Below are 115,343 nucleotides of genomic sequence, written 5' to 3'. Positions count from 1 at the left end.
GAATAATCGTCAGCGATAGATTCAGCCATATCTAGAGCCTGCTGTAAAGCGTCTTTCCCTAGACAACCTAGATACGGAGCCAATCCAATCAGTGTTTTTACCTTCTCAATCTTGCTGTCAATACTTAGAGCCGCTTCTAGTGCTCGACCATGAAGAGTGGTAGGTAAGTAGGGAGCTAGTTTGAGCAGCGTTTGTTTCAGAAAATATCCATCTCTTACTTCAAAAGCAAACATTATTGTTCTCATGGCTTGATTATTTGCATCAGGCTGATTTGCGATCGCAATGTTGAGTACGTTCTCGCAAACTTGCTCTTGTATCAATTTTGGTAGTGTTGGGATTAGTTGAAGGAGTGCCTCTACCTGAAGCAATGGCTCCATTATTGAAATCGTATTGAGGGCTTCCTGTTGTAGATAATTCGGTAAGTAGGAAGCTAATTTAGCTATTACTATTGTCCGAATTGCGTGATTAGACCAAATTACGTTTACCATTTCTTGTTGAAAAATTGGTAACAAATGGGGAACCAATTCAATCGCCAACAACGGCAGCAAAGTAGTTAGCTCACTTTCATTCGTCTCAGTTTCATGATGTCGATTATAAACAGACACAATCTTTATCACCACTTCTCGTTGTAGAGATTCAGGGAGGTTAGGAGCCAATTTAGCAAGCATCCATACCTGTTGAAATTCATCTTGAAGTTCCAAAGCGTTGTTTAAGGCTTGCTCTTTTAAAGATTCTGGCAAATACAACTTGGGACCGAGCAATCCTCCTTCTCCGTAGCTCTCTCTCTCTTCCTCTCCTATTTCCTGATTTATACCAAGTGTTTCAAGGCTCATTTGAGAAGAACTATCTTCTAAGAGAATGTTCAAAGTATCTTCCACTGCTTCTGATAACAACGGGACTGACAGGTAAGGAAGCAATGCGATCAGTATTTTTAAACCGCTATCAATTTTACGAATAGCTTCCAAAAGAGGCCTGTGCATTGCTGTTGGCACATGAGGAACTAGTGCAAGCAACTCCTGTTCTTTACAGTTCTGATCTTCTATCTCATCCATCACAAAAATTAAAGCAAGTTGCCACATTTGCTCGTCGAACTGTAAAGGTAGATAGGAAGTAAATTTAGTTAGTATCCATACCTGGTATTTCTTATCTTGTATTGCTAAAGTACTAATTAATGCTTTTGACAAAAGCACTTTTGACAACTGGGGAGCTAATTCTGTTAATGCTCGTGTTCGTTCTTCATCATCTTGAATCGTTAAGGCAGTATCTAAGGCTTGTTGTACTTGCTCTTCAAGCATAGGAGATGAGAGAGATTCGGAGGAACGTGCAGGTGCTTGCTGTGTTTGCTTTTCACTATATTGGATTTCATTGACATCGTTACTCACAGGTGTTTCCTGTAAAGTTCCTGGAGTGTAAGATTCTAATTCATGCCGTAGCTGTATTCGACTAGCCTCGTGTGTGATGTCTTGAACATCCTTCAAGGCTTGTTGTAATGCTTGCTCCTTCAAATCCTCCTGTAAGCAAGGAATTAATGCGGCAAGAGACTGTGCTCGCCAATGCTCATGATTTTCTTCATGCTGAATGGACATAGCAATCTCGAAGGCTTGCTTCTTTAAACTCTCAGGCAGAAGAGGAGCCAGTCCAACTAGTACCTTTGACCGAAAATACTCTTTAAGTTTCTGAGTTGCATCTAGAATATTTGATAGCAAAGATTCTGGAAGGTAATGGGCAATTTGCACCAGAGCCTGAGCTTGATACTCTCCTTTCAATTGGAAGATAGTACTCAAGGCTTTTTCTTTCAAGGTATCTGGGAGATGAGGTATTAAACCTGTCACCGCCTGGATTAAAAAGTATTGATTTTCAAGCGTAATGGCAATATTAAATGCTTGAATCTTCAAATTATCTGTTAGATGGGTAGCTAAACTTATCAGTGAGCGAGTTCGATCCCGCTCGTTTGAAATTGACTGAATAGTAATGATGATCTTCTGTAGGGCTTGCTCATGGAAAGACTCAGGTAAGTGAGGCAACAAATCTATCAGACCTATAGAACGCCGATAGGGATCTGGAATTTGTGCAGTATAGGTTAATCCTTTAGTGGGAGACCAAATCTTTTGGGATACTGCTGCAATTAATAAATCAGCAGGGATGTTTTCAGCTATGCTATGAATTGAGGCAGTCATCAAGGCATAGCAACATTGCAAAGCGATCTCAGCTTTTTCCTCAACAACCATAGAGGCTGTTTCAGCTTGACTCCATGCCAACGAAACATCCGATAAAAATCCACTTTCATCTTCAATACTCTCTTTAGCATCAAACCAGGCATTGCGTTGATCGGAAGTTTCTAGAGCGAGTAAAGAGTGGAGTTCTTTTACACGATTAGCTTGAACAAGATGCTGAGTCAAATACCGCAATCCATATTGATCGATCGCCTTCAAATCCTGCCAAGATTCAGATTCCTTCTCAAAGCAGCCAATAATGATATCATGCTGCTCCTTTACATCACACCAAAAATCTTGATTCTGCTTTCTGTCGAGCAAATACTCTCGCAGCGATTGGTGAAAAATTGCGTAGCGCTTTTGTCCCTGCTCATCCTCTGCTTCATCCAAAAACTGCTGCAAAATACCGATCGCATCTTGCACCTGCTGAGAATCAACCCCTGTAAACTTCACCAACCGTTTTTGAGTGACTGCCTCCTGAGTAACAGTCAGTGTTCCTAAAATTGACTGATAGCGATCGCTCCACTTGCGGAAGGGGCAGCGATGCCGGAGAAATCGTTGATAAACTTCATTGAGGGTTTTGGGTAATATAGACAGGTTTTTCACAGATAGCTCACCTGTGCCAATCCCATCCATCAGCAGGCGAGTGTACAGAAAGTTGCCCTTGGAAAGCTCTTTAACTTCCCGTACTAGGGTTTCAGCAGAAAGCTCAGCCTGCTCTAGTCGAGCCTGGAATTTTAACTCAGGCTGTACCACTAACTCCTCTACCCGACTTTGCACATATCGCTCAATATCCTGCAAATTCTGTGCTAATAGTTCCTCTAACTTATAGAGTTGTAATGACTTAAACTGAAGCGAATTCTCAATCCCCCGACGTGCTGTGAGGATAAACCGAATCCAAGAGGGTAGCCCATCTACTTGAGACAGGGCTGCCAGCAGTGTTGCCATGTTGTCTCTTCCGGTTGTGGTCACTGCCTCATCCAGCGAGTCAATCAGAAGCACTTTCAGCGTTGGAAGGGGTTCGTTATGTTCGGCATAGAGGTCAGGGAGTGCTGCCAGTGGTGCCCGCAGCAGAATCTCTAGTTCGTCTCTGGGGTCGCTCTCTTTGAGATTCTCAATGTAAATGCCCGTCACCTGGCTATTACTGAGGGACTCAATGTTGATGTTGACATCAATCCGCAGGCGAATCGGGTCAATCGTCTTTGCTAGAGCTTCACCGTAACGCGGCAGAGTCTTCCCTAGTTGAGCTGCCAGCGATCGCAATACTCGCCCTGGTCTAACTGTTTCCACATCCCCAGCCCGACAGAAGTGATAGGCGGCGATATCACTACGGATTTGGGTCAGTTTAGCAGCGATCGCACTCTTGCCAACGCCTGGTTCACCCGTCAGCAGGTAGAACTGCTCATCGCCCTGTTTCAACCAGCGGTCAATCTGCTCAAACAGCCATTCTCGTCCGGTGAAGCGTTCGGTCAGGCGATCGATGTAGCGGGTAAAATCAATAGGAGCCAGACGATTGAGTGCAGAGGAAACCATTCCTTTACTCCAGGTTCAGTAAGTACTCTCGCAACGAGGGATGAAAAATGGCGAAGGTTTCATGGGTGTCCTCGCCTTCCCCAATGCACCCGACATCCAAAAATTGTCTCAGTCCCCACAAGTCTTGCCGCACCAACCTGGGTCGAATTCCGGTCAAGCTGACTAACTGGTCTTCAGTCAATGGTTTCTGAGCGCTTGCTAATACCTTCAGGATTTTTTGGCATCGTTCCGCCAACTCATCGACTGAAAACCACTTTGATAAATCCTTGGCGTAAGTTTCAGCCAAACTTTCAGGCAAAACCGCTAAATTGTTCAACGAGTGTTTTCCAGCTTCGAGGTCATCGAGTAGAAATCGGACGTAGCGAAAGTTACCCATTGAAAGCTGGGTCAACTCATCCACCAGTGTTTGGGAGGACATCTGAGCTGCTTCTAGCTGTTTCTGAAAAGCGAGTTCTGCAAGTCGTTTCTGGATGTAGTGCCGAATATCTCCCAGATTCTGCTGGGACATTTCCTCCAGCTTGTAGGGTTGGAGGGGTTCAAACTCTCGCAACACTCTCCGGTCTGGACGCGAGGTGAGAATAAATCGAACCCAGGATGGTAAACTTTCATCCTCCAACAAGGCGGCTAGCAATGTCACAATGTCTTCATCATCCTGTGCCGCGTCTTCGGTTGAGACTGCCACATCCAGGGCATCAATCAGGAAAATTGCTCGTTCTGGAGCAGGCTTGTGGCGCTCGTCGTAGATTTTAGGCAACGCTGCCAAGGGTGCCCGGATCAGAATATCCAGTACATTCTCCAAGTCTTCCTTTTCCAGGTCACTTGGATTCAGGTTTTCAATGTAGACTTCTCTAATCTTGCTATCACTGGCTTGCTTAACCTGGATTTTGACATCAGCTTCCAAGGTTGCCTTAATCGTATTGAGCAACGCTAGACCGTAGTCTGGGACAGTTTCCATCAGTTGAGCTGTAAGCGATCGCAAAATCCGTCCCGGTTTCAAGGTTTCCAATTCTGCGGCTTGACACAAGTGATAGGCAACAATGTCCTTGCGGGTTTGAATCAGGTGAGCTGCGATCGCGCTTTTTCCCACTCCCGGTTCTCCAGTTATAACCAGAAACCGCTGGTCTTTTTGTTGGAGCCAGTGGTTTATTTGATTGAGAACCCACGTTCGACCAGCAAAGCCGTTGGTTAATTGTTGAATGGAGTCGGACAATGCGATTGTGGTCAGACAAGTTGCAGAAGATGCGGGCATAGATGAAAGAGTTTTAGAAGAAAGAGTCTCTAATAAATTTTCAGGAATTAATAACTGTTCTAGTAGCAATAAAGGGCTGTGGCTTGAGAGCTAAACGTTATAACATCACCTTCCTTCAGCTCCTGGGATTGAACCTTCTCCCCATTAATCAAAATTCCATTGCCGCTACGTCTACCTCGCAAATTACCATCAACAATTCGATAGCTGTGGATGTCACCTTTTTTGGGCAACTGAATTAGAGTAGCGTGCAGGCGAGAAACATCGGTCGAAACCAGCCGAATGTCGCATTTGTAGTCTCTGCCAACCAAGTAAACTAACTGTCCAAGTGGGATCTTGCGTTGTCCTTCAATATCATTGATAAATAGGTAGGGCTGAGGCATGATAGGTAATTTATAGTTATAGATTCGATGAATATGTACCAGAAAAACTATGAGTACCTAGACCAGGTTGGCAGAAATAACCCACCAGCTAAAAATGGCGATACAAGAGCTGATATAGCCACCATTGCAACTGTTGGAAAACTTCTGCCGAGTAGGTCTAGGGACTTTCCAAGTGCAGGATATGCAGCTTTCCCATCGCATCTCCAGCTAGGAGTGTGACTCCACTGGAATTGGCAAAAGCAGTGCAATCCCAAAATGAACTGTCTCCTGTAAAACTTGCGATGGAGTTGCCGCTCATCAAATCCCAGAGTGTTAGCTTGCAATCATGTGAACAAGATACGAAATAGGGCGCATCTGAAGTTAGGCTAACTCCATTCACTCCATCTTTATGCTCTTGCAAGGTAAATCGACAGATTCCAGTATTCAAGTCCCAAACCTTGATAGAACTGTCATTCGATGAAGAAATTGCAGTTTGTCCATCTGGTGTGGTTGATACCGATGTAACTTCACCAGAATGAGTTAATGTGTATATTACTTCCGCGTTCATTAGGTTCCAAACCCTAAGTGTTCCATCAGCTGAGGCTGAAATAGCCCGTTGTCCATTGGCACTAACTGCTACGGCGTTAATTGCACTCGTATGCCCTTGCAAGGTGAGTTCATTCGTCCCACTCGCCAAATTCCAAATCTTGAGGGTTCGATCCCAAGAGGCAGAGATAGCATACTGCTCATCCGGTAGGATTGCTACCGAGTTAATGGCGTCAGTATGCCCCCGAAAATCCAGAACTGTGGACTCGTTTGCTAAGTCCCAGAGCCTGATCGTTCCATCCACTGAAGCAGAAACTACAAAATGCCCACTTGGTGCAATCGCAGTTGCCCAAAGTGGTGAAGGATGACCCCGAAGTGTTTGTTTTACTGATCTAGTTGATAAATCCCATATTTTTATAGTTTTATCGAGAGAGACTGTTACAGCTAATTGTCCATTCTTCGAGGCTCTCACCTTGGTGATTCCATCAGTATGATTATGCAGAAACACCCTATTCAAGGGTTTTCTTAAATTCCAGACCTTCAGCGTGCGATCCCAGGACGCTGAAATAACTTGTTGCTGATCAGGAACAACCGTTACGGCGTAAATCTCACGAGTGTGACCCTGAAGTGTACATTCTTCTGCTCCTATTGTTAAATTCCAAATCTTGAGAGTTTCATCTGTAGATCCAGAAATTGCTCGCTGTCCATCTGGTGTTACTGCAACTGCCCAAACTCGATCAGCATGTCCTTCTAAAGTCAACGGGGCTGAGTTACTAGTTAAATTCCATATTTTGAGTGTGTGATCGTTTGATGCAGAAACGGCATGTTGCCCATCCGGAGTTACTGCCACCGATGTGACTACAGCACCGTGTCCTTCCAAGGTGCGTTGGAGTGTTCCACTTGCCAAGTCCCAAATCTTGAGCGTGCAATCGGCAGAACCAGAAACGGCATGTTGCCCATCCGGAGTTACTGCCACCGATGTGACTACAGCATTATGTCCTTCCAAGGTGCGTTGAAGTGTTCCGCCTGCCAAGTCCCAAATCTTGAGCGTGCAATCGGCAGAACCAGAAATAGCATGTTGCCCATCCGGAGTTACTGCCACCGATGTGACTACAGCACCGTGTCCTTCCAAGGTGCGTTGGAGTGTTCCGCCTGCCAAGTCCCAAATCTTGAGCGTGCGATCGGCAGAACCAGAAACGGCATGTTGCCCATCCAGAGTTACTGCTACGCTGGTTACTTCACCATCATGAGTTCCGAGAGAACATAGCTCACTCCCATCCATCAAATTCCAAACCTTTAAGGTTCGATCTGTAGAGGCAGAAATTACCAAGCTTTTGTTTGGTAACACAGCCACCCCGTTCACCTCTCTACTGTGCCCTGTTAGCGTGCGGAGAAGAGGTTCACCGGGTGATACAAGACTTGAAATCAAGGGTCGCAGCCAATAACAACCTTTTCTCTGTCTTGCTTGAGTTAGAAGTTCTGTGATTTCTGGCGCAGCGTATGAGAGTAACCGACCTAGTAACTGCTCTGATAGTTGAGCTTTGTTCTCTACCAGAATATGAGCGGATAGTTGAATCGCATTTCGTACTAACTGTAAGTTGGTGTCATTGGGAAGATAGCCGTAGTCTGAGAGTACAGAAGTAGTGTCAGTTGAATTGAGTTTCGATTGAAGCCAGTCAAGATCAAGTAGTAGTTGGCCCAATTGAGTGTTTCGCTCTGCTCGGCTTAGATGATACGCAAGGTACTTCCATAAATAGAGATCGCTAGAGAGTCTAGTGTGCCAAGGTTGTTGATCAGATAGGTAGTGATGTGTAATTCGCTCGTGTTGTTCTATTTCTTCGCACCAGTAGCTCTCTGCGCGATCTTCATTCAACAGAAAGTCTGTGAAAGAGCGATGATAGATGGAATAGATGCGTTGGCTTGGTGGTAATGATTCATCGCTATCCAGAAATTGACGAATGTTTCTTAGCGGTGTCAGCAATTGGGAGGAACTCCTCTTTCCAAGGAACTTAGCTAGTAAATCCCTACTTAACGGTTCTTGAGCAACAGCTAGTGTGCCCAAAATCGGAGCATAGTGTTCTTCCCAGTCTGACCAGCTAGTTCGATTAATCAATCGCTGCAAGAACTCTGTATAGAAACCATCAATTCCATCGGGTAATCCCTCAAGTGACGCTTGATTAATCTCTGATTCCTCTGCCAACATTAGCAGCAAATTACTCACGTATAGGAAATTTCCATCACTTTTGTGGCTAATTGCATTGATAAAAAACGCTTTTGGTAGCTCAGGATTAAGTTTCTCTGCGATCCTCGGCATTTTATCGAACATCCGAACAATGTGACTCTTCACATCCTCTCGACTATAGATCAATCCATTACCTTCTGTCAGCGAAACTATTTCTAGACTAGACTTTTGAAATAGATTAATAATTTCTTCTTCAGTTCGTGTAGTAAGGATAAACCGCACTTGTAATGGTAAATACTTCAATCGCGCTAGTAAGTTAGCAATCTTGGTCTTCCCTTCATGCAGTAATGATTCATCCAAACTATCAATCAGGATGGTAATTGGTTTCATAAAGCCATTGTTGTAAATTGTATGCAGTGGCTCAACAATAGCTTGATCAAATTCTTCCTGGGAATTTAACCCAGCAAGCGTCAAATTATTAATTACTACTGCCTGTAATACACTATCAAAGGCTGACTGGACATTCAGAGTGGCATTAATGTTGACTTGCTTTTCCCCTGTATCTTGAAGAGCGAGTGCATATTCAGGAAGCGCAGCCAGTTGCAGGGCAATTGATTCAGAGAAAATTTTAGGATTGGTTCGTCTGCTATCATTGGCAGAGCAAAAATGTATCGCGTTTAGAAAGTCTTTTTTGAGGTGTGATAATGGGATAGATAGTGAAACCGAGCCTTGAGAGATTTGAGTTAAGCGAGCAGCGAGCGCCGTTTTTCCACTCCCTGGTTCTCCAGTCAGAAGAAAGTAGCGTGAGCTATTGAGATCAGAGAGCCAATTATGAATCTTCTCGAATACCCACTCTCGACCAGTGAAGTTACGGGTGCGCTCAGCGATGTAGTCTGTAAAGTCAATTCCTTGTTTGGGATTGAGTAATACCATAGCTGATTCATAAGTCAATTAATAGGTTTGATTAGGCTGCATGGAGAGGGTATAGTTCTCGCACTTTTCCCCACTCCTGGTTCCCCCGTCAGGATGAAGAACCGTTCATTGTCCTGTTGCAACCATCGGTCAATCTCCTCAAAGACCCACTCCCGTCCTGTAAAGCCTTCGGTGAGTCTTTCGATATCACGGTCAAAGGCGATCGCTTTTACTTGAGTTGAAACGGTTTCAGCCATCGTTTCTTACAGTGAGACGCTTGTAGTTGTTTAGGTTTTGAGGGCGATCGCAATATTCGTCTAAAAATCAAGGTTCAAAGGCTATCAATTCTTACATTTTCGAGATCGGCATTGTTGACTTTCTGAGCTTCTAAATTGCCTTTAATGTCTGCGGCATTTTTAACTTCACCAATCTTGATATTCCTATGTTCACCGCCCTCTACAGTACCTAACTTCATATTTGCTTCCACAACTCGCCTTGATGGATCTACCTGCTGTTCGGACAGTTTGTCACTGGGTTGCTGAAACAGGTATCCATCTCGCACACGCATAAAGATAACTGGCGTTGCAAAATCTCGTGTTCGATGCAAAGTTGAGCCATTTGCAATTGCGCGGCGACCAAGCTGAGCAGCTACATCTACAGGCTTGCCCTCCGCCAACTCCCAGTAGAAGCGACTAACAAATTCGATTGCTGTGTCATTAGTGACTTCATACTGCATTGCTACAACAACTGGAATATTCTGTTGAACAACTTTAGAAGCAACCCCAACAAAAGCTTTTGATGGAGATAGCTGACCTCCCTCACATGCTTGCAACACAACAATTCCAGGTATATGCTGAGTAAAGCGTTCACTAAATTCGCGTGCGTTGATCCATTTCGCCCTACCCATATCATTCATAAAGGCAAGTTGACCGAGGGCTTCATTCTTTTCGTTGTGCAGACGACCATGACCAATGAAATGGAAGATGTGAGGCTTGTGTTTTCTCAGGGCTTCATCAACAGCACCAAATTGAGCAGGATTTACCACAAATAACTCAAGCTGGTCTGGTTTATCCTTAACCAAATCTTTCAAAGCTTGTTCAACTGGTTCATGATCCACCACAGCTTCTCCCCGTGGTGTAGAGATGACCAAGGCGATTCTCAGCTTTTCATCCTTGCCCAACGGAATCGGGTCTGCTTTGTCCCATAAAGCTCGTCGCCGTGAGAAAATGATTTTTGGTGCTGTTGCGAACCAAAGCTCGCCTCGACCTGCTTGCTCAGGCAAACACATAAATTCCCAAGGCAGCGCAGCTACCTCAGGCATAGTCTGTTCATCAATATCTAGTTCAAATCGAAACAATTGATCCTGATCTTGAGCATGCTTCTTATAAGAATCAATGAACGCATTAAGCAGCCTGTCGTCAAGCAATGCTGCACAAAGTGCTTCTCCTAGACGTATCACCTGTTCAGCATCATCCAGTGCAGCTTGATTCGCTGCCTCAATTAATGCCTTGATTTCCTCATCGCCAAATACCTTGTCTCTACGAAATAGCCCGACTGGTTTTTCTTCGGGTGATAAATCTTCTCCCCACTCTTGAATTCGTACAGAATTGTCACCAGCGACTGACACACGAAAGTTATAGTATGTTCCGGGCATATCTTCTTCCTTAAACAAATGAGTGACTAATAACTGAGTTTGATTTGAAAGCCAGAGCTTTCATGAAGCAGTAATAGGTTTCGGCAAAGTTAGAGTCCATGTTTCTTCCACACCACGACTCAGATCTGGTATTGCCTTACCATCGTGAGTTAGCAGATTTTTCAGATTGTCAGTTAAACGCCGAAAGACATGCTCCACATTCATCGTGAGCCAATTCATGTTAGGCTCAGCCCAAGCAATTCCCTTCAAAGTAATAGATTCTGTTCCTTTGGGAACTTTGAAAACGGTTGCGAACTCCATTGAAGTCATCTTCTGCAATTCTGGATCTTGTATGTACCAGTAGCAGGTGGGGCTACTTTCACCCAAGGCTGTAATTTCTGAACGACCAAGTTGATACTTGTATTCAGGAATCGCAATGAATGCTTTGAACTCGTCCTTATTAGCTATTTTTGCTTGTAAATCCCCTGAAAAACGCTTGAGAACTTCAGGGAGATTTGTAGAATCGACTCCAATATTCCAGCTTAGACTTCCATCTAGACCCACATTCATGCCAACCCCAAAATTCATGACATCTCGCCATTTATCAGTGGGAAAGATTGTCTGAATAATTGGTTCGTCGCTGCCTTTTGGACCAAAATCGAGTTCACAAGCTAACTGTACAAATTGAACACCAGGTTCAGGCTTCATAATTACTGGTACAGCCATATAATAAAAATCATATTGCTCTTGCATCTGGCGCTTGAACATTGGAGTTAACTCAGCACCGCTCTCTTGAAATATTTCCTCTGTAAGCCGCCTTAATTTGTCTTTCGGCGTACCAAATCTTACCTCTGTTTTGAAAAGACTAGAAACCGCAGCTTCAGCCTTCCCAATGCGTCTTGCTTCACCACCTGCAAGTGTTCCTTCTGCTCTCTGAACATCGTTGAGCAAAGTTTTTAATAGATTGTCAGCTTCGTTGAGATCAGGTGGGTTAATCATTTTAGCCATTCTTATTGCTCCTTTGAGTTAATCAATTCTTAGAAACACATTCTACGTGACTGGAAATTTGACCAGCATCGACTCAGGTAATCTCACTACCGTGTATACTGCCAATGTTCTGAACAACATTAATGATGGTTTTCTGGCAATTGATTCATCGCTATAAATACACAGAAACTCCCTTACGAGAGTTCCTTCCAATGCTTCAAAAAAAGCATCTACCAAAAATTCTTTCCTTCCAGGAAGTTAGCTAATAAAAATTTTTCATTGATTGTCTATAGTTAACCGGAAAAATTCGATAAAATAATGAGCAATCGACTGCCCTATCAGTTTTCACAGTCTTTATCTGTCCTCATATAAATAGAAATCGCCATTAATCAAAGACTGGAAAGTCCTGCATCAATCTAGCCTCAGTACAATTCCGGTGTCACTGAGTAGTAATTTTTATTTACAGGCTACTGCCAGTAGATGCACCCATCCATCTAACGGGAGGTAACGACCACATAGGTAGGTTTAGTCACAGAATACATTGCGAAAGTCGAGTCCCATATCAAACACGACTTTTTAGTGCGGTCCATCCTGTCTATGAATTTCCAGGATACGGGGATGGGGAAAGTTTTTGGAGTGGTGTTGAGGCTGCACGATCGCTTGACAAGAGACTCCCATCTCTTCCACTTCTCTAAAGACAGCTTCTAGGTCCGATTTTCGTTCAGAGGCAGACTGCTCCTTAGCACTTTCTAACACCCAGGTTTTCACTTCAGCGCTGGGAGCGAGTTCCTCTCATAACAGGTCTAACAGAATTTCGGCTTCCTTACCCTTCAGATAGCGATCGCGATACATCACATCGCTCGTTCTACCTTACTTCCTGCCAACACTTGCTCTAGACCTGGTTCTTGCCGCAGCTTTGAAAGCATAAGGTGGTGACAGCTCGGTAGCCGTTAGACTTCCATTCAAGAACAATTACTTAGATGAATTGGGAAGCTAAATTAACTCATCTGTTTGAACTACACCTAGTGGGTCTAAAGATGCCAAAGCTGTTGCGATCGCTTCTTTCACCTGCTGTGTCGCTTCCATGTCCGGACGTAAACCTGCTCGACGCACTAACTGCCACCGCTGGGGACAAACATTCTCTTGACGAAAATGTTCAGCAGCATACTCCACCCGACGCACGGCAAACTGTTCACGAGTCTCAACCACCTCCGCCAGAACCTGTGCCGTTAGGGGAAGCTGATCAAGGTGTTTCTGGATGTTTGCCAATTGACCGATATCTCTAGCGATCGCAGCTACAGTTATTTGTACAGGGCGTCCGGGAGCATTCTTCAAGTGCTCTGCTGAGAGTTTTGCTGCTATAGCCCACTGGGTATCACGGCTTTCCCAATCAACACGAGATGGGCTAACTGTTGGCTTACGAGGAGGCATATACGCCTTCAGCCATTCTTTGTCATTCCTGTAGAGCCAGATATAAACACGCGGTAATAGGCTCCGCAATAACTTCCCGCCTGCTTCTGGATTGTCTTCTCTCAAAGAGAGCCAAGCCGCACGGTTCATTTCCAACTCATTTTGGTCAATTGTTACAGCATTTCCTGGCTCAGTAGTTAGTTGTTCTGTAGGTTGCTGCGTTGGTCTTTTAGTTGGACGGGGGAATAGCAATTCTAAGCGAGTAGCATGGCTTTTAACAGTATGAGGGTCAACTTCCAACCGCCGTGCAATCTCGCGCAGACTGACTCCTTTGTCTGCCCACCAATCCTTGAGGGTTGATTCCCAAACACCTCCGTAAGATTCTACTCGGCTGTAGCGATACCAATCCTCCATAGACTGGTCTGGACCAATCCGCGAATAAACAAAGCCACAGCAATGACAGTTAAATGTGCCGATAGGTCTGCCATTCTCCTGGCTATAGGATAAGCGATAGTTCTTAATGCGTCGTCGCCGGAACTGCTCGCAAACCGGATTCAGGCAAGGCCATGAGCCACGACCGAAGGGCTGATACTCAGCAGGAAGTTGGAAGAAAGATTCGGCTGTGTGTCCGAGAAACTGTATGAGCAGCAGATGGTGTAGAGGATGCTGTGCGCTTTTAGGAGAGCGAACTAGTCGAAACAGCCAGTTATGCTGACTTTGTTGATCAATCTCACAATGAAGTAGCCTCAGAAGCTCCTCAGAGTAGTAAAACTGAAAGGCATCTAGCAATCGACTCGTGTAAACCCTGCCACTATAGGTTGCCAGCTCACGGTCAGCTAGCAAAGGTAGGTAACGGTTCCGAAAAGATTCAAGTCCCGGAGCCAAACTTTGCTGATTCAACAACCAAGCGGCATCGCGAGCAATCTTCAACAAAGCTACATGAGAGAGATTTGAAAGTGTCAAGGAACGTGGTGAAGTGGTGTAGATTGCTTGTTGAGCTGAGATATACTCATGACGAGTTTTTCGATGCAGCACTTGAGCTTTGCTGTTCTCCAAAAAGACAGCATGGACTGGACAAACTTTAACACCCGGAACTTGGTGGATACGGTGCCAGTACGTTTCGCCAAACTGCCTTTCATCATCTTCTGTACACAGCGGGCAAAAGCGAAGCCATGCAGGTGTTGGAACGCTATTAGCCATAATGCCCAAACGCCCAGGAACTGAGATTTTACCGTTTCCTCGCAGATCTTCCCGTAATCGTTCCACCCGAGCGGGTTGATGAAAAGGGCTGTAAAAAGGCAACAGCGTTTGGTTATCAATCAGGCGATCAGCACTGTAACGATTTCCCAGAGGTAAAGCAGCAATCAGACTATCAAGATGAGAAGGTAGGTCAACAACTGCTATAGCATTTGAGGTTCCGAATAGTTCCTTCACCACAAATTTTTGATCTGAATATTGCACTTGGTTTTGAAACCGTGCACAGACACTGTAGAGCAATTCATCTGGGGCAGGGTCAGGAAAGTAGCTAATGACCCTTCTACCTATGTAATGATTATGTTTCATCACTTGATAGTATTTCGGCATTGCCAATAATGTCTAACGACTCCAAAGATTGCCAAGCAGCATCGAGTGCATTTTTCACTGGTAGCAACTTCGCTATCTCTAAGGCCACATCACTTCGCCTTCTCAATTGTGAACACGTTGGATGTATTCTCTCTTGACGGTAACAATCTGTAACCCACCAGATCTTACGGATAGCAATGTCTTCAACTGTCTCAATTGCCTCAGCCAGAGCGTTAGCTGTCAGTGGTAGTTTATCAAATTGTCGTTTCTTTGGGATATTTATCCATTTGCCTAAACTTAGCCGCCCTAAATCATTAGCTATTGCTATTTTTGTTACTCGCACAGGACGTGTAGCCGTATTCTTGAGTGCCAAGGCTGATAACTTCACAGCCTCTGCAAGTTGAGTATCAAGGCTTTTCCAGTCCACACGAGACGCACTTAAAGACTTCAAAGAGCTTTCTCTTTTCTGAGGTGATGGTAAATGAGCTATAAGCCATTCCTTATCATTTCTAGAAAGCCAAGCGTAAATACGTTGAAATTTTTTATGCAGAAAGCTTCGTCCTGCTTCTGGATATTCCTCTACAGCAGCGATCCATTCGCTTCGATAGATTTCTAACTTGTTTTGTAAAATCTTGCTATCTCTGGAACGAGAAAATAAACTTTGACTTCCTTGCTCTACTGTCCAAGATGGAGCAATTCGAGGAAAAGAAAGTCCTAGACGGATAGCTTCACGCTTAACTGCTTGGTCGTCAACCCCAAGGCGACGTACTACCTCGCTTAGCGAAAGTGCAGAGTCATTCCATAACTGTCTCAAAGCGTTCTCCCATAGGGAGCCGTAAGATTTCACCCGACTAAATCGAAAGGGGTCTTCGGGAACTTTCCCGGCCTTAGTTCGGAAATAGACAAAGCCACAGATGCAACTGAAAATCCCTGAGCATCTGCCTCCTTGATACTTGTACGTGATGTCCTTTATTTGTGGTTGTCGGAAATGTTCACAAACCGGATTCAGACAAGGCCAGGGACCCTGTCCGAAGGGGCAAAATTCCGCGTATTTTCCTCCAGATGATAACCCTTTGTTTCGATTATTCTTCACCTTGTTTAGTCTAGGCGCTTGAATATTTTTCGATCGAGGTGATACCACCCGATTTAGGGGCTTTACCTTGGCAATCGGACCTAGCCGAGGGAATGAAAGCCCCAAGTAGCCAGCTTGACTCTTAACTGTTTCTCTCTTAACTCCTAAGCAACGTGCTATTTCACTTACTGAAACAGCCGAGTCGTTCCATAGCTGCTTTAATGTATCTTCCCATAACCAGCCATAAGATTTCACTCGGCTAAATCGAAAGCAATCATCCGATGATTGATTATGACTATTCCGGCTATAAATAAAGCCGCAGGCGCAGCTAAAAGTGCCTATAACTTTATTTCCTTGACACCTATAACTAATATCTTCTATGTATGGTTGTCTAAAATGCTCACAAACTGGATTAAGGCAAGGCCACGGTCCTTCTCCGAAGGGGCTATACACTTCTTCTGTAAGCGTAAAAAATTGCTCTGCTGTGTATCCCAAGAATTGGATCAGCAGTAGATGGTATAAGGGAGGCTGCACCCATTTAACTGACGGTCGCACCAGGGCAAATAACCAATTATTATTTTTCTTTTCGTCAATTTCACAATTAAGCAGCTTTAAAAAATCAGCGGGGTAATAGTTTCTAAAAGCCTCCAGTAATTCATTCACACGAACTATACCTGTATAGTTGGCCAAGCCTCGTTTCTTTAGGAGATACAAATAACGATCCTTTACAAAACTAAATTCTGAAATTAAGCTAGGCTGACTGAGTAACCAGATAGCATCGTCGGCAATCTTCAGGAGAGCTTTGTGGCGTAAATTTGATAAATCTAAAGGGTTTGACCGTGCTACCTCTACTGCATTTTCAGCAGAAATTAGTTCATATCTCAATCTCTGGCTTCGTGTACGTACTTCGCTATTTGCCAGAAAAACTTTATGAATAGGACAGACTTGTACACCAGGTAATTGATGGAGTCGATGCCAATAGCATTCGCCCAACTGCTTCTTTTCCTCCTCTGCACACAACGGACAGAAACGAAACCATTCTGGTAAGCGAATGCTGCTATTGATGAAGCCCAAGTGCATCTGAGCTAGTTTTCCCGTGTCTCCTTGCATATTTTCCCGAAGAAGAGTGATGCGTTTAAGCTCAAGGAATGGACTGAAAAAGGGCAATAGCGTATTTTTGTCTATCAATCGATCAACTGTATAGTGATGCCCATGTGGTAAGACTGAAATAAGTCTACCGAGGTGGTTAGGTATCGCGACCACTACTGTCTGAGTTCCAGCTCCAAACAGTTCCTCAATGGTATGCCTACTGCTGTGATACTGCACTTGCTCTTGATATCGCGCACAAACACTATAAAGCAGTTCATCTGGATAGGGAGCGGGGAAGAAACCAATCATACTGTTACCTCATCCAAAAGATACTCAGTGGCGGGTCGAATGTAGCCTTCTTGCTGGAGAGCTTCATAGGCCGCAATTCCTCGCTTCTCTCCAACAGCCACAACCTTAATCAATCCATCCTTCTTGGAGGCTGTTTTACGAAGTGTTCTCTGCCGCTTCTTAGTTTCAGTTTTGGCAAGAGTAGCAATATTTATTGCGTTGGTTGCTGATTTTACTAGAGGCGAATCAGGAGCTAGATTTTGGAAGCTAACCTCGACCTCTTCTTCAGAATCTGTCAAGCTTTTCTCAATCATGGGTGAAGAACGGAGGCGACCTACAATTTTGGTATTCTTTTGAGCCTCTTCTAGGAAGGATGTAATGTCGATTGGATAGACATCTTCCACACTTTGGAGGAATCGGATATCACCTGTTCTTAAAGCTGACAAAATCGGCTGTGCAAGACGAAGACTATCCTTTGCTACTGACCGGATAATGCTTTCGGTCACAACCTCTTTTCCAGTTGCGATCGCCCGGACTTGTGCCAACATATAGACCTTAACGGCAAAGTCAGTAATTCCTTGAGTTACGTCATAGAGAACATGACTTAGCTCTGGCTTCAGCGGACAAGGTTTGCTAATGTACTGGTATCGCCAAAGTGATTCGACAAATAACTCCCAAACATCATCTTGTGCCATCCTGTCCCAAACCAAATCCCCCTGACCACTAGCTCGACGGGTTTGGCGGAACTCGCCACTCAAAATAGACATGGCTTTATAAGTTCCTACTAGAACAACGGGAATACCAATGGTGTTGACTAGTTGAACGAAGAAGTTGAGCATTCTTTGGGAGCCACCACTTTTTGCTTCGTTCAAGTGTTGAATTTCGTCAATTACCAAGACTCCGATACAGTGGAGGGAAGCTACACGAGCCATATATGGTATTAACTGGTCTACTGTAAAGCGGCCTCTACCATAATTTTTGGAGTAGTTAGTTCCTAGAAGATCGTCAAGCGCTTGAAAAAAGTTTAGGCACAAACCTTTAATTGAACCATCAAAGGGACAGTCTAGCTTCAACCACACAATTTGCATTAGCGTGAAATCTCGGTTGTCATAGTGGCTATGAACAATCACTTGAGGATAAAGAGACAGGATTGCCTCCACCGCAGTTGTTTTACCTACACCGCTGATGCCGATAATCGTAAAACCTGTAGCTGTTGAACGTAGATGATTTTGAGAAAATCCATCAGAATCTAAAGCATTTAATCGCTTTTGGAAGTCTCTGCGGAACTCAGGCGTTAACGGATTGCGAGCCTCGTATCCTGTCCGAATCATGCAAGAAAAGCGCTGCTCTAAATCCAAATGAATTGGAAGGGGTTCAACGAATTTCAATGCGTTCCGCACTAGATGAAAACGCAAGTGGTTAGGCAGAGTACGCTCGTTTTGGTCATAACTTGGATAGTGTGCTAGAAGCATCATCGCTTCTTCTTCTGCGAGAATTGGGGGTAATGCTTCTATAAGTGGATTACCACGATAGCTGGAAATTTGTGGGTCACGGTATGAGGCTGGTTCAACCGCTCCCTTACTGACTAACAGCGATGGTTCTGAATTACTATTAGTCATTGTTCCAGTTCTTCTCCCGCAGTTTGCGTAACTTGTCAATGGGCTTGGGTGGTGCCACATAACCTTCGTCATCCTCTTCAGGTTGAGCAACTGATGGCAACGGAATTATTTGCCCTGGTGGTTTAGAAATCTCATCTATTCCCAATTGCCAAGCTCCAGCCTCTCGTTCGTGTTCGCGTTCTGACTTTCGATTTCTCCGAATTCCCTGGATGCGCGATCGCTTGCTCTGGACTGTAGATGCTTTCTCAGTCTGCTCTGTGGCTTGGTCAACAATCTGGCTTACTTGAGCGTGAAAAGCAGCACTGGATTGCTGTTTCCGTGTCCTAGAAGCTTGCTCGGACTGTTTTTGCCGCTCAAAATAGTCAACAATTTCATACCAATCTCGACCTTTGAGTGTCTTCTCGGCGTCGATTAGGTGACACGATTCCAGACGCATACCACCATTGAGACGCAGGTATATGTTGTCAAGTCTACGAGGCTCGTAGGCAATCGGAATCTTCCATCTACCCTTTGCCCTAGCCTTGACAAACCATTGTTCGCGCAGCGCTAGTTCGCAGGTGTAGTATAAGCCTTGATAGTAGATACCTCGATATGTGACGGAAGCTTCTGCTGCCGGAAGCAGGTTTAAGCGGATGATTTCCGGTGCCATTGTGCGGAGATGACCAACCCGGTTTTTGACTCCCCAATTCCAGAGTTCAATCGGGTAAGGGTCAACGCGCTCCTGAATCATGAACTCGTCCAGGCGATACCAGTTCATGCGGTGGTTATTATTGTGTTCCAGGACGCACAAAGTTATCAGGTGTCGGAACTGGTGGAGATCGAGAACGGCATCGAGCCGATAGTCTTTATCACCCCGTTCGCGATTGCGGTTGACCGCTCCAGGCATCCAGTGAATCATCTTGTCATTGCTTAAGCGGAAGTTTCGTTCAACAATGCCTTTCCAGTCCGCTCGATAGGGGGGCGTGTTGGATATCAGGACGTTAAGGGCATTGACAAGATTGTCGGCGTTGTAACCTTCAAGTTCGCCTCGATCTGCCAGGATTCCTTCAGGGAGATGATGGCTAGGCCAATCGGCTTCATCAATCTGAATGCCCAAGTCTTGGCAAAAAGCCACCTTATTGAGAGTGGCATTTTCGAGAGCCAACATGGCACCCAACCAACTCGGTCCTTCCAAGCTGACAGTAAATCCTGCGATCAGTCGGCTAAAGGTGTCGATGACAACGTAGATTACAGGGCGACCAATAATGCGGTTTCGGTCTAGAGAACTCACCAGATAGATGTCACCGATCGTTGCGTCAATTTGGTAGAGTGACCCCGGACCAAATGCCATCTGGGTTGAATCTCCAAGTACAGCTCGGTGACGTAAGTTGAATCGACGTTCGCCCTTACGGGATATTTGTACTTGAGTGATATCGCTCTCTTTTTCGTACCAGTAGCGGAATTGAGCAAAGCTGGGTAGTTCGGTAGCAGGTGGTAAGACAGGCACTAGTACTCCATCCTGCATTTCGTAACCCTTGTGAAAGAATTTTTCCAGCGTTAGCTGATAGGCATCTTTCAGGGTTCTCCCTTTTTGGTTCTCGTAAAACAATTTGAGACCACGGCGAAAGCTTTGCCGAATCTCATCATCAACATTGACTCCAAGGGGTATCTCTATTGCCTTGGCAAGCTTACTAGGGCGACCGCGTTTGCGACCGTGACTCTGACGCTGCTTACCTCTTCCGCCACGCTTGTCAAATAGAGGAAGGAGGGCATTTTTTGTTTTTCCTGCCTGCCAGTAGCGCCTCAGGTAACTGTAAATTGTCGCCTTTGAATGTCCTGTCCGTTCTACCGCTGCCTCAACAAGAGGGCCGCGATCGCTCGGATTAAACACCTTCTCAGCTTCTCCTTCGACCAGTGGTGCAATCGCTTCCCATGCCCGATCCCTATGCTGTCGATGGCTTTCAGGAATTGCACTTTCAGGTCGAAGAAGTGCTGCATATGGGTCAACTTCCAAGATACGAACTTCCTTGGCTGTGATTGCTACCTCTAACTCCTTTGATTTTTGCCATTTTGGGAGAGCCTTTCGGTTGTTAATCTCAATTGTTACCGCGTCAGTACCAGAGGGGTCAAGCCACAGTAAGCGTTCGATGCATGGCTCAGCCTCATCCCTTTGCCATTCCATCAGCATATTCAAACATAAGCTCATCCAGCACCTCCTGCTGCCTGGAATGGCTCTACTAACGGGGTAGTTAGAAGAAGTAAAGACTTGCTAGGTTGGATGGGTTTATTCATGTCTACCAACCACCGTCGATTAGCGATTAGATGACGAGAAACTGATAGAGCAGTACCTGGTTTTAGTCCGAGATTGCCATCACATTCCGCAGTCAGGTCAGTTAGTACTGCATTTCCTTGAGCCATTCTCAGAGTTAGCGCAGTTGCAATGTGACGTATCTCAGTTTCTGATAGAGGTGAGAGGTCTTCAATGCGGAAAAAAGTGTGCAACCAGGCAACATTTTTAGCGAGTGCTTGAGGAATTTCTTGTTCGGTAACAATTCCCCAATCAATATTCCTGTTTTGCCAGTAACAGCGTTCAATTTCTAGTTTCTCTACCGTTCGTTTGGACTGCAAATCTTTAGCAGTCTTGAGTGTCCGAGCTTGTTCGATTACCGCAATATTCTGGGGAACAGTAATGAAGAAATCCGTTGTCATGACAATGGGTTCTTTGGTTTTTGGATCTGTGGGGTGACGGATGCCACATTGTTCAGCAATGGCGAGCGTTTCTTCTAAAGGGAGTAGGGGATATTGCTCCCGGATATCAAAGACAATGAGTGACCATTCGAGTATGTAAAAATAGCTGAGTTCAAGGTTACTCAGAAAGTGATGGACTCGCTTGGTTTTCCAGCCCTTGATGCGTGTTGCCAGCCCTTGGGAGGAAACATCTTGAACTAGCAACCAGGGTTTGTAGTCAGAACCTCTGCCTTGACCGCGACCGTCACTAATGCGTTTGTCAATGACTGTCTGATCTGTTTGCCTTTTTCGTTTAGCCATACGATTACCCTGTGTTGTATTACTCAAAACTTGCTGCTATCTAACTAATGAAGCTGATTGAATTAGCAAGTACTAAGATTTACCTCGGCAAGACTGCAAGCTTTACTAGGGGAGGCTGGTAGAAATAACTCAGCAGTAGTTATCAGCGAGTGAGCGGGGGAGCTGGAAAGAAAATTGCTTCTGAAGCTCTTAGGAACTGGGGCAAAACTTCTGCTAATCGATCTTGGTGAGTGGGCAGTAACAGATGAAGCTTATCTATTTAACTTTTGAGTATGCGTAAATTATACGCAGTATCTGAAAAAACTTCAATATTTGTCCTGGCTTGGGGACAAAAGCAGCACTAGCTACTATGCTTAGAAAAACAGCAGAAAGCATAAGGGTGAGAGAAGCTCATGCCAAGAGGACGTAAGAAAGCCAAAGGAGTCCCTGAACTGCATGACGAATTGAAAAAGCCAGTCAACCTCTCCTTAACGCCCAAAGCTATAGAAGGACTTGATACCTTGGCTGCCAAACTGCGACTCTCTAGATCAGAGATTGTCGAGCAAATTGGGCGTGGGCTGCTTTCTACTACAGCTTTCCTGCCACAATCACTTACTCAACGCCACTCCTTGCCAGACTATCCAGCCATCTACTTAGTTCTGGAAGGCGATCGCGTCCTTTACATAGGAAATACTGCGGAGTTAAAAATGAACCCTCTGCGATCTTCAGTTTTGCAAGAACTCGAAGCCAAAGAGGATAATATTCGCCTCTGCCGAGTAGAGTGTAGTGAGGTAAGTTTATTGTCAGTTATCCAAGGCGCATTAATTAAAGTATTTCAGCCTAAGCTAAATGAGACAACCAAGCGAAATGAAATTACAGTCCATCTCATTATTGAAGAAAATACTGAGGCCACTACCGCTGATTTAGTCAAAAAGAAATTGAATGAGAGATTGTTAGATTCTGAAGGATGCTTCTTGCATGTAACTGATTCTTCCTTAAGCTTTTTATCAGGAAGCTATTCTTACAATACTAAAATTTCTCCAATAGATAATAGTGATTCTGAACTCGCGTTGGAATTATTTCAGAGACCGCAAGATTCAGAAGATAACGCTAAAATTAAAGACTTTTTGCGAGCGTTGCAGAGATTCTATTCTGAGCAATACAAAACATCGCAAGATGACAACCAATCTTGAGCTTCAGGAATAGGTGTATAAGCGTTTAGCAGTTCTCAAATAGATGAAATACAGCAACAGCCGTAAGTCAGCAAAAGTCAAGGGCTTGTAGTGTACCTTAGTGATTCGAGAACCGCTATAACCGAATGCAGTTGCAGGGTAGCTCCAAAATCGTTAAGAGAATTTGCTTAAGAGGCTTAAGGTTTAATCTCAATTTCTTGCTCTCCCTCATCAGGTGAGTCAAACACAATCTCGAACGCTGCCGCTAGCATAAATCATTGCAAAACGCTCTTGAGCGTCGGCATCCTGGCGGTTGAAGAAACACGCCACTATGTAGTGTCGAGCGTCGGGCAAAATCCGTGCGATCGCCCAAGGACGATGAAGGTCTTCGATTGAAGAGATTGGTTGAGAAGTCGAAGCTTTTTCTCCTTTAATCAAAGCGTTTTGCACAACTGACACCAGTTGTTCGCGTGCTGGGGAATCGTCTTGGGGAATGACGCTCCAATCCCCTACTGGTGCGGGTAGCCAGGTAAGGACGTAGGAAACACCCTCAGCCGTGATTTTCCAGGAGAGGCGACGGGTTTGTTTGGTGCAGCGACAACCCTGTTGCCTGAGAATTGCACAAATGTTTTCGCCTTCAGTTTTGAGGCACAATGATCCAGATGCTACAGCTCCGTACTCTCTGGTTGTCAGTTTTGAGGCTGTAGAAGCTAATATCCCCATTTATGTGCCGCTTGTTGAAGCTCAAGAGGTGAGCCAAATAGAAATTTAGTCACTTGGTGATAGTGACGCGATCGCTCATGGTAGAAGCTGGTTTGGTCTCCAAAAGCTGAGGCACTTGCTTGAACTAGTAGCAACGTAAAAGTTTAAGCGAGCGCCTCACTTCTCAGAACTGAATGCTGTTCTTGAACATTCAGCTCAGTTCAGCTAATTATTCTCCAGTTCAACTAATTATTCTCTAGTTCAGCTAACTATTCTCCTTGTACAAAAAAATGAGCGCGCTCTAGCCGCTTATTCCACTGTTACCGATTTTGCCAAATTCCGAGGCTGATCTACATCTAAGCCGCGAAGCGCTGCAATGTGATAAGCCAACAGTTGCAACGGAATTACTGTGAGGATCGGAGAAAGCAACTCTTCCACAGCAGGAACGGGCAACAAATCATCAAATGTTTCCGCTGCTTCTGGGTCGTTCATCGGCGTCACACCAATTAAGCGGGAATCCCGCGCTTTTGCTTCCTGAGCATTTGAGAGGACTTTTTCGTAAACAGTCCCCGGCATGGCGATCGCTACTACGGGCACTTTCGCGTCCAACAATGCAATCGGGCCGTGTTTCATCTCTCCAGCGGGATAACCTTCGGCGTGGATATAGCTGATTTCTTTCAATTTTAGCGCCCCTTCCAACGCAATCGGGAAATTAATCCCCCGTCCTAAAAAGATAAAATCTTTTGTTTCGGCAAAATCGTGAGTCAGATGCTCAATATAACGCTCCTGACTTTCTAAAATTAGTTCAATCTGCGCTGGCAACTGTCGTAAGCCAATTAAAATTTGCTCTAACCGAATTGCCGATACCGTCTGACGCCGATAAGCTAAATCCAGCGCCAAACAGTAAAACGCCATCAGCTGGGCAACAAAGGTTTTTGTCGCAGCTACTCCAATTTCAATTCCCGCATGGGTTTCGATAATCTGGGGCACCATCGTCCCCAAAGTGCTTTCAGGACGATTGGTAATCCCTAGCAATCGCGTCTGAAACTGGGGCGGCTGACTGGCACGACGCTGGGATTCCATTGCCAAAGCCGCCAGCGTATCCGCTGTTTCTCCAGATTGAGTCACGCCAATTGTCAGCGTATTGGCAGTGAGAGGCGCGGGTGCATAGCGAAACTCAGAGGCATACTGCACGATGGTCGGAATTCCCGCTAACTGTTCCAGCAGGTATTTACCTACCAGTCCGGCGTGCCAACTGGTACCGCAAGCAAGAATTTGAACGTGTTCTAAATTTTCGTACAGTGACGCGGGTAAATTTAGTTTGATGGGAGATTGACCAGAGTCGGCGTTCCAGTCTGCGTTTAGGTAAGCTTCTAAACAAGCGCGAACCACTCCCGGTTGCTCATAAATTTCCTTGAGCATAAAGTGTTTGAATCCCTGTTTTTCCACCTGTACGGGATTCCAACTCAGCGTCCGGGGACTTTTCTTCAGCCTATCGCCTGCGAAATTGTACACCTCAACCCCAATCGGGGTCATTCTTGCCAGTTCGCCATTTTCCAGGGTCAGGACGGCACGAGTGTGGGGAACCAGCGCCGGAGTATCAGAGGCGCAGAAAAACTCTCCTTGACCGAAACCAATGGTGAGGGGAGCTTGTTGCCGTGCCACAATCAATTCATCGGGATAGTCGGCACAGATAACCGCGATCGCAAACGCTCCCTCCAGTTTATTCACTGCCTGCCGTACCGCTTCTAAAAAGGAAGAATGCTGATTTGTCACCGCTGAGTTTTGCACCTGCTGTGACATCACTTCAGCCATTAATTGGGGGATTGCCTCCGTGTCTGTCCCCGCCTTCGTGACTGCTTGCCGCACTGCCTCTAAAAACGGAAACTGTTGAGGCATCGAAGCTGAGTTGTGTACTTGCTGTGCCATTAATTCAGCGATTAACTGGGGAATCAACTCCGTGTCCGTCCCAGTTTTCGTCACCGCCTGCCGCACCGCCTCTAAAAACGGAAACGGTTGAGCGGTCGCCGCTGCTTGCTGCGCTTGCTGTGCCATTAGTTCGGCGATTAAGTGGGGAATCACCTCGGTATCCGTCTCTGAGCGAAACTCGTGTCCCTTGGCTTTGAGTTCTTCTCGCAATTCCCGATAATTTTCAATAATCCCGTTTTGGACTACCGCGATTCGCTTCGCCGTATCTGTGTGGGGATGGGCGTTGTATTCTTCTGGCTTGCCGTGAGTCGCCCAACGGGTGTGTCCAATGCCAATCGTCGCCGGATTGACTTCTCGTTGTAGCTTTTCGCGCAGGTTGTAGAGTTTGCCCTTTGCCCGCACACAGTGGATGTCACCTTCCAAGACTGTGGCGATACCGGCAGAATCGTAGCCCCGATACTCCAGTTTTTCCAAGCCTGCCAGCAAAATCTCTGTCGCCGCTTGAGTGCCAATATAGCCAACGATTCCGCACATATATCACAACACTCCTGTTCACACTTAAACTAAAAAGCTACTGGGCTATCCCAGGAACGTCAAGGTCAACAACATTGTATTGGTTACGGGCGATCGCGCTCTTGTTCCGTAAAAAAGAGGGAGCAATTTGCCCCCTCGATGCCTTGGAATCGGAATGATAAAAAGTGTTTTCAAGCCAGCTTGTTAGTATGCCAAGCCCATGCTGCGAGTCGTTTCAGCATTGCTCAAATAAACTCGGATGCTCAAAAAGTCGGTAGGACAGGCAGTTTCGCACCGCTTGCAACCTACACAATCTTCAGTCCGAGGAGATGAGGCAATCTGTTGGGCTTTACAGCCATCCCAGGGAACCATCTCTAGGACGTCCGTTGGGCAAGCGCGAACGCATTGGGTGCATCCAATGCAGGTGTCATAGATTTTAACGGTATGAGACATCGAAAAACGGCTCCTTTCTGAGTGTTCTCTACTAATGACACTAGAATCAAGGCTTAGTTTACCGCAGGCGCATAGACGCCTCTGCAAAAGGCCACAGAACTTCAAACTCTGTAATAGATTGCCCCTAATTGCGACTTTCCGACAAAGGCGGGGAAATCCCTCTGTCTCAAGGCGGTTTGCCTCACCGGCAAAGCTGGGGTGCGTTCGACATCATAAAGAAGTGTGAACGAAAGGCTTAACTCAGTTGAACAAAATTCAATTCCAGCGTTCGACACAGAGAAGTTTTAACCCTTGGGAATCGACTATGACACTGATTCGTTGGCAACCTTTTCAAGAAATGGCAACCCTGCGCCGTCAAATGGATCGAATGTTTGACGAACTGGCAAGCGTTAATCGGGATGCTCCAATCACCTGGAAGCCTGCGATTGAGCTGCAAGATACAGAGGATAGCTTAATCCTGCGGGCACAAATTCCTGGCATCGAAGCCAAAGACCTTGATATCCGCATTTCTCGTGAAGCGGTTGTGATTACAGGCGAACGCCGCTACGAAAAGAAAGAACAAGAAGGCGGTTACGTCCGTTCTGAGTTCCGCTACGGAAACTTTCAGCGAGTAATTTCTCTACCTGTTGCGATTCACAACGATCGCGTCCAGTCTGAATTTAAGGATGGCGTCCTGATGCTGACGCTGCCCAAAGTAACGTCAGTTCGCGATCGCGTAGTCAAGCTCAATCTAGCAGATAGCACCAGTGCGGCTCCAGAAGTCACTGACGCACCCGTTGCTGACACGAAGAAGCCCGAAGCAACTGAGAGTGCTGAACCGGCTAGCGTCTGGGATTAATCCAGATAATTTTCGGTTAATCCGTAGCCGCGAAAACTTCTTAGTTTAACCACTCAACCGCTGAGCATCAGCAACTCAGCGGTTATTTTTCGCCTTCTTCCAGAAGTCGGGAAAATCCCCCAAAAGGCAATTCGGTTTTCCTCACTGACGTAACCAGACTGTTTTGACATTATAAAAACGTGGGAACTAAAAGCTTCATCCCATTGAACAAATTTCAATTCAAGCATTTAGTCACTGCAAATTGGAGGTAACTGTTTTATGGCACTGATTCGTTGGCAACCCTTCCAAGAAATGGAAACTCTGCGTCGTCAAATGGATCAAATGTTTGATGAACTTGCTGGAAGCGATCGCGTAGCTTCTCGCCAGTACAGCACAACTTGGAAGCCTGCCATTGAACTCCAAGACACTGAAGACCATCTGATCCTGCGGGCTGAAATTCCAGGCGTAGAAGGTAAGGACATTGATGTCCAAATCACTCGTGAAGCGATCGCCATTAGCGGCGAACATCGCTTTGAGAAGAAGAATGAAGAAAAAGGCTTCTTCCGCTCCGAGTTCCGCTATGGTAGCTTCCAGCGGGTGATTCCTCTACCAGTGCCGATTCAGAATGACCAAGCCAAGGCTGACTTCCAGAATGGCATCCTGACATTAACCCTGCCGAAAGTCACGGAAGCGCGGCGTACCGTCGTCAAACTCAATTTAGGCGGCACCAATACGACTCCAGAATTGACCAGTCAGTCAACGCCTGAAGCCAACCACGCTAACGTGAACTAATCTTGCCCTTGCCCTCCTGAAGGGTCTTGAGCCTGGGTAAGAAACGATAGCCTAATTTAGTTATCTAACCGCTGAGTGGTCTTCAGTAGAATCCTACCCTCCACTCAGCGGCTATTTTTTTGGCGTTGCACCTTGAAAAACTATTTATTTTCGAGACAATCCCTCAGTAAGTTGCCCCTAGAAAAAACCATCTCCTAATTGGACAATGTCATCTTTTTAGCTATCGTCAAGGACGATACACTTGTGCAAGATGTCTTCTTTGGGAAAAAACTTAAAATGCCAGATTCCTTGATGTATCGACAAGATGCCTTCGTTGTTCTGGAACCCAACCAACCAGAGCAATTCCTCACTCCCGCAGAAATGTTAGAAAAACTGAAGGCAATTTTGGCAACTCGTCAAGATAACCTACCGCCAGATTTGCAAAAATTTCCTTCAGTAGAAGCTCAAGCTGAATACCTGCTAGAAACGTCCTGCGAATTAGATATGGGGCCAGGACAATTTTTACAGTGGTATGTCGTGCGTTTAGAAAAATAAGAGCGGAGTTCCTCCGCCCCTACGTTTAGGGTGTAGCAATTAGCGCCACATCAACACGTTGTTCAGCTGGTTGAGTCACGGTTACGCGCACACCAGGGCCAAAAAACCCTTCTATTTTCTCCCGCTTCTGTTGCCAAACCTCTAGAGGGAAGAGCGGCGACTCAAATTCCAACACTAAAGCGTAAGCCCCATCGATCGCAGTTTCGTGTAATCCTGTTAGCACAGGTCTTTCTTCATCGGTTGGACTCAGCCCCAAGCTGCTCAAAGAGCTATCGAGATGAGCATCTTGACCGTAGCGATAGCGGGTGACATCTAGACGAATTTGGTTTTGAGTTGCGGTTGCTTGCTGTTCTCGGAGTGCCAGTATGTCCTTGGAAGTAGGTTTGGTGAACGGTACAGGTGTAAGTTCTGAGGCTTTGAGGGCAAGCCCTCCCAGCAACAGGGGAACCCCATAAAAGAATCCGGCTAAATTCAGCGTCGGGTTGTCGGTAACGTAAGCGACCAGTCCCGCCAGAAATAAAACGCCACCAACACTTAAACCCAACGTTCCCAAAGAAGTTTGACGTAACATTTTAATTAGGATACCCAATTGACAATCTCTTCAGCTTTATTATCCTTGGCACTGGGTAACATCTCTAGTATGGGTGAGATTTTTGTTAAAACTATGTGCCTTGCTTTGGGTCGCGATTGGGAAGCACGAAGCTGAAGAAGTCTCGCTAATTTGATAGCCCTTGACGAATGAGTGCAGAGTCTGTAAAGTAGCCCATCAACCAACCGTAATTCATAACTCAGGGCGTTTACAAAAGGAACCCCTATTATCAAAATAAGTCGCTGTTGCCCGCTGCCATCAATTCATAACTGAGATAATAAAATGATTCAAGAAGACAATTCCGGGGCTACAAAAAAGAGTAAAGCCATCCTGGAGCAACTCAAAACGCTGAAGCAGGAAGATGAAACGCTTTATAACATCTTGGCTGTAGATGTTTGGGCTTTAGCCAAAACAATGGATGAGTTTCAACCAGGATTTTGGTCGGCTTTTATGAAAAATCGAGAGAAGGCGCTGAAGCGGTTTATTTCTGAAGTGATTAAAAATAAACCTACCGATCCGAAACGTCCTCCTTTCCTTCGCTAGGATTAATTATTGTAAATAAATAATCGACAGAGGAAGCAAACAATGGACCCACAAACACTCAAGCAATGGATTAGCCAGATTGAACTCAAGCGTGAGTCACTGGTAAGGCTTCTGGAGGAACCAAACCTGGGAACTCTACGAATTGATGTTAATCAGGCACTCGAAGAAATTGATGACCTGATTGATGAATTTCGGCGCACCTTCCCAGAGGCAGATGCCAACTAGAAACTAACGCCTTGCCGAGCTGAACTCTAGCCAAGAGGCTACGGCAAGGACACCGATCGCTACTTGCGCCCCTTTCTAATGACTGACTGCCCGCTGCCCAAGCTGCTTGACTAGAGCAATCAGCTCTTGAGTAGCGGTGTCTTTTTTACAAAAAGCATCAATTCTGGCGGTTTGGCTCATCACCTCAATCTGCGGGTCTTCGACTGAGGAATAGGCAATAATCTGAGCGTGCGGATCGATGTGCTTGATCTGGGTAGATGCGCTCAAACCGTCTAAAACTGGCATTTGTAGATCGAGAATAATCACATCAGGGTGGTGACGCTCGACCATCTCAACGGCTTCTTGACCGTTACTAGCCAATCCAACTAACTCGATGTTTGCCTGACTCTGGAATGCTAATTTCAGGCTAAAACGAGTTAGCTCGTGGTCATCAACAACAAGAACACGAAGAAGGGGGTGCTGACAGGACAACATAAGAGGATAACTATATCATCTGACGGTTCTAGTTTAGGGGCATAGGATACAAAAGTCCCTCTACCATCCGAGCGAACTGCTGCAAGAAATACTCATTTTACCTCCAAACTAAAGTAGATAATTTTCTAAAGTTTAAATATTTATAAAGAAATCTGGAAGTTTAGTTTTTATATGTTTAAACCAATTGAACAGCCGCTCGTTTCGCTTTTGTCTTTCTAGCGCGATCGCTCTTGAGTTTCAGCCATTCGCTTTCTAGGATACCAAGACTGTTTCGGGCTGTCCTCTCCACCCAGAGGGATAGACTAAAAGAGCGATCGCGCTCTTGATTCGGTGGGGAGTGCGATCGCATCTTTGAAGTTTCTGATTTAAGAATTCAAAACTGACAGGAACTTCAAAATAGTCTAAATGCTTAGAATTCCTGTAAGAGTTGGCAGATAAGTTTTGAGGACTTCAGCTAGTTTACTGGCATCCGTAACAGCACTAGCAACACCCTTAAGGACATTCACAGCCATCGAGCAAAGTTAAGCCCCCGTCTTCCGGTGGCTTGTTCGCCTCTTATTCTATAGTTCCCACAGCGTCCAAAACATCTTTCTTGGCATTGTTAGAAAGGGTGGAATCAGTTTTAATTGATTGTTACAATTCTGCCAAAATCTTCTCCAAATTATTGCTATCAGCAGTATTAATTTCCTGGAGTTGCGGAATAGTATTTGTTACCTGAACGATAACATTGCCCACAATGCTAGCACCTGTAAAATCGCTACCACTCGTGACCTTATCTACCTTGTTTTATGTCTTTCATCCCTACTAACTATGTCCCCACCGATATTATTTCCTGTAATTTCTATTATTTCAACTCCACTGCTGATTTAATGAGATGTTGGCTTTTTAAGGTTGAATAGAGACTTGGTAAAACTAAAATCTGCTTAAAATCAAACAGGAATTTTGTATTTTAGTAACGCATATTAAAATTTAGGCAGAAATATCTGATGCCTAAAGAGTACAAAAAGATAAAGTTGGATTTCGCTGTTGGGCATTCTGTAACTAAGGATTATCTTCCAGAGGTGAGAAGCGAAAAGCTGCCAGGGGCTGTACCTTAGCGGTGAAGGGCTAGGAAGGAGTTTATGCAGATACAGACGCCAGATTGGGTTAAACACGCAGTTTTTTACCAGATTTTTCCGGATCGCTTTGCTAAAACGAAGCATTCTCACAAGCGGCTTTTGAAGGATACCCGATGGGAAGATTGGCACGAAATACCGACGCTTCAAGGGTACAAGGGCGGTGATTTGTGGGGGGTGATGGAACAGCTGGATTACTTGCAGGATGTCGGGATTAATGCGATTTACTTTACCCCCATCTTTCAATCGGCTAGCAATCACCGCTATCACACTCACGACTATTATCAGGTCGATCCGATGTTGGGGGGGAATGGCGCTTTTCGGGAGTTGCTGGAAGCTGCCCACGAACGGGATATCAAAGTTGTACTGGATGGGGTGTTTAATCACTCTAGTCGGGGCTTTTTCTTTTTCCACGATGTTCTGGAAAATGGCCCCCATTCGCCTTGGGTGGATTGGTTCAAGATTGAAGGCTGGCCTTTATCAGCGTATAACGGCGATTTTCCGGCGAATTATGAGGGCTGGGACGGAAATCGGGCGCTACCAGTGTTCAACCATGAAAATCCTGAAGTGCGGGAATATATTATGGAGATTGCCGAATATTGGATTAAATTCGGCATCGATGGCTGGCGCTTGGATGTGCCGTTTGAGATTAAGGCTCAAGGATTTTGGCAGGAATTTCGCGATCGCGTAAAAGCCATTAACCCGGAAGCCTACATCGTGGGCGAAGTCTGGGGAGATTCCCGCGAGTGGCTGGATGGGACTCAGTTTGACGGGGTAATGAACTATTTATTTGCTGCGCCGACGATTGCTTTTGCCGCAGGCGATCGGGTAGACATTGAGCAAGTGAAAGATCGCTCTTACCATCCCTACCCGCCCCTCTTTGCACCAGAGTATGCCGAAAAAATCCAGCAATTGTTGGATTTTTATCCGTGGGATATTCAACTGACTCAGTTGAATTTGCTAGCTAGCCACGATACGGCGCGACTGATTTCTATTGCAGGCGGTGATAAGGAGAGTGTTCAACTAGCAACATTGCTGCTATTGACTTATCCCGGTGCGCCCAGCATCTACTATGGTGATGAAGTGGGATTACCGGGAAAACTCGATCCGGATTCGCGTCGGGGTTTTCCGATGGAAGCTCACTGGGAGCGTGATGTTCTAGATTATCACAAGCAACTCATCGCCCTGCGTCACCAATATCCTGCCTTGCGTACAGGTTCTTACCACGTTCTGTTTGCGGAAGGAACAGTTTACGTCTTTGCTCGGAAATTGGGAGATGAGGAACTGATTGTTGCCATTAACGTGGGGACGGCACCAGCAGATCATGTGAGTTTTGAGGTGACGGGGCTACAATCCAAGCCTAATCAGCAATTGTATGGCACTGCCGAGGTGTCATGGAGCGGTGAGGGAGAATCCAACCATCTGTCCTTGCATTTGCCAGCGCGTAGTGGATGCATCCTGGGTTAAACAAATTTCGCGAATGTTTGCCAAGAAGGGTGGATTGATTAACCTTTAATTGCCTGCGTAGGGGCCTGTTTGTGCTATGCCCTTACAGAATGTGAATTTGACCAATTATTTAATCCACATTCCTTGGCGATCGCCCAAATCAAAAGGAGGCACCTTTGCAAAGGTGCCTCCTTTTTTATGTCAGCAAATCGAATTTTAAATTTTTACGATGTCGTTTAGATCGCACTGACTCCAAATTTGCTTTTGTCTTACCATTACCCAGTTTTTGGTCAATAAATTCTGTCTGAAGACAGAAGTTAGCAGCAGAAATTAGTGCCTATTTAGACATTATCGTCGGTGTAAGTACTGAATCAATGACATGGATGACGCCGTTATCGGTAAGGATATCTGTTTTTAGCACCTTCGCATCATTCACTTTAAAACCGTCGTCGGTGCTATCAATCCCCAGAATGCCGCCCTCAACTGTCTCAGCGGAATCTATCTCGACGAAGTTATCAGTTCTAACATCCCCAAACAGGACGTGATACATTAAAATTTGCTTCAGCTTGGGGATGTTGTCCATCCAAGAAGCCAGTGTATCCTCTGGAATTTTGGCAAATGCTTCGTCGGTTGGAGCAAAGACAGTATAGGGTCCTGGACTCTTGAGAATCTCAAACAGACCAGCAGCCTCAAGAGCATTAACCAGAGTTTTGAAAGATCCTTCATTAGTGGCAGTTTCTAAAAGGTCAGCCATGCGTTTTGATGATTTTAAGTGAGTGTCCTGTTTAGAGATACTCGCTAGAAGACTTGCAGTGCATCCTTCAAAAGTATTGAAGGCGCGATCGCTAATAGGTTAGCACCCCTACCCATTTCACTTCATTTCGCTAGCGTGCAGCCACGCATCAGATCCCTCAACCCCTTACACAACTCAACTACTGGAACGAATGCCACGTTGTTGTAGCTGCTGAATAAAAAAGTCTTCCAGAGAAGGACGGGATAGGTTCATTGTTGCCAGATGGGCATCCATCAGCCGGAGACTAGCCAGAAACTCTTGGGGTTCGCCTTGTAAGTGTCCATGCCAACCATTATGCTCAAATGCCAAATCGGGTATCCAGCGTTTGAGAACCTCCAAGTTCCCGCCTTTGCCTCTGACATGGTAGGATTCGGCGGTACCTAGAAGTTCATCGAGGGAGCCGACGCAAATCAGATCGCCTTGGGCGAGGATAGCGACGCGATCGCATATCTGCTCCACTTCCGCCAGAACATGACTATTAAAGAAAATGGTTTTTCCCTGCTTTTTGAGCGATAAAATAATCTCTCGCATCTGGTATCGCCCCATTGGGTCAAGACCCGACATCGGCTCATCCAAAAATACCAGTTCTGGATCGTTAATCAGCGCTTGAGCCATGCCTACCCGTTGCAGCATCCCTTTAGAATACTGACGCATCTGCTTTTTACGGGCAGCAGATTGAGCCAATCCGACTAATTCCAGTAGTTGGGGGATGCGTTGACGTTGCACCGATTTCGGGATTTGAAATAATCCAGCCGTAAATTGCAAAAACTCCCAGCCGGTGAGAAAGTCGTAGAAATAGGCGTTTTCTGGTAAATAACCGATGCGTTGTTTCACTTCGCGATCGCCCAAAGGTTTTCCCAGAAGTACCCCTCGTCCACCCGTAGGGCGTACTATTCCCAAAAGCGTCTTTAACAGCGTCGTTTTCCCAGCCCCATTTGGTCCTAGCAGCCCAAACGTTTCCCCCTCAAACACTGACAGCGTGCAGCTTTTGAGAGATTCAATTTTTTGATTTAGCCAAAATCCGGTGCGATAAACCTTTCGCAGTTCAAAAGTCTGTACTACCGATTGACGGTAAACGGTAATCGGTTCCCCTGACTTATCTTCAACAGAATTCATATTAGTTCGGCAAGCGATCGCATTCTCTACAATATTATTGATTCCCTATTTTGCGGACTTTCGTATCAGTTTGGAATGATAGATGATATGAGTCCTATATCTGTTCTATTTCTTAGGGATAAACTGGGCGGATGCTTATCTTAACTGAAGCCGAGTTTCGAGAATCGGCAGAATCCTCTCTGCGTCTGGTTTTTCTGAACGACGACCCGTTTAACCAGCGTTTTGCACCGGATGTCCCAGCGCGAAGGATAATCTACGAGTATTTCTACCGCATAGAGCCACCGCTCCTAGATGCTGTAGTTGCGGCTGCTTCCCGTGTGGGAGACACTGGTTGTTACCTCTCAAATCTATGGCGTAACAAAGAACAACCCGAACACCCCAATCACTGGTATATCCATTTTTCTGAGATTTCAGCTTACATAGCAGCCGATGGCAAAGTGTTTAACAATGCTTTGACTTCGGAGAATGTTCTCTACTCGCCTCAAGGAAAATGGGGAGTGATGATGTCTCACGAGCATCACGGTTTACTGGCTGGTACGCACGAGTTTATGGAAGAAATTTGTCGGCTTATACCAGACCTCGATCGCCAGGTGTATGGGTTCCTAGATTATTGGAAATACTGGTATAGCCAAGGTAACAGTGCTGATGTAACTTGGCTACCGGGATTATTAACGCAGATTTACGGGCGAGAAACAGCAAAAACCATGCTGCGAGAAGCAGGCTTAAAGTCGATTTGGCGCAAATACAGTTCTGAAGTTGTATTCACTTAGACTGGATTTAGGAGTATTTAACCGAAGAGAAACGAATGGATAGATCCAAAATAGTTGCAATTATCACTGGGACAATTTCTATAATTTTAGCGATCGCCTATCTGCTGCTGGTTCAGTTACTAGACTTCCGGGGTGAAATGATACCCGCACCCACAAGTCAATTGCCGCCAGTCGTGCAAGTTGCCCAAATATCCGCGATTCAGCTTTTATAGAGAGCAATGTCTAATCGGAGTTACGCCATCCTGGGAACAGGAGCGCTGGGGGGCTACTACGGAGCTAAACTACAACGGGCGGGGCTGAATGTCCACTTCCTGTTGCACAGCGATTACGAACAAGTCTGTCAACAGGGTTTAGTCATTGAGTCCCCAGACGGCGATTTTACCCTCCCTCACGTTAACGCCTACCCTGACGCTAACAAAATGCCACCTTGCGATGTAGTGGTTGTAGCGCTAAAAACGACGCAAAACCACCTGCTGCCTAAAATGCTGCCATTTATGGTTAAGGATGACGGCGTTGTTTTGGTGCTGCAAAATGGTCTAGGCGTTGAGGAGAAAGCCGCCAAAATTGTGGGTTCGGAACGGGTGATGGGAGGCTTGTGCTTTCTCTGCTCTAATAAAGTGGGGCCAGGACACATCCGCCACCTAGACTATAAGGCGATTACACTCGGCGAATATACCCCCGATTATCAACCCGCCGGGATTACCGAGCGAATGCGTCAGATTGCGGGTGACTTTGAAAGTGCTGACATCCCTATCCAACTTGCTGAAGACTTGCTGTTTGCTCGTTGGCAGAAATTGGTGTGGAATATCCCATACAACGGGCTTTCTGTGGTTCTTGACGCCACAACAGATGAGCTGATGAGCGATCTTCACACGCGATTATTAGTCGAGCAGTTAATGAGTGAAGTGCTGGTAGGTGCATCTGCTTTTGGTCGGAAGATTCCTGATAGCTTTGTCGAAAAGATGCTCGATCACACGGCAAAGATGAAGCCGTACCGCACCAGTATGAAAATCGACTATGACGAAGGGCGTCCTCTAGAGGTGGAAACCATGTTCGGTAATCCCCTACGAACTGCACAAGCAGCAGGTGTTGATTTGCCGAAAATTGCGATGCTTTACCAGCAGCTAAAATTCTTGGATGCTAGAAATCGCCACAAATAGTATGTTCTTTTGGCATCCGATTTTTCATGACTTAAATATACCTGACACCCTGAAAAAAAACCTTAAATAATAATTAGTCATGAAAAAAGCGCCTTTAGAAAATCCGATTTTTACCGTCCCCAACGTTCTATCAAAAGCAGAGTGTGCCGAGTATATCGCCTTAACCGAAAACATAGGCTATACTCCGGCTGGTCTCACCGTAGGACAGGATGAATACATAATGGCTCCATCAATCCGAAATAACGATCGGGTGATTTTGGATGATGAAGAACTTGCAGCAAATTTATGGCATCGTGTGGAAACTTATGTCCCCAGAATCGGTAACTGGTGTGCAATGGGACTTAATGAGCGCTTGCGGTTCTACCGATACGATCCGGGTCAGCGCTTCGCACCACATCACGATGGTAGTTATTGGCGAACAAACGGCGACCATAGCCGTTTAACTTTTATGATTTATCTGAGCGAAGACTTTGAGGGAGGCGAAACTCTGTTTTTTTCACCCAACGTCTCTATAGTTCCTAAAATCGGTATGGCGCTGTTCTTTATCCACGAAATAAAACATGAAGGCGCACCCGTAATCCAAGGTCGAAAGTATGTACTGCGTTCAGACGTGATGTACACGTATGCGAGCCAATAAAAATCGGGGGAAGTTGACTTTTAAAAAATGGCGATCGCTCTACAAAATTTCATTTAATTATTCTTTATTTCCCTGATAAATAATTGTAAGGTCAAACGGCTGTTTTCCCCGTTTATTTATATCCCGTGTACAACTTTTTATGTCATCGTCTTCGCTAACCCTGTACTGGATTCCGCTCAGAATAACAATTAAAAAAAGTTGCCTATTGCCTATCTTTACTTTACCCAGCAGGGAGCTGCTGGGAGTTGCATTGTTTAGCTTAGAGGATAATAAATAAAAAAGGAGATTGGGAAGTTTTGTGTCCCCATTCTCCAATTGCTATGACGATGAATTTAAAACAGCAATTTAAAATTTGTTGAGTATCTGAAAAATCGTCATTTTATGAGCCATGAAAGAAAGTGAAAAAGTGAGCTTCTCTTTCTTTAGTCATTTTTGTAGATTTTGGCGATGTATTCGGGTTTTTTGTCAGATCCTTTTTTGTCGGATAAGGTTCTTCCGCTAAAGGCGAAAAATATCCAGGTGAAGGCAATTGCGGCAATCGTTAATTCCATAGAAATTTCTCCAAGTTAAGCAAGCTGTCTTGTTAACCTTATTAATCAACTCAAGAATTGCTATATCCGGATAAATTTCAGGTTGGCAGATAAAATTTATTTGTAGATCAAGAGAATTTGCAAGCACACCCTTAATCTGTAACCCAGAACTGGTATATTTCTGGGTGTTACCGATGGAGGAATATCGCTTCGCAAACGCTACTATTGTTGAGGCGGATCTGATTGGCGTTCCTCTTGCGGTTCTTTTGCTTCTGCTAAAGGTTTGACGACTCGCGCGATCGCTTCTTGCACAAATGTCTTGATAAACTCATCCCGGCGATTTAGCTGAAACTGTCGCTGTACAACTTCTGTAATTCCACCATCGCCCCAATCTTGATCGTGACGGAAGTATTCAATAAAACTCTTGCCAGCAATTCGAGTCAAATAAGCGGCGGTAACGCCTTGAATGACCTTACCAATAGGATAGGCGGCGACACTCAGTTGGAGGACTCTAGAAAGCAACTCAATTGCTCCTTGGACAATTCCCAAACTCGCAAGAGTTTTCCCTAAAGAAAGCGCTAATTCGCGCCCTCGATCCATATTCAGCTCGCAACCGTAAATTCTGCCAATTTCTACAACCATTTGGGCATTTACAGCGGCGGTTGCTAGCAAATCCACTACTGGTAAGGGTGTCACGGTGATGACACCCGCCCCAATCCACTGAAAACGTTCTACCACCTTCTCCGCTTGGCGTCTGCGCTGAGCATCCAGCAGGCGTCGCGCTTCGTCTCCCAGCCGCTGAGATTGAAGTAGGATGTTGTCAGCGACTAAGTCTTCTCCTTCGGCTCTGAGAACCACCGCCATACGGCGAATTAACGGCATTACATCGGGTTCGGGTTGGAAGGTTTCGCCACTTTCTAACTCAGCTGGCTGGGGATTCGCAGCGATCGCAACCACATCGGCGGTTGCGATAAATCCCCGCACTCGTTCCCGCAGACGTGCCAGAATTGTTTCCTTATCGGTGTCTGTATAAAGATCGGTTTTGTTGAGAATCAACAGCGATCGCTTACCAATCTCTGCCAAGGTTCGCAGCGGGTTATATTCTGACTGCCGCAAGTCATTATCTACGACAAATAACAACAAATCCGCTTCCGTCGCCAATTGCCGTGCCAGTTGCTCTCGCTGCGTTCCCGCCACCCCTGCTTCTAAAATTCCGGGCGTATCGGTAATCAAAATTTGCCGATTTAATCCTTTCAACTTGAGAACGTAAGTTTCCCCCACCTCCGTAGTTCCCATTGGCGCGTCTACCCGTCCTACCATGCGCCCAATCAGGGCATTCACCAGAGAAGTCTTGCCAGCAGAACCCGTGCCAAATACGACGACTAACAGTTCCCCACGCGCCAAATTTGCTTCAATTTCGCGCGATCGCTCAAGTAATGCCTGCCGCGACACCTCATCCTGAATCTGTGCCACTTGCTGCCGCACTGCTTTGAGGGTTTCTGAAGCCGCCTCTGTCTTCGCTTCCGGGACTTTCGGCAATCTGCGGCGTTGCCGCGAACCTTTTGCAGTCCCCTGAAGAATCATCACATAGTAGATAAATCCACCGATTAGCACCCCCAGTAGGACAATCAGCAACAAAAGCAGCAGATTTCCCAGTAAAGGTGCTGTAAAAGAAATCTGAATATACAGCCGATAGAGAGAATTAATCAGCCACAGCATCAGCCCCAGAATTACACTGAGGCCAACGATCAGCGTTAATAAGCGCGACAGGGGCATGAACGGGATTGTGGTAAGGAGATGCTTCTAATCTTAATCTCCCTATCATTGTCTGCTATCAGCAACAGGCAAGAGATGCTTCCACGAATAAAGTAGAGCCTGTTGCCGTGATTTTTTCTCGGCTAGATAATTAAAACAAAGCGTCTTTCTGAGTAATTTTAAAAAACAGTAAATTATAATACAAACTAGCTTTTAAAATTATCCCCCACCGGATAGATCGATGATCTCTGAGCCAAACGTCAGGAAGCCTCAGATACGCTTAGGCAGTGCGTTCCCTCACCCAGTCAGTATCACAGGCTGGCTCAGCCGGGTCACTGGTCGTTTCAGCGTTAGCCAAAAAATTAGTTATGGATATGGGCTAACCCTAGGCATTGCCGTTTTGGGAACGGCTGCCGGATTTATGATTGGAGATTACTATCAGCAACGAGCTACGAAGTTGCATGAATATAGCAACCAAGAACTCAACCTTCTCCATCGCTTGCAAAATGGCGTACTACAGGCACGTACGCACCAACAACAATTGATTCCGCTAGCAGAAAATCCGGAATTGTTTTGGGCCGAATACTCTCATTTTCTGGAACATACTGCTGAAATTAAGCGGATATTGTCTCAAATCAAATCTTATACAAACAGCGCCGTTTATCAACGCGAGGCAGCGGCTCATGTACACGCTGATGGAATACCCAGGTTTCTAAAAACTTACGAAAACGTACCAGAAATCTATTTTCATCAGGTTGATGAATTAGTACAGCAAATTGAGCTGTCTCATTTAAAGCCAGATAAAATTCAGGAAGCACAAAAACTACTTTTAAATTTTACGAATGGTTCTGTAGCGCTAAATTTTGATGGTCTCTCAGACGACTTAACTGGAGTTATTCAGGGATCTTACCAGGATGTTAAGCAGGCAGAACTGGCTTTGATTGCTGCGGAAACAATCCGATTTAAAATTATTGTTGCAAGTATTTTATTGTCAATTGCGATCGCTATCCTTTTAGCCATCTACACTTCTCGCGCCATCGTCCGTCCCCTGAAAGCTGCAACTGATGTAGCACAGCGGGCAACTCAAGAATCTAATTTTGGCTTGCAAGTGCCGATTACAACTGAAGATGAAGTGGGAATGTTGGCAACCTCCCTCAATCAGCTCATCCTCCAGGTGGGGCACCTTTTGCAAGAACAAAAAGCAGACAGCGAGTTGCGGCTAATCCAAAGTGAGAAAATGTCTAGTTTGGGACGAATGCTTGCCGGAGTCGCCCATGAAATCAATAATCCGGTCAACTTCATCTATGGCAACTTGGCTTATGCTGGTGACTACGTTAAAGAACTTCTCGCATTACTAGAAACTTATCAAGCTGAAATTCCCAATCCGCCTGAAACGATTCAAACTCAAGCAGAGGAAATTGATATCGATTTTCTTAAACAAGACCTGCCTAAAGTTCTGCAATCGATGAAAGTCGGTTCTGACCGAGTTCGACAAATTGTTCTAAGTTTAAAAGATTTTTCTCGCCTCGATGAACCACAACCTAATTCTGTAGATTTGCACGCCTGTCTTGATAGCACTCTGCTGATTTTGAACAATCGGATTAAAAATAATATCAATATTATTCAAAACTACGGCGATATCCCAGCTATCGAAGGGTACACCGGCTTGCTTTATCAGGTATTTATGAATTTACTCAGCAATGCGATTGATGCTCTAGAAGAGGCAAAAGAGCCTGGAGAAATCGTGATTTCTACAGAACGCCTAAACAAGGATACCGTTGGGGTGCGGATTGCTGACAATGGTTCTGGCATTTCACCAGAACATCAAGAGAAAATATTTGATGCCTTTTTTACCACGAAGCCGAGAGGCATTGGTACGGGCTTGGGTCTATCAATCAGCCATCAGATTATCGTAGAGAAACATGGCGGTAATTTTAGCTGCAAATCAGAAGTTGGGAAAGGGACAGAGTTAGCGATCGCTTTACCGATCAAACATCAAGTCGGTGTCGCATCAACATCAACAACCAAAATTCTCTGCTAATAGCTAGAGGCGAACTACAGCCCAAAAGTGAGACATTTTGTTCAAGTTATCGGAGTAGAAAGAGTTATGGGACTTTTTGACCAAATTATCAATGCCCTAGACAGTCCAGATCGCGAAGCGACTCCCGGACAGATGGATAATATTTTTGGTACCGTGCAGCAGGTCAGCAATAATTATGGTGCCGACCCGTCAGCAGTGCAATCTACAATGTCCCTTGTAGGAAACTACGTGCGCTCTGCTCTACAACAGAAGCAAGCTACCGAAGGCCCCCAACAAGCGCAAGCCCTTGTTAATCAATATGGCGGCAGTTCTCCCAATCCTCAAGCCGTTGATGCGCTTTTTGGTTTTTCTCAAGTGCCGCAAATCGTGCAAGTAATTGCTCAAAGAACCGGCTTGAATCCGGCGATGATTCAACAGATGTTGCCGATTCTCGTTCCCCTGGTGTTAAATCTTCTAAAAACTGGCTCCAGCGCTCAAAATCCGCACGGGTCGAATCCAGTTCTGAATACTTTCTTAGATGCCGACCGCGATGGCGATGTTGATATTGCTGATGCGATGCAGTTAGCAGCTCGCCATCTGGGTAGATAAAGCAGGGAATGGGTAATGGGATACCCATTACTCATTACCCATTATTAATATCTGACCGCTCAACCCCCTCAATTTCCAAAATCAAATCGGCACCATAGACTTTAGACGGCGTCTGGAAACCAACACTTGCCTGTCCGGCAAGCACCTTAGTAACAATAGCCAGCGCCGTCAGTGCTGTGAGCGTATAGCCTTCTGGACATTGCAGTCGGGATACCTTAGTTGCGCCATCATCTGACACCTCTCCCCACAATCTAGTTTTCCCCTGTTGCCTCTGTGCATCGGTTGGTCCTGGTGGTTGAGCTTGGATTAGACGTTTCTGTAAGCTTTGCATGGGTGGTGACCCCAATAACCAACCCAAATATCTACTTGCGACTAGCGCCCAGTAAGTGGAGGGAGGGGTTGCCATATAAACTTCAATATTGGGAATCCCTGTGCTGTAGAAAGCGGTAGACACATCTCCCCAAGGAAGTGTGGTGCCTAAAACAGGGCCTTCTCCAAAGTCGATGGTTCGAGTTTTCCAAGCAGTCGGAACCGGAGTCAGAACGCCACCCCGCCGCACTAAGCCTCCTTGCTTCTGAGCTTCCACGATTGTTGTGGCAGTTCCCCGCGATGTCTGACCGGCGGTGAAAGCCAGCGCCAGACTTGTTGCTGAAGGCAGCTGTCTCTTGAGATGAGCCGCGAGACAGTCAGAAGGAACGACATCAAAACCGACGCCGGGAAGCAGCATTACGCCTGCTTTTGTTGCCTCAGCATCTTTGGCAGCGATCGCCTCGAATACTGCCACCTCTCCGGTAATATCCAAATAATGGGTTTTTGTCCGCAGGCACCCTTCCACCATTGGCTTAGAGGTGCGGGAGAATGGCCCTGCACAGTGGAGTACCACTGCCACATCCTTCAGCGCCGCATCTACGGCGGACTCATCTTCTAGGCTAAAGGCGCGGTGTTCTAAACCAAGCGATGTCGCTAACGGCTGCAACTTTTCGGAATTGCGTCCTGCCAGAATCGGGCGTAACCCTTGCTGCACTGCCAATCGAGCAATCAGGGTTCCGGTATAGCCATTCGCACCGTATAACAAAAAGTTTGAGGACATCACTACAGAAGTTACGACACAGCAGAGATAGAAAGCGATCGCTCTTTTTATCCCGCTTTGTCAATTGAGGGTATAACAGTCGAGCGACTGCATACTTACTATTGTCCGCTTGGGAGTGTTTTCTTCAATACGGCAAAAGGTACAGGTAAGATGACAGAATGTTTGCTTGGCTTTGCTTCCCACCCTAGGATAGCTATGGCACTGATTCAATCGTCTCGCCCCTGAAACTATGTTGGCTGCAATTTTATTTGACTTGGATGGGACTCTGGTAAATACTGACCGAATCCATTACAAATCTTGGCAGGATATTTTAAAACAATACGATATTGATATTGACGAAAATTTTTACCAAAACCGGATTAGCGGACGCCTTAATCCAGTTATTATCCAAGATATTCTCCCTCAGTTATCCTTATCAGAAGGCGAACAACTCGCTGAAGCGAAAGAAGCTTATTTCCGAGAATTATCACCAGAACTTAAACCCCTGGCTGGACTTTCTAAAATTTTGGCATGGACAGAAGAATTAAAGTTGCAACGAGCAGTTGTCACAAATGCACCGCGTAAAAATGTCTACTTCATGCTAGAAGCTTTGGGTTTGGCAGATGCCTTCGCCACCGTTGTTTTAGCAGAAGAAGCGATCGCGGGCAAACCCGATCCGGCTCCCTATCAACTGGCGTTAGATTATTTTGGTATTAAAGCGAAACAAGCGATCGCTTTTGAGGACTCTCCCTCCGGCATTCGTTCATCGGTAGGCGCAGGCATTGTGACAATTGGCATTGCCTCAACCTACGACCCCAAAGTTCTCTGCGACTGCGGAGCAATTTTTGCAGTGCCTGATTTCACCTCTCCGCAGTTGTGGACGTGGCTAGATTCTCCCGCAAAAAACGATCCCGATCCTAATTGAATTTATTAACGCTACACTCTCTTCGCTATAAAGCACTGAGGACGAGTAAGAAGAGATCTCTCCGATTTTATGAATGAATTAGGATTGCGATATTTATATTTCTATGGATGTACAGTTTGATTTTTGTAGAGGTAGGTTTGATAGCCAGAGACCTAATTTATCCCTAAAATTGGGATAAAGCCGCCCTCCGCCACTTAGGAAAGGATAATGTGTAAATTCTAGGCGATCGCGATCTAAATAGCGCTGCTTAGTTTTACAATGAATTGGCGAAATCTGGTAGCTCAAAGTCAAAAAATCAATGGGACACTCTCTGAAGCTTCCTCAAAAAATCATGCTGCTTGGTTCAGGAGAACTCGGCAAAGAATTTGTCATCGCTGCTCAACGTCTAGGCAACCATATCATTGCAGTGGATCGCTATCATAATGCTCCAGCAATGCAAGTAGCTGATGAATTTGAAGTAATTTCTATGCTCAGTGCTGATGACCTAGAAGCCGTCGTGCAAAAACATCAGCCAAATTTAATTATTCCGGAAATTGAAGCAATTAGGACGGAGAAACTGATTGAATTTGAAAAAAGAGGGTTTACAGTCATTCCGACTGCTACTGCTACCCATTACACGATGAATCGAGACCGAATTAGGGAACTCGCCCATCAGCAGTTAGGTATTAGAACCGCAAAATATGCTTATGCAACAAAGCTGGGGGAATTTATTGATGCTTGCGATAAAATTGGATTTCCCAATGTAGTAAAACCTGTGATGTCCTCCTCTGGAAAAGGTCAATCAGTTGTTAAGTCAATTGATGAGGTTGAAGCGGCATGGAAGTATGCGATTGAAGGTTCTAGAGGAGATACTCAAAAAATTATTGTCGAGGAGTTCATTCCCTTTGAATTAGAAATAACATTGCTAACGATTAAGCAGTGGGATGCTCCGACCATTTTCTGTCCTCCTATCGGTCATCGTCAAGAAAGGGGGGATTATCAAGAATCTTGGCAACCCGCAGCAATGCCAGAAAACTTGCTTTTGGAAGCGCAGGCGATCGCGCAAAAAGTTACTGATGCTTTGGGAGGCGCTGGAATCTTCGGGGTGGAGTTCTTTATTACCAAGGATTCTGTAATTTTTTCCGAACTTTCTCCCAGACCTCATGATACGGGAATGGTGACATTAATTTCTCAAAACTTGAATGAATTTGAATTGCATCTAAGAGCGGTTTTAGGCTTACCAATCCCTAAAATAGAACTATTAGGGGATTCAGCAAGTGCAGTAATTCTGGCAAGTAAGCATTCAAATTCAATCGCTTTTATGGAGGTGCAAGAGGCTTTATCTGAACCGAATGTAGATATCCGGTTATTTGGAAAGCCAAATTCTCGCCCTAACCGCAGAATGGGAGTCGCTTTGGCGAAAGCAAGTAATGTCCAAGAGGCGCGGAATAAAGCGACTAAAGCCGCTAGCAAGATTAAAATTGTTAATCAAGACGATCATTATTGATGCTTGATTATTAGAAATCCCCCAACCCCCCTTTTTAAGGGGGGCTAGGATAAGATTCTACCTTTTGCCAAAGAATATAGGGTGGAGCAAATATTTTGTCTTTAAATATGAGAATTGTATTAATAGGTAAATTAGAATTCAGGAGTTAGTCAAGTTGAACGAGCTTATCTTTTCTGATATTCAAAACCATTGGGCGCAAGAGTGTATCAAACAACTACATGAACGAAATCTAATTAGCGGCTACCCAGATGGCAGTTTTCGTCCGAATGCACAGGTGACGCGGGCAGAGTTTGCGGCGCTGGTGCGAAAAGCGTTTCCCAATACTGTCCCGATTCGGAATGCGATTAACTTTGTGGATGTACCTTCAAGTCATTGGGCTTATCAGGCGATTCAAATTGTTTATCGGGCTGGTTTTTTGTCTGGCTATCCAGATCGCACATTTAAGCCCAGCCAGCCGATTCCGCGAGTGCAAGCTTTAGTGGCTTTGGTGTCGGGGTTGAAGTATGGCGCTCCCACAAATCCTAGCGAAATATTAAAAAAGTATTTTGAGGATGCGGCGCAGATTCCCAATTATGCAATTGGCGCGATCGCGTCTGCAACCGAAAGATATCTTATCGTAAATTATCCTAATGTCCGACGCTTTAACCCCAATCAGAATGCCACAAGAGGCGAGATTGCAGCTTTAATCTGTCGCGCTTTAAGCATTTCTGGTGTGCCGTTGCAGTATATTCCAGGGATGGAATTTGTGGTGATTCAACCGCAATTTGATGAAGCTGAAGCTTTTTCGGAAGGATTAGCACGAGTCAAAATTGCTGATAAGTGGGGTTATATCGATAAAACGGGTAAACTCGTAATCTCGCCACAATTTGATGAAGCGGATGCTTTTTCTGAAGGAGTGGCACTAATTAGACAATACGCGCCAAAGAGGCAGTAATGGAAACTCGCGGTGTCTGGATTACCACAACAGATAGCAAAGTTCTGAATTCTCGGCAAAACATTGCTGCGGCGATGGATTTCCTCGCTCAAACTGGGTTCAATGTAGTCTTTCCTGTTATTTGGAATAGCGCCTTTACGCTATATCCCAGTAAAGTGATGCAGGACAATTTTGGAGTCGAAATTGATCCGCGATATCGCGATCGCGATCCCTTAGCTGAAATGGTAACTGAGGCGCGTCGAGTTGGACTTGAGGTGATTCCCTGGTTTGAATACGGATTCGCCGCTTCTTACAATCAAAATGGCGGGCATATTCTTGCGAAAAAACCTGATTGGGGTGCCCGCGATAACAGCGGGAATTTAGTTAAAAAGAATAGTTTCGAGTGGATGAATGCCCTTGATTCTGAAGTGCAGGAATTCTTACTCAATTTAGTGCTAGAAGTTGTCAAAAATTACGATATTAGCGGCATTCAAGGGGACGATCGCCTGCCTGCACTTCCAAGCGAAGGGGGCTACGATCGACGAACAAGCGATCGCTACTTTCAGCAGTTCTTCCAAAATCCTCCACAAAACCCAAAAGATCCGCAATGGCTTCAGTGGCGTGCGGATATTCTCACGGATTTTTTAACTCGCCTCTACCAAGAAGTCATTAATATTAAGCCAGACTTGCTGATTTCACTGGCACCGAGTCCCCACGGTTGGGCACTTCAGGAATACTTGCAAGATCCCAAAGCTTGGAGCGATCGCGGGTTAGTTGATATGATGCATCCACAGTTGTATCGCCGCGATTTCTCTAGTTACAAACAACTGGTTGATAGTCTTGTCGCCCAGCAATTTACCGCCGCACAACTACCAACCCTGATACCCGGTATTTTACTCAAAGTCGGTGGATATCGCATCAGCGCCGAATACTTGTTGCAAGCGATCGCTTACAATCGCTTTCGTGGCATCCAAGGCGAAGTTTTCTTCTTCTACGAAGGTCTGCGAGAAGACAACGATGCCTTAGCGAAAGCCTTGCGTTCTGGCCCCTACTCCCAGCCTGCACCCTTTAATCCCTCACAATTAAAACAGCTTGGCTTTACCAATCGCAGAATTGGTGGCAAATATAGCTATATCGACACGACCGGGAAAAGTGTCAGCCAGCCCCAATTTGACTGGGTGGATTCTTTTCATAGCGGGCTGGCGCGGGTCAAAATGGGCTACAAGTGGAGCTTTATTGATACTACTGGAAAATTGATTAGCCGATTCCAATTTGATAGCGCTGAGTATTTTAGAGAAGGGATGGCAGCGATAAAAATTGGTAGCAAATATGGTTATCTCGATAATACGGGGAAACTCGTCATTCCGCTGCAATTTGATGAAGCTAAGTCTTTTTCAGAAGGGTTGGCAGCAGTCAAGATAGAGAACAAGTGGGGCTACATCGATCGGAGGAACACTAAGGCGCTAGATGCTCCTCAGGGTTGGATCAACAACTTTCTGCTTCGCTTCCAAACTATTTTTAATCCAAACACCCTCACAATTCCTCCGCAATTTGATAGCGCTTATGCCTTTTCGGAAGGAATGGCACGCATTGGTGTTGGTGGAAAATATGGTTATATTGACACGACGGGAAAGCTGGTAATATTGCCACAATTTGAGGACGCTAAATCTTTTTCAGAAAAATTAGCAGCGGTAAAACTTGCTGGGAAATGGCAGTATATCGATAAAACTGGGAAGGTGGTAATTTTGCCGCAATTTGAGGATGCTGAGTCTTTTGTAGAAGGGCTAGCAGCAGTCAAAATTGCTGGCAAGTGGGGCTATATTAACAAGATAGGAAAGCTGGTCATTCCTACAGAATTTGACAACGCGCAATCCTTTTCCCAAGGATTGGCGCTGGTTAATATTGGTGGATCGTGGCGTTCCGGTGAGAATGGGGAATTGTCTTTCAGCGGCGGGAAGTGGGGCTACACTCGGAATGTGCTGTCTTGAAGGGCTGAGGGCTGTAAGGGTGAGTTTCCCGGTCGCTACTGAGTTGCGGGTGGCAAACGCGATCGCACAGACTGAGCAAATTCCTCGCGTCCAATCTCCAATTGTGGTGGAACGCCGTTGGGATAGGTTTGAGAGATCAAAGCTTGTAGTTTTTGAATTCGGTTCTCAGGGTTGGGGTGGGTGCTGAAAAACTCCGGAGATTGACCGCCACTCCTGGCACTCGCCAGAATCTGCATCACTTCAACACTAGCTTTAGGGTTGTATCCAGCTTGCGCCATAAACTGAACGCCAAGGCGATCGCTTTCTAGTTCGTCCTCCCGTCCGTAGCGCAGATTGACAATCTGGTTCACTGCTTGGGCAATCACTTGTGCCTGCCGACCGCCACCTTGGTCGTCACTCGCCGCAACTCCAACCGCTGTTACCAGTGCTGTACCAAGTTGCTGCTTTGCCAAGCGTTCCGCCCCGTGTCGTCCCACAACGTGCCCGACCTCGTGCCCCAACACAGACGCCAGTTGTGCTTCAGAAGAAAGACGACGCAGCAAACCCGCAGTAATAAAAATTTGTCCTCCCGGCAACGCGAAGGCATTAATCGTTTGAGGGTCGCGCAGCAGATGAAATTCAAAGGGATAGCCGGAAGTCTTCGCCTTTGACTCCTGCACTACCTCATTTCCTACTTTGTCAATATAGTTTTGTAGCGCCGGATCTGGGTACAGACCGCCAAATTTCGCCGCCATTTGCGATCGCGCTTGCAGTCCTAGGACGACTTCCTCCTTTGGCGAAAGTTGCACCCGCTGCTTTTCCCCAGTTACCGGGTTCTCGACTGTCGTAGTGCAGTAACTAACTAACCCAAATAGCATAAGTAACAGTGCAATTCCCAGCCGGATCAGCGCTCTCACTGCTTATTCCCCCGATTTATTCGTCCGGAGATTATCATACTGCTCGGCAATCTAACATCAGTCCGAAGGATGCTTTATTTAATTTTTTTGTAGGATAAAGGCAATTCTAGAGCTTGAACCTAAGCGTTTATCTTCTTTTACCCCAATGTTAAATATTATTAATTGACTGGAAAGTTCGGTGCAATCATATAGAGGAATTAGCGCTGTAGGAACCTGAACGTGAAAAGAATACCGTTTGCCTATCTTTTGGGGTAAAGACACTTATATCGTGTGGCAGATAGGATTGCTCTATTTGAACTGTTAATCTGTAAATGTAAAGAAGAGACTATTAAGGAATCAGAACCATGAACATTATTGCTTGGATCGTTTTAGGTCTGATTGCTGGTGCAATTGCTAAAGCTATTTATCCGGGTCATCAAGGCGGTGGTATTCTAGGAACCATCGTACTAGGAATCATTGGAGCTTTCGTAGGCGGTAGTATCGGTACTTTCCTGCAAACGGGGACTCTACAATTAGCAGCTTCTAGCTTGAGCATTCCTGGAATCATTGTCGCTGTTTTAGGCGCAATTGTTGCAGTCTTCCTGTGGAACTTACTCACTCGCCGCGCCGCTTAAGTAGCGCTACATCTGCCACTTCGTTCGGCAGATTCACAATGCTCAATCTGCGATCGCAGCTCTTGGGCAAGTCTTGGGCAACTGATTAATTTTCAAGGAAGTGAAAATTGCGTTGTAATAGACGACAGGTAAGTAGTATACGCCTCGTCAGTAGGGGAGTATTAGAGACTCCCCTACACTTTCAATGCAATGAGATCAAAGAACGCGATCGCTTGGCTCAAGATTGATATTTTTTGATTGAAGTATTAAACTTCGGAAATTCTCAATCTTGCTGGACAAAGCTACTTTATGGCTTTGAAATAACTGCCAGAGCTTGCATCTGCCATTCGTATAGAAGTTTAAGATAAAAATTGAAGTGTGAAACCGCAGGCTGCAACTATAGTCCTGCGAACCATTCATAACCTTTATCTTCCCAATAGCCTTTATAAGGTAACAAATCGCTAACTAGCGTAATGCTTGTCACCCATTTGCTTTGCTTGTATCCGAGTTTAATCGGGGAAGCTAGACGTAGAGGGGCACCATTCTCAACCGATAAAGGTTGACCATTTTTTTGATACGCCATGAGAGTTTGGGGATGCAACGCAGAAGCAATATCCCAACTTTCGTAATAACCATCCGCCGACTTAAAGTAAGCATAGCGGACATTCGCTTTTGGTTGCGCCAGAGATACAATTTCCCGCAGTTGGATTCCCCCCCACTGCACAATTGCCGCCCAACCTTCGACGCAGACATGGCGAATTGTCATTGAGGATAAAGGCATTTGCTGAAGATCCGCCATACTAAGACTCAAAGGATTATTAACCTCGCCATTTACATTTAGGCGAAACGCAACAGGGTCTATTTGTGGCGTAAAGTCAAATGTATTAATAATTAAAGCATCTGGCTCAATCTGGCTAGCAGAAAATTCAGGTACAGGTTTTTGCGGATTTAGCAGTAACTCTTCAACACTTTGGTTGAGGGGTTCAAAAGCTTTACCTGCAATCCCCTCAAACACGCTGAACGCACAACCCCCCAGAAGTAAGCTAATACTAGAAAGTCCTGAGAATTGCAGAAATCTGCGACGGGGAACTTGAATCAAGTTCATAAAATATCTCTACTAAAATATTCAATAACTTAAATAGCAACCTCCTCCTTTAAGAGTTCCTGTAAGAAACCCAGTGAACTCATTTTAAAGAAGGAAACTAGATTGATAATGAGCTTTAGGATTGTTGTAATCCAACCTACAGCTCATTATAAAATACCGCTACCGGAACATAGAATCAATTAAACGAGAACCTCCTACTTTAAGAGCTAGCCAAGAGTGAACCATTGCAAATAGTATGACAGTTGGCACACTCATAAAGTGAACAATTCGCAATGCTTGCCAATCGCCAAATAAATCAACAATCCAGTGAAATTGAGCTGGTTTATACATTCCCAGTCCGCTTAGCAAAGCGAGCAGTAAAATCGGAATAATCGCGGTGTAAGCAATTCGATGCCAAGCATAAGCAATGCGCTTGGGGTTGTGGCTCAATTGCAGTGCCTTCACATCCTTCTCACCTACAAATCGATGCTTCCAGCGCCGAGTTATCAAAATATAAATCCCGTACCAAACTAAATTTAGAGCAAATAGCCACATGGCAGCAAAATGCCAGTGTCTACCTCCAGCAAGCCAGCCGCCTAGCAAAAACAAGGGTGGAAAATGCCAACCACCGCGTCCGCCAAAAACCGGATTAGCATTGTAAATCTGTAGTCCGCTGGTAATCATTAAAAGCAAGCTAATAATGTTGATCCAGTGAAATGATTTTACCGCCAAAGCTTGTGTCGGTAGCAGTGGGGGGCGAGGTGTTTGGGAGGAAATAGACGAACTCATAGATTTATAAGTATAAATTTATCTTTTTTTGATTTCATCTTAAACACTATCTTCTCACATCAAAACTCAAAACTCTTCTTACCAATTTTCTATTCAAACCGTTTCCCCTTTTACTGGCACTAAATAACACCCAGTAATTTTCCATTTACCCTGAGATTGCTTTTTCATCAGATAAAGTGCCCTGATCAAATTTCCCTCTCGATCGAGTAGAAGCACTTGCTGAGCTGGGAATCCTTCAATTGTGGTCATGTTCTCAAACATCACGGAACGAGGACGATGAACTGGTTGATAAGCAGCCTTCACCATCCTTAAAAAGTTGTCTGGCGTCCCGAATTGAGCTTGAATTTCTGCGCTAGCAAAGGAGAAAGCTCCTTCAGCATCGTCTTTTTGAAACGCTTCCAGTTGGTTAGAAATCACAGAACGGATAATCAGGCGATCGCTATCAGTTACTTCCATTTGTTGAGCTTTAACAGGTAAGGTGAGCGGTAAAAAAGCCAGCAAGAATTTCAGGAAACAACGGACGCAACGCATCTGAAAATTATTTTGACCTATCGGAGATTTTAATCTGGATTAGCAAGCCGGATTGGAATGAGCCAAGAACTCCGTTAGGCTCAATCAACCAGATTTAATCTGAGACAATCTATCTTGCATTTCTACATCCACCGACACCGAGCGAATTTTGCGCCCGATTGCTGGAGGCTGCCGCAGTTCGCATCGGAGATCCGCAACTAATTCGCACAAGTGTTGCGCTATGTCCCGATCCAATGGCGTCTCTGGTTGAAAGCTATGTTCAATCTGACGAGCTAGTTGAGAACCCCACGGAAAGCCAAACATCCCTAAAGAACCCGCTAGCTTGTGAGCTGCCCAAACTGCTCGGTGGCGCTCCTCCAACCCCAATTCGTCTCTCAATAAGGCAGTCGTTGCCTCCTCAACAACATCTATCCGAGAGATAATCTCTCCTTGCAAGCGCTCCCAAACTTTCATCACTGCTGCCTGCGTTTGAGCAAGCGTCGGCGGCTGGTGTAGGGCGGAGGATACCGCTTGTGTTGGAGGATGAGATTGAGCTGGCTTGAGGCGATATCCTAGCCCATAAACCGTCTCAATCAGATCGGTGGGAGCGCCCGCGGCTCTCAGTTTTTGCCGCAACCCTTTAATGTGAGATCGGACGGTTTCTTCAGCGGGTGGTTGCTCAAACGACCACAGGTGTTCCAGAAGCTCGCTGCGGCTAAAGACTTGATTCGGACAGCGCACAAACAGTTCTAGTAGCGCATACTGTTTGGGGGTAAGATGCAAGTTTTTCCCTTCATAGCGTCCCTCTAAGGTAGGCGGGTCAAGACCTAGGCTGCCATTCTTCAGAATTGGCGGCTTTAATAAACAGCAATGACACAGGAGAGTGCGGACACGAGCCGCTACTTCTTCTAAATCAAAGGGTTTGAGGACATAATCATCCGCACCAGCATCCAGCGCCATGACTTTATCGCCATCAATTTCATGGGCAGCGTATAAGAGAATCGGCATCAACTGCCCCAAAGAACGTAGCCGCTGACAAAGACTGATGCCATCAAGTGTAGGCAGCATCACATCTAGCAAAATTAAGTCATAAGTACCAGCCCGTGCAAATTGCCAGCCTGCTTGCCCATCGGCTGCCCGGTCAATTATATAATTGCGATCGCTGAGGGTTTTGGTGAGAGCTTGTGCCAAACGCTCATCATCTTCCACTAGCAGAATGTTCACTTTGAGATTTCCCCTAATCCTGATTCGCTTCCCGTCAAGCACTGGCGACAGACGCCCGCAGGCATTTTCTACATATATCAATTAATTTGTCAATAGTGTTTTAAAAAATAAGCATTTCTATGAAGTTATTTAAACTAAGTTTGCCTGATATTAAAGATAAAAGCAAAAAGGCAAATAGGAATCATCACAATTTGCCTTCTGCTGGCAGCAGTAACCGTAGCAGTGAAGCATCTTTTGAAATTGGCAATTGTGGTGGGTTTTAGAAAGATTTTTAAGTACGACGATCACTAACGATGGCTGTCTCTGCAACAATAACATCTAGCAATTTTTCGTTGTGCTATTCGATTCATCTTGGGTTCGCAATTCAAGGCAAATTGCGATCGCTAATTTCCGCTAACTTCTAACTAAACAACCGCGCCACAGGACAAGTAAACCCGGGAAGCAAGGGCGAAGTCAGGTCATCGCTGGCAAACAATGTTGCTGTTAGCACCAGTGTTGCCCCCTCCCGTCGATAAATCTGAATTTGCTGCAAACGCCAATCAACTATCCAGTATTCTCTGGCTCCCTGCGATGCGTAGAGTTTTAGTTTCACCTGTCTATCTCTGCGTTCATTCTCCTCGCCTGGAGATAGCACCTCAACCACCAACTCTGGTGCTGCGGTTAAATGCCCTGCATCATCTAACACAGCAGCTAATCGTTCCTTGCTTGCCCAAACTACGTCAGGAATCACGTTATCAGCATCCGTAAAAATGATGCCAGCACCACTTGCAGATTCTCCTAAACCAGTCTGTCGCGACCAAAAATTCAACTCTGTACAAATATTGCTACATACTCTTTGATGGCCCCAGTGTGGTGCGCGTGTCACAAATAATTCTCCATCCACAATCTCATAGCGATTCCCGTTATCTGGCAACAACTCCAGATCGGCAACTGTCCAACGGACTCGATCCGTAGTGGTTTGGCTCATCAGGCGCTCCTTGAGTGTGTTACTCCATTTTATTAGTGCAAAGAAAAGACTGAGAACTAGATTTTCAGTCCTCAGTCCGCGAAGAGAGTGCCGCTACGCGAACACTCCTTAGCCATATTTTCAGATGAAGGCTTTAGCCGCGCAGATGGGCGGCGTTTTCCATCAGCTGCTGTTGCAGGTTGGCAGGTACCGGCTTGTTGGAGGCAAACTCCATCGAGAAGTTCGCTTGACCGGAAGAAAGCGATCGCAACTGTGCAGAATAACCGAACATTTCCACGAACGGCACTTCGGCACGGATGACAGCGTAATTTTCCATCGTCTCAGAACCCAGCAGGACGCCGCGACGAGACGAGAGATCGCCCTGCACTCGCCCGACAAACTCGTTAGGTGTCTCCACTTCCACGAGCATAATCGGTTCGAGGATCACTGGCGCTGCTTTGGCAAAAGCTTGCTTGAGTGCAAGACTCGCCGCAGTTCGGAACGCCATTTCCGAAGAGTCAATCGCGTGGTAAGAACCCGCTTCTAAGATCGCTTTGACATCAACAATCGGATAACCGATGAGATGTCCGCTTGCGATCGCTTCGCGGAAACCTTTCTCGCAAGCCGGGATGAATTCTTTAGGAATTGCACCACCAACCACCCGATTCTCGAACGCAAACAGTTCTTCGCAGGGTTCAATCCGACCGATAACATGAGCATATTGACCGGGACCGCCGCCTTGCTTCTTGAGCCTATAGTCGAAGGTTGCCGACTGGGTAACGGTTTCGCGGTAAGCTACGGCGGGCGCACCGACGTTAACTTCGGCGTTGTATTCCCGCTTCATGCGTTCGATGTAGATTTCTAGATGCAGTTCACCCATCCCGGAAATCAGGGTTTCCTTGGACTCCGGATCGATGCTGACGCGGAAGGTAGGATCTTCCCGTGTAAAGCGATTGAGTGCTTTTGACATTTGATCGGCATCTTCCCGTTTCTTGGGCGCGATCGCTAGCGTCATTACGGGTTCTGGCACAAATATCCCCTCCAAAGAGAGGTTAGTTCCGTCCGAGCAGAACGTATCGCCAGAAGCGCAGTCTACACCCAGCAGAGCTACAATGTCCCCAGCGGCGGCGGTTTCGACCTCCTCGCGTTTGTTCGCGTGCATCCGCACAATTTGGCTCACTAGCACTCGTTGGTTAGTGCGAGTGTTGTAGATGCGTTGTCCCTCGCGCAGCGTCCCGGAATAGATGCGGGTATAAGTCAGTTGTCCGTACTCATCTTTGGCGATTTTGAAAGCCAAGGCAACCAGTGCGGCTTCCGTGTCTGGATAGACAGGAATCGGCTCATTGGTCGAAATCGCGATCGCTTTCACCACTTCTCTATCGACAGGTGACGGCAAGTAAAGAGCAACAGCATCTAATAGGTTCTGAACCCCCTTATTTTTGAAGGCGGAACCCATCAGAACTGGAGTTAATTGCAAGCTTAAAGTTGCCCGACGAAGAGTTTCCCAAATCATTTCTTTGGGAATTTCTTTGCTCTCAAGTAGCCTCTCCATCATCGGTTCGGAGAACATAGAGAGTTGATCGAGCATCTTTTCTCGTGCTTCTTTTGCCTTATCCCGTAAGTGTTCGGGAATTGACTGAATCACGCGAATTTCGCCTTTTTCTCCAGCAAAATAGTTTGCCGTCATTTCAATCAAATCAATGAGGCCTTCAAACTTATCCTCGCTGCCGATAGGATATTGAAGCAGTACCGGGTTCAAACCGAGTTTTTCTCGCAGCGATCGCACGACTCGGAATGGATTTGCACCTGTCCGATCCATCTTATTAATGAAGGCAATACGCGGCACTCGGTAGCGCTTCATCTGCCTATCTACAGTGATAGATTGCGATTGCACACCAGCAACCGCGCACAGCACCATAATCGCACCATCGAGAACCCGCAATGCACGTTCAACTTCTATCGTGAAGTCTACGTGTCCAGGAGTATCGATCAGGTTAATCTGCGTATCATTCCATACGCAAGTTGTCGCTGCTGAAGTGATGGTAATGCCTTTTTGTTGCTCTAACTCCATGTAGTCCAACGTAGCGCGATCGCTACCTCCCCGAACTTCGCCAATCTTGTAAATTTTGCCCGTGTAGTACAGAATCCGCTCGCTGAGGGTGGTTTTACCAGAGTCGATGTGAGCAGAAATTCCAATATTACGGATGCGCGTTCGGGGAATCATAGGACAAATACTCTGCCTTACCAGAGCCATGAAAAGACGTTTGCCACTTGTGCGGCAATATTTATACTACAAAAATAATACAAAAGTGTCAAGGGGATGGGAAGGTAGAGCGATCGGGGTATATCATTAATACAATAGGAAATACTAAACACACTTAAAAAGTGCGATCATCAGCCTATACTTGTTGGGTAAACAGAAAGATATATGAGTAAATCAACAAAGCAGAAAGACAGAATTGTTCTATCAATCAAGCGTTGTATAGAATCCAAGTTCCTAGAATCGGACTGGACTGAACTAGCTTATCTTACAAATGGTAAGGATATTATTTATAAGCACCAGAGACTATTGCGAAGTCTTAGTTTTGGCGATCAGGACTACGGGGATTGCATCTTTGATGTTATTGAAAAATTATTAGCTCGTGACCCTGGCAATTTACAAATTATTATCGACTTCATTGGGCTGCAAGAATGGCTAAAAGAAAACCATCCTCAAGACTTTGAAGAACTTTATGGACACACACAACCCCTCCTTGACACTACAGAGGAGATAGCAATAGCAAACTCTTTTGAACTGAACCAACACATAGTTAGGATTCGTCGTGCTGTAGAGTCAGATCCGGAACTTGCAGTAGGTTCAACAAAAGAACTTCTAGAAAGTGTTCTCAAAACGATTCTTGAAGGTTTTGGAGAAAAACCAGGAAAAGACGATATGCCCAAATTGCTAAAACGTACACAAAAAGTTTTAAATCTTAATCCCAGTGAAGTCGATTTAAATATGAAAGGAGCCGAAATTATCATAAAAATTCTAAATAGTATCGGACAGGTTGTGATTGGTGTCAATGAACTAAGAAATATTTATGGTACTGGACATGGTCAAGTTCACAAATCTGGTATCACTCCAGATTATGCGCGATTAGTAGCAGGCACAGGCGCAACTATAGCTATGTTTCTGATGGAAAATTTTGAAATGCAGAAACAGAAGGACACAGGAGCCAGTAGTTAATAGCAACCCAACACTAAGTGATCGCTTCTTTTCCTTTGTCCCAGATATTAAGTGATTTAGCGCGATCGCTCAGTATTGGCTAAACCGAAGTGTGTAGACGCCGAAAAATAGGAATTAGCTGGATAAGGTCTCCAGCGTAATCGCCTTTTCCCACATTGCAAACTCGCTCAAATATAAAAAAGCTGACCTGTAATTTGGTCAGCTCATAAGATTAGATTTAGCTAGAAATCTCAAGTCCAGTAGAGAATGCGACCTTGGGGAAAGCGCTTAGTAATCTCACCCTCAAAAAAGCGCCGTAGCGTCTTCATCGTGTCAGTGTCATAAACATACTTGGTGCCGCCAAACTTGTTACGCTTAACAGTGCGTGTTTCTTCATCCATGTCCAGCTTTGATTGGGGATACCAAGTTTGCAAAACCTCTTTTGAGCCAGGGGTGAAGCGGTGGGAAATCAACTCGAAAGTCAGGTCACAATCAAAATCGAGTGCTTCGCTAATCGAGTCAAGCAAACGAGTGTAGTGTGTCTCCCAATCCTCTATCGGCATAATCGGCGCAATCACTAAACCCACTGGATACCCGCCACCACCAGAAGATTGAGGTAAAGCCAACCGCCGCAAAGCTTGCAGCCGGGAAGCGACCGAGGCTGTACCGCCTTCAAACCGACGAGACACCGGATCGGCATTCACACTGATTCGACAACGGGTGTGACCATTGTGTGGTAAGTCCAGTAATTCATCCACCGCATCGAACTTGGAAACCCAACGCAGATGTCCGTTCGTCCGCGTGCCAAAATAGCGGATACATTCTGCAAGGCTGCCAGTTAAATGTTCAATGCCCAAGGGATCGGTGTAGCAGCTAACCTCAAAACTTGTGGCGTCGCTTCCTTCGTAAGCTGCTAGATTCTCCAATATTTGCGGCAAGTTCGCAAAGACGCGAATTACTGGTGGCCCTGATAAACTACCAGCTAAATAACAGTATTGACAGTGTGCTGGACAGCCTTCCGCGATGTGAAATTGCCAGTCAGCCGATGGAGGGATGGGGCTGAGTTTGAAGGAACTAGGCGGTGCGGTGACGACGGCGAGGGTACGCTTAGCAGTGTTATAGGTATCGCGATCGCTCTCGCCACGTAAACCAGTCAGGCGGTTTCGCGCCAACTCTTCGATGGGTAAATTAAGCGACTGGACGCGAGAAAGTATCTGCTGACCGTAAGGTTCTTCTAAAGCAGCGGGTGTGAATAAAACTCGCTCCGGCATCCACAAACGGGTGGATGGCGCTTCTGGAGATGAAATGTTGTTTGCGATCGCGTGCATACTGTCAGATTCTGCGTATTGATCAATTTGGAGCTGAAGTCAGGGGCGATCGCGATCGCCCCTGACCGCCTTAATTCTCTAAAACTTGGCGGATGCGTCCGCCCCTGACCGCCTTAATTCTCTAAAACTTGGCGGATGCGTCGTTCCAACAGTTCCAGATCCAGACCGCCTTCATCACGGCTAATCCGACGCACCGTTGAGTTAACGTTGCTCAAATCCACCAATAAATCTTGGAGAATTTCTTGCTGTTGACGCGCTTGGGTGACTTCACGCGGTTCTTGCACCAAGTCACGAATGATAGTGTCTTCAGCCCGCGAGGCAACAATCGGGTCAGCTTCCCCCTGTAGATGAACGAAGGTTCGCCGCCCCGGTCCGCGCTCTTCCTCGATGGGGATAATTGCTGTCACCTGGTCGGAGCGCACGTATTTTCCGAATCCTAGATGGACTAAAACCGATGATTGTAGTTTCATTTAGAAGAATGTTTATTTTGTCCCTTACTTCTATTTTAAACGCCTAACAAAAGACCTGAGACCTAGAACTGGAGCGGGTTTTACTCCCTTAAGAGTAGTAGTATCCGGTGGCGATCGCGCGACTTTTTGACCCGACTATCATGGGCGCAAAATATCTGTTTACGCAAAAGATTTATCTGTACCATCGGGATTCCCGGCTGGTTGAATGCGATGCTTCACTTGCCTATGGGTAGCCTTGCCAAGTCAGATTTAGACCAATTGGCGGCTGAATGCGATCGCTACAGAAAGATTCGATTTTCTATGGGATATTATCTGCATAATCCTCTCGGAAATTAGAGAGTGCAAGATGATTAAAACTTTGTGGCAACCTCCCCGCCTGCGGACGCCTGAAGAGAACGAAAAAGAACGCCGCGCGACTTGGTTAGAACTCTTTTATGACTTGGTATTTGTGGCAGCGATCGCGGAAGTGGCGCATAATCTCAACGAACACGTCTCGCTGCTGGGTTTTTTGGGTTATATGCTGCTGTTTGTGCCGATTTGGTGGTCTTGGGTTGGGGCGACTTTTTACGCAAGTCGGTTCGATACTGACGACTTAGGACACCGACTGCTGACATTACTGCAAATGATTGCGATCGCAGTGCTGGCAGTAAACGTGCATTACGGCTTAGGAAAAACTTCCGACGGCTTTGCCCTTTCCTACGTAACTGTTCGATGTATTTTAATTTTCCAGTATCTAAGTGCTGGATACTTTGTCGTGGCAGCGCGGAAGTTGACAACTTGGTACGTGATAGGCTTTAGCATCGCCGCCGCCATCTGGCTAATCTCAATTTTTGTCCCAATTCCTTGGCGGTTTTGGCTTTGGGGATTGGGATTTCTGATTGACTTTGGCACACCTCTCACCGCCAGACAGTTGGCTGCCAAGGTGCCGCCGAGCTTTTCACACATCCCAGAACGTTTAGGCTTATTTACGATTATCGTGTTGGGTGAGGCGGTGATTGGCGTAGTCAAAGGCGTTTCTCAGCTGCAATGGGGTATTGCATCTGCCACTGTGGCTGTGCTAGGGATGATAGTTGCTTTTAGCCTGTGGTGGATCTACTTTGACAGCGTGGATGGCTCACCCCTGCGGAGGATGGGAACTGGCAACCTGAACTTTGGTTTAATCTGGCTCTATTCCCATTTACCCCTCGCCATTGGCATTGCTGCTGCTGGTGTAGGTGTGGAGCATATTGTCGTGTCCAGCAAAACGGCAGGAGCGTTACCCAGTAACGAACGATGGCTGATCTGCGGCGCTGTGACGATGTGTTTGATAGCCTTGGCGGTGATTCACCTGATTACCTGTACTTTAGGGACAAAGCGACATCGTAAGATTTTAGCCGCCTATCGTTTGGGTTCTGCGGCTTTTATTCTAGTGATTGCGATCGCGGGTGCGGCTTTGTCACCGATTACAGTCGTTAGTTTGGTAGCTTTAGCTTGTGCTGTGCAAGTGGTGCTGGGTTTCCTGATAACCCCTCACGTTCAGCCTGAGGCAAAGTGCTGATCGATACGATAAAGGTATTCAGCCAGCCTCAAACTTGGGAAAGCGATCGCCTACTTTCCTCAAAATTGCGTGCGATCGCGAGAATTCCAACCTCTAACGCACTCGATAGTTTCTAGCTTCCTCCCTCTACAGGGATGAAGCAGGAACCGCAGAAGAGGATGAGGCTGGCGCTACGGGCAAACAGCTTAACAATTTATCTTCGATTGCTGAAGGCAGGAACCGCAGAAGAGGATGAGGCTGGCGCTGCGGGCGATCGCTGCCCAATCGATGCCTGGAATATAGGATAATTCCCATATTTTCCTAAAGGTAAGAATTCCATCGTAAACTGCTGGTTTTTTAAAGGCAGCTTTACCTCTTCAGGCTTTTTCTCAGAGATTTGGCAGGAACGAGTGTAATAGCAGACATAAATAAACTTCTCTTTTTTCTGCTCAAGTAACGCCTCGCCCAAAGTTTGTAAATCCTGAGGTTCTTTCGTCAGGAAAAATACTTTTTCAAGTAGGGGTGCTTGGAGAACTTGAGCAACATATTGGTTGGACATCGCGACTACTGTTTCTGGTTGCGATCGCAAGAACTGAATAGCTGGGGAAATGCCTTGATAATTTTTACTGAGATAAGCTGTGCCGGAGTAGGTGTTTTTATAAACCCCAATGATAAAAAGCACCAAGAAAATAACCGTACCTATCTTTTTAATACTTCCTTTCGCCAACCTCCGGACAAATTCAAACTCTTTGATTGCGACCAAGCAAATTAGCGGTACCAAAACCAGCAAAAACCGAGGTCCCCATTGCTTGCCTCCTGCACCAGCCGGAACCATTACCGCAACCGCCACAGTAAATAAGAAACAGGTTGCATAGATAACCGTCATTCCCAAGCTTAGTTTTAGCTTTTGTCGGCTAAATAAACTCACTCCTAAATATAAAATTGCAAATAAGGTTAGGGGAAAATACTCAAACAAGCCAGAACTCATTTGATTAAAATTTGCCACCGCCACTAATAATCTATCGCTTAGCGAGAATTTCTCTACTATCTGAACGGAATGCATTCCTAGAGGATGCTTATAAATCAATGTATTCAACACAAAGAAGATGGCAATCGTTAAAAATGTGCTGACAACAAAGAGTTCCTTTCTTCTCGCTAAAAACTGAACTTTTTTTAATTTTAAAAAAGATGCAGCATAAACCAGGACAGCCAAAAACGCGACAATGCCTAGAATTTCTTCTCTAAACCAAACAGATAAGCCAATAAATATCCCACTTAATACAGCATCCTTTTTAGACAACCCTTCTGTCCCCGGTATTAATAAAGTTGCCATTCCGTGAAAGCAAAGCGCTACAGCGAGGCTATGTTCCCAATACATCGCGCTATAGATAGATAAAGGCGAAGCAAAAATTAGGATTGCAAGCGCGATCGCTGTGCTAAAAGCGTTTAATTTCAACCGTCTGCAAGCAAAATAAAAACTTACCCATACAGCCCAAGTTGCAATCAAGGGAACGACGTATAATCCTCTATAGCCGAAAAGCGCTTGGAAAGGTGCGGTAACAAGGGGAAAAGTAAACGGAAAGGTGATGAAGTACTGCCCAAATCTGTTATAGACAAACGGTTCTTGAAACGGGTATAATCCACTTTGCCAAAGATTCCGAACCCAGTCTTCTACAGGTAAGTTCAGGTCAAAGCGAAACTGCCCGCTGCTAAATTGTTTCGCTAACAAAGCTTTAAGCCCAGCATCTCCACTAAAGAAGACATCATTTGGGAGTTGCGATTGCAAAAACAGTGAAAATAAAACGCCCGCTAGAATAATGAGTAAGGGAAATCTATATTGGTTGATTTTAGCCTTACTATCAGAATCGCTAGGATTGGATGTAACATCTCTCCACGTTTTTGACATATAATTTCTCATTTTTTTATTCCCTCAATTTACAAGCATTAATATTAAATACAAGATTCACAACCGGCTCTCGTTTGGGTAAAGATTCCTCCCATAATTTTTACCAACTATCCCTTTACTTGGGTATTGTAAAAATTGGCTACTTACGTAAGGTCGGGCAATCCCCAAAATAGGTTCGCTATATTTTACGCAATTAGACTGAAATTCTACGACAAAGAATAGGCTATCTTTACTAAATCTTCAAATAATGGCTATTTTTCACCTGAAGTTGTAAAGATTAGGTGAAGTGAGGTCTAAACTATACAGAAATGAAATAAAGGCTGAGCCACTATGGTCGCAACTAATAAAACTAAGTAGAATCTGTAAATTTAGAGGCAGTTTTCATCGATAGTCTTCCTAACAAACCGATAATTTAACTAAACTGCCCTCCGGATGCATAGAGAGATAAATTTTGATTCAATGCTTGTAAGCAATTTCCTGACACAATAGCTAACTCTTTCTCCAGCCGATTTGCTACCGCGCTTATGGGTGTCCGATTATAAATAATTTCTATTTCATACCATTAAATTGCTCGGTATTTCCCTAAAATTGCTCATTCTAGAAAACAACCTAGAGGCTTGGTGAAAAATTAGGCACAATTTTGAGTTTAGAGCGAATTTCGCTACCCGATGAACCCGTGAAACTGACTGCTGGCGTTACTAGCGAACTCCCAGAAAAAACATTTACTGCCAAAATTGAGAAGAGTGACCTACTTTACCGGGAAGTGCTGTGACGACTAAAACTGTTGATGCCATTCTTGAGGGTGCCCTGGCAGGTGGCGATTTGTCACAAGAAGAGGGAGTTGTACTATTAAAGCAAACCGATCCAGATGTCCAGTCAGCGATTCGGGAAACATCTGACAAGCTGCGACTCAGGCAAGCGGGTGAGGCTGTCACCTACGTAATCAATCGCAATATTAACTTCACCAATATCTGCGAACAGCACTGTAGTTTCTGCGCCTTTCGCCGGGATGAAGACGAAGAAGGCGCATTTTGGTTAGAGAGTCCCCAAATTTTGGAAAAAGCGGCTGATGGAGTCCGGCGGGGGGCGACGGAGATTTGTATGCAGGGGGGACTCCATCTTGGGGCAAAAATTAATGGTGCTTCTTTGCCTTATTACCTGCAACTGGTGAAGACAATCAAAGAGGAATTTCCCCAACTGCACCTACACGCCTTCTCTCCCCAGGAAGTGCAATTTATTGCCAGGGAAGATGGTCTTAGCTACGAGTCGGTGATTGCGGCGCTTCGAGATGCCGGTGTTGGCTCAATGCCGGGAACTGCGGCGGAAGTGTTGAACGATGAAGTGCGGCGCGTCCTTTGTCCGGAAAAGCTGGATACCGCAACTTGGCTGGAAATTGTGGGGACAGCACACAAGTTGGGAATGTCAACCACTAGCACCATGCTTTCCGGTCATATTGAGACACCAGAACAGCGGATACAGCATTTAGACAAGTTGCGATCGCTCCAACAAACGGCTGTTACCCAAGGATATCCTGCCCGGATTAGCGAATTTATCCTATTACCTTTCGTCGGGCAAGAAGCCCCCAAACCCCTGCGCCGTCGGGTGGGGCGAGATCAACCGATTCTAGAAGACGCCCTGTTGCTGACTGCTGTGGCGCGAATTTTCTTAGGAAATTGGATTCCCAACCATCAACCCAGCTGGGTGAAACTCGGTCTTGCAGGTGCGGTGGAAGCCCTAAAATGGGGCTGCAATGACATCGGCGGCACCTTAATGGAGGAGCATATTACAACAATGGCTGGGGCAGTGGGTGGCACCTGCATGGAAGTGGAAACTTTGCAGTCAGCGATTCGTTCATTAGGGCGTCCTTACCAACAACGGGATACACTCTACAGAGTGCTAAAGAGGGACACGGTTGCTGTTCTCTCCTGAGCGGGCAGTTAATATTTGGCTCGACTCAGATCCGGGCGTCAGCGTTGCACAGCATTGGCATCCGAATCAGTCGGTTGTTGCTCAAGATGGCTCGCCCGAATGCGAAAGCTCCTACGACTCTTGACTTGGTTTATGCCTCAGAAAAATCAACGTTCCCTTCTGACTGTGGCAGCTGCCGTGTTGCTGATTGCTGGCGGCGCAGTAACTTACTGGCTGCTGATGCAGCGGAATCTATTTCAGGCTGATGTCCCGGTGGGTGCCGAAATGGTTCCCCAGGATACCTTGCTCGCCGTGTCAGTCTCGACTGATGAAAAGCAATGGCAGCAACTGCGGCAATATGGCACTCCCGCTAGCCAAGCCGCATTTGGCAAACAACTCGCCGAACTGGAAAAAAATCTCCTCACTGCTAACGGCTACAACTACCAGCAAGATATCAAGCCTTGGGTGGGTAAAGAAGTCACGATCGCTTTTTTGTCACAGCAGTTACCCCAGAATCCCAATGCTGTCCCGGTTGGTCAACAATCGGTGGTGATGGTATTGCCGATTGAAAATCCTCTGCAAGCAAAGCAAGCGCTAGAAAAATATAGAAACCCGACCTCTAGCAAGTTTGTTGAACGCATTTACAAAGGCATCAAGATCCGAGAAACCCAAGGCAGTCCCGCCCAGAAATTCTCAACGACGCTGCTAGAGCGTTCCTTAATTGTTAGCACCGATCCGAAAGGGACGGAGCGCGTCATTGACGCTTATAAAGGCGGTGCCTCCCTAGCGGATACTCCAGGCTACACAGAGGCTTTGGGAAAGATTAAAGCGGGTGCGCCGTTTGCCAAAGTGTATTTTAATGTGCCCGTGGCAACAGCAATGGCAGCCACCTATTCGGCGCGATCGCTTTCTCCCCAAAATCTTGCCTCGGTTCAACAAAGGCAGGGAGTCGGCGCGACGGTGACACTGGAACCAGAGGGACTTCTGTTTAAAGGAGTGTCTTGGCTGAAGCCGAATAGCGAGACAAAGTATGTGGTGGAAAACAACGCCAAAAGTATGCATCGGCGTCTCCCCGGCAATACTTTGATTGTGACCACTGGTGGCAATTTGCAGCAGTTGTGGCAAGATTACGTCCAGGGTGCCCAAGCGAATCCGCTGATCCGGGTTAGTCCAGAACAGATGAAGGCCGAGATTCGGTCTAAATTGGGTCAAGATTTAGAGCAAGATTTGCTGCCTTGGATGAAAGGCGAGTTTTCTCTAGCTTTAATTCCCACACCTCCAGGAACTCCCTCGATTTTAGGTGCTGGCGTGGCGTTCTTAGTGCAAACAAGCGATCGCCCTAGAGCTGAAAAATCCCTCAAGCAGCTGGATGAGGTGATGGCACAGCAATATAAGTTTCAGGTACAAGAAACGACGCTCAACGGTCAACCAATTGTCAATTGGACATCGCAACTCGGTGGCTTAGCCGCCACTCACGGCTGGTTAGATGGTAATGTTGCTTTCCTGACATTAGGGGCACCCGTTGCTAGTACCCTCGTCCCCAAACCCCAAGCGACTTTGGCGGACAGCCAGTTATTCAAACAAGCGATTCCTCAGCAGCTCAATGACAAGAACGGTCTATTTTTTATTGATGTTGACCGTACCATTAACGCTGGGAATCTGTCGCTCTCGCAAGTCGATCCAAATCAAAAAATCTTTACAAACGCGATACGCTCCATTGGCGTCACGGGTGGCATCAGTAGCGATCGCAGTAGCCGCTTTGATATCTTCGTCAACATGAAGAAAGTTGGAGATCCCAGTCCTTCGCCGAAAGCCAGTCTCTCTCCCAGTCCTAGCCCTTCTCCTTAAAGTTTCGCTTTTCAACCCCAAGGTACGCTAAGGTTCGCGCTAAGGTACGCAAAGCTCAATAATTCCTTGGCGTACCTTGGCAATTGCCTTAGCAGGATGACAGCGTTAAAAAAAATAACAATTAGTTGGCTAAACCTGGGTGATTCTACCAAGCCTCAGAGCGACCAGAACCGATAGGATCAAAGTGGCGCTTGTGTGAGCGACTTAGATAACAATTGCTGGAAAGAATACAAGATGAACCTGGTTGCACTCCAGAATGGGTTAGATAATATCTCCTTCGCCGTCCTGTTTGCGACGATGTTGATGTACTGGATAGGAGCAGCTTTCAATGGCATCCCCTATCTGTGGGCTTTATCGACGGCAGGGATGGCGATCGCAAACCTCTGCATTGCCGCCCTACTGGGCGCACGATGGCTGGACGCAGGCTACTTCCCTTTGAGCAATCTCTATGAATCCCTCTTCTTCCTAGCTTGGGGGATTACCACGATCCATCTGATTGCTGAAAACATGAGCAAAAGCCGCTTAGTAGGCGTCGCCACGTCACCCATTGCAATGGGCATCGCCGCTTTTGCTGCCTTGACGTTGCCATCAACCATGCAGTCGTCAGAGCCTTTAGTCCCGGCACTAAAATCCAACTGGCTGATGATGCACGTCAGCGTCATGATGCTCAGTTATGCCGCGCTGATGGTGGGATCTCTGCTTGCGATCGCTTTCTTGGTGGTAAGTGGCGGTCAGAACGTCGAACTCCGAGGCAGTTCTGTCGGAACCGGCGGATTTCGCAGTAAAAATGACCCGGCACGCCCCTACCGTCTGCAACGCGCCAGCGATTTCGTGCCCCAGCCACAAGGAGCAACCAGCGAGTCATCTTCTGCTGTGGAGCGTATTTTTGAAAGCAATGGCAGCACGAAAACAGCCGTTCTCGATTTAGTGACCTCCCAGCCTTCCCAAGCAGGGGTATCTGAATTACCAACCCTTTCGCCCCAGCGCCTGAGCCTTGCCGAAACCTTGGATAACATCAGCTACCGCATCATCGGTTTGGGATTTCCTCTCCTGACGATTGGAATTATTGCCGGTGCTGTCTGGGCAAATGAAGCTTGGGGTTCTTACTGGAGTTGGGACCCCAAAGAAACTTGGGCACTGATTACCTGGTTGGTATTTGCCGCCTATCTCCATGCCCGCATCACCAAAGGCTGGCAAGGAAGACGACCGGCAATTTTGGCGGCGACAGGCTTTGTTGTCGTCTGGATTTGCTATCTTGGGGTCAATTTGCTAGGTAAAGGACTCCACAGCTACGGTTGGTTCTTTTGATCTTTTAGTCAATTCGCGAATGGCTTTTAATAATTAGCGTTCCTGCGATTAGCCATTAGCAATGACGGATGACCAATGACCGATAACGAATAACTCTTTAAACTATCAATTCAACCGGGGGAGATGGTTGTGGATAATCAGTTCGACTCGCTAGCCAAAGGTGAAGTTCTCTCTGTGGATGAGTCTTCCCAAATTTTAATTGGGCACCGCACATTCAGAGTCGGTGAATTCGCAGATGCAATCAGAACGCAATTGGAATATGGTTTAGGCGGATGGACAGAAGAAAAGGATGGCTGGTTTAGCGACCAAGGTATTCCTTGCGAAGTTCTGAAATTCGGCTCTAACGGCTGGCAAAAAGGGAAAGTCAGATTTAGCTTAGAATTTTGCCCAGAAGATCCACAAACGCAGCAGTCATCAACCATTGAAGACAGTGAGCCACAAAGGGCACCGATCCCAGCCACCTTGGATGAGGAAGTGTTAGTTGGAGCCGAAGCACCGTTAATCTATGAGGAAGAGTTAATTCTAATAGAAGTGCCAGAATCCGCTTTGGAAGAACTGGAAATGGCACCGGAATCAGCCTTCGGTGCAGATGATTTGGAAATGGCACCGGAATCAGCCTTCGGTGCGGATGATTTGGATCTCCCCGGGGAATCAGCCTTTGGTGCGGATGATTTGGAAATAGCACCAGAATCAGCCTTCGCCGTGGACGAACTGGATCTCACCGGAGAAGCAGCCTTTGGTGCGGACGAACTGGATCTCACCGGAGAATCAGCCTTTGGTGCGGACGAACTGGATCTCACCGGAGAATCAGCCTTTGGTGCGGACGAACTGGATCTCACCGGAGAATCAGGTTTCGGTGCGAACGATCTGGAATTTCCAGAATTGTCTGAAAAGGAAGAGAACCCATCAGACTCGCTACTCGATGATGTCTGGCAAGACATGAATGAAGCTAGCTGGCGTAACAATCAGTAGGGAAGCGGAAATTGGGCGAGTAATCATCACTCACAAGCCAACCGATACCAGACTTACGAAGAAGGGGCGCTGTTATATGACAGCGCCTCTTTTTCTGTAGTTGATTTAATGAAGGCGCACGCCGCTTTACCTGATAGTTTTAGAACGACTTGGAAAGTGATCGGGGATCTTTATTACCAACAAAATTGAAAATTCAGACCGATAACAGTAAGTCTTCTCCAACTCAAACCTCAAAATCCAATCTCTCCCCCACTGTTAAGCGAGTTCCATTCGCAAAGTCCCAACCAGACTGAGGGCGTTTTCCAGCCATCTGTATTTCTCGCAATAGCAACAGTCCATCGCCAGTTTGAACAATTGGGCCAAATCCTTTGGCAATGCTCACCACCTCGCCTGGATGTGCCGAACCAGAGGACAAGGAAGACCAATCCGATAGCGCCTTTAATTCTGGGACGATTTGCCAGTAAGCCGCTCCTAGAGGGGCAGTGGCGCTGATTTTGAGCGGATTCCCCCGAAATGTTGCCACACAATCCGGGAAAAATCCTCTGACTTGGTTATGTAATGCGATCGCGCTTTTCGACCAATCAAGACAATAATCCGGTTTTTTAATCAGCGGCGCATAAGTCGCCTGCGATTCATCTTGGGGGATTGGTTCAATTTCCTGGCGTTCCAGCTTCAGGAGGGTTTCTACTAATAAATCTGCCCCAATCTCGGAAAGCTTTTGCGCCAAATCTTGAGCATTATCCAACAGTCCAATCGGCGTATTAGCTTTTAGCAGCACTGCCCCCGTATCCATCCCCGCATCCATTAGCATCGTTGCGATCCCCGTTTCTGTCTCGCCATGATAGAGGCACCACTGGATGGGAGCAGCACCCCGATACTTGGGCAAGATCGAGCCGTGTACGTTGATGCAACCCAATTTGGGCATATCTAGAATTTGTTGGGACAAAATTTGTCCGTATGCCACCACAACAAAAACATCTGCATTTGTCTGTTTTAGCTGAGCGAGCGTTTCCTCGTCTTTTTTAATCCGCTGCGGTTGCCAAACAGGTAGCTGATGCGTCAAGGCGACTGATTTTACTGGAGAAGGCATCATTTGGTTGCCCCGTCCCCGACGTTTATCCGGCTGCGTAACAACGCCTAAAACTTCAAATTCTGGATTAGCGAGTAACCGTTCTAAAGTAGGGACGGCAAATTGTGGGGTGCCAAAAAATATGACTTTCATTTCCTTAGGGAACGGTAATTGGTAATTGGTCTTGATTGAAAAGCAATTTTTCCCTTAACCATTAGCAAAAAAGTAAAAACTAAGGGTTAATAATCGCAATTTCGATGCGGCGGTTTCGTTGTCGGTTGGTATCGCTATTATTTTCTACTAAGGGAAAAGTTTCGCCGTAACCAACAACAATCATGCGATATTTTTTCTCCAAAGCAGTGAATAAATACTGCTCGGCAGCTTGGGCGCGTCGAAACGATAGCGCTTGATTGTCTGTAGATTCACCAACGTCATCGGTGTGAGCAGCAATTTGAATTGTGGCACCTGGATAGTTCCGTAAATCGGCGATGACATTGTCTAAAATTACGGGTGCCTGTGGTAGCAGAACACTATCGCTGTCTTTAAATAATAAGTCGCTAGGTAGGGTGACTTTCAAAGCATCCGATGGTACAGAAACCCTAGAAGCGTTAGTGACTTGATTGGAATTGGGAACGCGATCGCCTTGAAGTTGCTGGGAGATTTCTTGTAGACGTGCGGCGAGGGGTTCGCTGGAACTCTGGCGACCGACTTGGGTTTCCAGTTTAGTCGTGCGATCGCGCAGTGCTTGCAATTGCGTCTGTAACTGTTGCAGCTCTGCTTCCAGTTGCTGTCTTTGTTCCGCACTCAGTTCTACTGGCGGACTGGCGCTGGTGACAGCAGGGGACGGCTTAAAAGTAGAGGAGGCGGTGGATGTCTCTAGTTTGGCGCGGCGCAGCACTTTCACAACTAGGGGCACCTCTGGCGTCAGGTCGGGAAAGACTCCCGCGAGGACGAGACCGAACAGCCACGCCAAGCCACCTCCCACCCCCAGCAACAGCACTCGCCAGAGTAAAACCAGTAAAAACCTCCCAATGCCTGTAGATTGGCGAGGAGAAGTGTTATCGGCAAATGGTGCTTCTTGTTTTGTCACCCGTTTTCCTATTTTTATCCAGACAACAGATTAACACTCGATAATTGCGATTAAGCTTTTTTCGTTGTCCGAGGCAATAAAAATGGGCGATCGCATTATTAACTTGCGCGAAGAGACATTTGGGAATACTTTTGGGATATAACCCTGGAGTGCCGTTGTGATGTTATTAGGTAGCCCTCAGTCACTGTCTAGGCAAGTATGTAGAAATCAGTCAACCTGCCCCCAAGAAAATTTCTTGCCTTAGATTAATTTTTAATCGCTTTTCGACCGTCTTGTGGAAAAATATCATAACAAGAGCGATAAGGTGTTTCACCCATCAAGCCGGATTCATTGAGATATGATAAATTTTTTTACATCTTTTGTTTTTTTTGACAGGTTTTGTGGATATACATATAGATATAGGGACGCTGCACTGTTCCTTGGGCGTTGCTCCTCACACAAGAAACGCCGTTTAGCAACCCCACCCCCAATCAATGTTCATTCGCCTCTTCCGCTCAGGATGGTGCTCTAATCAACCATACCTTCCGCTTATTGCGGCTGCGCTGCTGATGGCTCCTAGCTCATTTGCCTTAGCTGGCACGGCTGCGTCTACAATCGCAGGTCCCTCTACCATGCAATATCCGCAAGCCCGAAAGGAATTATCTGAAGCTGCTCCCGACATGACTCAAGCAGTAGTGCAAATCGATCCCCTCGATAGCCCTCATCCCGTTCCGTGGAATTGGGTAATGACCACTCATGCAGAAGTTACTGCCAACGGCGGGACTGGGGTACGCTACTATCGCAGCCCCTCTTTAGTGTCTCCGGATGGTCAGTATGCTGCTTACAGCCGGATTCAGTTGCAGGTGCAGCCGGAGTTGTACCAATGCCGAATTTCCAGCGTAATGTTTGTGGAAAATTTGAGGACAGGAGATTTACGAACGATCTCGGCGTCTTCTCCTTTGGCTGACAATCCCTTTGTCAGTAACGAAGAAGCGGATATGCCGGGGATCATCGCCATCTTGATCCCCATTTCGTGGTCGGCGAAAGGCGATCGCGTCTTAGCACGGCAATTTGAAGGTTTATTTAGTACGTCCGATGCTTCTGACTATGCCGTTGTTTGGGATCGTCAGCAGAATCGTACTACGACTCTCTCTCCTGACCGCGATGATTACACCAACGCGGTGTTGTTAGGCTGGAGTCAAACTAATCCCGACCAAGTTCTGTTTCGAGCAGGCGAATTGGGCGAGGAAGAGTGGCCTCTATGGGCGGTTGATTTGAAGGGTCAAACCGTAGCCGCAATTGAGGATCAACCCCTCATTTTTGGTCAGACGATTACCCATTCTTGGGCAGGGCCACAGGCTCATTTCTAAAGGAACAAAATCAAGGATGAAGGATGAAAAAGATTGAAGGTGACAAAAAAAGTTTTTTACTCATACTGTCAGCCGGAATTTTAAACTTCATCCTTCTTTTTTTCTGATGAATCTAGCTTAGAGCTGCCAATATTTATATATTTTTAAATTAAATTTTGATTAAATCTTTGATTAAGTCTAAACGATTTAAACGAGTCTTTTTAAGAGTTTTCGTTAGCCTGACTTTTTTGCTTTTGGGTTCGGGCTTTTTTATTTATTATACATTAAAAAATTCTGCTAACAAAAACAATATATCAAATTATGAAATTTACCTCAAAAATCAATTAAATCAACCAAATTCTTATCCGGTTAATTATCCTATCTCATCGAGTGTTTATCAACCCGTCAGCGTGTGGACAGGACGCCTAATATTACTACCGAAAGAGCAGAGACAGCTTAGAAAATCGGTGCTCTTTGAAGTTTATAATGCAGATTCCGCGCATCAGAACTTAGTAGGAAAAATTGTAAATTTAGAGTGGAGCCGGGACTCAGAAGCGCAAAAATTCGTCCAGGCTGTAACGCAAGATGTCAAGTTTATTCAAGCAACTGAAGATAGTAAAAAAACTGGAAATTTACATCCTGACCGATTAAATAACTGGCAAAATGTTGATCCCTTAGAATCCTTGGCTGGGGCGCGACCTCAAGATGATGTCGTCGTGGAACTCAAAAACCCTGTAGTTGTCACCAATCACCAAAAAGAACGCCCCTCGCTGAAGATTGCCCAAGAACCCGTACAAGTCACGGGTCGGATTTATGCTTTAGTGACAATTATTAAACGAGAGAAAGCAGATAGCGTTAGCGCAGCGTCTCCTTCGGATCGCTTTGTTGTGCGTCACTTTAATAAAAAAACAAAACAATTTGATGGCCTTTTAGAAACAATTCGGATTCCTCAAGTGCCATCTGACCGCAACGGGATTACTCGGTCAACAAATCGAGGAATTGAAAAGTCTCCCCTCAATTCCGCAGGCTGGTACATTTATGGGACAAAAGATGCCGAGGGAATATTTGTCACCCAGGCAATTGAACCCCGCGCCCTGATGCGTTTGCAACCGGATGAAGTGCGGGTAAATCGGAAATCTGCTAATTCCTATCTGAAAAAAGAACTTTGGAAAGGTACTGAAGGTCAAAAAGGAACCGCCAAGATAGTTTTACTCGATCCAAAAAGTCAACAATTTAACGAGGCGGTATCGAAATGGCGCGAGGGAGATCGAGCAATTGTCCTTCATACATACGGTGGAATTGGGGGTAAAAAACCCGAACCCGAACCGCTGGGCGTAGTTACGGGACATTTTGCTTATGGCATTGCGACAGTCGTGCGCGATCGCTTCACGGATGAGTTACGCTTTGACATCGAGTATCGGCAAGTTTACGCCCATAACCCTGATGGCATTATTGCTGGGACAATGAAATGGTCTACTTACATGGGAGATTTACAGCGGGGTTGGGTGGGAAATCGACCTGTATCCGATGCGATCGTCAAGCTAGATGCTGTGACGCAAGATTATGATTTTGATGGCATCCAACTGTCACCCATGAAAGAATTTATGCGCCAATTGGATATCATGATGGCACGCTACCGGATTGGAGATGGAACGGGTAGTTCAGTAGTGACACCCTCAACTTCTTGCGTACAAGATGCTAACCAAGCGCTTTTTGTGACAATTAAGCAGGTAGAGAAACAGGTGGCGTCGAATCCTCGCATTCAAGAGTGGTTGCGGCGTCATCCCAGCGACACCCAAACCTTACGATTTCAGCAACTCGTGAAATTAGGGCGATCGCTTGAAAAGCAATTAGCACCCCTAGGGATTATTCGTTCCGATTGGCAAGAAAACGCTGAGAATTTAGCAGGAACCAGGGCAGCGGACGGCACCCTTACCACTGTCTTGAAGGCAGCAACAACTTGGCGAACCATGTTACCTCGACGGGCGCATGATGAAATTGCCACGATTTTGTTAAATAATGGAGCCGCTTTGTGGGTAATTCGGACGAACCAAGTGGGGGGATTTAATCCAGATATTGTGCCTCGTGCCCCTACAGCACTTTTAGGGCACCGTACGAATTGAGAAAAATCCCATCAAACAGCAGAAACTAGCAGGAGGCAGGAGTAGCAATGGTGCAGCAACCAAGGCAGGAGGATCGACCACCACTTTATAGCTGCGTTATTGCAATTGATAAGGTTACCGGACGCCAAGAGGAAGAAATAATCGCCTTCGGCGTATCTGTGGATGACGCGAAAAACAAAGCTCAGCAGTTGTTAGCAAACTATGGATGTGACGAATCGCAAATTCTCAAGTTAATACAACAGGCGAGAATTGAACCCCTATCTCCCTGGTGTTCTCCTGAAGATAGACAAGGTTAATCTGAATGCGATCGCTACTCGTCTGCTTTATCTAAAGGATTTTGAAGGCGCTTCCGTTCGATCTCCTCTAAAGCTTTTCGAGGATCGGTACGGCGACGACGATACCAAGTCGCGCCCCCAACCAACATCGCAATTAATAGCAAGGCACCAATTAAGGGCAAGAAATCACCCGTTTTTAGCGCCCGTAAGCCGTAACTCCCTAACATTACAAATGGCAACACTCCGGGGATGGTTCCCAGAATGGTTCCTAGTAGATAATCCCGAAAGCGAATTGAAGTCAAACCAGCGGCAAAATTAACTAGGCCATAGGGAATAATTGGTTGTAGGCGGATGGCAAACATATAGAATAAGCCACCCTGAATCATCTCCGCATCAATCGCTTGCAAGCGTCCACCCAACTTTTGAACGACAAATTCACGCCCCACTGTGCGCGTAAATGCAAAAGCCACTACAGCCGCAATCACGGCGGCAATACTCGTCCAAAGCGTCCCCAACCAAGGACCAAAAATTGCGCCACTGGTAAGATTTAGTGCTGTAGAAGGCAAGATTAACAGTGTCGCCAAGGTATAGAAAACGATATAAATAATTGGTGCCCAGATGCCAGCTTTATTCAGCCATGTTTGGAGTTGAGCTGGATCGATGCCTCCCAAAAAATATACTGCGAGTCCCGTCGCTACAATGCAGACGGCAGTCAATAAGAAAATGCCACTTTTAGCGTTCAACAAAAACTCCTTTGTTTTTAGCCATTAATCATTTGTCATTAGTAATAGGACTTACGCAGAGATTTCCCTAAATCCCTCGATAAATTGAGGGACTTTTCCAGTTCTCCCCCTTTTTAATGGAGATTAGGGGGATCTAGATTTCAAGCTTTCAGCGTGTAAGTCCGGAGTTGTTCTTGATTAGTCTTTGCTCACTCGTTCTTCGGATATTACTAAAGACTCTTGAGTGCTGACTTCTGACTTGTGACGCTTTTCGGTTAGTTCCTGACTTTTGAAACCATAAGCTTCGCGCACTAAATAAAGCGGACGTCCTTTGACTTCTTCGTAGACACGACCAAGATACTCGCCAATGATTCCCAGTGTTATTAACTGGATACCTCCCAGAAATAACACCGCCACCATGATGGAAGCATAACCAGGAAGATCGATCCCATAAATTAAAGTGCGGAAGAATAAAAAGCTAGCGTAAATAAATGACAAAAAAGATATCGTAACGCCCACGTAACTCCATACTTTTAAAGGGAGAAAACTAAAGGAAGTAATCCCATCTAGGGCAAAGTTCCACAGACGCCAATAGTTCCACGTTGTGGTTCCCTTATAACGTGGGGGACGATCGAATAAAACCGAGGTTTGCTTGAAACCCACCCAAGCAAAGAGTCCTTTCATAAATCGGGTTCGTTCTGGCAGTAGCTTGATAGCTTCTACCACACGCCGATCGAGCAACCGAAAGTCTCCGGTATTGCGGGGGATGGGGACGCGACTCATCTTGCCAATGATCTGGTAGAAAGCCTTGGCTGTAGAGTTTTTCAGCCAACCTTCATCACGCGATCGCCTAGTTGCATAAACGACATCATAGCCTTCGCGCCATTTGTCTACCAGTTCCTTAATTAACTCTGGCGGATCTTGCAAGTCGGCATCAATTGGGATTACCGCAGCACCCGCAGCATAGTCAAGTCCGGCACTGAGGGCGACTTCTTTGCCAAAGTTGCGGGACAAGTTGACGACTTTAATCGCTGGGTTACGATAATGATGCTCAATTAGACACTTCAGGGTATTGTCCTTACTGCCATCATTGACGCAAACAATCTCGTAGGTTGTATTTACGGTTTCTAGTACCGATAGCAGCCGCTCAAACAAGTAGTCAATATTGTCCTCCTCGTTGTAAAGCGGTACTACCACAGAGAGTTCTACTGGGTCAATATCTAAAGACATAAAAAAACAAAGACAAGCTAATATATGTCAAGTTTCACCTAACTTGACTGCACTTTAACCTAAATTCTAATTTCGTCAATATTATGAGCCGAAGCTTCACAGTTCCTAAATCATCGCGGCGCTGGTTGTCGCTGGAGATGTTGCTCCTAGGCGCGATCGCGATCGCTGTTTTGTTAAGAATTATCTATCTAGGCAGCCGAGAATTTTGGTACGACGAAGTTCTATCCCTGATCCTCGCCAGCGGTCACGGCGTTGACTATCAAGCTCCGGGAGCGCAACCCGTCAACCTGCGGGACTACAGCGCTTTATTGATCCCACGAGCCGGTGATGTCGTAGGAACGATCAAAGATGTCTATAAAGGTATCTTGGGCGATGTCCATCCGCCCCTTTCTTATTTCAGCCTGTACTTCTGGCTACAGCTATTTGGCAATAGCGAAGCTGCCTTACGAGGTCTGGGCGCATTGCTGAGTATAGGTGCAATTGGCGGTGCTTACGGATTAGGACGTTTTGTGATGGGACATCGCGGCGGACTGATTTTTGCTGCCTTACTCGGTACAAATCCTTTCTATTTATTCCACTCTTTAAATGCCCGGATGTATGGCCCGCTGATTTTATGGACGATTCTCAGCACCTGGGCAATGCTGCATCTGGTTGACACAAAAGGAGCAACAGAGAGTGTCCGAGCCTCCGAGTGGGAAATTGAACCAGACGCCACGCCATCATCCCATCATCCCAGCAACCGCTCATCGATTCTCTGGAGTGCGATTCTGATTGTTTCAGTCGCTGCTGGACTGCTGACGCAGTATCTTTTTGTCTACTGGGTGATGACCCTAAGCATCTTTGTCCTCATCTTTGACCGGCGGCGGTGGTGGCAGCACGGATTGCGTTTGGGGGCGAGTGTATTGCTGTGGATGCCTTGGTTTGTTTGGGGAACTCGGAAGCAGGGGCGTCTGGGTGAAGTGGGCAATCAGTTTTCCAAGGGAAATCATTTCGCAGATGTTACCCAAACCTTGAGCAGTCACTTGTTACTGGGAGACTGGGTGGGAGATGTCGTCAAAACTCCCGCAGAAGCGACCCTCGCGATTGTGGCAGGGTGCCTGATAATTTTGTTGCTAGCCGGGTGTACCTTTAGCCTCTGGCGGCAAGCAAAGCGTCGTACCTTATTCATGGCTTTGTCACTGGGAATTTTGCCCCTGTGCATTGCATTTGCAGTGGATATTCTCGCTGGCAAATACACGATTGGCTTTGGCGGTGGAAGGGCACTGATTTTTGTTTTGCCTGGATGCTTGCTATTAATTGCTTTATGGCTGGAACGGGCGGCGGGACGCTGGCGCGGAGTAGCGGTAGCAGGTTTGCTGCTGTTGTATCTGGGCATCAGCATCGGGGACTTCAGCACGAGAAACCGCTCGATGTTCCATCAGATAGCAGATTTGATTCAACAGGAACCTACAACGCCAACTTTAATCGTGATGAACTCCCGCGCTTGGGGTCACATTCTGCGTTTGGCTTATTATCTTCCTCCCACTGCCCCGGTTCAGCTATTAGCACAGCATCCTGCCGACCTTGCACCTGCTTTAGAAAAAGTTCTGACAAGCGGACAAGCAACGCAATATCCTCGGATTCTCTGGTTAGAGAGCGCTCGTCCTGTGAATAAGGCTCCCAAAACGGAGGCAGAAAAACAGCAAATTCAGCAGGAAATCCAGCGAGTTTTGCAATCTCGTTACCAGTTGGCGCAAACGCAGCAGCTATCGGGAACCACGATTCTGGATGAGTTTGCGGTTAATCTTTACAAGAATCGGAATCTCTAATTTTTGGGCCATTGCCAGTTAAAACGATTCCATTCGTAAATGCCTTGAATCTCATACTCGCTGCCATTCTCAAACCGGATAATGCAGTTAGTATGAGAGACCCCGCTCTCTGTGGTCTCGTAAACCCCAACCACCGTGCAGGGAAACCATTCGCGGCTACAGGGGCCGTTTTCTTGCACCCACTCCCACAGACCATTAGAAACCTCAATGCGATCGCCTACTTTCAGCTTTAACCCTTGCTTGCCTTCCCGCTCATAATACTCAGCCAGATGAACCGGCTGAATGCGATAGAGCCACCCAAAGCCATAGCGATCGCGTAAAAATTGCATCGCTCCCGAATCTTGATTATTCAACCAGTCATTGAGTAACGTAATCTTCCAAGAGCGATTTTGTCTTTCTTGTTCCTTGACAAATTGCAGTAAAGCTTTGACTTGTTCTGCTGTAAGTTCCTCCAATGGATTCGCACCATCGGCATTTTCATCACCACTCGCCGGGTTCTCCCCTTGGGCACCCAGCAGTTCCTTGACAAGAACTTGCAGCAGAATTTGCTTCTGCATATCGCTGAGAGGATATACAGCCTCCTCACATAGACTAAATGCTGCTTGCAGTGCCGCTTCAATCTCAGATCGGGTCACAATCAATTCCTTACTTTGGAATGGATCGCCACACAGCAGAGCTATCTCGGTGATTCTGAGTGGGAATGCCCAGACTTAGAGCGCTCATTAAGGGCGATCCCCTATTATCGCAGAATTGTCAAGATATCCCGAAGCTCCTGTTTGACTAGATTCGCGCTAAGCTGAGGGGTGAAGTTCCCAAAAAACCTGAAGTCATGGTACGGTTTATGCGATTTCGAGCTGTGTCTATTTTTTTCATCTCTTGCCTTATCGGAGTTGTGAACTTGCTGTTTACTCCTCCGGCTTTGGCATTGACACAGATTAAACTGTCTGAACTTTCCTACCATGACTGCCCATCCGAGTTAGCAGATGGGGCGGTTATGAGTACTGGCGCTTCCAGAGCCGCGAGTTGCTACATAGTTACCGGCAAAGCTCAAAATGACTCTGATAAATATGTCTACAACGCCGATATTTTTGGTCGCATTTACGACGCGAATGGCGACTCGGTAATGCAAAACCGAACGCGCCTCGGTTCGATCGAAGAAGTGCCGCCTGGAGTCAGCGATTTTGAACTCAGGATCTCGGTTGCTGCAAATCAACCGACACCCTTGCAGCTCAAGCAATTCAAAGCCGCTGGATTTAACGGTACAGTCCGCCGTTAACAAGTCCGCCGTTAATAAGTCCGCCGTTAACATCTGATTGCAAGGATTTTAGATTATAGATTCACTCCAAAATCCAAATCTAAAATCCTTTGACCCTAAAAACCCGGAGTGAATTGAATACTGGAGAACAATCCAGCCAGAATTTGCAGCACAAAAATCGCTAAAATCGGGGAGATATCCAGACCACCCAACGGAGGAATAATCGAGCGAAAAAGGTTGAGGTAAGGGTCTGTAATTGGACTCAGGGTGGAAGCTATCTGGTTCATCCAATTGACTGTCGGAAACCAAGTTAAAAGAATCCGTACAATCAATATGAACATATACATGTTCAGAAAAGTGGAGATCGTATTGATCAGTAATTCGGCTGAAGAATTCATCGGTGTTGAAGGTTCCTTGTTAAAATTGGTGAACGCTTGAAACTTGAAGACAGTTTAACGGATTTACCGGATTGAAACTTAGGAATCTTGATTAAGCGATGTTCCTAGGGAACGACCCCTTTCAGAAATTCGTGCTGTATCTGAGGAAGAAAATCGCTCCCGCTCTAGTTCTGTACTTTTGCCATTTACATTGCCTAGCTGTGTCCGGACTTCATCAATTGCTGCATTTAACTGAGCAATTTTATCCTCTAAGCCTCGCCGTGCAAATTCAATACTCTCTGAATCCTTTAGCTGACGCTTTTTCCCCTTGCTCAACTTCGCTTCTGACGAGCCAGGATTGAGCAGAGAGGCGTCAGTTGTGTCAGTTTCGGACGCGCGTCCAGAAGCAACCAGCGCTCCGACAATTCCACCGACTAGACCGCCAACTATCGTTCCAGCCAGAAATCCACTGCCAAAACTATCGCGCTGACTCATCTTAAAATTACCGTTGTTTTTTTTCTTGTTGCAACTGTTTTCAGGTTAACTTTTTGCTGACCTCGATGCCTACCAGTCTAAGGAGTCATCTGTTCAGTTGTCAGTCGTCCTAAGTAAGAAATCTGAACACAGATTTCATCTTTGATTGCTCATCTTTTGGATACCGCTTTGGATACCGCTTTGGATACCGCTTTGGATACCGCGTCAGGTGCCAAACGTGCGATCGCCTGCATCTCCCAGCCCCGGTACAATATACCCGTGGCTGTTCAAACCCTCATCAATCATTGCCGTATAGACAATCAAACCCGGATACGCGACAGAAAGCTGTTGCAGAGCGGGTGGCGCTGCCACAACCGAAATAATCCGCATTAAAGCTGGGTCAACGCCTCGCTGAGTCAGTTCTGCGATCGCCCTCATCATGGTTCCACCCGTCGCCAGCATCGGATCGCAAATTAAAACCCGCGTTTGAGGGTCAAGCCGTTCCGGCAATTTATTCAGATAACAGCTAACTTCCAGGGTTTTCTCATCCCGCACCAAACCGATATGGTAAATCGACGCCAAAGGCAGCAACGTCTGCGCCCCATCTAATAACCCCAATCCTGCCCGTAAAATCGGCACCACAACCAGTGGCACCTCTGGATTGATAAATGTAGCCGGACATTCAGCCAGGGGCGTCTGTACGGTTGTTTCTATCGTCGGCAACCATTCTCTAGTTGCCTCATAAGTCAGCCAGCGCCCCAGTTCCGTCATCGCGCTTTTAAACAGCACCGATGGCGTCGCAGCATCACGAGCAACAGCCAACCAATGTTTAATCAGTGGATGGGGAGGAACATAGACACGCAGTTGGAGAGTCATAGTTGCGATTTTGGCAGTCAGATGCCAGCTCAAAGACCTGACCTATCATAGAACCTCCTGGGATGTCTGAAAACCCAGAATCAATCTGGGTTCGGTTTCTTTGTCACCAAACCCCACGCCAAAAGCATTTGTGGGGTAACGAAAAGCCCACAATTCCAACTAACTTGGTTTTTTCTATTGAAAATAACTTGCAATAGTATTGACATCTATTTTCAACAAGGCTATATTTATTTTCAGTGTTCTCCTCTCATTAAGGATCGGCAGGTGGGGCTGGTTAGCAGTAGCAAGCTAGTCCCCATTTTTTTTAAGAGGCAAGACACAAGCCCAATAAAAGCAGCCTTTAGCTCATGCAGTCGCTCATATGAGTCTGGTGAGATAAATTAGACACCAAAGGGCTTGAGTTATTGGTTGAGTTGTTGGCAGCGGGGCATTTTTGTGTTACTCCCTAATAGGGATTGAAATGAGTAAAATTTTCCCTTACTGCTGCCTCATGCCTTCAACTACCGTTAAATCTCCATCTGCACAAACGTTTGATGCCATCGTGATTGGCTCTGGAATTGGAGGGCTGGTAACAGCCACCCAACTGGCAGCCAAAGGCGCTAAAGTTCTTGTACTGGAAAGCTACTTAATTCCAGGTGGCAGTGCCGGATACTTTGAGCGGCAGGGGTATCGATTTGACGTTGGGGCGTCGATGATTTTTGGGTTTGGGACTCAGGGCACCACCAATCTGCTCACCCGCGCTCTAGATGCTGTGAATGTCAGTCTGGAAACCATCCCCGATTCCGTCCAGATTCACTACCATCTTCCCGCCGGTTTGGATCTAAAAGTTCATCGCAATTATGAGAAGTTTTTGCAAGAACTCACTGCCTACTTCCCCCACGAACGGGAAGGGATTCGACGCTTCTACGACGAATGCTGGAAAGTTTTCAACTGCCTGAATGCGATGGAATTGCTGTCGTTGGAAGAACCCCGGTATCTGACACGGGCATTTTTTCAGCATCCCTTAGCCTGTCTCGGCTTGGTAAAGTATTTGCCTCAAAATGCTGGTGATATTGCAAGGCGATACATCAAAGACCCGCAGCTACTGAAGTTTATCGACATGGAGTGCTACTGCTGGTCAGTTGTCCCCGCTGACCGGACACCGATGATTAATGCAGGGATGGTGTTCTCAGACCGGCACTACGGCGGCATTAACTATCCTAAAGGGGGTGTAGGACAAATCGCCCAAAAACTGGTGGAGGGGCTGGAAAAAGCTGGGGGACAGATTCAGTACAAAGCTAAGGTGACGAAAATTATTACCCAAGAGGGTCGAGCAGTAGGCGTCGAGTTGGCAAATGGAAAAGTCTATGGAGCCAAGCGGATTATTTCTAATGGGACGCGCTGGGATACTTTCGAGAAGTTACTGCCAGTAGAAGAGATGCCAGCGGCTGAGAAGAAGTGGCAAAACCGTTATCGAAAATCGCCGGGTTTCTTAAGTTTGCACTTAGGCGTTAAGGCAGATGTGCTGCCACTGGGTACGGACTGTCACCACATTTTGCTAGAAGATTGGCAGAAGATGGAAGCGGCGCAAGGCACGATCTTTTTGTCGATTCCTACGTTACTCGATCCGGATTTAGCACCAGAAGGTCATCATATTCTGCACGCCTTTACCCCTGATTGGATTGAAAATTGGCAGGGACTTTCTTCTAGCGAATATGAACAGAAAAAGGAAGAGGCAGCAGGACGAATCATTGAGCGGCTAGAGAAGATTTTCCCCGGTTTAGATGCAGGGTTAGATTATCTGGAAGTCGGGACGCCCCGCACGCATCGGCGCTTTTTAGGTCGTGCAGATGGTACGTATGGCCCAATTCCTAGAAACAAGTTATTAGGACTATTGGGAATGCCATTCAATCGAACTGCGATTTCGGGACTTTATTGTGTGGGAGACAGTACGTTTCCAGGGCAGGGTTTAAACGCGGTGGCATTTTCTGGTTTTGCTTGTGCCCATCGCGTGGCGGTAGATTTGGGGTTGTAAGGGTTTTATCGAACCCCAGACGACTCCCTAGGGCGCAGAGGAAAGAAAACAGCGGATTTCTGGCTGCTGATTGCACAAGTTACATTATTTGAAATGCCCGAATCATCACTTCGTTCAATTGTTGCATTTGCAGAATACCCAACTCTCCTAAGCGTCTGATGATTAATCTACGTTCAAGGGTAGCAATTCGAGTTACCCTAACTTTAGAAGAACTCGCAATCCCGTGCTGGAAAATTCTGCGTCTGAAATATTGAGAGCAAATTCTTCAAGACTTAAGCTGGTGGCATTTTGAGAGGAAATGAAGCAAAGAGTCACTTCATCTATTGCAGAACTTGCCGTCAGCACTAACGCAGGACGTAATTTTGTTGTACTTAAGTCTGTAAAGGGAAAATTAACTAGGACAATATCTCCTTTTTTAAGTCTCACTAGATTGCTTCTCCATCCTCGAGGGTGTAAATATCAGGTTCATTGTGGAGAAAATCAAAAGCTCCTCCGCTTTGTACAAGGTGCGCTAATTCAAGGGTTGAAGGGTAGGGTATATTGCTAAATAGTTTTTCTTCAAGTAGCGATCGCTCATCCGGTGGCAGAGATAAAATAACTTGGACTAGGGATTCAACTAATTGGGTATTCATGAATTATTCTCCTGGTTTCTGTTGAATTACTTGTTTTATGATAGCGATCGCGTCTTTCTCGAACTACAGGGAAAAGAGGAAACAGAGCCATCGCATTCAGCGCCATTTGCCCTTAACACTTGCCTGCTCTATTAGATAAAATCTTGTTGACTGCCGCAGCCGCTACCATAAAGCATGGGTTTACTGCGCCTGCTTGACGAATTAACACAATGACGACAGAGCCTAATCCTTCCCAGTCCAATTCACCGTCAAACGCTCAAGATAGTGGCAATGGTAACAGACCTGCTGTGAACAGCCCGTCGCAGATGCAATCGCTGACACCGTCCGGACGGAACCAATACGAGCAACATTTGGCTACCATGCCGCGATCGCTGGTGCTGTCTAAAAAGAATCCAGTTGTTCCGCAGGGAACGCCTATCGTCCTGATAGCGATCGCCTTAGTCATCCTAGGGTTAGCAATTAATAACTTCTGGATCGGGATATCAGGAGCGATCGTCGGGCTAGTCGTATCGCTGCGGATGCTATGGCTTGGTTTGGAACCCGTGCTGGATGAGATGCTACCGCCAAAACAGCGAGCTGTCATCGTCGCCATCGTCGGAACAATTTTATCGCTCATCAGCTTGCTCAAGTTCTCTGGTATCAACCAAAACATCGGCAAGTGGTTAAACCAGCAAAAATGGGACGAACTCGGTTCCCTGGCAGAATGGACAGGAGCTGTAGGGCAAATTTTCATTGCCGTCATCGCCGTATACGTGGCGTGGCGACAGTACATTATTTCCAGAGACTTGACCATTCAGCAAAACTCCCTGACGATTCAGCAAAACCTGATTACTCAGCAGCAGACGATCGATACTTATTTTCAGGGCATCTCCGACCTAGTATTAGATGAAGAAGGATTGCTCGAAGATTGGCCTCAAGAGCGGTTACTAGCCGAAGGGCGTACCGCCGCTATCTTGAGCAGTGTAGACGCCAGCGGGAAAGCCAAAATTCTGCGGTTCTTGTCCAGTTCTAAATTGCTAACTCCCCTAGAACGCGATCGCCGCCTAGGTCGAGCTATCTTTGACGGACTGGGAGGCTATGCAGAAGACCGCGTCAACGGCGTGCGCGTTATCGACTTAGGAGTCATGTTAGCGAAGGCAGATTTGTCTGGCACCGACTTGCGCCGCACAGACTTAAGCGAAGCCAATCTTGTTGGTGCTAACTTAAGCAATTGCGATTTAGTCAAGGCTAATTTCTCTCGCACCATCTTGTATGAAGCGAATCTTGCCGGTGCCGATTTCAAAGCCACCCGTTTGTTCTATGGTCCGGGGGAAACTGCGACCCCTCGCACTCATACTCAACCTCCCTACGCTAACTACAAAACAGGTGCTTATACGGGCGCTGTAGTAGAAAATGCCGACTTCACCGACGTTGAGGGACTCTCGGAAGAACTGCGCCAATATTGTTGTGCTTGGGGTGGCGAAAAAACCAGAGCCACAATTCCCGGTGGTTGCGAAGGCATTCCTAACAAATTGGAACGATAATTCGTAGCTGTTAGCGATTAGTCATTAAATAGAGGGACTTAATTATTTGCCGGATGAGTAGGGCGACTAAGCGTTACTCATCAAACCTTATCAATGTATGGTTTTGTCCCTCAATCCAAACGACAAAATGACAGGATTAAATTCAGTTATCCTACTTAGTCATCAGTCCTTTGCGATTGACGAAGAGCGAATAAGTAATGACACTTGACCAATGACAGCGATTCACTAAAAGTTATTGGCGAATCGTTAACAGCTAATTATGAACCCCAAATATTCCTTCATCATTCCCATCTATAACGAAGAGAAAAGCATCCCCGAACTTTATCGGCGGATGAGTGCGGTGATGGAGCGGCTAGATGCCCCAACGGAGCTAATTTTAGTCAACGATGGCAGTCGCGATCGCTCTTTACAAATGCTGCGCGAATTGCATGAAAAAGACCCGCGAGTTTGCTACTTAAGCCTTGCCCGTAATTTCGGTCATCAGATTGCTGTCACCGCAGGTCTTAATTTTGTTCGGGGTGAAGCAATTGTTATCCTTGATGCCGACTTACAAGATCCCCCAGAATTGATTCCAGACATGGTGGAAAAATGGCAACAAGGCTATCAAGTCGTCTATGCTCAGCGCATCAAACGCCACAAAGAAGGCTGGTTCAAGCGCTTCACCGCCTATGTGTTTTATCGTCTTCTCAAGCGTCTGGCAAATGTAGACATCCCTACCGATACAGGCGATTTCTGTCTAATGGATCGACAAGTCGCAGATATCCTTAATTCGATGCCTGAGCGCAATCGTTATATCCGGGGACTGCGTTCTTGGGTAGGCTTTCCCCAAACCGCCGTCTACTTCGAGCGTCACCCCCGCTTTGCTGGCGAGGTGCAGTACACTTTCAGTAAATCTTTGTCATTGGCAGTGAATGGATTAGTCTCCTTCTCAAAAGTACCGCTGCGGCTATCTACTTATGTCGGCTTATTCGCGGCAGCGATCGCTCTAGTGATGGCGATATTAGTTCTGTATTGGCGCATTTTTGTCCCCAATTCTCCTTTAACCGGGTTTACCCTGATTCTGGTAGCAATTTTCTTTCTCGGTGCCGTGCAGCTGGTAAGTATCGGTATCCTAGGAGAATATATCGGGCGCATCTATGAAGAAGTTAAAGGCAGACCCCTGTACACTTTAGCGGAAGTCGCCGGTTTCAAAAATGTAGCGAGTCGCAAGTAGAAATTAGAAACTTTTTTAAAGCTAATAACATCAATATTTTCATAAAATCTGGCAGAGATCCGCTTCAAGTTGAGCTGGCGTTGCCAAGTGCCTTAACACAAAGTTAATTGACTACCCTAACAGCGCTTAAACTAAAACTGTCTGCCTAGTTTCTGCTGAACGACGGGCGGCATCGGCAACTTTGAGGGCGTATAAGCTAGCCTCTGGGGTAACATACAGCGGCGTGCCTTCAATCAAGTGGTCTAAAACCATGCTGGTGTCTTTGGCAAATAAACCCCGACGCCCTCCCACTTCAATCGGTGTTGTCTCGTTCTCTTTGATTAGCTTGCCTTCATCTCCATCGAAAATTAATCCCCCCTGTTCTCCGTGAACCTCAAAACTTCGGGATGGTTGCCAGAGATTTTCCCCTTTTCCATAAATCACCTCTGCTACCACGCCGCTAGTAAACTTTAGCTGGGCTGTGCAAAAACAGGATTCGTAGAACGCCCCCCCGCCCCAATACCGTGCTTGACAGCTAACGGTAGCAACAGTTCCAAACAAATCAGTTAGGCGATGGATGCGAGAGAGGGCACCGCACAGAGGAAAACCAAACAATTCTGGGTGATAAGTCCAGCGCTGGGGTGCTGGGTGCTGGGGATTGATGGTGCTGTAACGGGCGTAAAAGACTTCTCCAATTTCGGGTAAGGATTGCCGCAGTGCTTGATGCAAACCGCCCAGAATTTCTATATGCTCGACGTGCAGGAGTTGGTTGCGATCGCGTGCTAAGGCAATGAGTGCTTCTGCTTCGGCAACGTCCAAGCACAGGGGATATTCGACAATAACGTGTTTGCCAGCTTCAAGTGCGGCACGCGCGATCGCTCCATGCTGCTGGTTTACCGTGCAGATGACGATCAAATCGATATCCTCGCGCCCCACTAAATCTTCCCAAGATGAAACGGCTTGGCAAGAGTAGGTTTGACCAAATTCCTTTGTGCTGTCCGGGGTATGTCCGGCAACGGCTACTAGCTGGGTTCTATCTTGGGATTGAAATGTTTGCGCCCGGAGTTTAGCTGCATATCCGGTTCCCACCAGCCCGACACCGATTGGGAGCTTGCCAGACCACGCAGGATGAGACACTGATGTTGGCATTTTAAAAATGTGTTGTTGCTAACAGTAAAAAATTATCCGGTGATTAATCTCTAAATTTTTCAGTTCATCTGTCTGAATTTAAAGATTAATTGTTGTTATTAATTCTTTCTATAATTACAGCTAATATATTTACCCCGAAGAAGGTATCTCGATGTTCTCGAGGAATTGTCAGCTGAACATCGTATCACTGGTCTACCATTCCATTGATAAGTATAAGTAATTAGGATTGAATCTTAAAAGTTTATTACGAATACCATTCACACCATCTATTGATCTCGTGTTGAAGGCTCTGGTTTTTCCCGTAGTATCTAAAGAGGAAGTGAACCTAGTAAGCAAACCTTTACCTGAGCTTAGTCTAGCGAGGAAGGTCGCTCTACTCTGAATTACTACTGCCATTTCGACTACTTGAGAGGAACGCTACATGGCTTATAAAGTAAGGTTAATTAACGAAGCCGAAGGGCTGGACACCACGATTGAAGTTGAAGGCGACGTCTATATTCTTGACGCCGCAGAAGATCAAGGTCTCGATCTGCCCTACTCCTGTCGCGCTGGTGCTTGTTCAACCTGCGCTGGCAAAGTGACGGAGGGTGATATCGATCAATCTGACCAGTCTTTCCTGGATGACGATCAGATTGAAGCTGGCTATGTCCTGACTTGCGTGGCTTATCCCAAGTCGGATTGCACCATCATGACCCACCAAGAAGAAGAACTCTATTAAGAAAACCAGTCAGTGGTTGGTTGTCAGCGATCGCAGACAAGAAAAAACAACGTACAACGGATATCAGTAAAAGACGCGCTATTATTGGCGTCTTTTCAAACCAGCAACTGACTTGTATGGGCGGGTTGATCGATAGGATGGACTATTTACAGATATCTGGATTAAACCCGCCGCCAAATAACTGACAACTTCTAAGCTTTTTAGCAGGGACACTCTTCCAGTGTCCCTGCTTGATTGTTTTCAGGAGTTGGGCAACGCTTTTGTATTTTGATCCGGGCCGAAGGTAATGGACTGGTTGAGAGGCTGGATTTGGGCACCAGGATAGTAGAAGTTGAGAATCTGCTGACTTGACCAACCCGCTTTCGCTAAATTGAATGCGCCGGTTTGGCTCATGCCGACGCCATGCCCCAATCCGCCCCCAGTAAAGGCATAACCTTTTACGGTTTTGTCTGCGCCATAGATAGGTTGTAGGTAGAAAAGGGTGCTGCGGGGTGGTCGGAAGGCACTGCGGATATCATCCTTATGGATCTCAACCACGCCGGTGTCGGTTTGCACCGCCAGTCGGATAATCCGTCCGGAGGGCGATCGCTCTGCTACCCGCAATTGCTTAATTGCTTTAAAGGGAGTATGGGGAGTCTTTGTCCGCTTGAGATAAAGCTGCAAATCTTGGGTAATCTGAGCGATACTGCTGGCTTTACTCCAGCGAAACCAATTGCCGCCAGTTTCGTGAAATCCTTGTTTCAGGCTGATAAACCGCTGGAAATTTTGTTCTTGAGCTAAAGACAACTGCGGGTTCCAAATTGTCCCAGAGGAATCCACCACGGCTTGGAGATACGGGCGATCTGGGCCATTCCAGACATCATTAAAGGGCGCACTGATGCCACCGCTGGTACTGGAATAAAGGGCATCCACCAGTTCATTCTGGTAAGTTAGCACTTGACCTTTCGTCGCCGCGATCGCTTTGTCTGTTGTCGGTACGGTGCCGGTGAGACCCTTGTAGACTTGGCAGTGGGTGTCTGCACACAGTTCGTACCCATCCACTGTAAACCGCCGTAAGTTCCGCAGTGCATAAGTCCGAGCAATGATTGCCTGCGCTTCCGCCGCCGCATAGGGGGCACCGCCATCCAGTTCGTGCGGTACGACGCCCCGCAGATAAATTTCTAAGGGTACTTGATTGACCAGGGTGTAAGTGCCGTAAGCGTTGGGTTGCAGCCGCAACGAGCCAGCGTAGAGAACGCTATTTTTCGAGTTTTTGCCTTTTGTCACCTGGATCGGGTGTTTGCCAGGGATAATCTCTATCTGGTCGCGATCGTACCGAAAACCATTCACCACGAGAGACGCTTTGGGCACTTTCTGCACCACTTCCGTCTCCAAATACGCAGCGCGATCGCCTTGAGCTTGAAGGTTCTGCAACAGCCAGCGGCGCACTAAAGGCGTTTTATAAACATCGCGTTTTGCCCACACCTGCCAGCGTTCCGGCTGCGCTACCTCAACCTCAATTCCCTTGGCTTGCCACGCTTTGGCACTGTCTTCCGCCATCTCAAAACTCCGATAAATGCCCAGGACAAGCCGTTCCTCTAACGCAGGTGCTGGTAGAGGTTGCATGGTCACTTCTAGCTTGGCACTGGTGGTTTGCAGGGTTTGTTGGCGATCGCCTGTATTAAAGCGCAACATCAAGCGATCGCCCGATGTTGCCTGCAACGTCATTTGGTCGGGTTCCTCACCAAATCGCTGCACAACCCCCACTTTCAGTTCCACATCATTGCTACTGGGTGCCGGTCCAGACGCCGCTGTGAGTCCTATCAGCCCAAACACCGTCAAAATGGTGCGCGACCAGTGACCTAAACGTTTTCCCATCCCAGCCGGACGAGTGAATTTCCGACTTTGCGATTTGGTTTTTACCAAATTCTGCCTCAAGGTACATCCCTTTTTTTGCATGGACTATCTGAGGATAGAAGATTTTTCTTCAAAGCTGACTCTATATTTTGTCTCAACCTACGCAGCTAGTTGTTCCATCTATTGTGATAGACGCCAGGACGAATAGATCGGGGATGAACGACAATCTTCAGCTTAATTTAAAGTATCCAAATGTCAAGTCGAAGTCATTCCGAGTATGATTTAGAAAGAAACAACAGATGGAGACAGCTACTCGTCCTATGGTAAGGGTGCAAGAAATACCCCTGCAAAAGATTCATCGTCCTCTGCCGCGACAAACTGACCAAGCCAAAGTAGCGGCTTTGATGGAATCCATTCAAGAAATCGGTCAGCAAGAACCCATCGACGTGCTGGAAGTAGATGGAGAATACTATGGTTTTTCCGGCTGTCATCGATTTGAAGCTTGTCAGCGCTTAGGTCAAGAAACAATTTCTTGCCGGATTCGCCGCGCACCGCGCTCTGTTCTGAGAATGCATTTAGCTTGAGTCTTCAAAAACAAGCTTTCCAGCTCAAAATTCAGCCTGTACTGCGAATTAGTATCCTCGATCGCAGTTTATCTTGTCCTAAGCGTGCAAAGATAATCTACAAAAGTCTGTGCTTTTCTATACACTTCCATCTAAAAGGATCAAGGCATATGAGTAGTATCAATCATCATCAACGTCTCTACCCGACTAGCATTGACATCGCCGCAGAAACTCGCTCTAAGGTAATCGAGCTTCTGAACCAAACCGTAGCAACCACCCTTGACCTAAAAACTCAGGTAAAGCAAGCGCACTGGAATGTTAAAGGAATGGACTTCTACCAGTTACACCAACTTTTTGATGAGGTTGCTACTGAGTTGGAAGAATTCACCGATCTGTTTGCCGAAAGAGTCACCGCTCTAGGAGGGATGGCGATGGGAACGGCTCGGATGGCGGTAGCTGCCTCTATTTTGCCAGAGTATCCGATCGATATCATCGACGGCAAAGACCACATTATCGCTTTGGCGGAACGCTTTGCACCTTATGCCAAGTCGCTGCGCCAAAATATTGATGCTTCAGCCGATTTAGGCGATGCTGATACCGCAGACCTTTACACAGAAGTGTCTCGCGCGATCGATAAGCGGTTGTGGTTCTTAGAAGCGCATCTGCAAACTGGAACCCTAACCTCTGTTGGCACAAGACAAGCAGTTGCCAGTAAACATTAATTACTGACAGTAGGGGCGCACAGCGAGTTGTGTGCCCCTAGGAGCTTTCAATAATTAAAACGCACCTGCGGGGCGAACTGAAAAAGCAAACGTGGTAAACGAACCAGATTCTGTACAGCAATTTGCCCGCCAGTTGCAGCAACGGATGCAACTGCTGGGGATTTCTAGTTATAAAGCTTTGAGTCGGCAAGCTGGAGTTTCGGAACGACAAGTCAAGCGACTGCGACTGGGACAAGTTTCGCAGATGCGAGTAGAAACTCTGATCAAGCTCTCCCAAGCTTTGAAAGTGCCAGTGAATGAGTTACTGACCACCTTTGGGGATAGGAAACCGCCAGCGCTGGGAGAGCAGATAAATCGGGAGCATGAGTTGGCGTCTTTACAGCAAGAGTATCAGCGGCTGCGATCGCTCTTAGAACAGCAGCGAGAAACTTTAATGCAGGAATTCCAGATGTCGAGTCTGCAAGTTTTAGAATCTTTTTTGTTGTATTGGCCTACCGCAGCCGCCAGAGCTTTAGAGAATCCCCAGATGGAAGCGGTGAAATTGCTGCCATTAGTCCGACCTGTGCAACAGATGCTTTCTCAATGGGGAGTGGAAGCGATCACATCTGTCGGTGCAGAACTCCCTTACGATCCGCAGTTCCATCAACTCATTAAAGGAACTGCTCAACCTGGAGAAATTGTGAAAGTCAGTAATCTCGGCTACCGCCAAGGAGAGAAACTGCTGCACCGCGTCAAAGTCAGTGCTATATCCAAAGCTTGAGCCTACCCATCTGACTACGTTCAAACCCACGCAATATCAAGCGCTCGACTAATCTCCCCTTTGGCTGATGAATCCCCTGTATAGATTTGTTGCACTAGTAAGAGTGATTATCGCTGGAGAACACAACAATTATGCGTCCTTTAAACATAGGTTTAACAGAAGAGCAGCGTCAAGGCGTGACGGATTTATTAAATAAAGATCTGTCGGATGCCTACCTGCTATTGATCAAAACCAAAAAGTACCACTGGGATGTGGTTGGCCCTCAGTTCCGCTCCCTGCACCAGCTATGGGAAGAACACTACACCGCGTTGACGGAAAGCATTGATGCGATCGCTGAGCGAGTTCGCGCCTTGGGTGGTTATCCCGTAGGAACTGCGGAAGGCTTCCTGAAGTACGCTTCTATTAAAGAAGATCCGGGTACTCTTCCCAACGCATTTCACATGGTAGAAAACCTCGTGTCAGATCACGAACTGGTTATCCGCAACCTGCGCGAACACATCGATCAGTGCGGTGATAACTTCCACGATCAAGGTACCGCTGATTTCCTCACCGGCTTGATGGAACAACATGAGCAAATGGCTTGGATGTTGCGTTCCTTCATCGAAGGTGAATCCATTCAGCCAGACGGCAGACTCTCAGCAGAAGGTTTGAAAGTTCCCGTCAACATGAAGTAATTCATTCGCAAAAGTAGACACTGAGGAGGTAGATTAAGTTCTACCTCCTCAAGTTTTTTTATGCAGCCAGAACTGAGTCCTACTGAAGCAATTAAATTAGCTAAACAAGTAGCTAATTTGCTACCATCACCACCACGAATTTATCAGAATCAGAATGGGTGTGTTCAAGAATGGCCTGATTCCCCTGGTTCGGAAAATATTTTAACTTTACAGTATGTAGGCGGTGTTTGCATTCCAACTGAGTGCTACCCTAAGATAACGCTGCTCACTATTACCTTTGAAGGCGAAGCTGCTAAACAACAAAACGATTCGGTCACTCTAGTTCAAAAATTAAAGAATAGAATTTTTTCCCAAAAAAGCAATTCCTCCGTTCACTTACCTGTGGGAGGGGAAAACATAATATTTGTTTGTAAGTGGGACAGCCCGTATAAAAGGGGGGAACTTAAACACAGTTGGTGGTTTCATGTTGCTACAGACCACCAAGTTAAGTTTATTCTTGAGTCAGGAGATAATTTAATTTCCTACGATGATGGGCCGCCGCGTTGCTGAAGTAAACAATAAAATTAGTAGGACTTTCGCAGCTAGTTGATGCTCAAGAAAGAAAAGCACAATCTATTATTGTGCTTTGCTAATAGCAATCCTATTTGAGTGATGAGATGCCAGCAATGTCAGATACCCTAATTCTCTCTCGAAGCCGGGGATCTTGCCTTTAGGAATCCTTTAGGACTGCTATAACACGAGCTTTCTTTCTTGCCTTGTTCAGCCTACACGCAGCAGTTACACCATTGCTGCTACTAAATATTCAAGTAATTGTTAAGTAGGAGAGAAAGGCTGTAACCAGCGGAGAATTTCTCTTTTCAACAAATTCAGCTCTTTGTATAAAATTTCTTGCTTCACCCATTGACCAACAGCATCAAACGGTGTGAAGTCCTTTCCCGCTTGCCAATTGACATCTTGACCAAGCGGTGTAATATGACTTCCTGGTAGCATTTGCATGGCTACCATCCCCGAAAAGCGCTTTTGCAATACTTCAGTTAAGCCAGTAGATTGGTCAAGCGTATCGTTAGAGAATTTTATCAGTAAATTGCGCGGGACACTGTATTTATCAGCAATTAGCTTGTTAGTTTCCACCGGCGAAGGTGTAAACTCGACATTAAAAGCTGGGCTGAAATTAAACTGCTGCACAAATGGGATGGCTTCGCTAGCGGTGTAGTTATTAAAGGAAATCAGGATATTACCCGCACGTTCGACAGAAAAAAGACTACCAATGAGCAAATGCAGTTTGCAACCCATACTGTGTCCGAGTCCGTAGACTGGGAGATATCGCCGCCGCAATAACGCTTTTGCTCGTAATTGTTCGATGGCGCTATCGAAGCTGAGGAGAACGTTGCCTGCGATCGCGCTATGATCTAGCGTATTCACAAACGGCGTCGCAATCACCGCATAGCCTTGATTCCCCAGTTGTTCTAATAACCAGCGATAAGTGACGTGGGGTGCAGCCGCCACAAATGCGCCCCCAAGAAAATGCACAATTCCTACAGGATGTTGGGGAATTAACACCCAATTACCGGATATTTCTTTCCAGTCCATGAAGCGATATTCGCGTTGTTAATACTTCTTCATCTTAAAGCTTGCTTGCCGGAGGTGGGAGCGATCGTTCCTTATTGAGAGTATTTCTGGAAAGGTCAACTCATGCCAAGATAGCCATAATGATTGGGTCACAATGGGATTAGATAGCTGAGTGTGGGATTAGGGAGAGCAGAACAATGGCTAAGAGCGCTCGGAAGCCATTTGACAGGGAACAAGAAGAGCTTCTGCTTAAAAATCACGAGCGGGTTGGCAGAGGACTGATTTTTCTCGCTCAGGGACTCCAGCCATTTGTCGAGAGTCAGATGCAAAAGTTTCATGGCGATGGCTGGGAGGAGGTTGCTAAGGAATGTCTGGGGGATAAGGATTTTCACATTGAGAGCGATCGCATCAACCTAGAGGATTCCCAAGCACTGATTCAAGTGATTATCAACCAACGGCAAGAGGCGTTTGAGTCTGTCCTAAGTCGCAACGATATTGATTTGGTGTTCAAGCTGAGAGATGTACGCCGGAAATGGGCGCATCCACGCCTGAAAGACTGGAACAAGCTGCAAGATTTTACCCCCAGCTATACTTACCGGGAACTGGATAAGATGCACCAGTTACTTAGTGCTATCTCTGCTGAGGAGGCGGTAAAAAAGGTGGAAGCCTTGATGCAGGAGGTAGTGCCGTTACTGCAAGGGAAGAGTCAAGCTGAAGACAAGGAACAGCAGAAGCTAATTGAGGAGAAGACGGAGGGGTTTGTCGGGCGTGAATTTGTGTTTGAGGCAATAGAGAAATTCCTGACCAGCCAGCCTAACGGCTACTTTATTATTGAAGGCGAACCCGGTATCGGCAAAAGTGCAATTCTCGCCAAATACGTTCAGAAAACTGGGTGTGTGGCTCATTTCCATGTTCGTTCCCAAGGCATCACCAGTGTTGAACGATTCCTCAAGAATGTCTGCACCCAACTGATTTTCCGCTACAATTTGCCCTACTCCTCACTACCACCCGACGCCACGCGAGACGGTCAATTTTTCGCTCAACTGCTGGGTGAAGTCAGTGCCAAACTTAAACCGGGTGAGCGGCTGGTAATTGCTATTGATGCGCTGGATGAGGTGGATCAGGCTGACCACACTGGTGCAAATCTCCTCTACCTGCCTACTAGGCTCGACAAGCGTGTCTACTTCGTGATGACCCAGCGACCTGGCACTCTACCCTTAACCGTTAACACGCTGCCGCATCGGTTCGACTTGATGCAACATCAAGAGCAAAGTTTACAAGACATCCAGACTTACATTCGTGGTGAGATTAAAGAATCGTCGCAGCTACAGGCGTGGATTGATGAGAAGGGGTTGACGGTGGAGGAGTTCGTCACTCAGCTAGCGAACAAGAGCGAGAACAATTTCATGTATCTCAAATATGTGCTGCCAGACATCGAGAGCGGCAAGTACGGAGATTTGAGCACTGAGAATCTGCCGCAAGGTCTGGAGGCTTACTATGAAGATCATTGGCGGCGGATGGGGATGATGACTGAACCCCTGCCAATGCACAAGGTTGCGATCGTGTATTTCCTTGCTGAACTTCGCGAACCTGTGTCACGCCGACTGCTTTCTGAATTGTCTGGTGAAAGGGCTGTGACGGTGCAGCAGGTACTCAACGAGTGGAAGCCGTTTTTGCGTGAAGTGCAGGTTGATGACGAAACTCGCTATAGCGTCTATCACCAAAGCTTCTCTGATTTTCTGTACCGCAAAGATATTGTTCAGGCATACGGCGATGACTTTTCTTCAGAAAATTAAAGCGCGAATTGTCGATAAGTTTAGCGGGGGTGTGGGAACCAAGGATATTGGGAAACAGTTAGATAGCTTGGTGTCTGAAGATAGAGACTATGGCTTAAAGCATTTACCGTATCACATGGTTGAGGCTGGTCGTTTCGAGCAATTGCACCACTGGCTAACTGATTTTGATTTCATCCAGGCAAAGGTTTCTGTTTTGGGAGCGCAAGCGCTAATTGAAGATTATGACTTAGCTTTGAAGCCTGAGGTTTTGCTTTGTGGGGAAAAAGCGGAGACTCTAACATTAATTCAAGGGGCAATTCGACTATCAGCACACATTTTAGATAAGGACAAAACACAACTGGCTGGGCAACTGTTGGGGCGTTTGCTATCTTTTGAAGTGTCAGAGATTCAGGTGATGCTGAAACAGGTAGCGCAACAGAAAGATGCTCCTTGGTTGCGTCCTCTAACATCTAGCTTGATGCCGTCTGGTACACCTTTGCTACGTACCCTCTCAGGTCATATTGGACCGGTAGATGCAGTGGTGGTGACACCGGATGGCAATCGGGTTATTTCTGGTGCTGAGGACTACACCCTCAAAGTCTGGGATGTGGAAACTGGAAGAGAACTTTACACCCTCAAAGGTCATCTCGGCTTGGTAGAAGCTGTAGCAGTTACACCAGATAGCAAGCAGGTCATTTCCGGTTCAGCGGACGAGACTCTCAAAATCTGGGATTTGGAAACTGGAAGAGAACTTTACACCCTCGAAGGTCATACAAGCTTAGTTTACGCTGTAGCAGCTACTCCAGATGGTAAGCAAGCAATTTCTGGTTCCCATGACAACAATCTTAAAGTTTGGAATCTGGAAACGCGAGAGGAGATTTTCACTCTAGAAGGCCATACCGACAGGATAGCAGCTATAGCAGTGACTTATGATGGCAAGCACGTGATTTCTGCGTCAGCTGACAACAATCTCAAAATATGGGATTTATCAACTGGAAAAGAACTCTTTACTCTCAATGGTCATACCCAGTGGGTTGAATCTGTAGCGGTGACACCAGATGGCAAGCATGTAATTTCTGGCTCACAAGACAAAACCATCAAAATCTGGGATTTGGAAACGGCAAGAGAGCTTTTTACCCTAAAAGGTCATACCCACTCAGTAGAATCTCTGGCAGTGACACCAGATGGTAAGCGGTTGATTTCTAGTTCACGAATCATTATTAAAGTCTGGAACATAGAGACTAGAAAGGAACTTTTCTCCCTCATTGGTCATAGTGACTGGGTAGGGACTGTGGCAGTAACCCCAGATAGCAACCATGTGATTTCTGGTTCATATGACGAAACTATCAAAATCTGGAGCCTAGAAGCGGGAAAGAAACTGTCTATTCTAGAAGGTCATACCGATTCAGTAAATATTTTGGCAGTGACCTCGGATGGAAAGAGAGCAATTTCTGGTTCAATCGACAAAATGCTCAAAGTATGGGATTTAGAAGATAGAAAAGAACTTTTCACTCTAAAAGGTCATACTAGCTCAGTAAAATCTCTAGCAGTGACGGCAGATAACAAACGGGTGATTTCTGGTTCAGATGATGGAACTCTCAAAGTCTGGAGCCTAAAAACAGGCAAGGAACTTTTCACCCTAATAGATTATCCTAATTCAGTAGAATCTGTGGTAGTGACAGCAGATAACAAACAGATTATTTCAGTTTCATACGATAGGACTATCAAAGTCGATAGTACTATCAAAGTCTGGAGCCTGGAAGCTAGAAAAAAAGTTTTTACTCTAAAAGGTCATACACGTTTAATAGAACCTATGGCACTAGCACCAAATGGCAAGGCTATGATTTCTGGGTCAGTTGACAATAATCTCAAAGTCTGGAATCTAAAAAAAGCTTGGGATCTAAAAACGGGAAAGGAGCTTTTCACCCTAGAAGGCCATACTGGTTCAGTAGCATCTGTAGTAGTGACACCAGACAGTAAGCGGGTGATTTCTGGTTCCTGGGACAACACTATCAAAATTTGGAGTCTAGAAGCGGGAGAAGAACTTTTTACCTTAAAAGGTCATACCGCCTGGGTACAAGCTGTGGCAGTAACACCGGATAGCAAGTGGGTAATTTCTGCTTCATCTGACAATACCCTTAAAGTCTGGGATTTGGAAACTCGGAAGGTTATTGCCAGTTTCAGGGGAGATGGTGAGTTACTAGCTTGTTCAGTTGCGCCGGATGGGGTGACAATTGTAGCGGGTGAGGCATCGGGGCGAGTGCATTTTCTGCGATTGGAAGGTGTGTAGTAGATGGGGAGGCGATAAGCACCTGCTACTCACACAAAAATGCGATCGCGCTGACAAAAAGAGAATGCGATCGCCTTTGCTTACCCAGCGCTTTTTGCGAAGGCTCAAAGTATATTCGTTCTCTTCCTTACCGCTCTACTAACTCCGACTGCCCTGAGTGCGGCGGAAATCCCACGGCATCATCGGTTGAGCTTGATTCCAAAAACCCAGACGTTGCTTTTTAGCTGCTGCCTGTGCTTGCAGATATTGGTTTTTGGTAGCAGGGCAATTGTTTAAATGTTGCGGGTAGACAACGGCTTGACCTTCTTTCACCATTTGAAGGTTTACCGACTGATTGCCTCGGTAAACTTCCGCCACAGTTCGCCCAGACTTGTCTGTATTCACCACCCTTAGCCGCACACTCTGACCAGGGACTAGAAGCTGCTTGAGGCGATTAGCCGATCGATCGCCCCACGGTTTCTGCTCTCTTTCAGGCGCATCAATACAAGCTAGCCGAATTCTGAACTGTTTGGTGCCTTGGTTTACCGTAACATCATCTCCATCTCTAGCACTTACTACTTGAAATGAGGCGTTTTGGGCTAAGCTGTTGCCGCTCAAAGAGGCAAAGGCAATCGTTAACACAGCAGCAGGCAGGGTTTTTGCAAACATTGATAGATTCATGGCAGTTGTTGTGAACGCCTTGTAAAAGACGTAATTTCTAAATTTCCGATATGCGATCCGAAGGCTGCGCGGTAGCGCAATCGCTCTTTTGTTTACGGCTGACACAATCGTGCGATCAGCCTAGAGGCTTCGCTTCGCTAAGGCGCTCAACCAGAGGAAATGCGTGAAACGTTCGCGTAGCGTTCTCGTTCCTCGAAGGGGTTCCCGAAGGGTAGAGTAGCTATCCCGTCGGGAGTCGCGCTTTACTTCTATAAAGCATCACTCGTCAATCGCTGGAGGCTCGCGCTTTAATAAATCAGAGGGAGGGCGATCGTTACTCCACGCCCACCAAACACAACCACACTGGCACTGATAAAACTCCTGCCATTTTCGGCGATAGTCTTCCGTCATCACGGGCGATCGCCGGTTGAGCCAAACCTGTTGCGCTTCCCTGGAGGAAGCCCGACAGTTAGGACAGCAAAACTCGCGGGCGTGAGTAGCAGATTCGATCCATTTGGGAGGAACTGAGTCAAAAGCTTCCATGTATTGAATTTGCGGGTAGTTAACTGCCCAAGAGCAGCATTCTTCAAGCTGGGACTGCTCTAGCTAAGTTGTTTCCTTGTGTTTAGGAATTCTTAAGTTTGAATAAGATACAGGCTTCTGTGCTTATTTTAAAGCTGTAGTAGTACTGAAGCGCCTCATTTTCAGGTATTGTCTTGGGTGTCCCGTGTCATCCTTCTCCAGGCGGGGATAAAGCCGAAAAACGCGCTGATTTGTAGGGGACGGCAAACTGGGAAGCACTCTCTCAAGAAATAAGGATTCAGCCCATGTCTCATCCTTTTTATCTCAACCTTATCTCCTTTTTCGGCCTTTTTGGTTTATGCGCGATCGCATGGCTCTTTTCCGAACACAAGCGAATCATCCCTTGGCGCGTCATTATCTGGGGCATCGGGTTGCAATTAGTCTTGGCTTTTTTGGTGTTCAAGTTTCCCCCCACGCGAATCGCACTGGAGCGGTTTACGACCTTACTAGACGCGGTGTTTGTCGCTGCTGACACTGGGGCGCGGTTTGTCTTTGGGAGAAATATTGTCCCCATCCCCGGTCAAGATCCACCAATCAATCTTGGCTATATTTTTGCTTTTCGCGCCTTACCAACAGTAATCTTTTTCTCCGGACTGATGGCGCTCCTCTACAACATCGGCGTCATTCAAGTTATCACCGAGCTATTTGCCAAATTATTTTATTGGACGATGCGCCTGAGCGGGGCGGAAGCGCTCAGCGGTGCCGCGAATATTTTTGTGGGCATCGAGGCGGCGATTGTCGTCAAGCCTTATCTGCCAAAAATGACCCGTTCGGAACTGTGCGCGATTCTAGCGTGTTGTTTTGGTACGGCTGCCTCTTCAACCCTAGCAATTTACGTCAGTTTCCTCAGACCTGTCTTTCCGAACATTTTGGGACACTTAGTATCGGCGTCGATTATGGCTATCCCCGCCTGTTTTGTGATCTCAAAAATTTTAGTGCCAGAAACCGGAACACCGCTGACGCTGGGCGGTATTCCTAGCGAGAAAACAGCCAAGGAATTTGAGCAAAATGAGTTTGAGGAAGTCGAGAAGGAAGGAACGTACAAACAGGAAACCGTAGCTGGAGAACCCATTGAGCGAGTCAGCCCCTTAGATGCGGCAATTGTCGGCTCTTTAGATGGGGTGAAGATGGCGGTAGCGATCGCTGCCGTGCTGATCTTAATCTTGGGTTTAGTGTCTTTAGTGAATCAATTTTTTGGTTGGTTGGGCGGTTTACCCGGAGCAGTCGGTGACTTATTCAAAGTTGTCACTTTAGCAAATATTCAAGGAGTCTTGTTTTATCCCCTAACAATCTTAACCGGCGTCCCCTTTAGCGAATCTTGGACAGCGTCTGTGATTATTGGGCGACGACTCTTAGAAACCGCAATTCCTCCCTATCAAGCGTTAGCAGAAGCCGCCCAAGCGGGAACTGTAAGCGATCGCACGGTGTTAATCGTCAGTTATGCCCTCTCCGGATTTGCCCATCTGGCTTCGGTGGGAATTTTTGTCGGTGGCACTATTGCCCTCATCCCCTCGCGGCGCAAAGATATCTCCGAACTCGGTTGGAAAGCGCTATTTGCTGGCACGCTGGCGACAATGATGATTGCCTGTCTAGCTGGCATATTTGACACTGGAGATCCCAGTATTTTGGGTGTACAGGGCGCTCCTGCTTCTATCACCGCTCCGGCTGCTAGCCCAACGGTGTCTCCTGCTCCCGGTACGACAGTTTCCCCTGTACCAACGTCAACACCCGTTAACCCAGCGATAACGCCCTTACCGGCTACAACGATTTCACCCGAACCAACGTCAACACCTGTTAGCCCAGCCCTAGCGCCCTCACCCGCAACTCGGCTGCAAGCCCCCGCCACAAAACCTCCGGCGACACCCAGAGCGACAACAACACCCAAGGCGACGCCTAGAGCTACCACTCCGCCCACTCAGCAAGCTCCTAAACCCAAGCCTACGGCTTCAGCCGTTCCGTCTCCCTCCCCCTAAAACTGAGGATTGTGGATTTATTTCAACTTCCTGGGTAGGGGCATATCCCTACTTTTACCAGTTATTTCATCCACATTCCTTAGAATAGTTTTCAGTGAGTAGAGGGGAGCGATCGCGTCTTTACCATAGTTGCCCCAAGTCATCCAAGATGAATCCAGAGCCTGAAATTCGCCGCTTATTAGATGTCATGCCTGCATCTGGTCGAATGCTGACAAAAGTGGTTAGCAAACCGGAGCAACAGCAGGTGATTAATAGCCCATTTCCGCTGCCTTGGGCACAAGATCGACCGATTTATATCAATTTTGATTTATGGCGTCGCTTGTCTCAGCCGCAGCGAGATTTGCTGATTTTACGCACAGTTGCTTGGCTGACTGGGATCAAGTGGTTTAAACCCGACCTTTATCAAGGTGTGGTGGCGGCTGGAGCAATCGGAGCAATCGTGCAGCTTGTCCAAGGAGATGCTGTGGGTGTTGTCGTGGCTAGCGGATTGAGCGGACTGGCAGCGACTCAGATTTGGCGAAATACTCGCAGTTCTCAGTCTGAACTGGATGCGGATGAATCGGCAATTAAGGTAGCAATTCGGCGGGGCTACACGGAAGCTGAAGCTGCCCAGCAATTGTTATCCGCAATTGAAGCCGTCGGTAAAATCGAAGGTCGCTCTAGTTTAAATTTTACAGAGTTAATTCGCTCTCAAAATTTAAGAGCGATCGCGGGTTTGTCATCGCTGAGCGTTCCAGAAAGCGTCAAAAAAAGCAGTTAAGCTTTAGCGATCTCGACAGTAATAAAGCTTGGTTTCGTAGCCATCCACTGAAGGAAAATTGGCATTCGTAACACATTTATCTAACTCTATGGGTGCGTGGAAATTTACCAGCAAAACATCTAGAGGGCGCGGTAAAGTAGCCAAAGTTTTTTGCAGCGCCGCTGTTGAAGTTTGAGGATTTTGGTCTTGATGCGCTAGGAGAAATTGGATTTCCCTTGGCTGTACCGCTTGCTGTTTGAGTTCCCACGCGATTCCCATCATTTCCCCATTTTGTACATGGGTTTTGTGAGTTGTGGCAATTAGAATTGGCACTTGCACAGATGAAGATGGGGAATCTTGCAACTCTATAATCGGTGGTACTAAGAGATCGGGGCGATAGTATTTCTGATAACCCAAATTGCAGGCGACTGTTAGCCCGCTCAAAAGTCCCATGAGCCAAATGAGCGCCACAGCTTTTTGACCAGATATTTTAATAAAAGGGTTGATTTTACCTTTGGTTTTTGAGCTGGGATTGGTGCTTACTGGACTTGACTGTTGTAAAGCAGTTTCTTCAACCTTCACAGCGTTCCAGCAGGCGGCAAGACTGGCTCCTACGATAACAATTACAGCGGGAAAATAGACGAAGTTATACCTTGCCCCGCGAGTTAAATCAATTCCGAGGATGTAGGTAAAGACAAAAAATAGCGCGATCGCACTCCAAATGAAACCCTCAAATAGTTGGGTTGTCAAACCCGCTGCTTCTTGGCGCTGGAATTTCAACCCTCGACAGAAGATGGGTAGCGCCCAAAGAAAGAAAACAATCATCACAGCCCCAGAAAGAATCACCACGACTAAATCGGGTGACTCTACCGGCAGTAGAGCGATCATCGTAATCCAAGCCGCGATCGCTTGAAAGATTGGGCTAAGCCATGCCAAACCGACGCGATCGCCTTGAATCCATTCGGTTAGCTTGCCCCCATAACTGTTCTGCAAGAATACTGGCACCCACACTAATCCCCCCGCCAGCGTCCCAGCCGCAACCGCCAGCAATGGGATCGAGGACTTGACACTGGGAAATTTAAAATTCTTCTGAGTCCGTCTTTGTTGCCATAGAAGGACAATCAACGCCAGCGCTTGGGCACCTAAAGTTAGAACGAAAAAATAATGACTGGAAATTCCTAATGTATTAATCCCTACCCAGAGTAGTACCAGCCAAACGGGCAGAGGTACCTGACGTTGCAGGTGTCGTGCGGCAACCACCAGACAGGTAAGGGAAGCGATCGCCCACAAAATTGCCAAAGTGTAATGACGGGCTTCCTGCGCTAGAAAGATGCCGTAGGGCGAAACCGCCATCATTGCTGCTGCCAGGTGCCCTACCAACCGAGAACGAAACGCAAACCAGCCGAATGCGTACATTGCAGGGATAGAGGCGACGCCGAAAAGGGCAGCAAGCGATCGCGCCCCCCACAGCGAAACCAATCCCCCGTTTGGGGGAAATAGTTTCAACCATAGGTGAGTTAGCACAAAGTAGAGCGGGGGATGGTTACTTTCAGTGACTAAGTGATGAATGACATCGTTGATTCCTGCTGCTGGGTTTGGTTGCAAAGGTTGCAGAAGAGTATTGAGTGCGATCGCTCGATCTAGGGGTACGCCGCGAAAACTATTGCCCAGGCTGAAAACCAGCGTCGAAAATTCATCCGTCCAAGGCGACTTGCCAGCCAAATTCAGCAAGCGCAAGCCAGTCCCAACTCCTATCCACACTAAAAGTAGCAGCCAGTTATTAGTCATTAGTCAATGGTGAATGATACTTAGTTAAGCGCAATCGCTAACTATCATCCCTAGCTTAAATGGCACTCGCGTTAAGCCGTGTAAGATCCCATTGAACAAACGTTGCTAATCTGTTGACGTAGTACACAATCAGGTTGCTGCATGAGCGGATAAACTCGATTGGCGACGCTTTCTCGCTCTCAGGGGACTGCGTCCCGGAGGCTCTGCTCGCAGTCTGAATGCACGACAGCTTAGTAATCTGAAGAGACACTCGAAAAGGACATCCTCTCCTATCCGCTTGGCAAATCATTGCCGTAGTAAAACATTACTCAAACATAGCACCGGCTATCAGTTGCACAGGAGCCGTAAAAACGTAGTAGATGATACCTGTCCCCAAGAGTAAGACAGCCAAACTGAAGAGCATTACCCAGCGATCGGACGGTTCATAGGTATCTTCGTCAATATCACGAGCCTTTGATGCGTGAACTACCCACCACCAACCGCAAGCGGTATGGTGGCGCTTCCAACTTCGTGGGGGATTTACGGCGAATAAGTTAATTTCACTTTATGAGGATTGCCTCATAAAAACAAATAAACTTTCTTGTCAGATGAATAATTAGAAGTGATTGAATGCTGCCTTCAGCTATTAAAGCTTGATATCAGAGAATTCCAATCGAGGTTTTTCACCAGTTGGATCGCATCTTGGGGCAAATTCCCGATCTCACCCCACAACTGTCCGGGGGTAATGCCAAAAACGTACTGCAATCCCGCCACCAGCACCAAAATCGTCAAAATCAACCCGAAACCAGCTTTTAAGATTCTAATCAGCAGCGTAACCAGCAAGAGGGACACGGCGATCGCTGCAACTACTAATACAATCTGCGAATCTACTGACCCAATTAAAGAATCCATAATCCAAAATGCTAATGAGTGAGTAACAATAACTTTCCATTCTTTTGTACGGTGAGTTGACTCAATGAGCTTGCAAGCCAATTTGTTAAATCATTGCGTCAACCCACTTGTACGCATCCCATTAATCGTCAATTTCTACGGCTGTGAACGTACTAGGAATGCGAGATTCAATAAATTCCTGCGATACGTTAGGAACTGCCAGCTTATTCTCTTGGGAAGACTTGAGTGGTGGAACGTTAAACTCAAGCGCAGAGGTATCAGGATTTCGGCGAGCGATTAAACGGGTACCATCCAGAATTGTATAAGTGGCAGGTGTTGACTCAATGCCTGCAACGTTAATACCACTCGGTAAATAAATTCCCTGGCAATCCCAGCCTTCAGGAGTTGTCTCACCGTCTGCTAGAAAGTAGAGATTGTTATCGCCAGTCTTCGATTCCTCAGAGGCGGGACCAAAGATGCCGATGGTGTTCCCGGTTTCGTTCCTGCATTGTCCCCAGGTGACACCCGACTCGATTGCGGCTTTTTGCAAGGTCAACTCGTCAATTCGCTGTTGCACTTCTGGAGGGACATCCTGGCTTTCCTGGAGTGCTGATAAACCGTTTAGCGTTTTTGTCACCTGAATATAGTCAGGATTTTTGGATACCTTGGGTCGATCTGCCAGAGAGGGTTGGGCGATCGCTAGGTTCACCACAAATATCACTAGGGCGAGCGCAATTTTGAAAAGATTCTTCATGTTTTTCTCTTGTGACAACCAGAAAGGCTTTCTCAATGTTCTTGTGTCTTTTGTCCAGACTGGCTATCCAGACTGGCGATCCGGTTTGGCAAGAATCTATTGCAGAAGCATAAATTCATCCTACGTAATCACAATTTATAAAAGCAAACACTCTTTTTTGTTGAATCGATAAACTCAATTGATTGAGCAACTGGCATTACTGAAATTACCCGCAATTTGCACCAACGCTGTTCTGGGTAACAACCAGGGTTGGAAAAGTCGAATTCATAACGCTTAGCCTAAGTCAATCACTTCAATTTATTAATTCAACAAGAAAGAGTATTTGCTCTTATACTTTAAGCGCCATACAGTGAAACTATAGCAAGTGCAGCACAAATACAAAAAACCCCTAAGCGCACTCATCAAAGCATTAAACGAATTTGAAGTTGCAAGAGGTAACAGCATGAACTCCACTCAATCCAGTCAACCCACTATCAACGAATCGCAACAAGCCCCTGTCGTTCTGAAACAACCACAATTTTCAAAGATTCAACCACCTGTGAAGAAGCCCTTAACGTTTGGGCAAAAGGTGGCAGACAAAATGGCAACTAAAGTAGGTTCTTGGGCGTTTCTGATTGGACAATCAACCGTTCTTGCTGGATGGGTAGGTTGCAACCTGATACCGGGACTGCCTCACTGGGATGAGTCTCCCTTCATGATGTTGAACCTGGTGTTCTCCTTTGCCTCTGCTTATACCGCTCCTGTCGTCTTGATGAGCCAGAACCGCCAATCAGAAGAAGATCGGGAAAGTGCGAATCACAACTACCAGATCACGTTACAAGCCGCTCAAAACCTCGAACTGATCCACGAAAAGCTGGATGCTGACTATGCCAAAAAACTAGACGAGCTAACTGTATTAATCAAGCAACAACACCAAGCAGCGAGCGAAGTCAAGGTTGTGTTCGTACCGGCTCAAGACTTGAATGAGTTGGAGCATCACTCCAACAAGATTGCAACGGTGGCTGTTCTCAATAGCCACTCCAGAAAACAGGCTTCCTAAACATTTTCAATAATTTAGCTCGAACTAACGGTCAACGACTAGCTAGAAATGCTAAAAATGATGCCTTTACGATTCTCGTGGCTTATTTATTAATCCTTTCGTCATCCGTAGGTTTTGAGCTTCGTTGTGAGACGTATTCTCTTCAAAGCATCTCTCACAATCCCAACAGGATTGCTACAGCGTCGCGCCAAAAGTTCGGATAGACACAACAGAATTTGGAGCATGAACTGAACATGAACGGACTTTTCGCGGCAATTTCAACCGGCTTTACCGCCTTCACAGCAACTAACCTGGATGACATTTTGATTCTGATGCTGTTCTTTTCCCAGGTTAATACCCTCTTTCGCAAACGCCACATCATTGCCGGACAGTATCTTGGCTTTGCCGCCCTCGTTCTCGCCAGCCTTCCCAGTTTCTTTGGCAGTTTGTTGTTGCCGCGTCCCTGTATTGGAATGTTAGGATTGGTTCCGATTGCGATCGGCATCAGCCGCTTAGTGAATTCTAATACAGAAGATGATGCTGACTCAGACGAAACGCCAGCTCAACCAGCCTGGTTTAGCAGTTTCATCTCACCCCAGGCGTATAGCGTAGCAGCGGTAACTTTTGCGAATGGCGGCGATAACATTGGAATCTATATGCCGCTGTTTGCAAGCTGCACCTGGGAAAATCTAGCCACCATTCTGGGAGTGTTTTTCTCGCTGGTGGGTGTGTGGTGTCTTGCCGCTTACAAGTTAACCCAAATTCCGGCGATCGCAGATAATTTGACTCGTTACGGCAACCATCTAGTCCCTTTTGTTCTGATTAGCTTAGGGATGTTAATTCTATTTGATAGCGGCACTTTAGAAAATCCAGGATTGGCAGTACTGACGCTCGTAATTAGTGGTCTTTACCTGTTAAAACTAGGAACCACAATTAATCAAACGCTACAAGCCCAAGCACCAGTTTTGAAAGTTCTGAAGTAGACAAACGGTGTGTGGTTTTAAACTGATATTTCTTTCTTGCACACCTGACTTAAGATAGTTTCCAACTTTTGAATCACATTTTTAGTTGGAATGTTCAGTTATCTCAAAGTAAGGAGAATTCCATGAAATTTATCAAAATTGCTCTCGTCGCGCTCGTGCTTCTGGTCAACCTCATGATTGCTCCTCCCTCATGGGCAGGTAAAGACTTCACGAAAGGAACGGATTACGCGGAAGTAACGCAAGCCATCAATCAATTACTACAAGCCAAGGATAATCCAGATCAAGCGGGTTACACGCCCGAAATCTATCAGCAAACGCTCAGCCAGTTGCAACAGCAGAAGTACGTGATGGAAACGGCTCGAAAGCGGGCACAGTGCCATAACGAAACCCCTGGCACAGTGGCTGTCTATGCCAACAAACCGAAGAAGTCTCCGACACAACTCTATTACCTGGCTGCGGGTGAGGAAACGGATGATGATTGGGATTGCGATGGATATTATCTACCTGCGGGAACTCAAGTGGTTCTCGGTCCCAATGCTCAAGCACAAGCGTTGACTGAACCCGTTGCAGTCAAGTTTGTGGACGGAACTCAATCAATTGTGAGAACAAATCGTGCAACGGGTGCAATTGAATTGAATCTGACTCCTGCTCATGTGTTCAAAACGGGTGAAACAAATTGGACGATTCCTAACTTGTCTCAGGCAGATGTCAATGCTCAAACTCCCAGTCCACAAATTATTGATTAATTCTCATCGGAGTTTGAGTGTTATCCAGAACGAGAAGTAACCCTACAACTCTCGGTTATGAGTGTACTTGTTTGACTGGATGCTAGAGGCTTTTCCTACAGTCAGGGAAAGTTTAGTAGGGGAGAAATAGAAAAAAGGCGATCGCCCTTAACGCGATCGCCTTTTTTCTTTGGGTTAAGAGTTATGGGTCAAGAGCCATTGATAGACTCACGACGAATAACTCAGGACTAATGATTAAAGACTCAGATTACTTAGTTTCCGTCACCCGCCAGCTGAGTTTTAGATTGATCCAGAAATTCCACAAAGTCACCGCAGCGATCGCAATTAGCTTCGCAACGTATTGATTCACACCCAGGACATTGAACAGCAAATTCAGGATCAAAAGGTTTAATACCAGCCCACTCAGACAGACCAGATTAAATTTCAACAGCCGCTTGAACCGCTTGTTCCATCCCTGTTGGCGACTGGAAATGTCAGCAAAAGTCCAGCTGTCATTCCACAAGAAATTATTGATAATTGCCAGCTCCGAAGCCAAAGCTGCACTGGTCGTCAGTCCCAATCCCACTTGGGTACGCAGCAAATAAAACACTGCCATATCTACAAATACGCCGCTGAAACCGACTGCACCAAATCGGAGAAATCGACCAATGGGCCAGCGGGAAAGGCGTAACCTCAGTAGATGCCGCAGATAATCTACATATTGCTTCGCACTGACCTTACTTTCCCCCGCTTGGCGTTCTTGAAACACGTAGCCTGCTTCAGCAATCCAACGGATATCGCCCCGACCCAGCACCTCAATTAAAATTTTGTAACCCACCGGACTCAGTGTTTTGCCCACCAAGCACTCGCGGCGTACCAAAAAGTAACCACTCATCGGATCGGAGACACGACCCACTACTCCAGGCAGCAGTATTAACCCCAGCATCTGGGCACCGCGAGATAAAAATCTACGTATAATACTCCAGTCGCTGACGCCGCCACCTTCCACATGGCGACTAGCCGCCGCCAAATCTGCGCCCCGATCCATTTTCGCTAACAGCTGCAATAACAACTCTGGTGGATGCTGGAGATCGGCATCAATTACACCTAATATCTCTCCCCGTGCTGCCTGCCAGCCGCGAATTACCGCTGTCGAAAGTCCCCGTTCTTCAACCCGCCGCATCACTCGCAGATGCGGATACTCCAACATCAGAACCTGAGCGATTTCCCAAGTTCCGTCGGGGCTATTATCATCGACCACAATCAGTTCATAGTCATTCGGGATAGCTCCATCCAACAGCTGAGTCAGTAATCGGACAATCTCCCGGATGTTGTCCCCTTCGTTATAGGTAGGAACCACTAAAGAAAAACGGAGTGGGCGCGTCTGCGCGTACCCGCGCTCGTCCCCTAGTGTCTGAGATGTCTTAGAGCCTGTTAAAGTTGTGGGAAGAGCTAATTCAGAGATTTGCAATGATTCTGATGGAACCCGCAACAGGGGTGGCAATCCAGGAAGCGTGGGATTGTTTTTAATATCTTTGCGGCTTTCCACCATATATCTTTATTCCTCTTTAAAGTCAATAAAATCAAATACTTGCAGCTAAACTTAGAGCCTGAGCGATGTTCTCAAATTCAGCCTGTCCAGACTTCAGAGAAATCTGACCCTCTAATCTTGAGATCCGTAAAAATATCCGTAAAAATTAGCGGCTCCTGTCAGGTACGCAAACTTACGGTTTTAGGGCTGCTCTATACTACGCAACAAGTACTTAATACCACATCCGTACGGCAGTATCTTTACTTAATCTTTAAATTAGTAAGTAGATTTACAGGTCAACCTGTAAAGATTGAGTGAAATGATATCTAAGCTACTGCAAATGTTACAAGATTGATGTAAAAGAGCAAATCAATTTTCTTCAGTAAGACTCCCAAGAGATTACCTTTTTACCTAGAAAAGAGATTTTAATAAATTGTAATATATAAGTCAGTAAAAATTCGCATAAAAAAGTCTGCTGACACAATAACTTGATTTGAATATCCGTAAATTTGCTCAGAATTGCATCTTTTCTCAAGTTACACTAATGTGCAATTTTTTCTTAGCTCCTTTTTTTCAGGAGGGTAGAAAATCGAAATGTCAAGGAAATTCTGACAAGATCCTCCAGTCCCCGCTCCATTAGGGAAGAAAGCCCAAAAATTGCACGCTGGGTTTAATTTTTGATCTTTAATGGTTTTTGTAGAGATTGGCGCATCACGTCCACTGGCGGCTCGCGGTTTAACCAGATTTTCAGGGCGGCGGCTCCTTGTTGGACGAGCATTTCCAGTCCATCAACGATAATTGCGCCTTGTCTTTGTGCTTGTTCCAAGAATCGGGTAGGGTTGGGCTTGTAAATCAGATCGTAAGCGATCGCGCCTTCTGGCAAATTAGCGATCGCTTCTGCATCTAAGGGAGACTCGTCAACCTTCGGGTACATCCCAATAGGTGTTGTATTGACTAACAAAGATGCTTGAGAAATCAGATTCGGGAGTTCTTCCCAAGAATGGGTGCTGATTTCTACTGGTAAGGATGAATTGCGCCAGCTATTTTGAAAAGCGGTTAAATTCTCTCGATTTCGCCCAACAACATGGATTTGGGCACAACCTAGTTTTTTACAACCGGCAACCACCGCCCGCGCCGCACCACCATTGCCTAAAATGACCGCTACACTTTGGCTCCAATCGCCCTGGTCAGCTTCCAGGGGGGCGAGGAAGCCTTCAACATCCGTATTCGTGCCCATCCATCCCTTATCCGTCTTCGTAACAGTGTTGACGGCTCCTATCGCTTGGGCAATGTCTGATACTTCTGATAGCAGGGGGATAATTGCCTGTTTGTGGGGAATGGTAACGCTAAAGCCCACAAAATTATCCATTGCGGCAAAACCGGCGATCGCTTTCTCTAAATCTTCCGGCGCGACCGACAAAGGTACATAAACGCAATCTAATCCTAAATGAGCGATCGCCGCATTGTGCATCACCGGCGATAGGGAATGCCCGATGGGATGACCAATCACCCCTAAAAGTTTGGTTGTACCTTGAATCATCTGCATTTGGAAAAGTTGGTAACAAGCATCGCTTCTTACTACCATACGGCTATCGGAAATCTTGTTGACAAGCAATTAAGAGCGACTTGTCACGGGGATGAGAAAAATCATTAACGACCGACAACTGACAACAGATAAATAACCAAGCTCAGCAAAACTGAGTTGTATGCCAAAATCAGGATTGATGCATACTGAGCGACCATGCTGGGAACACAACTGGGAGGGCGCTATAAAGTTGTCAAAGTCCTAGGAGCTGGAGGATTTAGTCAAACTTACATTGCCGAGGATACGCAGCGACCGAGAAACCCTAAGTGTGTTGTAAAGCACCTCAAACCTGCTCGTCAAGATCCTGCTTTTTTGCAGGTGGCTCGACGGATGTTCAAAACCGAGGCAAAAACGCTTGAAAAACTGGGCCACCACCAACAAATCCCTCATCTGCTAGCTTACTTTGAACAAGACCAACAATTTTACCTGGTGCAGGAGTTCATTGAAGGTTCGCCGCTGAGCGATGAATTGCACCAAGGTACGCGACTGAGCGAATCTGAAATTATTCAGTTCTTGCAGGATGTACTGGGCATCCTGGAGTTTGTTCATGCTTATCAAGTCATCCACCGCGACATCAAGCCGAGCAATTTGATCCGGCGGCGACAGGACGGCAAATTAGTTTTAATTGACTTTGGCGCGGTCAAGGAAATCCGCACCCAGTTGACGAGTGGAACCGATCAGACCAGCATTACAGTCGGAATTGGCACTCAAGGTTATGTGCCGAGCGAACAACTAGCGGGTAAGCCAAAATACAGCAGCGATATCTATGCCTTGGGGATCACTGCCATCCAACTGCTGACTGGGTTAAGACCGAACCAGCTACCAGAAGATCCTGAAACCTCTGAGATTATTTGGCGGGATAAAGTAAAGGTCAGCGATCGCCTAGCAGCAATTTTAGACAAGATGGTACGATACCACTTCCGCGATCGCTACCAGTCCGCTACAGAAGTCAGCCAAGCGATCGCTTCATTGACAGAGGTATCGTTATCTGAAAATACGCCCGTTGCAGAAAAATTTGATCCAGAAAATATTGCCGACAAAAGCGGGGAAAAAATTAGCGATCGCGCGGGTGTCCTTGAGAAAAAGGCATCGCCGATCCGTTTAGCGATCGCCAGTATCCTTGCTACCGGCTTGCTGCTGGGTGTACGACAACTGGGAGGTTTGCAGTCCTTGGAACTGGCAACCTTCGATCAGATGGTGCGGTTACGGTTTGCGACACGGGTATTGGGAGACTTAGATCGTTCATCCCCAATGGAAGGGCCAGATCCTCGCCTCCTAGTCGTCGAAATCACCGAAGCAGATATCAAAGCTCAAAACAGATATCCGCTATCCGACCGGACTCTGCATCAGCTGTTAGCGCAACTAGAACGGCATCAACCACGAGTCATCGGTTTGGATATCTATCGCGACATCCCGATGGAACCTGGTCATGCAGAATTATCCAGGCAATTACAAAAGAGCGATCGCATCATTACCGTCTGCAAAATCAGCGATATCGATAATCCTGGAGTTGCACCGCCAAAAATTGTCCCGGAAGACCGCCTTAGCTTTGACGATTTGGTGATCGATCCCGATAACGCCGTTCGCCGCAGTCTCTTGTTTGCGACTTCCGATGTCGGTGCCTGTAAGACCCCCTACTCCCTCGGTGCGCGTCTGGCACTGCGCTACCTGGAACAACTGGGAATCGAGGCACAACCGCACCCAAAAAATTATCTCCAGCTCAATTCAATTGTCTTCAAACCCCTAGAAGCCAATTTTGGAGGATACCAGCAGGCAGATTCAGGCGGCTACCAGATCCTGCTCGATTATCGCTCCGCTCATAATATCGCCCAGCAGGTAACGCTCACTGAAGTTTTGAAAGGTCAGATTAACCCAGATTGGGTGAAAGATCGCATTGTTCTGATCGGTGTCACCTCACCCACAGTTGATAACGTTTTTTATACTCCCTACGGGGGCAGTCGTAAGATGTTTGGGGTAAGGGTGCAAGCACAGACCGTCAGCCAAATCCTCAGCGTTGTTCTAGACAAGCGACCTTTGTTTTGGTCTTGGTCGGAATGGGTTGAGGTGCTATGGATTGTGGGATGGGCAGCCGTTGGCGGCTTTTTAGCTTGGCGAATCCGTCATCCCCTGCGATTGATTGTGGTTGGAACTGCAACGCTGGGCATTTTGTTCGTTACCGGCTTCTATTTCTTTATGCAGGCAGGTTGGGTACCTGTCGCAGCACCAGCGCTGGGTTTGCTAGGTAGCGGCGGCTCCACGATCGTCTGTCGGCTGGCTCCAAAAAGAAGAAAACAAGAGCAACCTAAAACTCCCCAAGAGACGCTTTCAGCACCGATAGATAACTGCCCCCCAGAGGAGTCAATCCCAGCAGATACGCTATTCACTCAGGAAGTCAACTTCCACTCAGGTTCTACACAAACAACGATGGGTGGCAACTTAGAACCTAATCAGTGCCACTCTTTCTCTCTTTCCGCCACTGAGGGGCAGCTATTGACAGTGGCAGCGGTAGAAGGCAACGTCAATATCACCGTAATCGATCCGGAAGGGCAAACGGTCGGGACGATTACCGATGGCGCACAGTGGCAAGCATTGCTGCCTTCTGATGGGAATTACAAAATTGAAGTATACGCGCCTGATGCATCTGTTTATACCGTCAGTTTTGATGTGGGAAATGACGATGCAACGGAAAGTTTAAAAACCACAATTCTGACAACTTCACACCCGAATAGCGATAATGGTTCGGCGGAGACAACAATAGATTAGACCTCCTGCATGAATGGTCAAGTAGTGTGCCAGTTCATAATCGAGATTGCACAATAAGGGAGTAGATCAGCATCAAGACACTGGGGAGTTGGTATGCCGTATACGGAGCT

At 46.4% G+C, this 115,343-nt stretch carries 102 protein-coding genes and 1 pseudogene (1 of these 103 running past the window's edge); 49 read left to right on the top strand and 54 right to left on the bottom strand.

The window, feature by feature from the left end:
• The 12 genes from NDI44_RS06880 to NDI44_RS06825 all read right to left on the bottom strand — a co-directional run.
• Positions 1–3,746 carry the 5' portion of an ATP-binding protein gene (locus NDI44_RS06880; protein ID WP_190410526.1) on the bottom strand. The gene continues 550 nt to the left of window position 1, outside the view, so 3,746 of the gene's 4,296 nt are visible here — the first part of the coding sequence; the start codon lies at positions 3,744–3,746; the stop codon falls past the left edge of the window.
• Between the two features lie 4 nt (positions 3,747–3,750).
• Positions 3,751–4,995, bottom strand: a complete 1,245-nt coding sequence (locus NDI44_RS06875) for an NACHT domain-containing protein (protein WP_190410525.1) — start codon at positions 4,993–4,995, stop codon at positions 3,751–3,753.
• A 59-nt stretch (positions 4,996–5,054) separates the two neighbouring features.
• Positions 5,055–5,375, bottom strand: a complete 321-nt coding sequence (locus tag NDI44_RS06870) for an FHA domain-containing protein (RefSeq protein ID WP_190410524.1) — start codon at positions 5,373–5,375, stop codon at positions 5,055–5,057.
• A 157-nt stretch (positions 5,376–5,532) separates the two neighbouring features.
• Positions 5,533–9,015, bottom strand: a complete 3,483-nt coding sequence (locus NDI44_RS06865; protein ID WP_190410523.1) for an NACHT domain-containing protein — start codon at positions 9,013–9,015, stop codon at positions 5,533–5,535.
• Positions 9,016–9,029: 14 nt separating this feature from the next.
• Positions 9,030–9,251: a hypothetical protein gene (locus NDI44_RS06860; protein ID WP_190410522.1), complete on the bottom strand. Its 222-nt coding sequence runs from the start codon at positions 9,249–9,251 to the stop codon at positions 9,030–9,032.
• A gap of 74 nt (positions 9,252–9,325) precedes the next feature.
• Positions 9,326–10,648 carry a CHAT domain-containing protein gene (locus tag NDI44_RS06855; RefSeq protein ID WP_190410521.1) on the bottom strand — a complete coding sequence of 441 codons (1,323 nt, stop codon included), beginning with the start codon at positions 10,646–10,648 and terminating at the stop codon, positions 9,326–9,328.
• A 60-nt stretch (positions 10,649–10,708) separates the two neighbouring features.
• Positions 10,709–11,635: a hypothetical protein gene (locus tag NDI44_RS06850; RefSeq protein WP_190410520.1), complete on the bottom strand. Its 927-nt coding sequence runs from the start codon at positions 11,633–11,635 to the stop codon at positions 10,709–10,711.
• Positions 11,636–12,607: 972 nt separating this feature from the next.
• Positions 12,608–14,587 carry a TnsD family Tn7-like transposition protein gene (locus tag NDI44_RS06845; protein WP_190410519.1) on the bottom strand — a complete coding sequence of 660 codons (1,980 nt, stop codon included), beginning with the start codon at positions 14,585–14,587 and terminating at the stop codon, positions 12,608–12,610.
• Positions 14,577–17,057: a TnsD family Tn7-like transposition protein gene (locus tag NDI44_RS06840; protein WP_190410518.1), complete on the bottom strand. Its 2,481-nt coding sequence runs from the start codon at positions 17,055–17,057 to the stop codon at positions 14,577–14,579. The genes NDI44_RS06845 and NDI44_RS06840 overlap by 11 nt, the downstream gene beginning before the upstream one ends.
• Positions 17,054–18,655, bottom strand: coding sequence for an ATP-binding protein (locus NDI44_RS06835; protein ID WP_190410517.1), 1,602 nt, complete (start codon positions 18,653–18,655; stop codon positions 17,054–17,056). Before NDI44_RS06835 ends, NDI44_RS06840 begins: the two co-directional genes overlap by 4 nt.
• Positions 18,648–20,840: a DDE-type integrase/transposase/recombinase gene (locus NDI44_RS06830; RefSeq protein ID WP_190410516.1), complete on the bottom strand. Its 2,193-nt coding sequence runs from the start codon at positions 20,838–20,840 to the stop codon at positions 18,648–18,650. Before NDI44_RS06830 ends, NDI44_RS06835 begins: the two co-directional genes overlap by 8 nt.
• Complete coding sequence (locus tag NDI44_RS06825; RefSeq protein ID WP_190410515.1) at positions 20,837–21,682, bottom strand: TnsA endonuclease C-terminal domain-containing protein; 846 nt, start codon at positions 21,680–21,682, stop codon at positions 20,837–20,839. Before NDI44_RS06825 ends, NDI44_RS06830 begins: the two co-directional genes overlap by 4 nt.
• A 443-nt stretch (positions 21,683–22,125) precedes the next feature.
• Between NDI44_RS06825 and NDI44_RS06820 the strand changes: the two genes are divergently transcribed.
• Entirely contained in the window at positions 22,126–22,854 is a 729-nt protein-coding gene (locus tag NDI44_RS06820; protein ID WP_199304710.1) for a ribbon-helix-helix protein, CopG family, read from the top strand.
• Between the two features lie 219 nt (positions 22,855–23,073).
• On the opposite strand, the gene NDI44_RS06815 is transcribed toward NDI44_RS06820, so the two are convergent.
• The 3 genes from NDI44_RS06815 to psaC form a co-directional block, all read right to left on the bottom strand.
• Positions 23,074–23,556: a hypothetical protein gene (locus NDI44_RS06815; RefSeq protein WP_242036948.1), complete on the bottom strand. Its 483-nt coding sequence runs from the start codon at positions 23,554–23,556 to the stop codon at positions 23,074–23,076.
• Positions 23,557–23,844: 288 nt separating this feature from the next.
• Positions 23,845–25,998: a glutamine--fructose-6-phosphate transaminase (isomerizing) gene (gene glmS, locus NDI44_RS06810; RefSeq protein ID WP_242036947.1), complete on the bottom strand. Its 2,154-nt coding sequence runs from the start codon at positions 25,996–25,998 to the stop codon at positions 23,845–23,847.
• Between the two features lie 183 nt (positions 25,999–26,181).
• Entirely contained in the window at positions 26,182–26,430 is a 249-nt protein-coding gene (gene psaC, locus NDI44_RS06805) for a photosystem I iron-sulfur center protein PsaC (RefSeq protein WP_089128523.1), read from the bottom strand.
• A 304-nt stretch (positions 26,431–26,734) separates the two neighbouring features.
• On the opposite strand from psaC, the gene NDI44_RS06800 reads away from it, so the two are divergent.
• Complete coding sequence (locus NDI44_RS06800) at positions 26,735–27,268, top strand: Hsp20/alpha crystallin family protein (RefSeq protein ID WP_190410513.1); 534 nt, start codon at positions 26,735–26,737, stop codon at positions 27,266–27,268.
• Between the two features lie 53 nt (positions 27,269–27,321).
• Here the strand turns inward: NDI44_RS06800 and NDI44_RS06795 are convergent, their stop codons facing one another.
• Complete coding sequence (locus NDI44_RS06795) at positions 27,322–27,495, bottom strand: hypothetical protein (RefSeq protein ID WP_190535014.1); 174 nt, start codon at positions 27,493–27,495, stop codon at positions 27,322–27,324.
• Positions 27,496–27,526: 31 nt separating this feature from the next.
• Between NDI44_RS06795 and NDI44_RS06790 the strand changes: the two genes are divergently transcribed.
• On the top strand, positions 27,527–28,039 hold the full coding sequence (locus NDI44_RS06790; protein WP_190410512.1) for an Hsp20/alpha crystallin family protein: 513 nt from the start codon (positions 27,527–27,529) through the stop codon (positions 28,037–28,039).
• A gap of 276 nt (positions 28,040–28,315) precedes the next feature.
• Positions 28,316–28,573: a chlororespiratory reduction protein 7 gene (locus NDI44_RS06785; protein WP_190410511.1), complete on the top strand. Its 258-nt coding sequence runs from the start codon at positions 28,316–28,318 to the stop codon at positions 28,571–28,573.
• A 25-nt stretch (positions 28,574–28,598) separates the two neighbouring features.
• On the opposite strand, the gene NDI44_RS06780 is transcribed toward NDI44_RS06785, so the two are convergent.
• Positions 28,599–29,144, bottom strand: coding sequence for a DUF2854 domain-containing protein (locus NDI44_RS06780; protein ID WP_190410510.1), 546 nt, complete (start codon positions 29,142–29,144; stop codon positions 28,599–28,601).
• 300 nt (positions 29,145–29,444) lie between these two features.
• On the opposite strand from NDI44_RS06780, the gene NDI44_RS06775 reads away from it, so the two are divergent.
• Both NDI44_RS06775 and NDI44_RS06770 read left to right on the top strand, forming a co-directional pair.
• A complete protein-coding gene (locus NDI44_RS06775; protein ID WP_190410509.1) occupies positions 29,445–29,705 on the top strand; it encodes a hypothetical protein in 261 nt (86 codons plus the stop codon).
• Between the two features lie 42 nt (positions 29,706–29,747).
• Positions 29,748–29,930: a hypothetical protein gene (locus tag NDI44_RS06770; protein WP_190410508.1), complete on the top strand. Its 183-nt coding sequence runs from the start codon at positions 29,748–29,750 to the stop codon at positions 29,928–29,930.
• Between the two features lie 75 nt (positions 29,931–30,005).
• On the opposite strand, the gene NDI44_RS06765 is transcribed toward NDI44_RS06770, so the two are convergent.
• Both NDI44_RS06765 and NDI44_RS06760 read right to left on the bottom strand, forming a co-directional pair.
• On the bottom strand, positions 30,006–30,404 hold the full coding sequence (locus tag NDI44_RS06765; RefSeq protein ID WP_190410507.1) for a response regulator transcription factor: 399 nt from the start codon (positions 30,402–30,404) through the stop codon (positions 30,006–30,008).
• Between the two features lie 175 nt (positions 30,405–30,579).
• Complete coding sequence (locus tag NDI44_RS06760) at positions 30,580–30,753, bottom strand: hypothetical protein (RefSeq protein WP_190410506.1); 174 nt, start codon at positions 30,751–30,753, stop codon at positions 30,580–30,582.
• A gap of 772 nt (positions 30,754–31,525) precedes the next feature.
• On the opposite strand from NDI44_RS06760, the gene NDI44_RS06755 reads away from it, so the two are divergent.
• Positions 31,526–32,986 carry a glycoside hydrolase family 13 protein gene (locus NDI44_RS06755; protein WP_190410505.1) on the top strand — a complete coding sequence of 487 codons (1,461 nt, stop codon included), beginning with the start codon at positions 31,526–31,528 and terminating at the stop codon, positions 32,984–32,986.
• 316 nt (positions 32,987–33,302) lie between these two features.
• Here NDI44_RS06755 and NDI44_RS06750 read toward each other — a convergent pair whose 3' ends face one another.
• Complete coding sequence (locus NDI44_RS06750; protein WP_190410504.1) at positions 33,303–33,719, bottom strand: fasciclin domain-containing protein; 417 nt, start codon at positions 33,717–33,719, stop codon at positions 33,303–33,305.
• A gap of 174 nt (positions 33,720–33,893) precedes the next feature.
• On the bottom strand, positions 33,894–34,874 hold the full coding sequence (locus tag NDI44_RS06745) for an ABC transporter ATP-binding protein (RefSeq protein ID WP_190410503.1): 981 nt from the start codon (positions 34,872–34,874) through the stop codon (positions 33,894–33,896).
• Between the two features lie 131 nt (positions 34,875–35,005).
• Between NDI44_RS06745 and NDI44_RS06740 the strand changes: the two genes are divergently transcribed.
• From NDI44_RS06740 to NDI44_RS06725, 4 genes are all read left to right on the top strand, one after another.
• On the top strand, positions 35,006–35,644 hold the full coding sequence (locus NDI44_RS06740) for a hypothetical protein (RefSeq protein ID WP_190410502.1): 639 nt from the start codon (positions 35,006–35,008) through the stop codon (positions 35,642–35,644).
• A 35-nt stretch (positions 35,645–35,679) separates the two neighbouring features.
• Positions 35,680–35,856: a hypothetical protein gene (locus NDI44_RS06735; protein ID WP_190410501.1), complete on the top strand. Its 177-nt coding sequence runs from the start codon at positions 35,680–35,682 to the stop codon at positions 35,854–35,856.
• Between the two features lie 6 nt (positions 35,857–35,862).
• The gene (locus NDI44_RS06730; RefSeq protein ID WP_190410500.1) at positions 35,863–36,804 is read left to right on the top strand and encodes a putative 2-dehydropantoate 2-reductase; all 942 of its coding nucleotides are present in this window, start codon (positions 35,863–35,865) and stop codon (positions 36,802–36,804) included.
• Positions 36,805–36,883: 79 nt separating this feature from the next.
• Positions 36,884–37,441 carry a 2OG-Fe(II) oxygenase gene (locus tag NDI44_RS06725; protein ID WP_190410499.1) on the top strand — a complete coding sequence of 186 codons (558 nt, stop codon included), beginning with the start codon at positions 36,884–36,886 and terminating at the stop codon, positions 37,439–37,441.
• Positions 37,442–37,863: 422 nt separating this feature from the next.
• Here the strand turns inward: NDI44_RS06725 and NDI44_RS06720 are convergent, their stop codons facing one another.
• Together NDI44_RS06720 and NDI44_RS06715 are read right to left on the bottom strand one after the other, a co-directional pair.
• Positions 37,864–37,992, bottom strand: a complete 129-nt coding sequence (locus NDI44_RS06720) for a hypothetical protein (protein WP_277877468.1) — start codon at positions 37,990–37,992, stop codon at positions 37,864–37,866.
• 201 nt (positions 37,993–38,193) lie between these two features.
• A complete protein-coding gene (locus NDI44_RS06715) occupies positions 38,194–39,747 on the bottom strand; it encodes a GTP-binding protein (protein ID WP_190410498.1) in 1,554 nt (517 codons plus the stop codon).
• Between the two features lie 220 nt (positions 39,748–39,967).
• On the opposite strand from NDI44_RS06715, the gene NDI44_RS06710 reads away from it, so the two are divergent.
• Both NDI44_RS06710 and NDI44_RS06705 read left to right on the top strand, forming a co-directional pair.
• A complete protein-coding gene (locus NDI44_RS06710) occupies positions 39,968–41,767 on the top strand; it encodes an ATP-binding protein (protein WP_190410497.1) in 1,800 nt (599 codons plus the stop codon).
• Between the two features lie 66 nt (positions 41,768–41,833).
• A complete protein-coding gene (locus NDI44_RS06705; protein WP_190410496.1) occupies positions 41,834–42,355 on the top strand; it encodes a DUF937 domain-containing protein in 522 nt (173 codons plus the stop codon).
• Between the two features lie 34 nt (positions 42,356–42,389).
• On the opposite strand, the gene NDI44_RS06700 is transcribed toward NDI44_RS06705, so the two are convergent.
• The gene (locus NDI44_RS06700; protein WP_190410495.1) at positions 42,390–43,445 is read right to left on the bottom strand and encodes a saccharopine dehydrogenase NADP-binding domain-containing protein; all 1,056 of its coding nucleotides are present in this window, start codon (positions 43,443–43,445) and stop codon (positions 42,390–42,392) included.
• A gap of 229 nt (positions 43,446–43,674) precedes the next feature.
• Here NDI44_RS06700 and NDI44_RS06695 point away from each other — a divergent pair, with 229 nt between their 5' ends.
• The 4 genes from NDI44_RS06695 to NDI44_RS06680 all read left to right on the top strand — a co-directional run bounded on the left by NDI44_RS06695 (position 43,675) and on the right by NDI44_RS06680 (position 48,736).
• Complete coding sequence (locus NDI44_RS06695) at positions 43,675–44,349, top strand: HAD-IA family hydrolase (RefSeq protein WP_190410494.1); 675 nt, start codon at positions 43,675–43,677, stop codon at positions 44,347–44,349.
• Between the two features lie 298 nt (positions 44,350–44,647).
• On the top strand, positions 44,648–45,835 hold the full coding sequence (purT, locus tag NDI44_RS06690; protein WP_190410493.1) for a formate-dependent phosphoribosylglycinamide formyltransferase: 1,188 nt from the start codon (positions 44,648–44,650) through the stop codon (positions 45,833–45,835).
• Positions 45,836–45,989: 154 nt separating this feature from the next.
• Positions 45,990–46,769 (top strand): S-layer homology domain-containing protein, encoded by a 780-nt coding sequence (locus NDI44_RS06685; protein WP_190410492.1) that lies wholly within the window; start codon positions 45,990–45,992, stop codon positions 46,767–46,769.
• The gene (locus tag NDI44_RS06680) at positions 46,769–48,736 is read left to right on the top strand and encodes a WG repeat-containing protein (protein WP_190410491.1); all 1,968 of its coding nucleotides are present in this window, start codon (positions 46,769–46,771) and stop codon (positions 48,734–48,736) included. Before NDI44_RS06685 ends, NDI44_RS06680 begins: the two co-directional genes overlap by 1 nt.
• A 35-nt stretch (positions 48,737–48,771) precedes the next feature.
• On the opposite strand, the gene NDI44_RS06675 is transcribed toward NDI44_RS06680, so the two are convergent.
• Positions 48,772–49,593, bottom strand: coding sequence for a M48 family metallopeptidase (locus NDI44_RS06675; RefSeq protein ID WP_190410896.1), 822 nt, complete (start codon positions 49,591–49,593; stop codon positions 48,772–48,774).
• Positions 49,594–49,976: 383 nt separating this feature from the next.
• Between NDI44_RS06675 and NDI44_RS06670 the strand changes: the two genes are divergently transcribed.
• On the top strand, positions 49,977–50,246 hold the full coding sequence (locus tag NDI44_RS06670; RefSeq protein ID WP_190410490.1) for a GlsB/YeaQ/YmgE family stress response membrane protein: 270 nt from the start codon (positions 49,977–49,979) through the stop codon (positions 50,244–50,246).
• Positions 50,247–50,622: 376 nt separating this feature from the next.
• On the opposite strand, the gene NDI44_RS06665 is transcribed toward NDI44_RS06670, so the two are convergent.
• From NDI44_RS06665 to fusA, 6 genes are all read right to left on the bottom strand, one after another.
• The gene (locus NDI44_RS06665) at positions 50,623–51,330 is read right to left on the bottom strand and encodes a molybdopterin-dependent oxidoreductase (protein ID WP_190410489.1); all 708 of its coding nucleotides are present in this window, start codon (positions 51,328–51,330) and stop codon (positions 50,623–50,625) included.
• 159 nt (positions 51,331–51,489) lie between these two features.
• On the bottom strand, positions 51,490–52,098 hold the full coding sequence (locus NDI44_RS06660; protein ID WP_190410488.1) for a cytochrome b/b6 domain-containing protein: 609 nt from the start codon (positions 52,096–52,098) through the stop codon (positions 51,490–51,492).
• A 93-nt stretch (positions 52,099–52,191) separates the two neighbouring features.
• The gene (locus NDI44_RS06655) at positions 52,192–52,629 is read right to left on the bottom strand and encodes a DUF4864 domain-containing protein (protein ID WP_242036946.1); all 438 of its coding nucleotides are present in this window, start codon (positions 52,627–52,629) and stop codon (positions 52,192–52,194) included.
• Between the two features lie 84 nt (positions 52,630–52,713).
• Positions 52,714–53,832: a response regulator gene (locus NDI44_RS06650; protein ID WP_190410487.1), complete on the bottom strand. Its 1,119-nt coding sequence runs from the start codon at positions 53,830–53,832 to the stop codon at positions 52,714–52,716.
• A 400-nt stretch (positions 53,833–54,232) separates the two neighbouring features.
• Positions 54,233–54,799 (bottom strand): Uma2 family endonuclease, encoded by a 567-nt coding sequence (locus NDI44_RS06645; protein ID WP_190410486.1) that lies wholly within the window; start codon positions 54,797–54,799, stop codon positions 54,233–54,235.
• A gap of 133 nt (positions 54,800–54,932) precedes the next feature.
• On the bottom strand, positions 54,933–57,002 hold the full coding sequence (gene fusA, locus NDI44_RS06640; protein WP_190410485.1) for an elongation factor G: 2,070 nt from the start codon (positions 57,000–57,002) through the stop codon (positions 54,933–54,935).
• Positions 57,003–57,206: 204 nt separating this feature from the next.
• On the opposite strand from fusA, the gene NDI44_RS06635 reads away from it, so the two are divergent.
• Positions 57,207–58,004 carry an abortive infection family protein gene (locus NDI44_RS06635; protein ID WP_190410484.1) on the top strand — a complete coding sequence of 266 codons (798 nt, stop codon included), beginning with the start codon at positions 57,207–57,209 and terminating at the stop codon, positions 58,002–58,004.
• A gap of 230 nt (positions 58,005–58,234) precedes the next feature.
• Here NDI44_RS06635 and NDI44_RS06630 read toward each other — a convergent pair whose 3' ends face one another.
• Positions 58,235–59,311 carry a spore photoproduct lyase family protein gene (locus tag NDI44_RS06630; RefSeq protein ID WP_190410483.1) on the bottom strand — a complete coding sequence of 359 codons (1,077 nt, stop codon included), beginning with the start codon at positions 59,309–59,311 and terminating at the stop codon, positions 58,235–58,237.
• Positions 59,312–59,424: 113 nt separating this feature from the next.
• Complete coding sequence (locus NDI44_RS06625; protein ID WP_190410482.1) at positions 59,425–59,781, bottom strand: hypothetical protein; 357 nt, start codon at positions 59,779–59,781, stop codon at positions 59,425–59,427.
• 126 nt (positions 59,782–59,907) lie between these two features.
• On the opposite strand from NDI44_RS06625, the gene NDI44_RS06620 reads away from it, so the two are divergent.
• Together NDI44_RS06620 and NDI44_RS06615 are read left to right on the top strand one after the other, a co-directional pair.
• Positions 59,908–60,117 (top strand): hypothetical protein, encoded by a 210-nt coding sequence (locus tag NDI44_RS06620; RefSeq protein WP_339380865.1) that lies wholly within the window; start codon positions 59,908–59,910, stop codon positions 60,115–60,117.
• Positions 60,118–60,127: 10 nt separating this feature from the next.
• The gene (locus NDI44_RS06615; RefSeq protein ID WP_190410481.1) at positions 60,128–61,318 is read left to right on the top strand and encodes a low temperature requirement protein A; all 1,191 of its coding nucleotides are present in this window, start codon (positions 60,128–60,130) and stop codon (positions 61,316–61,318) included.
• Positions 61,319–61,511: 193 nt separating this feature from the next.
• Here NDI44_RS06615 and NDI44_RS06610 read toward each other — a convergent pair whose 3' ends face one another.
• Positions 61,512–63,203, bottom strand: a complete 1,692-nt coding sequence (locus NDI44_RS06610) for a dolichol-phosphate mannosyltransferase (protein WP_199304709.1) — start codon at positions 63,201–63,203, stop codon at positions 61,512–61,514.
• 640 nt (positions 63,204–63,843) lie between these two features.
• Here NDI44_RS06610 and NDI44_RS06605 point away from each other — a divergent pair.
• From NDI44_RS06605 to NDI44_RS06580, 6 genes are all read left to right on the top strand, one after another.
• Positions 63,844–63,975: a hypothetical protein gene (locus NDI44_RS06605; protein ID WP_277877465.1), complete on the top strand. Its 132-nt coding sequence runs from the start codon at positions 63,844–63,846 to the stop codon at positions 63,973–63,975.
• A complete protein-coding gene (gene cofH / locus NDI44_RS06600; RefSeq protein WP_190410480.1) occupies positions 63,972–65,132 on the top strand; it encodes a 7,8-didemethyl-8-hydroxy-5-deazariboflavin synthase subunit CofH in 1,161 nt (386 codons plus the stop codon). Before NDI44_RS06605 ends, cofH begins: the two co-directional genes overlap by 4 nt.
• A complete protein-coding gene (locus NDI44_RS06595) occupies positions 65,116–65,256 on the top strand; it encodes a hypothetical protein (RefSeq protein ID WP_190410479.1) in 141 nt (46 codons plus the stop codon). The genes cofH and NDI44_RS06595 overlap by 17 nt, the downstream gene beginning before the upstream one ends.
• An 8-nt stretch (positions 65,257–65,264) precedes the next feature.
• On the top strand, positions 65,265–66,959 hold the full coding sequence (locus NDI44_RS06590) for a DUF3352 domain-containing protein (RefSeq protein ID WP_190410478.1): 1,695 nt from the start codon (positions 65,265–65,267) through the stop codon (positions 66,957–66,959).
• A gap of 234 nt (positions 66,960–67,193) precedes the next feature.
• Positions 67,194–68,267 (top strand): c-type cytochrome biogenesis protein CcsB, encoded by a 1,074-nt coding sequence (gene ccsB, locus NDI44_RS06585; RefSeq protein ID WP_190410477.1) that lies wholly within the window; start codon positions 67,194–67,196, stop codon positions 68,265–68,267.
• A gap of 129 nt (positions 68,268–68,396) precedes the next feature.
• Positions 68,397–69,239, top strand: coding sequence for a KGK domain-containing protein (locus NDI44_RS06580; protein WP_190410476.1), 843 nt, complete (start codon positions 68,397–68,399; stop codon positions 69,237–69,239).
• Positions 69,240–69,462: 223 nt separating this feature from the next.
• Here NDI44_RS06580 and fmt read toward each other — a convergent pair whose 3' ends face one another.
• Positions 69,463–70,461 carry a methionyl-tRNA formyltransferase gene (fmt, locus tag NDI44_RS06575; RefSeq protein WP_190410475.1) on the bottom strand — a complete coding sequence of 333 codons (999 nt, stop codon included), beginning with the start codon at positions 70,459–70,461 and terminating at the stop codon, positions 69,463–69,465.
• Positions 70,462–70,540: 79 nt separating this feature from the next.
• On the bottom strand, positions 70,541–71,398 hold the full coding sequence (locus NDI44_RS06570; RefSeq protein ID WP_190410474.1) for an OmpA family protein: 858 nt from the start codon (positions 71,396–71,398) through the stop codon (positions 70,541–70,543).
• Between the two features lie 659 nt (positions 71,399–72,057).
• Here NDI44_RS06570 and NDI44_RS06565 point away from each other — a divergent pair.
• The 3 genes from NDI44_RS06565 (at position 72,058) to NDI44_RS06555 (ending at position 75,145) form a co-directional block, all read left to right on the top strand.
• Positions 72,058–72,747, top strand: a complete 690-nt coding sequence (locus NDI44_RS06565) for a hypothetical protein (protein WP_190410893.1) — start codon at positions 72,058–72,060, stop codon at positions 72,745–72,747.
• A 446-nt stretch (positions 72,748–73,193) separates the two neighbouring features.
• The gene (locus tag NDI44_RS06560; protein WP_190410473.1) at positions 73,194–74,849 is read left to right on the top strand and encodes an abortive infection protein; all 1,656 of its coding nucleotides are present in this window, start codon (positions 73,194–73,196) and stop codon (positions 74,847–74,849) included.
• A 47-nt stretch (positions 74,850–74,896) separates the two neighbouring features.
• Entirely contained in the window at positions 74,897–75,145 is a 249-nt protein-coding gene (locus NDI44_RS06555) for a hypothetical protein (RefSeq protein WP_190410472.1), read from the top strand.
• 14 nt (positions 75,146–75,159) lie between these two features.
• Here the strand turns inward: NDI44_RS06555 and NDI44_RS06550 are convergent, their stop codons facing one another.
• Together NDI44_RS06550 and NDI44_RS06545 are read right to left on the bottom strand one after the other, a co-directional pair.
• Positions 75,160–75,870 carry a VTT domain-containing protein gene (locus NDI44_RS06550; protein WP_190410471.1) on the bottom strand — a complete coding sequence of 237 codons (711 nt, stop codon included), beginning with the start codon at positions 75,868–75,870 and terminating at the stop codon, positions 75,160–75,162.
• A gap of 174 nt (positions 75,871–76,044) precedes the next feature.
• Complete coding sequence (locus tag NDI44_RS06545; RefSeq protein ID WP_190410470.1) at positions 76,045–77,076, bottom strand: glycosyltransferase family 2 protein; 1,032 nt, start codon at positions 77,074–77,076, stop codon at positions 76,045–76,047.
• Between the two features lie 83 nt (positions 77,077–77,159).
• Here NDI44_RS06545 and NDI44_RS06540 point away from each other — a divergent pair, with 83 nt between their 5' ends.
• Complete coding sequence (locus NDI44_RS06540; RefSeq protein WP_190410469.1) at positions 77,160–78,884, top strand: glycosyltransferase family 39 protein; 1,725 nt, start codon at positions 77,160–77,162, stop codon at positions 78,882–78,884.
• On the opposite strand, the gene NDI44_RS06535 is transcribed toward NDI44_RS06540, so the two are convergent.
• Positions 78,881–79,519: a hypothetical protein gene (locus NDI44_RS06535; RefSeq protein ID WP_190410468.1), complete on the bottom strand. Its 639-nt coding sequence runs from the start codon at positions 79,517–79,519 to the stop codon at positions 78,881–78,883. The genes NDI44_RS06540 and NDI44_RS06535 overlap by 4 nt on opposite strands.
• Positions 79,520–79,725: 206 nt before the next feature.
• Between NDI44_RS06535 and NDI44_RS06530 the strand changes: the two genes are divergently transcribed.
• Positions 79,726–80,160 (top strand): hypothetical protein, encoded by a 435-nt coding sequence (locus NDI44_RS06530; protein ID WP_190410892.1) that lies wholly within the window; start codon positions 79,726–79,728, stop codon positions 80,158–80,160.
• Between the two features lie 95 nt (positions 80,161–80,255).
• Here the strand turns inward: NDI44_RS06530 and NDI44_RS06525 are convergent, their stop codons facing one another.
• From NDI44_RS06525 to upp, 3 genes are all read right to left on the bottom strand, one after another.
• Complete coding sequence (locus NDI44_RS06525) at positions 80,256–80,537, bottom strand: YggT family protein (RefSeq protein ID WP_190410467.1); 282 nt, start codon at positions 80,535–80,537, stop codon at positions 80,256–80,258.
• Positions 80,538–80,615: 78 nt separating this feature from the next.
• Entirely contained in the window at positions 80,616–81,011 is a 396-nt protein-coding gene (locus NDI44_RS06520; RefSeq protein ID WP_190410466.1) for a hypothetical protein, read from the bottom strand.
• Positions 81,012–81,215: 204 nt separating this feature from the next.
• Positions 81,216–81,866, bottom strand: a complete 651-nt coding sequence (upp, locus tag NDI44_RS06515) for a uracil phosphoribosyltransferase (RefSeq protein WP_190410465.1) — start codon at positions 81,864–81,866, stop codon at positions 81,216–81,218.
• Positions 81,867–82,356: 490 nt separating this feature from the next.
• On the opposite strand from upp, the gene crtH reads away from it, so the two are divergent.
• The gene (crtH, locus tag NDI44_RS06510; protein ID WP_190410891.1) at positions 82,357–83,880 is read left to right on the top strand and encodes a carotenoid isomerase; all 1,524 of its coding nucleotides are present in this window, start codon (positions 82,357–82,359) and stop codon (positions 83,878–83,880) included.
• A 79-nt stretch (positions 83,881–83,959) separates the two neighbouring features.
• On the opposite strand, the pseudogene NDI44_RS06505 reads toward crtH, so the two are convergent.
• Positions 83,960–84,306: pseudogene (locus NDI44_RS06505) on the bottom strand (type II toxin-antitoxin system PemK/MazF family toxin).
• Positions 84,306–84,512 carry a hypothetical protein gene (locus tag NDI44_RS06500; protein ID WP_190410464.1) on the bottom strand — a complete coding sequence of 69 codons (207 nt, stop codon included), beginning with the start codon at positions 84,510–84,512 and terminating at the stop codon, positions 84,306–84,308. Before NDI44_RS06500 ends, NDI44_RS06505 begins: the two are co-directional and overlap by 1 nt.
• 209 nt (positions 84,513–84,721) lie before the next feature.
• On the opposite strand from NDI44_RS06500, the gene NDI44_RS06495 reads away from it, so the two are divergent.
• Positions 84,722–86,035, top strand: a complete 1,314-nt coding sequence (locus tag NDI44_RS06495) for a pentapeptide repeat-containing protein (RefSeq protein WP_190410463.1) — start codon at positions 84,722–84,724, stop codon at positions 86,033–86,035.
• A gap of 259 nt (positions 86,036–86,294) precedes the next feature.
• Positions 86,295–87,248, top strand: a complete 954-nt coding sequence (locus tag NDI44_RS06490; RefSeq protein WP_190410462.1) for a glycosyltransferase family 2 protein — start codon at positions 86,295–86,297, stop codon at positions 87,246–87,248.
• Positions 87,249–87,374: 126 nt separating this feature from the next.
• Here the strand turns inward: NDI44_RS06490 and NDI44_RS06485 are convergent, their stop codons facing one another.
• Entirely contained in the window at positions 87,375–88,376 is a 1,002-nt protein-coding gene (locus NDI44_RS06485; protein WP_190410461.1) for a Gfo/Idh/MocA family oxidoreductase, read from the bottom strand.
• Between the two features lie 421 nt (positions 88,377–88,797).
• Between NDI44_RS06485 and NDI44_RS06480 the strand changes: the two genes are divergently transcribed.
• A complete protein-coding gene (locus tag NDI44_RS06480) occupies positions 88,798–89,094 on the top strand; it encodes a ferredoxin (RefSeq protein ID WP_190410460.1) in 297 nt (98 codons plus the stop codon).
• A 240-nt stretch (positions 89,095–89,334) separates the two neighbouring features.
• Here the strand turns inward: NDI44_RS06480 and NDI44_RS06475 are convergent, their stop codons facing one another.
• A complete protein-coding gene (locus NDI44_RS06475) occupies positions 89,335–90,951 on the bottom strand; it encodes a SpoIID/LytB domain-containing protein (RefSeq protein WP_347276888.1) in 1,617 nt (538 codons plus the stop codon).
• Between the two features lie 299 nt (positions 90,952–91,250).
• Between NDI44_RS06475 and NDI44_RS06470 the strand changes: the two genes are divergently transcribed.
• The 5 genes from NDI44_RS06470 (at position 91,251) to NDI44_RS06450 (ending at position 94,198) form a co-directional block, all read left to right on the top strand.
• Positions 91,251–91,514 carry a sulfiredoxin gene (locus NDI44_RS06470; protein ID WP_190410890.1) on the top strand — a complete coding sequence of 88 codons (264 nt, stop codon included), beginning with the start codon at positions 91,251–91,253 and terminating at the stop codon, positions 91,512–91,514.
• Between the two features lie 149 nt (positions 91,515–91,663).
• On the top strand, positions 91,664–92,215 hold the full coding sequence (dps, locus tag NDI44_RS06465; RefSeq protein ID WP_190410458.1) for a DNA starvation/stationary phase protection protein Dps: 552 nt from the start codon (positions 91,664–91,666) through the stop codon (positions 92,213–92,215).
• Positions 92,216–92,306: 91 nt separating this feature from the next.
• Positions 92,307–92,975: a nucleotide exchange factor GrpE gene (gene grpE, locus NDI44_RS06460; protein WP_339380861.1), complete on the top strand. Its 669-nt coding sequence runs from the start codon at positions 92,307–92,309 to the stop codon at positions 92,973–92,975.
• A gap of 131 nt (positions 92,976–93,106) precedes the next feature.
• Complete coding sequence (locus NDI44_RS06455; protein WP_190410457.1) at positions 93,107–93,649, top strand: Dps family protein; 543 nt, start codon at positions 93,107–93,109, stop codon at positions 93,647–93,649.
• Positions 93,650–93,709: 60 nt separating this feature from the next.
• Positions 93,710–94,198, top strand: a complete 489-nt coding sequence (locus NDI44_RS06450; protein WP_190410456.1) for a hypothetical protein — start codon at positions 93,710–93,712, stop codon at positions 94,196–94,198.
• Positions 94,199–94,462: 264 nt separating this feature from the next.
• Here NDI44_RS06450 and NDI44_RS06445 read toward each other — a convergent pair whose 3' ends face one another.
• Positions 94,463–95,239, bottom strand: a complete 777-nt coding sequence (locus NDI44_RS06445; protein WP_190410455.1) for a DUF1350 family protein — start codon at positions 95,237–95,239, stop codon at positions 94,463–94,465.
• Between the two features lie 176 nt (positions 95,240–95,415).
• Here NDI44_RS06445 and NDI44_RS06440 point away from each other — a divergent pair, with 176 nt between their 5' ends.
• Both NDI44_RS06440 and NDI44_RS06435 read left to right on the top strand, forming a co-directional pair.
• Complete coding sequence (locus NDI44_RS06440) at positions 95,416–97,014, top strand: Swt1 family HEPN domain-containing protein (protein ID WP_190410454.1); 1,599 nt, start codon at positions 95,416–95,418, stop codon at positions 97,012–97,014.
• Positions 96,992–99,283 carry a hypothetical protein gene (locus tag NDI44_RS06435; protein ID WP_190410453.1) on the top strand — a complete coding sequence of 764 codons (2,292 nt, stop codon included), beginning with the start codon at positions 96,992–96,994 and terminating at the stop codon, positions 99,281–99,283. Before NDI44_RS06440 ends, NDI44_RS06435 begins: the two co-directional genes overlap by 23 nt.
• Before the next feature lie 138 nt (positions 99,284–99,421).
• Here NDI44_RS06435 and NDI44_RS06430 read toward each other — a convergent pair whose 3' ends face one another.
• Both NDI44_RS06430 and NDI44_RS06425 read right to left on the bottom strand, forming a co-directional pair.
• On the bottom strand, positions 99,422–99,931 hold the full coding sequence (locus NDI44_RS06430) for a thermonuclease family protein (protein WP_190410888.1): 510 nt from the start codon (positions 99,929–99,931) through the stop codon (positions 99,422–99,424).
• Between the two features lie 270 nt (positions 99,932–100,201).
• Entirely contained in the window at positions 100,202–100,465 is a 264-nt protein-coding gene (locus NDI44_RS06425) for a hypothetical protein (RefSeq protein ID WP_190410452.1), read from the bottom strand.
• Positions 100,466–100,749: 284 nt separating this feature from the next.
• On the opposite strand from NDI44_RS06425, the gene NDI44_RS06420 reads away from it, so the two are divergent.
• Both NDI44_RS06420 and NDI44_RS06415 read left to right on the top strand, forming a co-directional pair.
• The gene (locus tag NDI44_RS06420) at positions 100,750–102,477 is read left to right on the top strand and encodes a nucleoside transporter C-terminal domain-containing protein (protein ID WP_190410451.1); all 1,728 of its coding nucleotides are present in this window, start codon (positions 100,750–100,752) and stop codon (positions 102,475–102,477) included.
• Between the two features lie 148 nt (positions 102,478–102,625).
• On the top strand, positions 102,626–103,237 hold the full coding sequence (locus NDI44_RS06415; protein WP_190410450.1) for a DUF3318 domain-containing protein: 612 nt from the start codon (positions 102,626–102,628) through the stop codon (positions 103,235–103,237).
• A gap of 3 nt (positions 103,238–103,240) precedes the next feature.
• Here NDI44_RS06415 and NDI44_RS06410 read toward each other — a convergent pair whose 3' ends face one another.
• From NDI44_RS06410 to NDI44_RS06400, 3 genes are all read right to left on the bottom strand, one after another.
• Positions 103,241–105,004, bottom strand: a complete 1,764-nt coding sequence (locus tag NDI44_RS06410; protein ID WP_190410449.1) for a phospholipid carrier-dependent glycosyltransferase — start codon at positions 105,002–105,004, stop codon at positions 103,241–103,243.
• A gap of 618 nt (positions 105,005–105,622) precedes the next feature.
• A complete protein-coding gene (locus NDI44_RS06405) occupies positions 105,623–105,895 on the bottom strand; it encodes a hypothetical protein (RefSeq protein WP_190410448.1) in 273 nt (90 codons plus the stop codon).
• 121 nt (positions 105,896–106,016) lie between these two features.
• Positions 106,017–106,628 (bottom strand): hypothetical protein, encoded by a 612-nt coding sequence (locus NDI44_RS06400; RefSeq protein ID WP_190410447.1) that lies wholly within the window; start codon positions 106,626–106,628, stop codon positions 106,017–106,019.
• Positions 106,629–107,070: 442 nt separating this feature from the next.
• On the opposite strand from NDI44_RS06400, the gene NDI44_RS06395 reads away from it, so the two are divergent.
• The 3 genes from NDI44_RS06395 (at position 107,071) to NDI44_RS06385 (ending at position 109,375) form a co-directional block, all read left to right on the top strand.
• Entirely contained in the window at positions 107,071–107,667 is a 597-nt protein-coding gene (locus NDI44_RS06395) for a DUF1003 domain-containing protein (RefSeq protein WP_190410446.1), read from the top strand.
• A 233-nt stretch (positions 107,668–107,900) separates the two neighbouring features.
• Entirely contained in the window at positions 107,901–108,629 is a 729-nt protein-coding gene (locus NDI44_RS06390) for a cadmium resistance transporter (RefSeq protein ID WP_190410445.1), read from the top strand.
• 122 nt (positions 108,630–108,751) lie between these two features.
• Positions 108,752–109,375 (top strand): hypothetical protein, encoded by a 624-nt coding sequence (locus tag NDI44_RS06385; RefSeq protein WP_190410444.1) that lies wholly within the window; start codon positions 108,752–108,754, stop codon positions 109,373–109,375.
• 247 nt (positions 109,376–109,622) lie between these two features.
• On the opposite strand, the gene NDI44_RS06380 is transcribed toward NDI44_RS06385, so the two are convergent.
• The gene (locus tag NDI44_RS06380) at positions 109,623–110,906 is read right to left on the bottom strand and encodes a glycosyltransferase (RefSeq protein WP_190410443.1); all 1,284 of its coding nucleotides are present in this window, start codon (positions 110,904–110,906) and stop codon (positions 109,623–109,625) included.
• Positions 110,907–111,555: 649 nt separating this feature from the next.
• A complete protein-coding gene (locus tag NDI44_RS06375) occupies positions 111,556–112,425 on the bottom strand; it encodes a shikimate dehydrogenase (protein WP_190410887.1) in 870 nt (289 codons plus the stop codon).
• Positions 112,426–112,626: 201 nt separating this feature from the next.
• Between NDI44_RS06375 and NDI44_RS06370 the strand changes: the two genes are divergently transcribed.
• On the top strand, positions 112,627–115,233 hold the full coding sequence (locus NDI44_RS06370; protein WP_190410442.1) for a CHASE2 domain-containing protein: 2,607 nt from the start codon (positions 112,627–112,629) through the stop codon (positions 115,231–115,233).
• Positions 115,234–115,343: the final 110 nt, after the last annotated feature.

This window comes from Trichocoleus sp. DQ-A3 (genome assembly GCF_039961975.1).
GTDB lineage: Bacteria > Cyanobacteriota > Cyanobacteriia > Cyanobacteriales > FACHB-T130 > FACHB-T130.
The sequence above is the reverse complement of the archived record's forward strand: the minus strand, read 5'-3'. Positions and strand labels throughout refer to the sequence as shown.

Excerpts from the sequence above, each read along its gene's own strand:
- NDI44_RS06875 (WP_190410525.1), bottom strand. The coding sequence starts at position 4,995 with ATGCCCGCATCTTCTGCAACTTGTCTGACCACAATCGCATTGTCCGAC.
- NDI44_RS06870 (WP_190410524.1), bottom strand. The coding sequence starts at position 5,375 with ATGCCTCAGCCCTACCTATTTATCAATGATATTGAAGGACAACGCAAG.
- NDI44_RS06865 (WP_190410523.1), bottom strand. The coding sequence starts at position 9,015 with ATGGTATTACTCAATCCCAAACAAGGAATTGACTTTACAGACTACATC.
- NDI44_RS06860 (WP_190410522.1), bottom strand. The coding sequence starts at position 9,251 with ATGGCTGAAACCGTTTCAACTCAAGTAAAAGCGATCGCCTTTGACCGT.
- NDI44_RS06855 (WP_190410521.1), bottom strand. The coding sequence starts at position 10,648 with ATGCCCGGAACATACTATAACTTTCGTGTGTCAGTCGCTGGTGACAAT.
- NDI44_RS06850 (WP_190410520.1), bottom strand. The coding sequence starts at position 11,635 with ATGGCTAAAATGATTAACCCACCTGATCTCAACGAAGCTGACAATCTA.
- NDI44_RS06845 (WP_190410519.1), bottom strand. The coding sequence starts at position 14,587 with ATGAAACATAATCATTACATAGGTAGAAGGGTCATTAGCTACTTTCCT.
- NDI44_RS06840 (WP_190410518.1), bottom strand. The coding sequence starts at position 17,057 with ATGATTGGTTTCTTCCCCGCTCCCTATCCAGATGAACTGCTTTATAGT.
- NDI44_RS06835 (WP_190410517.1), bottom strand. The coding sequence starts at position 18,655 with ATGACTAATAGTAATTCAGAACCATCGCTGTTAGTCAGTAAGGGAGCG.
- NDI44_RS06830 (WP_190410516.1), bottom strand. The coding sequence starts at position 20,840 with ATGAGCTTATGTTTGAATATGCTGATGGAATGGCAAAGGGATGAGGCT.
- NDI44_RS06825 (WP_190410515.1), bottom strand. The coding sequence starts at position 21,682 with ATGGCTAAACGAAAAAGGCAAACAGATCAGACAGTCATTGACAAACGC.
- NDI44_RS06815 (WP_242036948.1), bottom strand. The coding sequence starts at position 23,556 with ATGGGGATATTAGCTTCTACAGCCTCAAAACTGACAACCAGAGAGTAC.
- glmS (WP_242036947.1), bottom strand. The coding sequence starts at position 25,998 with ATGTGCGGAATCGTTGGCTATATTGGCACTCAAGCGGCGACAGAGATT.
- psaC (WP_089128523.1), bottom strand. The coding sequence starts at position 26,430 with ATGTCTCATACCGTTAAAATCTATGACACCTGCATTGGATGCACCCAA.
- NDI44_RS06800 (WP_190410513.1), top strand. The coding sequence starts at position 26,735 with ATGACACTGATTCGTTGGCAACCTTTTCAAGAAATGGCAACCCTGCGC.
- NDI44_RS06795 (WP_190535014.1), bottom strand. The coding sequence starts at position 27,495 with ATGCTTGAATTGAAATTTGTTCAATGGGATGAAGCTTTTAGTTCCCAC.
- NDI44_RS06790 (WP_190410512.1), top strand. The coding sequence starts at position 27,527 with ATGGCACTGATTCGTTGGCAACCCTTCCAAGAAATGGAAACTCTGCGT.
- NDI44_RS06785 (WP_190410511.1), top strand. The coding sequence starts at position 28,316 with ATGCCAGATTCCTTGATGTATCGACAAGATGCCTTCGTTGTTCTGGAA.
- NDI44_RS06780 (WP_190410510.1), bottom strand. The coding sequence starts at position 29,144 with ATGTTACGTCAAACTTCTTTGGGAACGTTGGGTTTAAGTGTTGGTGGC.
- NDI44_RS06775 (WP_190410509.1), top strand. The coding sequence starts at position 29,445 with ATGATTCAAGAAGACAATTCCGGGGCTACAAAAAAGAGTAAAGCCATC.
- NDI44_RS06770 (WP_190410508.1), top strand. The coding sequence starts at position 29,748 with ATGGACCCACAAACACTCAAGCAATGGATTAGCCAGATTGAACTCAAG.
- NDI44_RS06765 (WP_190410507.1), bottom strand. The coding sequence starts at position 30,404 with ATGTTGTCCTGTCAGCACCCCCTTCTTCGTGTTCTTGTTGTTGATGAC.
- NDI44_RS06760 (WP_190410506.1), bottom strand. The coding sequence starts at position 30,753 with ATGCGATCGCACTCCCCACCGAATCAAGAGCGCGATCGCTCTTTTAGT.
- NDI44_RS06755 (WP_190410505.1), top strand. The coding sequence starts at position 31,526 with ATGCAGATACAGACGCCAGATTGGGTTAAACACGCAGTTTTTTACCAG.
- NDI44_RS06750 (WP_190410504.1), bottom strand. The coding sequence starts at position 33,719 with ATGGCTGACCTTTTAGAAACTGCCACTAATGAAGGATCTTTCAAAACT.
- NDI44_RS06745 (WP_190410503.1), bottom strand. The coding sequence starts at position 34,874 with ATGAATTCTGTTGAAGATAAGTCAGGGGAACCGATTACCGTTTACCGT.
- NDI44_RS06740 (WP_190410502.1), top strand. The coding sequence starts at position 35,006 with ATGCTTATCTTAACTGAAGCCGAGTTTCGAGAATCGGCAGAATCCTCT.
- NDI44_RS06735 (WP_190410501.1), top strand. The coding sequence starts at position 35,680 with ATGGATAGATCCAAAATAGTTGCAATTATCACTGGGACAATTTCTATA.
- NDI44_RS06730 (WP_190410500.1), top strand. The coding sequence starts at position 35,863 with ATGTCTAATCGGAGTTACGCCATCCTGGGAACAGGAGCGCTGGGGGGC.
- NDI44_RS06725 (WP_190410499.1), top strand. The coding sequence starts at position 36,884 with ATGAAAAAAGCGCCTTTAGAAAATCCGATTTTTACCGTCCCCAACGTT.
- NDI44_RS06720 (WP_277877468.1), bottom strand. The coding sequence starts at position 37,992 with ATGGAATTAACGATTGCCGCAATTGCCTTCACCTGGATATTTTTCGCC.
- NDI44_RS06715 (WP_190410498.1), bottom strand. The coding sequence starts at position 39,747 with ATGCCCCTGTCGCGCTTATTAACGCTGATCGTTGGCCTCAGTGTAATT.
- NDI44_RS06710 (WP_190410497.1), top strand. The coding sequence starts at position 39,968 with ATGATCTCTGAGCCAAACGTCAGGAAGCCTCAGATACGCTTAGGCAGT.
- NDI44_RS06705 (WP_190410496.1), top strand. The coding sequence starts at position 41,834 with ATGGGACTTTTTGACCAAATTATCAATGCCCTAGACAGTCCAGATCGC.
- NDI44_RS06700 (WP_190410495.1), bottom strand. The coding sequence starts at position 43,445 with ATGTCCTCAAACTTTTTGTTATACGGTGCGAATGGCTATACCGGAACC.
- NDI44_RS06695 (WP_190410494.1), top strand. The coding sequence starts at position 43,675 with ATGTTGGCTGCAATTTTATTTGACTTGGATGGGACTCTGGTAAATACT.
- purT (WP_190410493.1), top strand. The coding sequence starts at position 44,648 with ATGGGACACTCTCTGAAGCTTCCTCAAAAAATCATGCTGCTTGGTTCA.
- NDI44_RS06680 (WP_190410491.1), top strand. The coding sequence starts at position 46,769 with ATGGAAACTCGCGGTGTCTGGATTACCACAACAGATAGCAAAGTTCTG.
- NDI44_RS06675 (WP_190410896.1), bottom strand. The coding sequence starts at position 49,593 with ATGCTATTTGGGTTAGTTAGTTACTGCACTACGACAGTCGAGAACCCG.
- NDI44_RS06670 (WP_190410490.1), top strand. The coding sequence starts at position 49,977 with ATGAACATTATTGCTTGGATCGTTTTAGGTCTGATTGCTGGTGCAATT.
- NDI44_RS06665 (WP_190410489.1), bottom strand. The coding sequence starts at position 51,330 with ATGAACTTGATTCAAGTTCCCCGTCGCAGATTTCTGCAATTCTCAGGA.
- NDI44_RS06660 (WP_190410488.1), bottom strand. The coding sequence starts at position 52,098 with ATGAGTTCGTCTATTTCCTCCCAAACACCTCGCCCCCCACTGCTACCG.
- NDI44_RS06655 (WP_242036946.1), bottom strand. The coding sequence starts at position 52,629 with ATGCGTTGCGTCCGTTGTTTCCTGAAATTCTTGCTGGCTTTTTTACCG.
- NDI44_RS06645 (WP_190410486.1), bottom strand. The coding sequence starts at position 54,799 with ATGAGCCAAACCACTACGGATCGAGTCCGTTGGACAGTTGCCGATCTG.
- fusA (WP_190410485.1), bottom strand. The coding sequence starts at position 57,002 with ATGATTCCCCGAACGCGCATCCGTAATATTGGAATTTCTGCTCACATC.
- NDI44_RS06635 (WP_190410484.1), top strand. The coding sequence starts at position 57,207 with ATGAGTAAATCAACAAAGCAGAAAGACAGAATTGTTCTATCAATCAAG.
- NDI44_RS06630 (WP_190410483.1), bottom strand. The coding sequence starts at position 59,311 with ATGCACGCGATCGCAAACAACATTTCATCTCCAGAAGCGCCATCCACC.
- NDI44_RS06625 (WP_190410482.1), bottom strand. The coding sequence starts at position 59,781 with ATGAAACTACAATCATCGGTTTTAGTCCATCTAGGATTCGGAAAATAC.
- NDI44_RS06615 (WP_190410481.1), top strand. The coding sequence starts at position 60,128 with ATGATTAAAACTTTGTGGCAACCTCCCCGCCTGCGGACGCCTGAAGAG.
- NDI44_RS06610 (WP_199304709.1), bottom strand. The coding sequence starts at position 63,203 with ATGTCAAAAACGTGGAGAGATGTTACATCCAATCCTAGCGATTCTGAT.
- NDI44_RS06590 (WP_190410478.1), top strand. The coding sequence starts at position 65,265 with ATGCCTCAGAAAAATCAACGTTCCCTTCTGACTGTGGCAGCTGCCGTG.
- ccsB (WP_190410477.1), top strand. The coding sequence starts at position 67,194 with ATGAACCTGGTTGCACTCCAGAATGGGTTAGATAATATCTCCTTCGCC.
- fmt (WP_190410475.1), bottom strand. The coding sequence starts at position 70,461 with ATGAAAGTCATATTTTTTGGCACCCCACAATTTGCCGTCCCTACTTTA.
- NDI44_RS06565 (WP_190410893.1), top strand. The coding sequence starts at position 72,058 with ATGACTCAAGCAGTAGTGCAAATCGATCCCCTCGATAGCCCTCATCCC.
- NDI44_RS06555 (WP_190410472.1), top strand. The coding sequence starts at position 74,897 with ATGGTGCAGCAACCAAGGCAGGAGGATCGACCACCACTTTATAGCTGC.
- NDI44_RS06545 (WP_190410470.1), bottom strand. The coding sequence starts at position 77,076 with ATGTCTTTAGATATTGACCCAGTAGAACTCTCTGTGGTAGTACCGCTT.
- NDI44_RS06540 (WP_190410469.1), top strand. The coding sequence starts at position 77,160 with ATGAGCCGAAGCTTCACAGTTCCTAAATCATCGCGGCGCTGGTTGTCG.
- NDI44_RS06530 (WP_190410892.1), top strand. The coding sequence starts at position 79,726 with ATGCGATTTCGAGCTGTGTCTATTTTTTTCATCTCTTGCCTTATCGGA.
- NDI44_RS06525 (WP_190410467.1), bottom strand. The coding sequence starts at position 80,537 with ATGAATTCTTCAGCCGAATTACTGATCAATACGATCTCCACTTTTCTG.
- NDI44_RS06520 (WP_190410466.1), bottom strand. The coding sequence starts at position 81,011 with ATGAGTCAGCGCGATAGTTTTGGCAGTGGATTTCTGGCTGGAACGATA.
- upp (WP_190410465.1), bottom strand. The coding sequence starts at position 81,866 with ATGACTCTCCAACTGCGTGTCTATGTTCCTCCCCATCCACTGATTAAA.
- crtH (WP_190410891.1), top strand. The coding sequence starts at position 82,357 with ATGCCTTCAACTACCGTTAAATCTCCATCTGCACAAACGTTTGATGCC.
- NDI44_RS06500 (WP_190410464.1), bottom strand. The coding sequence starts at position 84,512 with ATGAATACCCAATTAGTTGAATCCCTAGTCCAAGTTATTTTATCTCTG.
- NDI44_RS06495 (WP_190410463.1), top strand. The coding sequence starts at position 84,722 with ATGACGACAGAGCCTAATCCTTCCCAGTCCAATTCACCGTCAAACGCT.
- NDI44_RS06490 (WP_190410462.1), top strand. The coding sequence starts at position 86,295 with ATGAACCCCAAATATTCCTTCATCATTCCCATCTATAACGAAGAGAAA.
- NDI44_RS06485 (WP_190410461.1), bottom strand. The coding sequence starts at position 88,376 with ATGCCAACATCAGTGTCTCATCCTGCGTGGTCTGGCAAGCTCCCAATC.
- NDI44_RS06480 (WP_190410460.1), top strand. The coding sequence starts at position 88,798 with ATGGCTTATAAAGTAAGGTTAATTAACGAAGCCGAAGGGCTGGACACC.
- NDI44_RS06475 (WP_347276888.1), bottom strand. The coding sequence starts at position 90,951 with ATGGGAAAACGTTTAGGTCACTGGTCGCGCACCATTTTGACGGTGTTT.
- NDI44_RS06470 (WP_190410890.1), top strand. The coding sequence starts at position 91,251 with ATGGTAAGGGTGCAAGAAATACCCCTGCAAAAGATTCATCGTCCTCTG.
- dps (WP_190410458.1), top strand. The coding sequence starts at position 91,664 with ATGAGTAGTATCAATCATCATCAACGTCTCTACCCGACTAGCATTGAC.
- NDI44_RS06455 (WP_190410457.1), top strand. The coding sequence starts at position 93,107 with ATGCGTCCTTTAAACATAGGTTTAACAGAAGAGCAGCGTCAAGGCGTG.
- NDI44_RS06450 (WP_190410456.1), top strand. The coding sequence starts at position 93,710 with ATGCAGCCAGAACTGAGTCCTACTGAAGCAATTAAATTAGCTAAACAA.
- NDI44_RS06445 (WP_190410455.1), bottom strand. The coding sequence starts at position 95,239 with ATGGACTGGAAAGAAATATCCGGTAATTGGGTGTTAATTCCCCAACAT.
- NDI44_RS06440 (WP_190410454.1), top strand. The coding sequence starts at position 95,416 with ATGGCTAAGAGCGCTCGGAAGCCATTTGACAGGGAACAAGAAGAGCTT.
- NDI44_RS06435 (WP_190410453.1), top strand. The coding sequence starts at position 96,992 with ATGACTTTTCTTCAGAAAATTAAAGCGCGAATTGTCGATAAGTTTAGC.
- NDI44_RS06430 (WP_190410888.1), bottom strand. The coding sequence starts at position 99,931 with ATGTTTGCAAAAACCCTGCCTGCTGCTGTGTTAACGATTGCCTTTGCC.
- NDI44_RS06425 (WP_190410452.1), bottom strand. The coding sequence starts at position 100,465 with ATGGAAGCTTTTGACTCAGTTCCTCCCAAATGGATCGAATCTGCTACT.
- NDI44_RS06420 (WP_190410451.1), top strand. The coding sequence starts at position 100,750 with ATGTCTCATCCTTTTTATCTCAACCTTATCTCCTTTTTCGGCCTTTTT.
- NDI44_RS06415 (WP_190410450.1), top strand. The coding sequence starts at position 102,626 with ATGAATCCAGAGCCTGAAATTCGCCGCTTATTAGATGTCATGCCTGCA.
- NDI44_RS06410 (WP_190410449.1), bottom strand. The coding sequence starts at position 105,004 with ATGACTAATAACTGGCTGCTACTTTTAGTGTGGATAGGAGTTGGGACT.
- NDI44_RS06405 (WP_190410448.1), bottom strand. The coding sequence starts at position 105,895 with ATGGATTCTTTAATTGGGTCAGTAGATTCGCAGATTGTATTAGTAGTT.
- NDI44_RS06400 (WP_190410447.1), bottom strand. The coding sequence starts at position 106,628 with ATGAAGAATCTTTTCAAAATTGCGCTCGCCCTAGTGATATTTGTGGTG.
- NDI44_RS06395 (WP_190410446.1), top strand. The coding sequence starts at position 107,071 with ATGAACTCCACTCAATCCAGTCAACCCACTATCAACGAATCGCAACAA.
- NDI44_RS06390 (WP_190410445.1), top strand. The coding sequence starts at position 107,901 with ATGAACGGACTTTTCGCGGCAATTTCAACCGGCTTTACCGCCTTCACA.
- NDI44_RS06385 (WP_190410444.1), top strand. The coding sequence starts at position 108,752 with ATGAAATTTATCAAAATTGCTCTCGTCGCGCTCGTGCTTCTGGTCAAC.
- NDI44_RS06380 (WP_190410443.1), bottom strand. The coding sequence starts at position 110,906 with ATGGTGGAAAGCCGCAAAGATATTAAAAACAATCCCACGCTTCCTGGA.
- NDI44_RS06375 (WP_190410887.1), bottom strand. The coding sequence starts at position 112,425 with ATGATTCAAGGTACAACCAAACTTTTAGGGGTGATTGGTCATCCCATC.
- NDI44_RS06370 (WP_190410442.1), top strand. The coding sequence starts at position 112,627 with ATGCTGGGAACACAACTGGGAGGGCGCTATAAAGTTGTCAAAGTCCTA.